Annotated in this window: 96 protein-coding genes and 4 pseudogenes; 33 read left to right on the top strand and 67 right to left on the bottom strand. The window is 72.8% G+C overall.

The genetic code is table 11. The features are described 5' to 3' along the window. A pseudogene (locus HEQ75_RS11460) lies at positions 1-473 on the bottom strand (hypothetical protein); the annotation flags it as partial. Between the two features lie 129 nt (positions 474-602). Here HEQ75_RS11460 and HEQ75_RS11455 point away from each other — a divergent pair. Beyond that, positions 603-2,438 (top strand): PHA/PHB synthase family protein, encoded by a 1,836-nt coding sequence (locus HEQ75_RS11455; protein ID WP_168030502.1) that lies wholly within the window; start codon positions 603-605, stop codon positions 2,436-2,438. A 34-nt stretch (positions 2,439-2,472) separates the two neighbouring features. On the opposite strand, the gene HEQ75_RS11450 is transcribed toward HEQ75_RS11455, so the two are convergent. The 11 genes from HEQ75_RS11450 to HEQ75_RS11400 all read right to left on the bottom strand — a co-directional run bounded on the left by HEQ75_RS11450 (position 2,473) and on the right by HEQ75_RS11400 (position 14,741). Beyond that, positions 2,473-3,756, bottom strand: a complete 1,284-nt coding sequence (locus HEQ75_RS11450) for a cation:proton antiporter (RefSeq protein WP_168030500.1) — start codon at positions 3,754-3,756, stop codon at positions 2,473-2,475. 196 nt (positions 3,757-3,952) lie between these two features. Beyond that, positions 3,953-5,815 (bottom strand): sulfate adenylyltransferase subunit CysN, encoded by a 1,863-nt coding sequence (gene cysN / locus HEQ75_RS11445; protein WP_168030498.1) that lies wholly within the window; start codon positions 5,813-5,815, stop codon positions 3,953-3,955. Then, on the bottom strand, positions 5,815-6,735 hold the full coding sequence (gene cysD, locus HEQ75_RS11440; protein ID WP_168030496.1) for a sulfate adenylyltransferase subunit CysD: 921 nt from the start codon (positions 6,733-6,735) through the stop codon (positions 5,815-5,817). The genes cysN and cysD overlap by 1 nt, the downstream gene beginning before the upstream one ends. Positions 6,736-6,865: 130 nt before the next feature. Continuing rightward, positions 6,866-7,504 carry a hypothetical protein gene (locus HEQ75_RS11435; protein WP_168030495.1) on the bottom strand — a complete coding sequence of 213 codons (639 nt, stop codon included), beginning with the start codon at positions 7,502-7,504 and terminating at the stop codon, positions 6,866-6,868. Positions 7,505-7,544: 40 nt separating this feature from the next. Further along, positions 7,545-8,762 (bottom strand): hypothetical protein, encoded by a 1,218-nt coding sequence (locus HEQ75_RS11430; RefSeq protein WP_168030494.1) that lies wholly within the window; start codon positions 8,760-8,762, stop codon positions 7,545-7,547. Continuing rightward, positions 8,759-10,246, bottom strand: a complete 1,488-nt coding sequence (gene glpK / locus HEQ75_RS11425) for a glycerol kinase GlpK (protein WP_168030493.1) — start codon at positions 10,244-10,246, stop codon at positions 8,759-8,761. Before glpK ends, HEQ75_RS11430 begins: the two co-directional genes overlap by 4 nt. After that, a complete protein-coding gene (locus HEQ75_RS11420) occupies positions 10,246-11,358 on the bottom strand; it encodes a hypothetical protein (protein WP_168030492.1) in 1,113 nt (370 codons plus the stop codon). The genes glpK and HEQ75_RS11420 overlap by 1 nt, the downstream gene beginning before the upstream one ends. A gap of 8 nt (positions 11,359-11,366) precedes the next feature. Continuing rightward, positions 11,367-11,714, bottom strand: a complete 348-nt coding sequence (locus HEQ75_RS11415; RefSeq protein ID WP_168030302.1) for a hypothetical protein — start codon at positions 11,712-11,714, stop codon at positions 11,367-11,369. Further along, on the bottom strand, positions 11,633-12,757 hold the full coding sequence (locus HEQ75_RS27835) for an amidase family protein (protein WP_209318497.1): 1,125 nt from the start codon (positions 12,755-12,757) through the stop codon (positions 11,633-11,635). Before HEQ75_RS27835 ends, HEQ75_RS11415 begins: the two co-directional genes overlap by 82 nt. Continuing rightward, positions 12,754-14,076, bottom strand: a complete 1,323-nt coding sequence (locus HEQ75_RS11405; RefSeq protein ID WP_168030491.1) for a dihydroorotase — start codon at positions 14,074-14,076, stop codon at positions 12,754-12,756. The genes HEQ75_RS27835 and HEQ75_RS11405 overlap by 4 nt, the downstream gene beginning before the upstream one ends. Positions 14,077-14,078: 2 nt before the next feature. Further along, entirely contained in the window at positions 14,079-14,741 is a 663-nt protein-coding gene (locus tag HEQ75_RS11400) for a GntR family transcriptional regulator (RefSeq protein WP_168030490.1), read from the bottom strand. Positions 14,742-14,880: 139 nt separating this feature from the next. Between HEQ75_RS11400 and HEQ75_RS11395 the strand changes: the two genes are divergently transcribed. Genes HEQ75_RS11395 through HEQ75_RS11380 form a run of 4 tightly spaced genes read left to right on the top strand, consistent with a single transcriptional unit; the run spans position 14,881 to position 17,662 of the window. Continuing rightward, positions 14,881-15,612: a maleate cis-trans isomerase family protein gene (locus tag HEQ75_RS11395; protein ID WP_168030489.1), complete on the top strand. Its 732-nt coding sequence runs from the start codon at positions 14,881-14,883 to the stop codon at positions 15,610-15,612. Beyond that, positions 15,612-16,574 carry an ornithine cyclodeaminase family protein gene (locus HEQ75_RS11390; protein ID WP_168030488.1) on the top strand — a complete coding sequence of 321 codons (963 nt, stop codon included), beginning with the start codon at positions 15,612-15,614 and terminating at the stop codon, positions 16,572-16,574. Before HEQ75_RS11395 ends, HEQ75_RS11390 begins: the two co-directional genes overlap by 1 nt. Then, positions 16,564-17,070, top strand: a complete 507-nt coding sequence (locus HEQ75_RS11385) for a thiamine pyrophosphate-binding protein (RefSeq protein ID WP_168030487.1) — start codon at positions 16,564-16,566, stop codon at positions 17,068-17,070. Before HEQ75_RS11390 ends, HEQ75_RS11385 begins: the two co-directional genes overlap by 11 nt. A gap of 7 nt (positions 17,071-17,077) precedes the next feature. Further along, positions 17,078-17,662 carry a thiamine pyrophosphate-dependent enzyme gene (locus tag HEQ75_RS11380; RefSeq protein WP_168030486.1) on the top strand — a complete coding sequence of 195 codons (585 nt, stop codon included), beginning with the start codon at positions 17,078-17,080 and terminating at the stop codon, positions 17,660-17,662. Here the strand turns inward: HEQ75_RS11380 and HEQ75_RS11375 are convergent. From HEQ75_RS11375 to HEQ75_RS11350, 6 genes are all read right to left on the bottom strand, one after another. Then, a complete protein-coding gene (locus HEQ75_RS11375; protein ID WP_168030485.1) occupies positions 17,646-19,955 on the bottom strand; it encodes a xanthine dehydrogenase family protein molybdopterin-binding subunit in 2,310 nt (769 codons plus the stop codon). The two genes, HEQ75_RS11380 and HEQ75_RS11375, sit on opposite strands and share 17 nt — an antisense overlap. Then, positions 19,952-21,514 (bottom strand): amidohydrolase family protein, encoded by a 1,563-nt coding sequence (locus HEQ75_RS11370; protein WP_168030484.1) that lies wholly within the window; start codon positions 21,512-21,514, stop codon positions 19,952-19,954. Before HEQ75_RS11370 ends, HEQ75_RS11375 begins: the two co-directional genes overlap by 4 nt. Then, complete coding sequence (locus HEQ75_RS11365; protein WP_168030480.1) at positions 21,511-22,989, bottom strand: tripartite tricarboxylate transporter permease; 1,479 nt, start codon at positions 22,987-22,989, stop codon at positions 21,511-21,513. The genes HEQ75_RS11370 and HEQ75_RS11365 overlap by 4 nt, the downstream gene beginning before the upstream one ends. Positions 22,990-22,995: 6 nt before the next feature. Further along, positions 22,996-23,472 (bottom strand): tripartite tricarboxylate transporter TctB family protein, encoded by a 477-nt coding sequence (locus HEQ75_RS11360; RefSeq protein WP_168030478.1) that lies wholly within the window; start codon positions 23,470-23,472, stop codon positions 22,996-22,998. A 7-nt stretch (positions 23,473-23,479) separates the two neighbouring features. Continuing rightward, positions 23,480-24,454 (bottom strand): Bug family tripartite tricarboxylate transporter substrate binding protein, encoded by a 975-nt coding sequence (locus tag HEQ75_RS11355; RefSeq protein ID WP_168030476.1) that lies wholly within the window; start codon positions 24,452-24,454, stop codon positions 23,480-23,482. Positions 24,455-24,570: 116 nt separating this feature from the next. After that, the gene (locus HEQ75_RS11350) at positions 24,571-25,563 is read right to left on the bottom strand and encodes a substrate-binding domain-containing protein (protein ID WP_168030474.1); all 993 of its coding nucleotides are present in this window, start codon (positions 25,561-25,563) and stop codon (positions 24,571-24,573) included. 84 nt (positions 25,564-25,647) lie between these two features. Between HEQ75_RS11350 and HEQ75_RS11345 the strand changes: the two genes are divergently transcribed. Continuing rightward, positions 25,648-27,252: an amidohydrolase family protein gene (locus tag HEQ75_RS11345; protein WP_168030472.1), complete on the top strand. Its 1,605-nt coding sequence runs from the start codon at positions 25,648-25,650 to the stop codon at positions 27,250-27,252. 144 nt (positions 27,253-27,396) lie between these two features. Here the strand turns inward: HEQ75_RS11345 and HEQ75_RS11340 are convergent, their stop codons facing one another. Then, positions 27,397-29,634, bottom strand: coding sequence for a heavy metal translocating P-type ATPase (locus HEQ75_RS11340; protein ID WP_168030460.1), 2,238 nt, complete (start codon positions 29,632-29,634; stop codon positions 27,397-27,399). A 139-nt stretch (positions 29,635-29,773) separates the two neighbouring features. On the opposite strand from HEQ75_RS11340, the gene HEQ75_RS11335 reads away from it, so the two are divergent. The 8 genes from HEQ75_RS11335 (at position 29,774) to HEQ75_RS11300 (ending at position 35,527) form a co-directional block, all read left to right on the top strand. Then, positions 29,774-31,300, top strand: coding sequence for a folate/biopterin family MFS transporter (locus HEQ75_RS11335; RefSeq protein WP_168030458.1), 1,527 nt, complete (start codon positions 29,774-29,776; stop codon positions 31,298-31,300). Positions 31,301-31,362: 62 nt separating this feature from the next. Then, positions 31,363-32,514, top strand: coding sequence for a DUF3734 domain-containing protein (locus HEQ75_RS11330; RefSeq protein ID WP_168030455.1), 1,152 nt, complete (start codon positions 31,363-31,365; stop codon positions 32,512-32,514). Between the two features lie 3 nt (positions 32,515-32,517). Beyond that, on the top strand, positions 32,518-32,727 hold the full coding sequence (locus HEQ75_RS11325; protein WP_168030452.1) for a hypothetical protein: 210 nt from the start codon (positions 32,518-32,520) through the stop codon (positions 32,725-32,727). Beyond that, complete coding sequence (locus HEQ75_RS11320; RefSeq protein ID WP_168030450.1) at positions 32,724-32,864, top strand: hypothetical protein; 141 nt, start codon at positions 32,724-32,726, stop codon at positions 32,862-32,864. Before HEQ75_RS11325 ends, HEQ75_RS11320 begins: the two co-directional genes overlap by 4 nt. Further along, a complete protein-coding gene (locus HEQ75_RS11315) occupies positions 32,861-33,901 on the top strand; it encodes a Rieske 2Fe-2S domain-containing protein (RefSeq protein ID WP_168030448.1) in 1,041 nt (346 codons plus the stop codon). The genes HEQ75_RS11320 and HEQ75_RS11315 overlap by 4 nt, the downstream gene beginning before the upstream one ends. Next, positions 33,898-34,632 (top strand): hypothetical protein, encoded by a 735-nt coding sequence (locus HEQ75_RS11310; protein WP_168030438.1) that lies wholly within the window; start codon positions 33,898-33,900, stop codon positions 34,630-34,632. Before HEQ75_RS11315 ends, HEQ75_RS11310 begins: the two co-directional genes overlap by 4 nt. After that, complete coding sequence (locus HEQ75_RS11305) at positions 34,629-34,832, top strand: hypothetical protein (RefSeq protein ID WP_168030435.1); 204 nt, start codon at positions 34,629-34,631, stop codon at positions 34,830-34,832. The genes HEQ75_RS11310 and HEQ75_RS11305 overlap by 4 nt, the downstream gene beginning before the upstream one ends. Next, positions 34,829-35,527 carry an SDR family NAD(P)-dependent oxidoreductase gene (locus HEQ75_RS11300; RefSeq protein WP_168030433.1) on the top strand — a complete coding sequence of 233 codons (699 nt, stop codon included), beginning with the start codon at positions 34,829-34,831 and terminating at the stop codon, positions 35,525-35,527. The genes HEQ75_RS11305 and HEQ75_RS11300 overlap by 4 nt, the downstream gene beginning before the upstream one ends. Before the next feature lie 12 nt (positions 35,528-35,539). Here HEQ75_RS11300 and HEQ75_RS11295 read toward each other — a convergent pair whose 3' ends face one another. After that, the gene (locus tag HEQ75_RS11295) at positions 35,540-36,442 is read right to left on the bottom strand and encodes a LysR substrate-binding domain-containing protein (protein WP_168030431.1); all 903 of its coding nucleotides are present in this window, start codon (positions 36,440-36,442) and stop codon (positions 35,540-35,542) included. Between the two features lie 100 nt (positions 36,443-36,542). On the opposite strand from HEQ75_RS11295, the gene HEQ75_RS11290 reads away from it, so the two are divergent. The 6 genes from HEQ75_RS11290 to HEQ75_RS11265 all read left to right on the top strand — a co-directional run bounded on the left by HEQ75_RS11290 (position 36,543) and on the right by HEQ75_RS11265 (position 45,505). Continuing rightward, entirely contained in the window at positions 36,543-38,186 is a 1,644-nt protein-coding gene (locus tag HEQ75_RS11290; protein ID WP_168030429.1) for a hydantoinase B/oxoprolinase family protein, read from the top strand. Next, the gene (locus tag HEQ75_RS11285) at positions 38,183-40,285 is read left to right on the top strand and encodes a hydantoinase/oxoprolinase family protein (protein WP_168030427.1); all 2,103 of its coding nucleotides are present in this window, start codon (positions 38,183-38,185) and stop codon (positions 40,283-40,285) included. Before HEQ75_RS11290 ends, HEQ75_RS11285 begins: the two co-directional genes overlap by 4 nt. 154 nt (positions 40,286-40,439) lie before the next feature. Next, positions 40,440-41,414 (top strand): Bug family tripartite tricarboxylate transporter substrate binding protein, encoded by a 975-nt coding sequence (locus HEQ75_RS11280; protein WP_168030425.1) that lies wholly within the window; start codon positions 40,440-40,442, stop codon positions 41,412-41,414. Between the two features lie 74 nt (positions 41,415-41,488). Further along, the gene (locus tag HEQ75_RS11275; RefSeq protein ID WP_168030423.1) at positions 41,489-42,490 is read left to right on the top strand and encodes a Bug family tripartite tricarboxylate transporter substrate binding protein; all 1,002 of its coding nucleotides are present in this window, start codon (positions 41,489-41,491) and stop codon (positions 42,488-42,490) included. A 9-nt stretch (positions 42,491-42,499) separates the two neighbouring features. Beyond that, a complete protein-coding gene (locus tag HEQ75_RS11270) occupies positions 42,500-43,705 on the top strand; it encodes a pyridoxal phosphate-dependent aminotransferase (RefSeq protein ID WP_168030421.1) in 1,206 nt (401 codons plus the stop codon). A gap of 270 nt (positions 43,706-43,975) precedes the next feature. Continuing rightward, positions 43,976-45,505, top strand: a complete 1,530-nt coding sequence (locus HEQ75_RS11265; RefSeq protein WP_168030419.1) for a sensor domain-containing diguanylate cyclase — start codon at positions 43,976-43,978, stop codon at positions 45,503-45,505. A gap of 124 nt (positions 45,506-45,629) precedes the next feature. Here the strand turns inward: HEQ75_RS11265 and HEQ75_RS28770 are convergent, their stop codons facing one another. Beyond that, positions 45,630-46,070 carry a zinc-ribbon domain-containing protein gene (locus HEQ75_RS28770; RefSeq protein WP_168030410.1) on the bottom strand — a complete coding sequence of 147 codons (441 nt, stop codon included), beginning with the start codon at positions 46,068-46,070 and terminating at the stop codon, positions 45,630-45,632. 203 nt (positions 46,071-46,273) lie between these two features. Here HEQ75_RS28770 and HEQ75_RS11255 point away from each other — a divergent pair. From HEQ75_RS11255 to HEQ75_RS11240, 4 genes and pseudogenes are all read left to right on the top strand, one after another. After that, positions 46,274-46,942, top strand: a pseudogene (locus tag HEQ75_RS11255) (cell division ATP-binding protein FtsE); the annotation flags it as partial. 247 nt (positions 46,943-47,189) lie between these two features. Beyond that, the gene (locus tag HEQ75_RS11250) at positions 47,190-48,056 is read left to right on the top strand and encodes a cell division protein FtsX (protein WP_168030405.1); all 867 of its coding nucleotides are present in this window, start codon (positions 47,190-47,192) and stop codon (positions 48,054-48,056) included. Positions 48,057-48,069: 13 nt separating this feature from the next. Then, complete coding sequence (locus HEQ75_RS11245; RefSeq protein ID WP_168030403.1) at positions 48,070-48,690, top strand: YdcF family protein; 621 nt, start codon at positions 48,070-48,072, stop codon at positions 48,688-48,690. Next, the gene (locus HEQ75_RS11240) at positions 48,687-49,427 is read left to right on the top strand and encodes a lysophospholipid acyltransferase family protein (protein WP_168030401.1); all 741 of its coding nucleotides are present in this window, start codon (positions 48,687-48,689) and stop codon (positions 49,425-49,427) included. The genes HEQ75_RS11245 and HEQ75_RS11240 overlap by 4 nt, the downstream gene beginning before the upstream one ends. A 231-nt stretch (positions 49,428-49,658) precedes the next feature. Here HEQ75_RS11240 and HEQ75_RS11235 read toward each other — a convergent pair whose 3' ends face one another. Then, positions 49,659-50,246 carry a gamma-glutamylcyclotransferase gene (locus HEQ75_RS11235; RefSeq protein WP_328733603.1) on the bottom strand — a complete coding sequence of 196 codons (588 nt, stop codon included), beginning with the start codon at positions 50,244-50,246 and terminating at the stop codon, positions 49,659-49,661. A gap of 40 nt (positions 50,247-50,286) precedes the next feature. Here HEQ75_RS11235 and HEQ75_RS11230 point away from each other — a divergent pair, with 40 nt between their 5' ends. After that, positions 50,287-51,357, top strand: a complete 1,071-nt coding sequence (locus tag HEQ75_RS11230; RefSeq protein WP_235961502.1) for a DUF2125 domain-containing protein — start codon at positions 50,287-50,289, stop codon at positions 51,355-51,357. A 440-nt stretch (positions 51,358-51,797) separates the two neighbouring features. Here the strand turns inward: HEQ75_RS11230 and HEQ75_RS11225 are convergent, their stop codons facing one another. The 20 genes from HEQ75_RS11225 to HEQ75_RS11135 all read right to left on the bottom strand — a co-directional run bounded on the left by HEQ75_RS11225 (position 51,798) and on the right by HEQ75_RS11135 (position 69,722). Further along, entirely contained in the window at positions 51,798-53,279 is a 1,482-nt protein-coding gene (locus tag HEQ75_RS11225) for a carboxypeptidase M32 (RefSeq protein ID WP_168030395.1), read from the bottom strand. Next, positions 53,276-53,950, bottom strand: a complete 675-nt coding sequence (locus HEQ75_RS11220; RefSeq protein ID WP_168030393.1) for an SURF1 family protein — start codon at positions 53,948-53,950, stop codon at positions 53,276-53,278. Before HEQ75_RS11220 ends, HEQ75_RS11225 begins: the two co-directional genes overlap by 4 nt. Continuing rightward, positions 53,947-54,267 (bottom strand): DUF983 domain-containing protein, encoded by a 321-nt coding sequence (locus HEQ75_RS11215; RefSeq protein ID WP_328733599.1) that lies wholly within the window; start codon positions 54,265-54,267, stop codon positions 53,947-53,949. Before HEQ75_RS11215 ends, HEQ75_RS11220 begins: the two co-directional genes overlap by 4 nt. A 74-nt stretch (positions 54,268-54,341) precedes the next feature. Beyond that, positions 54,342-55,178 carry a cytochrome c oxidase subunit 3 gene (locus tag HEQ75_RS11210; RefSeq protein ID WP_168030389.1) on the bottom strand — a complete coding sequence of 279 codons (837 nt, stop codon included), beginning with the start codon at positions 55,176-55,178 and terminating at the stop codon, positions 54,342-54,344. Between the two features lie 93 nt (positions 55,179-55,271). Beyond that, a complete protein-coding gene (locus HEQ75_RS11205; protein WP_168030387.1) occupies positions 55,272-55,904 on the bottom strand; it encodes a cytochrome c oxidase assembly protein in 633 nt (210 codons plus the stop codon). Between the two features lie 5 nt (positions 55,905-55,909). Next, a complete protein-coding gene (locus HEQ75_RS28765) occupies positions 55,910-56,038 on the bottom strand; it encodes a hypothetical protein (RefSeq protein WP_268887746.1) in 129 nt (42 codons plus the stop codon). Then, positions 56,035-56,982 (bottom strand): heme o synthase, encoded by a 948-nt coding sequence (locus tag HEQ75_RS11200; protein ID WP_168030385.1) that lies wholly within the window; start codon positions 56,980-56,982, stop codon positions 56,035-56,037. The genes HEQ75_RS28765 and HEQ75_RS11200 overlap by 4 nt, the downstream gene beginning before the upstream one ends. 3 nt (positions 56,983-56,985) lie before the next feature. Further along, complete coding sequence (ctaD, locus tag HEQ75_RS11195; protein WP_168030383.1) at positions 56,986-58,596, bottom strand: cytochrome c oxidase subunit I; 1,611 nt, start codon at positions 58,594-58,596, stop codon at positions 56,986-56,988. 39 nt (positions 58,597-58,635) lie between these two features. After that, entirely contained in the window at positions 58,636-59,529 is an 894-nt protein-coding gene (coxB, locus tag HEQ75_RS11190) for a cytochrome c oxidase subunit II (RefSeq protein ID WP_209318495.1), read from the bottom strand. A gap of 281 nt (positions 59,530-59,810) precedes the next feature. Then, positions 59,811-60,503, bottom strand: a complete 693-nt coding sequence (locus HEQ75_RS11185; RefSeq protein WP_168030378.1) for a class I SAM-dependent methyltransferase — start codon at positions 60,501-60,503, stop codon at positions 59,811-59,813. Positions 60,504-60,658: 155 nt separating this feature from the next. Next, complete coding sequence (locus HEQ75_RS11180) at positions 60,659-61,534, bottom strand: DMT family transporter (protein WP_168030376.1); 876 nt, start codon at positions 61,532-61,534, stop codon at positions 60,659-60,661. 189 nt (positions 61,535-61,723) lie between these two features. Further along, positions 61,724-62,191, bottom strand: a complete 468-nt coding sequence (locus tag HEQ75_RS11175; RefSeq protein WP_168030374.1) for a GcrA family cell cycle regulator — start codon at positions 62,189-62,191, stop codon at positions 61,724-61,726. A gap of 149 nt (positions 62,192-62,340) precedes the next feature. Then, on the bottom strand, positions 62,341-63,306 hold the full coding sequence (locus HEQ75_RS11170) for an acetamidase/formamidase family protein (protein ID WP_168030372.1): 966 nt from the start codon (positions 63,304-63,306) through the stop codon (positions 62,341-62,343). A gap of 62 nt (positions 63,307-63,368) precedes the next feature. Further along, on the bottom strand, positions 63,369-64,028 hold the full coding sequence (locus tag HEQ75_RS11165; protein WP_168030370.1) for a hypothetical protein: 660 nt from the start codon (positions 64,026-64,028) through the stop codon (positions 63,369-63,371). 104 nt (positions 64,029-64,132) lie between these two features. After that, positions 64,133-65,116: a magnesium/cobalt transporter CorA gene (corA, locus tag HEQ75_RS11160; protein ID WP_168030368.1), complete on the bottom strand. Its 984-nt coding sequence runs from the start codon at positions 65,114-65,116 to the stop codon at positions 64,133-64,135. Between the two features lie 66 nt (positions 65,117-65,182). After that, a complete protein-coding gene (gene mtnC / locus HEQ75_RS11155; RefSeq protein WP_168030366.1) occupies positions 65,183-65,884 on the bottom strand; it encodes an acireductone synthase in 702 nt (233 codons plus the stop codon). Beyond that, positions 65,881-66,420 carry a 1,2-dihydroxy-3-keto-5-methylthiopentene dioxygenase gene (locus tag HEQ75_RS11150; protein WP_168030364.1) on the bottom strand — a complete coding sequence of 180 codons (540 nt, stop codon included), beginning with the start codon at positions 66,418-66,420 and terminating at the stop codon, positions 65,881-65,883. The genes mtnC and HEQ75_RS11150 overlap by 4 nt, the downstream gene beginning before the upstream one ends. Further along, positions 66,417-67,043 (bottom strand): methylthioribulose 1-phosphate dehydratase, encoded by a 627-nt coding sequence (locus tag HEQ75_RS11145; protein WP_168030362.1) that lies wholly within the window; start codon positions 67,041-67,043, stop codon positions 66,417-66,419. The genes HEQ75_RS11150 and HEQ75_RS11145 overlap by 4 nt, the downstream gene beginning before the upstream one ends. Continuing rightward, the gene (locus HEQ75_RS11140) at positions 67,040-69,010 is read right to left on the bottom strand and encodes a TRAP transporter permease (protein ID WP_209318494.1); all 1,971 of its coding nucleotides are present in this window, start codon (positions 69,008-69,010) and stop codon (positions 67,040-67,042) included. The genes HEQ75_RS11145 and HEQ75_RS11140 overlap by 4 nt, the downstream gene beginning before the upstream one ends. Positions 69,011-69,452: 442 nt before the next feature. Beyond that, positions 69,453-69,722: a twin-arginine translocase TatA/TatE family subunit gene (locus tag HEQ75_RS11135; RefSeq protein ID WP_168030360.1), complete on the bottom strand. Its 270-nt coding sequence runs from the start codon at positions 69,720-69,722 to the stop codon at positions 69,453-69,455. Between the two features lie 399 nt (positions 69,723-70,121). On the opposite strand from HEQ75_RS11135, the gene HEQ75_RS11130 reads away from it, so the two are divergent. Then, on the top strand, positions 70,122-71,183 hold the full coding sequence (locus HEQ75_RS11130; protein ID WP_235961501.1) for a TerC family protein: 1,062 nt from the start codon (positions 70,122-70,124) through the stop codon (positions 71,181-71,183). 514 nt (positions 71,184-71,697) lie between these two features. On the opposite strand, the gene HEQ75_RS11125 is transcribed toward HEQ75_RS11130, so the two are convergent. From HEQ75_RS11125 to hrpB, 10 genes are all read right to left on the bottom strand, one after another. Continuing rightward, positions 71,698-72,681 (bottom strand): Bug family tripartite tricarboxylate transporter substrate binding protein, encoded by a 984-nt coding sequence (locus HEQ75_RS11125; RefSeq protein ID WP_235961500.1) that lies wholly within the window; start codon positions 72,679-72,681, stop codon positions 71,698-71,700. 63 nt (positions 72,682-72,744) lie between these two features. Continuing rightward, positions 72,745-73,251, bottom strand: coding sequence for a CHAP domain-containing protein (locus HEQ75_RS11120; RefSeq protein WP_168030358.1), 507 nt, complete (start codon positions 73,249-73,251; stop codon positions 72,745-72,747). Between the two features lie 84 nt (positions 73,252-73,335). Then, positions 73,336-74,250 (bottom strand): hydroxymethylglutaryl-CoA lyase, encoded by a 915-nt coding sequence (locus tag HEQ75_RS11115; protein ID WP_168030355.1) that lies wholly within the window; start codon positions 74,248-74,250, stop codon positions 73,336-73,338. Then, the gene (locus tag HEQ75_RS11110) at positions 74,243-75,448 is read right to left on the bottom strand and encodes a CaiB/BaiF CoA transferase family protein (protein ID WP_168030353.1); all 1,206 of its coding nucleotides are present in this window, start codon (positions 75,446-75,448) and stop codon (positions 74,243-74,245) included. Before HEQ75_RS11110 ends, HEQ75_RS11115 begins: the two co-directional genes overlap by 8 nt. Before the next feature lie 344 nt (positions 75,449-75,792). Beyond that, on the bottom strand, positions 75,793-76,911 hold the full coding sequence (locus tag HEQ75_RS11105) for a YbfB/YjiJ family MFS transporter (RefSeq protein ID WP_168030351.1): 1,119 nt from the start codon (positions 76,909-76,911) through the stop codon (positions 75,793-75,795). Positions 76,912-76,923: 12 nt separating this feature from the next. Further along, positions 76,924-77,196 (bottom strand): hypothetical protein, encoded by a 273-nt coding sequence (locus HEQ75_RS11100; protein WP_168030349.1) that lies wholly within the window; start codon positions 77,194-77,196, stop codon positions 76,924-76,926. A gap of 79 nt (positions 77,197-77,275) precedes the next feature. Then, positions 77,276-78,673 (bottom strand): HAMP domain-containing sensor histidine kinase, encoded by a 1,398-nt coding sequence (locus tag HEQ75_RS11095; RefSeq protein ID WP_168030347.1) that lies wholly within the window; start codon positions 78,671-78,673, stop codon positions 77,276-77,278. 25 nt (positions 78,674-78,698) lie between these two features. Further along, a complete protein-coding gene (locus HEQ75_RS11090; protein ID WP_168030345.1) occupies positions 78,699-79,379 on the bottom strand; it encodes a winged helix-turn-helix domain-containing protein in 681 nt (226 codons plus the stop codon). Positions 79,380-79,478: 99 nt separating this feature from the next. Then, a complete protein-coding gene (locus tag HEQ75_RS11085) occupies positions 79,479-80,573 on the bottom strand; it encodes a trypsin-like peptidase domain-containing protein (protein WP_168030343.1) in 1,095 nt (364 codons plus the stop codon). A 128-nt stretch (positions 80,574-80,701) separates the two neighbouring features. Beyond that, positions 80,702-83,164 carry an ATP-dependent helicase HrpB gene (gene hrpB / locus HEQ75_RS11080; RefSeq protein ID WP_168030341.1) on the bottom strand — a complete coding sequence of 821 codons (2,463 nt, stop codon included), beginning with the start codon at positions 83,162-83,164 and terminating at the stop codon, positions 80,702-80,704. 134 nt (positions 83,165-83,298) lie between these two features. Between hrpB and HEQ75_RS11075 the strand changes: the two genes are divergently transcribed. Next, complete coding sequence (locus HEQ75_RS11075) at positions 83,299-84,012, top strand: DUF4189 domain-containing protein (RefSeq protein ID WP_168030339.1); 714 nt, start codon at positions 83,299-83,301, stop codon at positions 84,010-84,012. Between the two features lie 65 nt (positions 84,013-84,077). Continuing rightward, entirely contained in the window at positions 84,078-84,983 is a 906-nt protein-coding gene (locus HEQ75_RS11070; protein ID WP_168030337.1) for a polysaccharide deacetylase family protein, read from the top strand. A 12-nt stretch (positions 84,984-84,995) separates the two neighbouring features. On the opposite strand, the gene HEQ75_RS11065 is transcribed toward HEQ75_RS11070, so the two are convergent. The 8 genes from HEQ75_RS11065 to HEQ75_RS11030 all read right to left on the bottom strand — a co-directional run bounded on the left by HEQ75_RS11065 (position 84,996) and on the right by HEQ75_RS11030 (position 94,353). After that, positions 84,996-85,961 carry a tripartite tricarboxylate transporter substrate-binding protein gene (locus HEQ75_RS11065; RefSeq protein WP_168030335.1) on the bottom strand — a complete coding sequence of 322 codons (966 nt, stop codon included), beginning with the start codon at positions 85,959-85,961 and terminating at the stop codon, positions 84,996-84,998. Positions 85,962-85,971: 10 nt separating this feature from the next. Continuing rightward, positions 85,972-86,946: a tripartite tricarboxylate transporter substrate binding protein gene (locus HEQ75_RS11060; RefSeq protein ID WP_168030333.1), complete on the bottom strand. Its 975-nt coding sequence runs from the start codon at positions 86,944-86,946 to the stop codon at positions 85,972-85,974. Between the two features lie 41 nt (positions 86,947-86,987). Then, positions 86,988-87,977, bottom strand: a complete 990-nt coding sequence (locus tag HEQ75_RS11055) for a phosphate/phosphite/phosphonate ABC transporter substrate-binding protein (protein ID WP_168030331.1) — start codon at positions 87,975-87,977, stop codon at positions 86,988-86,990. A gap of 28 nt (positions 87,978-88,005) precedes the next feature. Beyond that, positions 88,006-90,297, bottom strand: coding sequence for a xanthine dehydrogenase family protein molybdopterin-binding subunit (locus tag HEQ75_RS11050; protein WP_168030329.1), 2,292 nt, complete (start codon positions 90,295-90,297; stop codon positions 88,006-88,008). Continuing rightward, entirely contained in the window at positions 90,294-90,767 is a 474-nt protein-coding gene (locus tag HEQ75_RS11045) for a (2Fe-2S)-binding protein (RefSeq protein ID WP_168030327.1), read from the bottom strand. Before HEQ75_RS11045 ends, HEQ75_RS11050 begins: the two co-directional genes overlap by 4 nt. Continuing rightward, on the bottom strand, positions 90,764-91,612 hold the full coding sequence (locus HEQ75_RS11040; protein ID WP_168030325.1) for an FAD binding domain-containing protein: 849 nt from the start codon (positions 91,610-91,612) through the stop codon (positions 90,764-90,766). Before HEQ75_RS11040 ends, HEQ75_RS11045 begins: the two co-directional genes overlap by 4 nt. Beyond that, positions 91,609-93,426: a thiamine pyrophosphate-binding protein gene (locus HEQ75_RS11035; protein WP_235961499.1), complete on the bottom strand. Its 1,818-nt coding sequence runs from the start codon at positions 93,424-93,426 to the stop codon at positions 91,609-91,611. Before HEQ75_RS11035 ends, HEQ75_RS11040 begins: the two co-directional genes overlap by 4 nt. A 66-nt stretch (positions 93,427-93,492) precedes the next feature. Next, positions 93,493-94,353 carry a GntR family transcriptional regulator gene (locus HEQ75_RS11030; protein ID WP_168030323.1) on the bottom strand — a complete coding sequence of 287 codons (861 nt, stop codon included), beginning with the start codon at positions 94,351-94,353 and terminating at the stop codon, positions 93,493-93,495. Positions 94,354-94,542: 189 nt separating this feature from the next. On the opposite strand from HEQ75_RS11030, the gene HEQ75_RS11025 reads away from it, so the two are divergent. From HEQ75_RS11025 to HEQ75_RS11015, 3 genes are read left to right on the top strand one after another with little or no spacing between them, the layout of a single operon-like run. Continuing rightward, positions 94,543-96,192, top strand: a complete 1,650-nt coding sequence (locus tag HEQ75_RS11025) for a class I adenylate-forming enzyme family protein (protein ID WP_168030321.1) — start codon at positions 94,543-94,545, stop codon at positions 96,190-96,192. Continuing rightward, positions 96,189-97,175 (top strand): NADPH:quinone oxidoreductase family protein, encoded by a 987-nt coding sequence (locus tag HEQ75_RS11020; RefSeq protein ID WP_168030319.1) that lies wholly within the window; start codon positions 96,189-96,191, stop codon positions 97,173-97,175. The genes HEQ75_RS11025 and HEQ75_RS11020 overlap by 4 nt, the downstream gene beginning before the upstream one ends. A gap of 17 nt (positions 97,176-97,192) precedes the next feature. Continuing rightward, positions 97,193-98,338 (top strand): glutamate cyclase domain-containing protein, encoded by a 1,146-nt coding sequence (locus HEQ75_RS11015; RefSeq protein ID WP_168030317.1) that lies wholly within the window; start codon positions 97,193-97,195, stop codon positions 98,336-98,338. On the opposite strand, the gene HEQ75_RS11010 is transcribed toward HEQ75_RS11015, so the two are convergent. From HEQ75_RS11010 to HEQ75_RS10985, 7 genes and pseudogenes are all read right to left on the bottom strand, one after another. Beyond that, entirely contained in the window at positions 98,313-99,164 is an 852-nt protein-coding gene (locus tag HEQ75_RS11010; protein WP_168030315.1) for an alpha/beta fold hydrolase, read from the bottom strand. The genes HEQ75_RS11015 and HEQ75_RS11010 overlap by 26 nt on opposite strands. Then, positions 99,157-99,879, bottom strand: a complete 723-nt coding sequence (locus HEQ75_RS11005) for an ABC transporter ATP-binding protein (RefSeq protein WP_168030312.1) — start codon at positions 99,877-99,879, stop codon at positions 99,157-99,159. The genes HEQ75_RS11010 and HEQ75_RS11005 overlap by 8 nt, the downstream gene beginning before the upstream one ends. 234 nt (positions 99,880-100,113) lie before the next feature. After that, positions 100,114-100,204 (bottom strand): annotated as a pseudogene (locus HEQ75_RS29180) (ATP-binding cassette domain-containing protein); the annotation flags it as partial. Positions 100,205-100,534: 330 nt separating this feature from the next. Further along, positions 100,535-100,801: pseudogene (locus tag HEQ75_RS29175) on the bottom strand (ATP-binding cassette domain-containing protein); the annotation flags it as partial. Then, positions 100,723-102,594 carry an ABC transporter permease gene (locus HEQ75_RS10995; protein WP_168030308.1) on the bottom strand — a complete coding sequence of 624 codons (1,872 nt, stop codon included), beginning with the start codon at positions 102,592-102,594 and terminating at the stop codon, positions 100,723-100,725. The pseudogene HEQ75_RS29175 and the gene HEQ75_RS10995, both read right to left, overlap by 79 nt. 16 nt (positions 102,595-102,610) lie before the next feature. Continuing rightward, positions 102,611-103,750, bottom strand: a complete 1,140-nt coding sequence (locus HEQ75_RS10990) for an ABC transporter substrate-binding protein (RefSeq protein ID WP_168030306.1) — start codon at positions 103,748-103,750, stop codon at positions 102,611-102,613. Between the two features lie 112 nt (positions 103,751-103,862). Further along, positions 103,863-105,278, bottom strand: coding sequence for an NAD(P)-binding domain-containing protein (locus HEQ75_RS10985; RefSeq protein WP_209318491.1), 1,416 nt, complete (start codon positions 105,276-105,278; stop codon positions 103,863-103,865). Positions 105,279-105,525: 247 nt separating this feature from the next. Here HEQ75_RS10985 and HEQ75_RS10980 point away from each other — a divergent pair, with 247 nt between their 5' ends. Both HEQ75_RS10980 and HEQ75_RS10975 read left to right on the top strand, forming a co-directional pair. Beyond that, positions 105,526-106,353 (top strand): ImuA family protein, encoded by an 828-nt coding sequence (locus HEQ75_RS10980; protein WP_168030304.1) that lies wholly within the window; start codon positions 105,526-105,528, stop codon positions 106,351-106,353. Beyond that, positions 106,350-106,790 (top strand): Y-family DNA polymerase (locus HEQ75_RS10975; protein ID WP_456237388.1); only part of this gene is annotated, 441 nt, incomplete at its 3' end. The genes HEQ75_RS10980 and HEQ75_RS10975, both read left to right, overlap by 4 nt.

Genomic DNA, 106,790 nt, shown 5'->3' with positions numbered 1-106,790 from the left:
CCCCCGCCCCCCCGCACGCCCGCCAGCAGCGCCGCCCCCTCCGCCGCCGCCGCCACACCGGTCTGCACGAACCGGCCCGCCAGACCCGCCGCCGGCGGGCCGACCGGGCGCGTCACCAGGCCCTGCGCCGCGCCATCACGCTGCGCCGCCAGCGCAGCGGTCAGCGCCGCACGTTCCGCCGCGCTGGGTGGCACCGGGCGCGCCGGCACGGTGGCCAGGTTGGGATAGGGGGCGTCGCGGCCCGGCGGCGGTTCCCGCCCGTCCAGATAGGCACCGCTGAGGTTGCGCCACCAGTAGCGCGGGTCGATGTCCTTCGGCACGCCGTCGGCGCAGCCGGCCAGCAGCAGCCCGCAACCGGCCAGCAGCGTGGCGCAGCCGGGCCGGGCGCGTGGCGCGGCCGGGCGTGCTTGATCCGCCGCGCGGCGGGTCCTAACTTCAGACTGTTTCCCGTGGCGTCCGACGCGCGGGTGCATGGCTTCCCAATTCCTTCGCGCGCCGAGGGTTACCCCGAACCAACCGCCGGCGAAAGCACCTTGGCGGCGTTCGGCGGGAAGACTCACCCGGGCGGGCGGCCCGCAGCGGAACCGGGAGGATGGGGGCGCATGGCGCAGGACAAGGGTGCAGGCCAGCCGGGCGAGCCGGGCTCGGAGAAGGGTCAGTTCCGCCTGCCGGACCCGGCACTGGTCAGCCGTACCATGGCGGATGTGGCGGAACGCGGGCAGCGCATCGTCGGCGACTTCCTGAAGCGCCAGGCGGACGGGTCGCCCAGCGCGGGGCCGGACCCGCTGCATATCGGCTCCGCCTTTCTCGACATGACGACGCGGCTGATGGCCAATCCGGCGCGGCTGATGCAGGCGCAGATCGGCTTCTGGCAGGACTACCTGACGCTGTGGCAGAACACCGCGCGTCGCATGATGGGCGAACCCGCGCCGCCGGTGATCGAGGAAGGCAAGGGCGACCGCCGCTTCAAGGACGAGGCGTGGCGGGAGAACGAGGTCTTCGATTTCATCCGCCAATCCTACCTGCTCTCCGCCCGCTACTTCACCAATGTGGTGCAGGGCGCGGAAGGGCTGGACAACAAGACCGCCCAGAAGGTGGATTTCTACACGCGGCAATTCGTCGATGCGATGAGCCCGTCGAACTTCCTGATGACCAATCCGGAAGTGCTGCGCCGCACCGCGGAGACCGGCGGCGAGAACCTGCTGAAGGGCCTGTCCAACCTGCTGGCGGACCTGGAGCGGGGCAAGGGCAATCTGCGCATCCGCATGACCGACGACAGCAAGTTCAAGGTCGGCGACAACATCGCGGTGACGCCCGGCAAGGTGGTGTTCCGCAACGACCTGATGGAGCTGATCCAGTACACGCCGGCGACGGAGCAGGTGCTGAAGCGGCCGCTGCTGATCCTGCCGCCCTGGATCAACAAATTCTACATCCTGGACCTGCGGCCGAAGAATTCCTTCATCCGCTGGGCAGTGGAACAGGGGCACACGGTCTTCGTCGTCTCCTGGGTGAACCCGGACGAGCACCTGGCCGAGAAGGGTTTTGCGGATTACATGCGCGAGGGCCCCTATGCAGCGCTCACGGCAATCGAGGCGGTGACCGGGGAAAAATCCGTCAATGCCATCGGCTACTGCCTGGGCGGCACGCTGCTGGCCTGCACCCTGGCGCATATGGCGGCGCGCAAAGACAACCGCATCCGCACCGCGACCTATTTCGTCACCATGACGGATTTCGAGGAGGCCGGGGAACTCGGCGTCTTCATCGACGAGGAACAGCTTCTGGGCATCGAGGAGAAGATGCAGAAGAAGGGCTTCCTCGAGGGGCGGGAGATGGCGACCACCTTCAACATGCTGCGCGCCAACGACCTGATCTGGTCCTTCGTGGTGAACAACTACCTGCTGGGGCAGGAGCCCTTCCCCTTCGACCTGCTCTACTGGAACGACGATTCCACGCGGATGCCGGCGAAGATGCACAGCTTCTACCTGCGGCGGATGTACCAGCAGAACGACCTGGTGAAGCCGCAGGGAGACCCGAATGCGATCGAGCTGGACGGCGTGACCCTGGATCTGCGGAAGATCAAGGTGCCGAGCTACCTGGTCTCGACGCGGGAGGACCATATCGCGCCGTGGAAATCCACCTACCGCGCGACCCAGCTCTATGCCGGCAAGGTCCGCTTTGTGCTGGCGGCGTCCGGCCATATCGCCGGCGTGGTGAACCCCCCGGGTTCGGGCAAGTACAGCCACTGGGTGAACACCAGCCTGCCACCGGACCCCGAGGAGTGGTTCAGGGGCGCGACGGAACTCGCCGGTTCCTGGTGGCCGGACTGGCAGCGCTGGATCGTGGCGGAGGACAAGGCGATGGTCCCCGCGCGGGTGCCGCAGGAGGCCGGGCTGGGCGATGCGCCCGGCAGCTACGTCCTCGTGATGGCGAAGGACTGATCGCGGCCTGCCGCGGATCATGGCGGATGCGCCCTCAGGCGCCGGGCGGCATCGGCCGTTCCGGCGCATCCGGGTCGCGCCCCTGCTTGCGGTCCAGCCAGCGCATCGCCGGCTGAACGCTGAGGCCATGCCCCAGCACGGACAGCAGCACCACCAGCCCGGCCACCGCCCACAGCCGCTCCACCTGCGGAAAATCCACCGCATTCACCGCATGCGCCAGATAGAAGAAGCTGCCGACGCCGTGAATGCCGTAGACCGCCAGCACCAGCTTCTCCCGTCGCGCCAGGCGCAGGCCGACCAGGCCGAGCGCCCCGGCCAGCGGCCGCACCAGCAAGAGGATGGCCAGCGCCAGCGCCACGTCGGGCCAGCTGAGCGGCGCCAGCAGGCCGCTCGCCAGCGCGCCGCCGAACAGCACCAATAGCGCCATCATCGCCAGCCGCTCCACCTGCTCCGTCACTTCGTGCATGTCGCGGTGGAAGGCGTGCCGACGATGCGCGTGGCGCAGCGCCAGCGCGGCGACGAACACGGCGCAGAAGCCGTAGCCATGCGCGGCCTCCGCCACGCCATAGGCAACCAGCGAAGCGCCGATGGCCACCAGCCCATCACCGGTCTGTGCCAATTGCCGGTCCAGCGGCAGTCGGAAGGTCAGCCAGCCGAACCCCCACCCCACCGCCCAGCCCAGGCCGAGCCCGGCCGCGACCTTCCAGGCCAGGTGGTAGCCGATCCACTCCGCCCAGAAGGGCTCGCCGGTCTCGGCCGCCAGCACCAGGAGGATGGCCAGGTTCACGAAGGGGAAGATCAGCCCGTCATTCAGCCCGGCCTCGGAGGTCAGGCCGAAGCGCACCTCATCCTCCGGCTCCTGCAGCGGCGGGGGCAGTTGCACCTCCGCGGCCATGGAAGGGTCGGTGGAGGACAGCGTGGCGCCCAGCAGCAGGGCCGCGGCCAGCGGCAGCCCGGCCAGCAGGCTGAGCCCGGTGATGGCCAGGATGGTCAGCGGCATGGTCACCGCCAGCAGCCGCCAGGTCACCGCCCAGCGGCGGAGGTGGAACACCCGCTCGATCTTCAACCCGGCGCCCATCAGCGCGACGATGATGACGAATTCCGCCAGATGCTCGGTGACGGAGGGGTATTCCGTCGGCAGCGGGCGGGAAGAAACGCCCGGCAGGGCGAAGAGCACCGCACCGATCCCGATGCAGACCACCGGCAGCGACAGCGGCCGGCGCCGCAGCGCCAGCGGCAGCCAGGCGACCAGCGCGATCAGCAGGCCGAGGCCGGTGAGGACCAGCACGTCGGGCGGGGGCAGGATTGCGCTTGGCATGGGGCAGCAACGAGGGCCAGGCCCGATCGTTCATGCCAAATCCCATTGATGGGAATCTGCGCCCGCCAAAGGCGGATGAGCGGCCGGACGGCCGCGGCGCCAGGTGGCGCGCAGCCAACCCGGCGGTCGAGGCGCTGCTCCGTCACGATCACCGGGAACTGGCCTCAATCCCGGCCAGCCTGGCGCGTCCGGCGCTTCACCCGGCTTCGCGCGCCAGCCGCTGTCCGATCACATCCAGCACCTTCTGCGCCTGGGCCTCCGGCGCCTCGCGGCCGCCGTCCAGCACCAGCTCGGCCCGCTCGGGCGGCTCATAGGGGCTGCTGACGCCGGTGAAATTGGCGATCTCGCCCCGCATCGCCCGGGCATAGAGGCCCTTGGCGTCGCGGCGGATGCATTCCTCGATCGGGGTATCGACGAAGATCTCGACGAAATCCCCCTCGCCCAGCATCTCCCGCACCATGTCGCGCTCCGCCCGGAAGGGCGAGATGAAGGAACACAGCACGATCAGCCCGGCATCGACGAACAGCTTCGCAACCTCGCCCACCCGGCGGATATTCTCCACCCGGTCCTGGTCGGTGAAGCCCAGGTCGCGGTTCAACCCGTGGCGCAGATTGTCGCCATCCAGCGAATAGGTGTGCCGACCCATCCGGTGCAGCGCCTGTTCCACCAGCTTGGAGACGGTGGACTTGCCGGAGCCGGACAGGCCGGTGAACCACAGCACCATGGGCCGCTGGCCCAGCGCCGCGGCGCGCGCCGCCCGGTCCACCAGGAAGCGTTCCTGGTGCACATTGGTCGCCCGGCGCAGCGGGAAGGCGATCATGCCGCAGCCGGCGGTGCGGTTGGTGAAGCGGTCCACCAGGATGAAGGCGCCGGTCAGGCGGTTGTCCGCATAGGGGTCGAAGGGCAGGCGCTGCGCCAGGGCGAAGTTGCAGAAGCCGATCTCGTTCAGCGTCAGCCTTGTGGCGGAGCCATGCTCCAGCGTCGCCACATCCACCCGGTGCTTGATGGCGGTGACGGAGGCGCTGGTCCAGGAATTGCCCAGCCGCATCAGGTATTGCCGGCCGGGCAGCATCGGCTCCTCGTCCATCCACAGCAGATGGGCGGCGAGTTGGTCGGCCACGGCCGGGCGGCTGTGGGTGGGCACCAGCACGTCACCGCGCGCCACATCCACCTCATCTGCCAGGCAGATCGTCACCGCCTCCCCGGCCTCGGCACGCTGCTGCTCGCCGGATGGGCCGAGGATGCGCGCCACCTGCGTCTCGATGCCGGAGGAAGCGACCACCACGCGCTCGCCGAGCGAGACCCCGCCGCCGGCGACGCTGCCCGAGAAGCCGCGGAAATCCTGGTTCGGGCGGTTCACCCATTGCACCGGGAAGCGGAACGGCCCGGCGCGCTCCTCCGCCACGCCGACCGATTCGAGATGCGCCAGCAGCGTCTCCCCCCGGTACCAGGGCGTGTTGCCGGACCGCGTGGTGACATTGTCCCCGAAGCGGCCGGAGGTGGGGATCGGCACCAGGGTGCGGAAGCCGAAATTCGCCGCGAAGGTGGCGTATTCGCCGACGATGCGGTCGAACACCTGGCGGTCGAAATTCACCAGGTCGATCTTGTTCACCGCCAGCACGACATGGCGGATGCCGAGCAGGGAACAGATGTAGGAATGCCGCCGCGTCTGGGTCAGCAACCCCTTGCGCGCATCCACCAGGATGATCGCGAGTTCGGAGTTCGACGCGCCGGTCGCCATGTTGCGCGTGTACTGCTCATGCCCCGGGCAGTCGGCGACGATGAAGCTGCGCCGGGGCGTGGTGAAGAAACGGTAGGCCACGTCGATGGTGATGCCCTGCTGGCGCTCCGCCTCCAGCCCATCGACCAGCAGGGCGAGGTCCACCTCCTCCCCCACCGTGCCGTGCTTGCGGCTGTCGCGGGTGATGCTGGCCAGCGTGTCCTCCATGATCATCTGGCTGTCGTAGAGCAGCCGTCCGATCAGGGTGGATTTGCCGTCATCGACGGAGCCGCAGGTCAGCAGGCGCAGCAGGCCGCGCGCAGGCGTGGTGCCGTCCATCAGAAATAGCCCTCGCGCTTCTTGCGTTCCATCGAGGCTTCCTGGTCGTTGTCGATCAGCCTTCCATGGCGTTCGGAAACCCGCGACAGGCGCAGCTCCTCCAGCAGCTGGGGCATGGTCGCGGCACGACTTTCATGCGCGCCGGTCAACGGCCAGTCGCCCATGGTGCGGAAGCGCACCCAGAGGTTCTCCACCTTCTCCCCGGGCTCCAGCGCCATGCGATCGTCGTCGCGCATGATCAGCGCGCCGCCGCGGCGCACCACCGGGCGTTCGGCGGCGAAGTACAGCGGCACCACCGGAATTGATTCGGTTGCGATATAGTCCCAGATGTCGAACTCGGTCCAGTTGGACAGCGGGAAGACGCGCATGGTCTCGCCCGGCGCGATGCGCGTGTTGTAGAGGCCCCAAAGCTCCGGCCGCTGGCCGCGCGGTTCCCACACATGGCCGGGCGCGCGGTGGGAGAACACGCGCTCCTTCGCCCGCGCCTTCTCCTCGTCCCGCCGGGCGCCGCCGAGTGCCGCGTCGAAGCCATGCGCGTCCAGCGCCTGCTTCAGCGCCTCCGTCCCCATGACGTTCATGTGCACCTGGCTGCCATGCGTCAGCGGGCCGATGCCGCGCGCCAGCCCATCAGGGTTGGTGTGCACGATCAGCCGGGCGCCGATCTCCGCCGCGCGGCGGTCGCGGAATTCCAGCATGGCGCGGAAATCCCAGCCCGTCGCGATGTGCAGCAGGGGGAAGGGAATCGGCCCCGGGGCGAAGGCCTTCATCGCCAGGTGCAGCACCACGCTGCTGTCCTTGCCGATGGAGTACAGCAGCACCGGGTTGCGGAAAGCGGCGGCGGTTTCCCGCAGGATCGCGATGCCTTCCGCCTCCAGCCGCTTCAGATGGGGACTGATCGCCGGCACCGTCCCGCGCTGCATGTACCGCACCCTCTCCCACCCCGCGCGCGCCCGCCGATTCGGCGCCTGCGCAGCGTCTTAGCGGGGCAGGAGGTTAATTGCACCCATGTGTCGATCGGCGAGGTGTCGATCGGCGCTGGCGCGCGGCGGCTCAGCGCACGCCGATGCCCAGGCCGCGGCCGGGCTCGGGGTCCACCCAGCCGGCCTGCGGATCCAGCGCGCCGGTCAGCCCCCAGACGCGGGCGCGCGCCAGGCGCTCCACCTCGTCGCGCGCCAGGGCGGTGGCGATGCGGCCCTGCGGCAGCGGCCCCGGCCGCTCCAGGAAGGCCAGCGAGCCGGCACCACCCGGCTCGAACAATGCCGGGTCCAGCGCGCGTTCGGCGGCGGCGCGGTCCCCGGCCAGCAGTGCCAGATGCGTCGCCGTCAGCGCGCGCACCACCGCATCCGGCTCCGCATTGGCGCGGATGCCGAGCGCGGCGCGGCCTTCCACCCGGGCGCCGCGCAGTTCGAACACCACGCCGGCCGGCAGCGGCGCCCAGCGCAGGTCGCGCATGAATTCCGCCGTCATCATCTCCACCTGCGCCGCGGCGCGCGCCATGCGGGCGGGGTTGTTGGCCATCGACCGGCCGCCATCGGCGTAGGCCAGCGCCGCCTGCGCCACCGCGTCGCGCAGCGGGTCGGCGGAGCCGGCGCCCAGTGTGGCGGGCACGCGGGTTGCGGGCGGCGGCGCGCGAAGTTCCGCGCAGCCGGGCAGCGCCAGGACCAGGATCGCCAGCAGGGCGAAGCGCATGGGCGGAAACTCCGGGAGGCCGGGGATTCGGGCGGCCAGCTTAGCCGGCCTTCGCCGCGCTGGCGAACGGCAGGACCGTGTCGCTGCCCAGCACCGCGGCCAGCGCGGCGCCCAGCGCCGGCAGGTCGGCCTCGGCCAGCGCCGCGGGATGCACCACCAGCACGCCCTCCCGCAGCCTGCCCTGGTTCACGTGCACGGCTGGCCGGCGCGCCCGCAGCGCGGCTTCCGCCGCCCGCGCCGCGGCGGCATCCGCGCAGCGCAGCAGCAGCAGCGGAGTCGGACCCTCGGCGATCTCCACCGCCACGCCGGGCGGCTGGCCCATGGCCTGTTGCACCGCCGCCAGCCGCGCCCGCATCCGCGCCTGGCGCGGCGCATCGCCTTCCGCCTGGAAGCGCTGCAGCGCCACCAGCAGGCCGACGATCTCCTCCTTCCCCGCCTTGCAGGACCGGCCGATGCCGTGCCGCGGCAGGAAGGGCAGCGCCCGGTTGCCGGCGAATTCCGGCGGCAGGCGGAACTGCGCGGCCGGCAGGTCCAGGTCCAGCATCTGCAACAGCGCGCTGGCCACCAGCTTCCGCCGCCCGGCCAGGATGCCGCTGGCCTGCGGCCCGCCGATGGCCTTGCCACCGGAAAACGCCACCAGATCCGCCCCGGCATCGAGGAAGCCGCGCAGATTGGCCAGCGGCGGCAATTGCGCGGCCGCATCCACCAGCACCGGCACGCCGGCGGCCTGGGCGACGCGGCACAGCTCCTCCAGCGGCGGCTCGCTCCAGGGCTGGGCCACCCACAGGATGGCGGCGGTCGCCGGGCCGATGGCGGCAGCCATTTCCGCCGCCGTCGCATCCCGCACCCCGGCGCCGGAGAAGCGGTCCGGGATGCCGACCTCCACCAGCCGCCCGCCGGCGACCTCCACGGCGCGGTCGTACATGGTGCGCTGGCTGCGCGCGACGATCACCTCCCGCCGCGCCGCGTCCCGCGGCAGCGCATCCATCGCCGCGGGGTCGAGGCCCACCAGGCAGGCGGCGGCGCCCAGCAGCAGGGCGGCGGAGGCGCCGCCGGTGACGATCCCGGCCTCCGCCCCCGTCGCCGCCACGATGGCGCGGCTGGCCGCGGCCTGGAGGTCCAGCATGTCGAAGCAGGCGGCGGAGGCCTCCGCCATCGCCGCCACCACCTCCGGCGCCAGGATGCCGCCCGAGAGGCGGGTGACGGTGCCGGCGGCGTTGATGACGGGTGCCAGCCCCAGCCCGGCGAGCGCGCTCATCGCGTCAGCACCCGGCGCACCGCATCCTGCCAGCCGGCATGGCGGCGATCGGCCTCGGCGCGCGGCATGGCGGGCTGGAAGCGGCGGTCCAGCCGCCAATGCGCCGCCGCCGGGCCGGGCGGCGGCAACAGCCCGGCCTGCAGGCCGGCGAGGTAGGCGGCGCCGAGCGCCGTGGTTTCCTGCACCACCGGCCGGTCCACCGGTGCGCCCAGCAGATCCGCCAGCGCCTGCATGGCGTAGTCGGAGGCGGTCATGCCGCCATCCACCCGGAGTACGGTTCCGCCGCCGGCGCTGCTCCAGTCGGCCTGCATCGCCTCCACCAGGTCGCGGGTCTGGAAGGCCACGGCCTCCAGTGCCGCGCGGCAGATCTCGGCCGGGCCGGTGTTGCGGGTCAGGCCGAGAAGGGCGCCCCGCGCCTCGGCATCCCAATGCGGCGCGCCCAGGCCGGTGAAGGCCGGCACGAAATACACCGGCTGCGCCGGGTCCGACCGCGCCGCCAGCGCGCCGCTCTCCGCCGCGTCGCGAATGAGGCCGAGCCCGTCGCGCAGCCATTGCACGGCGGCGCCGGCGATGAAGATGGCGCCCTCCAGCGCATAGGTCCGCTGCCCGCCCAGCTGCCAGGCCAGCGTGGTCAGCAGCCGGTTGTTGGAGGCGACGGCGGTCGCGCCGGTGTTGAGCAGCAGGAAGCAGCCGGTGCCGTAGGTGGACTTCACCATGCCCGGCGTGAAGCAGGCCTGGCCGAGCATGGCGGCGTGCTGGTCGCCCGCCATGCCGCGCACCGGCACCGCGGCCTCCAGCAGCCCGGGCGCCGTCTCGCCGAACGCGGCGGCGTTGTCGCGGATTTCGGGCAGCAGGCTCTCGGGGATGTCGAACAGGCGCAGCAGGTCGGCATCCCAGCTGCCGCGGCGGATGTCGAACAGCATGGTGCGCGCGGCATTCGTCGCATCCGTCGCATGCACCCGCCCGCCGGTCAGCCGCCACAGCAGGAAGCTGTCCACGGTGCCGAAGGCGAGCTCGCCGCGCGAGGCCGCGGCCCGCGCGCCGCCCACATTGTCCAGCAGCCAGGCCAGCTTGGTGGCGGAGAAATAGGGGTCCGGCAGCAGGCCGCTGCGCTCGGCGATCAGCCCGCCCGCGCCTTCCGCCACCAGCCGCGCGCAATGGGCGGCGGTGCGCCGGTCCTGCCAGACGATGGCGCGGTGGATGGCGCGGCCGGTGCGGCGGTCCCAGAGCAGCGTCGTCTCCCGCTGGTTGGTGATGCCGATGCCGGCGAGGTCCTTCGCCGCCATGCCGCCCTTCGCCAGGGCCTGGCGCATCGTTGCCAGGCTGGCGGACCAGATCTCCTCCGGCTCATGCTCCACCCAGCCGGGGGCGGGGAAGTGCTGCGCCAGCGGCAATTGGGCGGTGGCCAGCGGCGTCAGGTCCGGCCCGTGCAGGATGGCGCGGGTGGAGGTGGTGCCCTGGTCGATCGCCAGCAGGCCGGACATCAGGCACCTCCTTCCCGGGCCACCAGCCAGAAGGCCAGGGCGGTGCCCAGCACCGGCGCGGCCAGCACGCCATGGGCGGCATCCAGCGGCGTGGCCAGCGCCAGCAGCGGGCCGAGCCCGGCGGAAAGCGCCGCCAGCGCCAGGGTGGCGACGATGGCCGGGCCCAGCCGGGCGCGGCCCAGCAGGGTGGCCAGCAGCGCGGCGAAGGCCGGCAGGAAGCCGGCCCCCAGCAGCGCCAGGCGGAAGGCCGGCAACGCCTCCGGCGCCACCAGCCCGGCGGCCGCGGGGGCACCGCCGATCGCGAGCGCCAGCACGGTGGCCAGGGCCTGCAGCGCCAGCAACGCGGTGGCCAGCGGGAAGGCCGGCAGGCTGCGCGCCAGGGCCAGCAGCGCCAGCCCGGGCAGCGCCACCAGCAGGGCCAGCACGGTGGGCTCGGGCGAGCTGCCCAGAAGATGCGCGGCCAGTGGCGCCGCCAGCACCGCCAGCGCGAGCGCCAGCCCGGCCGCCACCGTCATGCCGAGCTCGGCGGCCGAGGCCGCCCGGGGCCGGGGCGCGGCCGCGGCGGACGGGCTGGCGGCGAGGAAGCCGGCCAGCGTCGCGCCCAGGGCAAGCCCCCAGAAGGCGCCGCCGAAGCCGCCCAGCAGCCAGGCAAGGCCACCGCCCGCCAGCAGCCCCGCCGCCAGCGGCAGCAGCGGCGGCAGCCCGTAGCCGGCAGCCACCGCCAGCCCCACCCACAGCACGGCCAGCCCGCCGCAAGCCAGGCCGCCGGGCAGCGCCAGGGACATGGGCAGGCCGGCATGCCCATGAAACAGCCAAAACCCGGCCAGCACGGCGGTTGCCACGGCCAGCCCCAGCGGCGCCACCACCACGCCGCGCAGCGCCGCCAGCAGCGCCACCGGCGCACCGGCCAGCAGCGACAGGCCGACCACGGTCAGAACGGCAAGCAGGTCCGCCGGCTCGCCCCCCAGGCGCATCAGGCCGAGCCCCACCGGGACCGCCAGCAGCGGCCCCAGCCAGGCGCCGGCCGCCAGCGCCCCGGCGGCGTTGCGGATGCCTGGCCGCTCGCTCGGAACCCCGTCGCCCGGAGCGCCGTCACCGGGGGTCTGGCGCATCGCCGCGCTCATCTCGCCGCCGCCGCCAGCCAGAGCCGCCAGGCGCCGGCGTGGCGCCCGGTGGCCGGGGCCAGGGCCAGGGCCCGGCCGGGGTGGCGCATCGCCTCGGCCTCCAGCAGGGGGCGCCAACGCAGCACCAGCGCCTCCAGCGCCGCGAAGTCGCGCTGCGCGAACAGGCACTCGGCCAGCAGCCCTATGGCCTCGGTGCCAGCCTGGCCGCGGCTGGCGGCGGCGTCCAGCGCCAGCCGCGCCGCGGGCAGGTCGCCCAGCGCCATCAGGTTGCGGCCCAGCGCCACCTCCGCCTCGGCATCCGGGGTGCCGGCTTCCGCCCCCGCCTCGGCCAGGGCCTGCCACAACCCGGCGGCCTCCGCCCGGCAGGCATCGGCGCGCGGCGGCTCCAGCAGGCCGGAAAAGGCGGCGCGATCCAGCGCCCGTGCCTGGGCGCGCTGCGCCGCCTGCCCGGCCGCGCCGGCCCGGGCAGGCGGGCTGCGGCCATGATGCGCGCGCGCAGATGCGCGCCGATCGGCGCGTCCCCCGGCAGCCGTCCCAGGGCGGCGCCACCCTCCGCCAGGGAGATGACGCCGCAGGCCGCATCCGCCGCCGCCCAGCCCGGCACCGCCGCCACCACCAGCGCCATGCCCGCCTCCCGCAACCGCGCCAGGGCCGCCGCGAACAGCGCCCGCGTCGGCGCATCGCAGGCGCCATCCACAAGCGCCTGCGGCACCAGCAGGCACGGCGCCGCGGGCGCTTCCGCCGTGCCGAGCACCGCGGCGCCGCGCGCCACGCAATCCACGCGCCGGCCGATCAGACCCAGCGTGTCCAGGCTCGGCGCGTAGACCGGCACGCCCCCGTAGCCCCAGGCGCCAAGGCTCGGCTTGAAGCCCACCACGCCGCCATGCAGCGCCGGGTTGCGCACGGATCCGCCGCTGTCGGTGCCGAGCCCGAGCGAGGCCAGCCCCAGCGCCACCGCCACGCCGCAGCCGGTGGAGGACCCGCCGGCGGTGCGCGCCGGATCCCAGGGGTTCAGCCCCATCGGTTCCACCGGGTTCTCCGCCGCATACATCGCGAGTTCGGACAGCGTCGCCATGCCCGCCACCACGGCGCCCGCGCCACGCAGCCGTGCCACGGCGTCGGCATCGGCCCGCGCGATGCGGCCGCGGAACGCGGCGCTGCCTTCGGTGTGCGGCAGACCGGCCACGGGAATGTTGCCCTTCACCGCCAGCACCGCGCCCGTCAGCGGTCCCGGCGCGAAAGCGGTCGGGGATGCAAGCGCGGCATAGGCGCGGAATTCGGCAAAGCGCCGGGCGCGGTCCAGCGTCGCCGCCAGCAGCCCTTCCGGCGTGATGCGACCCGCTGCGATCGCTTCCTGCTGCTGCGCCAGCGGCAGCAGCGCGATCACCGCCGCAGCACGCGGCCGGCGCGCGCATCCATCACGGCGTCCTCGCGCATGATGCAGGCGCCGCGCAGATAGGTGGCCACCGGCCAGCCCGTCACGCGCCAGCCATCGAAGGGCGTGCGCCCCGCGCGGCTGCGCTGGTCCTGGTTGCGGATCACCGCGGCGCGCGTCGGGTCCACCAACACGAAATCCGCCTCCGCCCCCGGCGCCAGGCTGCCCTTGTGCTTCAGGCCGAAGCGTGCGGCCGGCGCCGCGCCGCACAGCCGCACCAGGTCGCCCCAGCCGATGCGGCCTTCCGCCACCGCGCCCAGCATCAGCGGCAGCAGCGTCTGCACGCCGGGAAAGCCGCCGGGCGCGGCCCAGATGTCGGCCTCGCCCGGCAGCTTCTCGGCCGGCGCATGCGGCGCGTGGTCCGTCGCCACCATGTCCACCGTGCCGTCCGCCACCGCCTGCCACAGCGCCGCCCGATCCGCCGCACCCCGCAGCGGCGGCAGGATCTTCGCCCAGGGCCCCTGGCGACGGATTTCCTCCTCGTCCAGCAGCAGGTAGTGCGGCGTCGTCTCCGCCGTGATATCGAGCCCTCCCGCCCGCGCCGCGCGCAGCAGCGCCAGCGACTCCCCACAGCTCACCTGCCGCAAATGGATCGCCGCCCCCGTCTCCCGCGCCGCGGCGATGGCCCGTGCCGTGCCCCGCGCCTCGCTCTCCGGCGGGCGGGACCGGTAGAAATCCAGCGCATCGGCGCCGGGCCGCCGCCACTGTGCCTCCGCCTGCGCGATCACCGCATCATCGGCGGGCGTGATGCCGGCGACGATGCCGGCAGCGCGGCAGGCGGCCAGGATCGGCACCAGGTCGCGCGCCAGCAGTGCCGCCGGCATGTCACCCAGAAACACCTCGATGGAGGTCGCGCCCGCCGCCGCCAGCGCCGCCACCTGCCCCGGCTCCACCGCCGCGCCCTGCAGCCCGACATCGATGTGCAGCCGCCCCGCGGCCAGCGCTGCCTTCGCCGCCAGCCCGTCCGCGGAGAAGGTGGGCGGCAGGTCGGTCGGCATCACCAGCGCCGTGGTCACGCCGCCCGCCGCCGCCGCCGCGCTGCCGCTGGTAAAATCCTCCTTGTGGGTCAGGCCGGGGTCGCGGAAATGCACATGCGCGTCGACCAGCCCCGGCAGCACCACCAGGCCGGTGGCGTCCACCACGCTGTCCGCCCGCGGCGTGGCCCCCGGCTCCAGCCAGGCGGCGACATGGCCGCGGCGCACCACCAGGGTGGCCTCGCGCAGGCCATCGGTCGTGGCGATGCGCCCGCCGTGAACCAGCAGGTCCTCCATGGTCAGCGCGCGCGGGCCGGCAGGCGCGGGGCGGGCGCGGCACCGCGCAGCACGGACACCGCATTGGCGTTCACATGCGCCACCACCAGCCGTTCCGCCCGCCGCGCATCGCGGTCACGCAGCGCGTCCACGATCACGTCATGCTCGTGGCCCAGCGTTTCCGGATCCCGCTCCTCCGCCGCGAAGCTGCGCAGCAGCGGGCGCAGCAGCAGCCGCAGGCGCCGCGCTTCCGCCGCCGCGCGCAGCCGCCCCCCCAGCAGGCAGAGCCGGTCGTGGAAGGCCTCGTGCCGGTCCACCCAGCGTGCCGGATCGCCGGCCACGCGCAGCATCGCCTGCACCGCCGCATCCAGCTCCTCGATATCCGCAGGCGTGGCGCGGCGGGCGGCGTGGCGGGCGCAGAGGCCTTCCAGCAGCGCGCGCATCTCGTAGATCTCCTGCACCTCCGCCGCCGCCAGCTGCACCACCACGGCGCCGCGGTTCGGCCGCAGCGTCACCAGCCCTTCCGCCTCCAGCTGGTGCAGCGCCTCCCGCACCGGCATGCGCGAAAGGCCGAGTTCGGCGGCCACGGCTTCCGGCCGGATGCGTTCGCCCGGCGCCAGGCGGCCGGAGAGGATCGCCTCGCGCAGATGGGCCAGGCAGAGTTCCTGGGCGGTTTCGCTGGGCATGATCCGGCTGGGTCCTTGTGGCGTGGCGCCAGCAAGCCCGGGCCGCGTCGCCACTGTCAAGCGCAAGCCGCGCCTTGACGGCCGCGCGGGCGCCGCCTGTAGTGGATTCCTGGATCCAGAATGAAGGCCGCGCCAGACCATGCCGAAGCCGCCGCAATTCGGCCCCGCCGGGCGCATCGGCCTGGTGGTGCCGGCCAACAACTCCGTCATCGAGCCGGAATTCTGGTCCGCCCTGCCGCCCGGCGCCGCGCTCTATGCCACGCGCATCCTGGCCCGCGGCGACCTGACGCCGGACGCCGTGCGCGCCATGGAAGGCGCCATGGACCGCGCGGTGGAGGAACTGGCCGCGACCGGCGTGGACGTGATCCTGCTGGCCGACATGGTCACCACCTTCATCATGGAGCCCGGCTGGAACGCGCACCGCACCGCACAGGTCGCCGCCCGCACCGGCACCGCCTGCGCCTCCGCCTGGACTGCGCTGCGCGATGCGCTGGCGGCGCTCGGCGTCAGGCGGATCGCGCTCGGCACGCCCTACCCGGCGGCGATCCACGCGCTGGCGCCGCCCTTCTTCTGGGCCAATGGCTTCACCGTGCAGGGCCACGCCACGCTGGACATCCTGGCGATGCGCGACGTGCCGGAGGTGCGGCCCGACCAGCTGGCCGGCTTCGTGCGCGCCCTGCCCTGGCAGCAGGCGGAGGCGGTGGTGCTGCTGGCCACTGACCTGCCCAGCTTCGCCAGCCTCGCGGCGCTGGAGGCGGCAATCGGCATCCCCGTCATCTCCTGCAACGCCGCGCTGCTGTGGCGCGCGCTGCGGCTGGCCGGCAATGCCACGCCGATCCACGGCTTCGGCCGGCTGCTGGAGACGCCCTGATGCGCCTGCTGTCGGAGGCGGCGCTGCGCCGCGTGCTGACGCCGGAGCTGGCGGTGGACAGCAGCGCGCGCGCCTTCATCGCGCTGTCGCGCAACGCCATCCTGGTGCCGACGCGCAGCGAGATCCAGCGGCCGGATGGCGAAGGCGTGGTCTTCGCCATGCCCGGCTTCCTGCCCGGCCGGGTCTTCGGCCTGAAGCTGATCGCCACCCGCGGCGCCGCCAGCACCGCGCTGGTGCTGATCCTGGACAGTGAAACCCTGGCGCCGCTCGGCCTGCTCTCGGCGGATTTCCTGACCGATTGGCGCACCGCCGGCGGCATCGCCGCGGCGACGCGGCTGCTGGCGCGGCCGGATGCCGCGGTGCATGTGGTGTTCGGCGCCGGCCGCCTGGCCGGGCCCTGCGCGCGGCTGGTGGCGCATGTGCGGCCGATCGCGCGCACCCTCATCATCGGCCGCACCGCCGCGCGGGCCGAGGCGCTGGCCGCCACGCTGCGCGCAGAAGGCCTGGCGGCGGAGGCCGCGACAGACCCGGCGCTGGTGGCGCAGGCGGACATCGTCACCACCGTGACCAATGCCAGCGACCCGGTCTTTCCCGGCGCGGCGCTGCGGCCGGGGGCGCATGTCAATCTCGGCGGCGCCTTCCGCCCGGACACGCGGGAGGCCGACGACACCCTGGCGGCGCGCGGGCTGTTCTGGTGCGACAGCCTGGATGCCTGCCTGGCCCGCGCCGGCGACCTGGTGCAGCCGCTGGCCAGCGGCGCGCTGGACCGCGCCCGCGTGCTGGGGGAGATCGGCGCGGCGCTGGACGGCAGCCTGCGCGGCCGGCAGGCTACGGCGGAGATCACCGTGTTCAAGTCGCTCGGCAATGCCGCGCAGGATATCTGCCTGGCGGAGGATGCGCTGGCCCTGCCGGGCCTCGCCGCGCCGTCATTCGACCCGAAGGGAGTTTCGCTTGAGCCCTGACCTCTCGCCCGAGATCGTGGAGGAGGTGGCACGCGCCGGCGTGACGCTGGTGGCGAGCCTGCCGGATGGCTGGATCGCCGACCTCATCGGCCGGTTCGACGCCGATGCGCGGTTCCGCCACGTGCCGGTGAACCGCGAGGAAAGCGCCATCGGCCTGTGCTCCGGCGCCTTCATGGCCGGCACCTCGGCCCTCGCGCTGATGGGGGCGAGCGGCTTCCTCACCTGCGTCTACGCGCTGACCAAGATCAACTACACCTACCAGATCCCGCTGCCGATCCTCATCACGCTGCGCGGCGATGTCGGCGACAAGGCGAAGTACCATGTCTCCAACGGGCTCTATCTGCGGCCGATCATCGCCGCCATGGCGATGCCCTTCGTCGAGGTGCAGTCGCGCACCGACCTGCCGGCCATCGGCCGCGCCATCCGCCATTCCCGCACCATCGCCCGCCCGGTCGTCATCGGCCTGCCGCGGCATGTGCTGAAGGGGGCCGACTGACATGGCCATGAGCATGGAAGCGGCCTTCCAGGCGCTGATCGACGCGCGGCGCGACGAGATCGTGATCCTGTCCGCCGGCAATGCCAGCGAGATGTGGTGGGGCCTGACGCAGGACCGCGACAGCGTCTTCTACCTGGAGGCCAGCATGTCGCTCGCGCCCATGTTCGGCGCCGGCATCGCGATGGCCGTGCCGCAGCGCGACGTCTGGGTGCTGAACGGTGACGGCGCGCTGGTGATGAACCCGGGCACGCTGATGGTGGAACGGCAGATGGATCTGCCGAACCTGAAGCATCTCGTCGTCTCCAACCGCGCCTATGGCTCCACCTTCGACGCCTCCCTGCCGAACGCGGCGCACAACGACTACCCGGCCATGGCGCGCGCGCTGGGCGTGCAGCGCGCGGCGCAGTTCGAGACGGTGCAGGACCTGGTCGGCGGGCTGGAGATGCTGCGCGCGCCCGGCCACGGCCTTTTCGTGCTGGAGGTGGAGGCGCTGGGCCGCAAGATCCCCGCGCCGCCGATCGACGGGCCGGAGATGAAGTTCCGCTTCGGCCGCTGGATGGAACGCGCGTGCGGCGTCAGGATCTTCGGCTAAGAGCGTCCATCGGGGCCGGCCCTGAACCGGCCCGCATCGCCCGCCACACCGTCTCCGCCGTCAGCGGCATGTCGAGGTGGCGGACGCCCAGCGGCCGCAGCGCGTCGAGCGCCGCTTCCACCAGCGCCGGCGGCGCCGCCACCGGCCCGGCCTCGCCGACGCTTTTCGCGCCGACCGGGTTCAGCGCCGTGGGCGCGCCCATCAGCCGCACCGGCAGGTCGGGCAGGTCCGCCGCGCGCAGCACGCGGTAGTCCATCAGCGACGCCGTCAGCACCTGCCCCGTCGCATCGTGCCGCACCACCTCCCCCAGCGCCTGGCCGATGCCGAGCGCGACGCCGCCCTGCAACTGGCCGCGCACGATGGCGGGGCTGACGGCGCGGCCGACATCATGGATCGCGGCGTAGCGCGTCAGCGCCACCTCCCCCGTCTCCGGGTCCACCTCCACCTCCGCCACATGCATGCCGGCGGGATAGGTGTAGTCGCGCGGCGCGAACCGGCCCTCCGCATCCAGCGCGCCCGCCGCGCGCGCCGCCAGCATGGCGAAGCCGATGCGGCGGTCGGTGCCGGCCACGACCCAGTCCGCACCCTGCTGCACCAGGTCCTGCGGGTCGGCTTCCAGCGCCGTGGCGGCGAGCAAGCGGGCGCGGTCCCGCACCGCCTCCGCCGCCAGCCGCACCGCGGCGCCGCCCACGGTCAGCGAACGGCAGGCGCCGGTGCCATTGCCCTCCGCGATCGCATCCGTGTCGCCCTGCACCACGGTCACCGCCTCCGGCGCCACGCCCAGCACCCCCGCCACCAGCCGCGCATAGGTGGTGGCGTGGCCCTGGCCGGAGGATTGCGTGCCGATCAGCAGCCGCACCCCGCCATCCGGCTGCACGCGCAGCGCCGCTGCCTCCGCAAAGCCGAAGCCGCAGGCCTCGATCGCGGCCGAAAGCCCGCGGCCCAGCAGCCGGCCGCGCGCCACCGCGGCCGCGCGCCGTGCGGCGAACCCATCCTCGGCCAGGGCGGCGTCGAGCATCGCCGGCAGGTCCATCGCGTCGTAATGCGCATGGCCCACCGTCTCCGCCGGCAGTTCCTCCGGCCGCAGCAGGTTGCGGCGGCGCAGCTCCGCCGGGTTCAGCCCCAGCTGGGCGGCGGCGGCATCCATCAGCCGCTCCACCACGAACAGCACCTCCGGCTGGCCGGCGCCGCGGAAGGAACAGGTGGGCGCGGCATGGCTGTGGATGCCCTGCACCACCGCATGCGCCACCGGCACGCGGTAGCAGCCGGCGAGGATCTTCAGCCCATGCAGCGGCGGCACCACGCCGCGCGGCGCGAGATAGGCGCCGAGCCCGGCCAGCGAATGCAGCCGCAGCGCCAGGATGCGCCCTGCCGCATCCAGCGCCAGCGCCGCGCGGTTCACCTGGTCGCGCCCCTGGATGTCGGACAGGAAGGCCTCGCTGCGGTCGCCCGCCCAGCGCACCGGGCGGCCGAGGCGGGACGCCGCCCACAGCGCCACCACCTGTTCGGGGTACAGCACGTTCTTCACGCCGAAGCCGCCGCCGATATGGCCGACCTGCACGCGCAGCTTCGTCCGCGGCCAGTGCAGCACCGCGTCGCACAGCGTGTCGCGCAGCGGGTGCGGCTTGCCCGCCGGCGTCCACAGCGCGAAGCGGCCGGCGTCCAGCGGCGTGGCCAGCGCGCCCCGCGGTTCCAGCGGCACGCCCGCCATGCGCGGATTCACCAGGTCCAGCGCCACCACCTGCGCGGCGGCGGCGAAGGCGGAAGCGGTGGCGGCGGCATCCCCGGTCTCGATGGTGAAGGCGCAATTGCCCGGCCGATCCGCCCAGACCAGCGGCGCGCCGGGGGCGGCGGCGGCCGCCGTGGTGGCAGTGGCGGGCAGGTCCTGCCAGTCCACCAGCACCGCCTCCGCCCCATCCCGCGCCGCGGCGGGGGTTTCCGCCAGCACGGCGGCCACGGCCTCGCCCACGAAGCGCACGATGTCCGCCGGCATGGCCGGCTGCGGCGCCGCGGCACGGGCATCGCCCAGCGGCCAGTCGGCGGGCGCACCCGGGGGCCGAACCTCCCACGGGATGCCGCCGATGCCGTCCGCCAGCAGATCCGCGCCGGCCAGCACGGCGACCACGCCGGGCGTGGCCAGCGCCGCCGCAGTATCGAGGGTCAGGATGCGCGCATGGGCGTGCGGGCTGCGGTGGAAGGCCAAGTGCAGCGTGCCGGGCGGCGCCGGCGCATCGGCAAAGAAGCGACCCTGCCCGGTCAGCAGCGGCAGGTCCTCCAGCCGCGCGCCGGTCATGCCGGCTCCGCCCGCAACCTGCCCGGCGCACAGACCGGGCAGGTGCCGGCATAGCGCCACAGCGGCACCTTCTCCGCCCAGGCCCGGCTGTTGGCCTGTTGCACCATCGGAAAGATCGGCGCCAGACGCGCCCGCACCGCATCCGCATCCGCCCGCAGCGCCGGCATCAGCGCGGCGGCTTCCTCGGCCAGGGTGGCTTCGTCGAAGGCCACCAGCCGGCCTTCCTCCACCACCACGCGCCCCTCCACCAGCACAGTGCGCACGGCGCGGCCGGACTCGGCGAAGACCACCTGCCGCACCGCGCTGTTCAGCGGCACCAGGCAGGGGTCCGTCAGGTCCAGCAGCACGATGTCCGCGCGCATCCCGGGCCGGATCGCACCCACCTGCCCGCCCAGCCCCAGCGCCCGCGCACCGCCTTCCGTCGCGGCCTGCAGCGCATCGGCCGCCGCGGGCGGATCCTCGTCCGGGTCGTCGGACACGGCGGGCAGCGTGCAGAAGGCCTTCATCACCTGGAACAGGTTCTGCGAGTCGGAGCAGGAGCAGTTGTCCGCCCCCAGCGCCAGCGCAGCGCCCGCGCGCCGCAGCGCCTTCACCGGCGCGATGCCGCTGCGCGTCTTGAGGTTGCCGACCGGGTTCAGCACCACATGCGTGCCGGATTGCGCCACCGCCTCGATTTCCGCCTGGCTCAGCCAGACGCAATGCGCCAGCGCCAGTTGCGGGCCGAGCAGCCCGGCCTGCCGCAGCTGCGCCACCAGCGAGCCCTCCGGCGCCGCGTGGCGGGCATGCACCACGGTGGCGCGGCTTTCGTACAGATGGGTGAAGACCGGGATGCCCAGCCGGGCGGAGACATCCGCGATGCGCCGCAGCGTCGCCGGCCGCACCCGCTCCGGCGCGGAGGGGCCGAGCGCGAAGCTCACCAGCCCATCCGGGGTCTGCCGCGCCGCGATCGCGGCGGCGATGCGGTCCAGCGCATCCGTGCCGCGCGGCACCAGCGGCAAGCCGCCGGAAAGCCGCCAGCGCTCCGCCTCCGGCACGCAATCGGCCAGGAAGGGGATGGTCTCGGTCGGCGGCACTTCCGAGAAATGCGGCGCGAAGACCACGCGCAGCCCGACCTGCCGGTAGCAGTCCAGCACCAGGTCCAGGTCGTCCTCGTCGAAGGGGTGCAGCCGGTTCATGTCCTGCACGGTGGTGATGCCGCTGCGCAGGCATTCCGCGGCGCCCAGCAGCGTGCGCAGCCGCAGCTCCTCGCGTGGCCGGCGCGGATAGCCCGGCGGCAGCGCCAGCAGGTTCCACTGTTCCAGCGGCAGCGGCTCGAACATGCCCTTCAGCAGCACGTCGTGGGAATGGTAGTGCGCGTTGACCAGGCCCGGCATCGCCAGGCGGCGCCGCGCATCGATCACGCGGTCCGGCGGCGGCAGGCCGGCGCGGGCCGGGTGCGCGGGGTCGTCCAGCCCCGGCGCCACGGCGAGGATGCGGCCTTCGCGCACCAGGATATCGGCCCGCTGTGGCGGCGCCGCGGCCTCCGCCAGCACCAGCGCGCCCTGGATCAGCAGCATCATGCCCGGCGATCCCGCAGCGCGCCCCAGACGGTCCAGGCCACCAGCAGCAGCGCGGCGCCCAGCAGCCCCGCCGTGCCCGGCCGCAGCAGCATCGAGCCGACATCGCCGCCGGCGATCGTCAGCCCCTGGTGGAAGGAGGTCTCCGCCAGCGTGCCCAGCACCAGCCCGATCACCAGCGGCACCACCGGGTAGCCGAAGCGCCGCGCCAGATAGCCGAAGATGCCGAAGCCCACGGCCAGGAACACGTCGAACAGCCGCTGTTCCTGCGCATAGACGCCGGCGAAGCTGACCACCAGGAAGACCGGCGCCAGGATCTCCGCCCGCACCAGCGTCACCTTGGCGAACAGGTTCGTCATCAGCAGCCCCATGGCGGCGAACATCAGCGCGCCGATCATCAGCCCGGCGAAGAAGCCCCAGATCAGGTCCGGCTGGCTGGTGAACAGCATGGTGCCCGGCCGCAGCCCGTGGATGGTCAGCGCCACCAGCAGCAGGGCGGAGGTCGCGCCACCGGGAATCCCCAGCGTCAGCGCCGGCACCAGGCTGGCGCAGACCGCGCTGTTGTTCGCCGCCTCCGGCGCGATCACGCCTTCCGGCGCGCCCTGGCCGAAGCGTTCCGGCGTGCGCGACGCCCGCTTCTCCACCGCATAGGCCAGGAAGCTGGCGGCCACGGCGCCGACGCCCGGGGTGATGCCGATGCCGATGCCCAGCAGCGTGGACCGCACCAGCGCCACCGGGTAGCGGAAGGTGTCCACCACGCCCTGCATCACGCTGCCGGTCAGTTCCCCAACCTGGGAAACCCGTTCCCGCGTCACGATCCAGCCGATGATCTCGGAGACGGCGAACAGCCCCACCGTCACCGGCACCAGCCCGATGCCTGATTGCAGTTCCAGCACGCCAAAGGCGAAGCGCACCTCCCCCACCACGCTGTCGACGCCGACGAAGGACAGGCACAGGCCCAGCGCCGCCATGATGATGCCCTGCACCGGGGCCTCCCGGCTCAGCACCGCGACCACCGAAAGGCCGAGCACGGCCAGGGCGAAATACTCCGCCGGGCTGAACGCCTTGGCCAGCGCCAGCAGCGGCTGCGTCAGCGCGATCACCGCCAGCATGCCAGCCAGCGCGCCGAACAGGCTGGCGCCGATGGACAGGCCGATGGCGACGCGCGCGCGGCCCTGGCGGGACATCGGGTAGCCGTCGAAGCAGGTGGCGGCCGCCGTGCTCTCCCCCGGCACGTTCAGCAGGATGGAGGTGAAGGACCCGCTGCAATTCGCCGCGGCCGAGATGGAGGCCAGCATCAGCAGCGCCGAAAGCGGGTCCATGGTGAAGGTGAAGGGGATCAGCAGCGCCATGGCGGTGATCGGCCCGAGCCCCGGAATCACGCCCACCCACATGCCGCCCAGCGTGCCCAGCAGCATGAACAGCAGCTGGTCCCAGTGCAGCGCGACGGAGAAGCCGAGCAGCAAATTGTCGATCATCCGCCGCTACTCCGCCTGCCAGGACTCACGCAGCGCCTCGCCCACCAGGCCGAGCGGCAGCCGCATGTCGAAGACCTCGACGAAGACAAGGTCGGAGAGCACCAGCGTCGCCGCGCCGATCGCCAGGATGACGAAGGGGCGCCGGTAGCCCAGCACCCAGGGCAAGGCCAGCAGCACGGCGCCGGAGGCCACCCAGAAGCCGAGCAGCCACAGCAGCAGGGCATAGAGCGTCGGCACGCCGACGGAGAGCCCGAGCGCCCAGGCCGCCTCCGCCCCGCGCGGCGCATCGCCCTCCGGCGCCGGGGCGCGGCCCAGCGCCAGCTGCGTCAGGTTCAGCAGCGCCAGCAGCGCGCCGAAGCCGCCCACCACCGCCGGGAACAGGCCGGAGATGCCGCGCGCCCGAAGGCCGGTGGCCGCGACATGGCCGAGGATCAGCAGCAGGAAGGCCCCGAAGGCCAGCCCCGGCCAGCGCGCGCGGTCCATCGGCGGCTCAGGCCTTCAGCTCGTCCTTGAAGCTCGCCACCAGGGTGGTCTCCGCGGCCAGGATCTCGGTGATGCGCTCCGGCTCCATCAGCACCGGGAACTCGCCCTGGCGGTTCATGCGCGCGATCAGCTCGGCCTCCTTGAAGGCTTCTCGGAAGGCGGTGGTCAGCGCGGCGCGGCGGTCCGCCGCAACGCTGGCGCGGATGGAGGCGAAGAACAGCTGCGGCACCAGCTGGATGGTCAGCCCCTGTTCCGTCACCGTCGGGTGGTCCGGCAGCGCCTTGGCGCGCGTCGGCTCGAACACGCCGATGATGTGCAGGTTGTCCAGCGCGCGGGAGCCGGAGGCGGGGCCGCCGATGGAGGCATCCACATGCCCGCCGATCACCTGCGCATAGGCGGCGGAGCTGCCGGAGAAATGCGCGATGTCGAAGGGCACGCCCAGGTCGCGGCGCAGCGCCAGCAATTGCAGGTGGTGCGCGCCGCCACGGCCGATGGAGGCGACGACGACGCGGCGCTTGCGGCACTCCGCGGCGAAATCCGCCATGCTGCGGATCGGGCTGTCCTTCTTGACATTGAGCTGCCCGCCGCTGGACTGCCAGCCATAGATCGGTGCGAAGCTGGTGGCGGTGTAGGGCACCTCGAACATCGCCGTGTCCACGGAAACGCCGGGGGCCACTTCCGTCATGATGGTGTGGCCATCGGCGCGGTTGCTGGCCAGCTTGCTGCGCGCCACGCGGCCACCGGCGCCGGTGGCGTATTCCAGCTGCGACTTGAAGCCGCGCGCTTCCAGGAAGGGCTGGATGGTGCGGGTGGTGACGTCGATCGATCCGCCCGGGGATTGATAGACCAGCCAGGTCAGGTCACGCGACGGGAAGCGGCCCTGGGCGAGGGCCGGCGCGGCCAGCGCGCCGGTGGCCAGCGCGGCGAGGCCGCCACGGGTGACCAGCGCGGCGACGCCGCGACGGGTGATGGCATGGGTCATGGGCATGTCGTCCTCGACGGTTGGAGAAGCCTCGGGACCGTGTGGCATCGGGGCGTTGGCTGCCCTCTTCGTGCCCGGTCATTATGTCCGGACATTGCCGGCGCGTCCACCACCGCTCAGATCCGCGCGGGGTCGAGCGTGGCGGCGGCGAACATCGCCTCCACCGGCATGTCGTGGTCGATCAGCCCCTGTTCGCGCGCCCAGCGCACCATGGCGGCCAGTTCCGGTCGGTTGGGGCCGACGCCGTAGCGCCAGTAATCCGGCCCCATCACCGCCTGGGCGCGCGCCAGGTCATCCGCCAACCAGGGCAGCGCGGTGAACAGCGTGCCGACCTGCGACAGCTCATGCAGGGCGATGGCGCGGGACTGCTCGAAGGCCTTCATCACGCTGGCGGCCAGCCAGGGATGGCGTTCCACCAGGCTGCGGCGGATGCCGATCAGATGCATGATGGGGAACATCCCGGTGCGGCGGAACCAGGCTTCCTCCGCCGCGCGGAAATCCGGGAACAGCCGCCCCACATGCGGCGCGCCGCGCACGAAGCAGGAGGGCGCGCGGGCGGTGACCAGCGCATCCAGCTCGCCCGATTCCAGCATGCCGGACAGCGTCTTGCCGGCCGGGATGGGTTGCAGGTCGATCCGCGCCGGCAGGGTGATGGCGGTGCGTTCCGTCCGGCCCGGCTGTTCCTGCCCGCCATTGCGCCAATGCACCGCCTCCGCCGGCACGCCATAGGTGTCCGACAGGATTCCGCGCGCCCAGAGGCAGGCGGTCATCTGATACTCCGGCAGGCCGATGGTGCGGCCGCGCAGGTCCTCGGGGCCGCTGATGCCGCGGTCGGTGCGGATGTAGAAGGCGGAATGGCGGAAGACGCGGGAGACGAAGGCCGGGATGCCGACGTAGTGCGCGTCGCCGCGCGCCGTGGTCAGCAGATGGCTGCTGCCGGACAGCTCCGTGATGTCGAAATCCTGGCTGCGAAAGGCACGGGCGAAGCATTCCTCCGGCTCCAGCGGGAAGACCTGCAGGTCCACGCCTTCCACCGCCACGCGGCCATCCATCAGCGCGCGCACCCGGTCGTAGCCGCCGCAGGCGAAGGTGAGCTGAAGCCTAGCCATGCCGATCCCCTGCCACGCCACCCCTGGACCGGGGCGGCGCGCCATCACAAACTGGATCCAGTGATCCTGCAAGGCCCGAAGCGCATGTCCGCACCCGCCGCCGCCTCATCCGGCCTGCTGATCGAGGGCGCCGCCGTCTATGACCATGACGGCGACACGGACCGCCCCGCCACCGCCGACATCCTCATCCAGGGCAACCGCATCGCCGCCGTGGCACCGGGCCTGGCGGCGGCGGCGCGGGCCGATGCGACGCATCCCTGGCGCGCCGCCGTGGCCAGCGCCGCGCGGATCGACGGAAGCCGCCGGCTGGCGCTGCCCGGCTTCCAGAACGCCCACTACCATTCCCACGACACGCTGCTGAAAGGCGCCTTCGAGGCGATTCCGCTGGAGCTGTGGGGCCTGTACGCCCTGCCCCCCTCCTACCCGCGCCGAAGCCGGGAGGAGCTGGTGGCGCGCACGCTGATCGGCGCGGTGGAATGCCTGTTCTCCGGCATCACCACCGTGCAGGACATGGACCGCATCCACCCCTACGACGAAGCGGACATGGCGGCGGTGCTGGAAGCCTATGACAGCATCGGCATCCGCTGCGTCTTCGCGCCGCACTTCACCGAGGTGAACCTGCTGGACGCCACGCCCTTCTGGCGGGAGACGATCCCCGAGGCCGAGCAGTGGCGCATCCCCGGCCCGGCCGGCCCGCTGTTCCCGCCGGGGGAGGATATCGTCGCGCGGCTGCTGGCGGCCATCGCGCCGCATCGCAACCGCTACAAGCGCATCACCTTCGGCCTCGGCCCCTCCGCCCCCGAGCGCCTGGCGCGCGGCACGCTGGAGAAGCTGGGCGAGGCCAGCCGCGACCATGCGCTGCCGGTCTACATCCATGTGAACGAAAGCCGCGCCATGGCGGTGCACGGCCTGCAGCACCTGGCCGCGCATGGCGGCAGCCAGGTGCGCTACCTGGCGGATTGCGGCCTGCTCGGCCCGCGCACCAGCCTGGCGCATTCGGTCTGGCTGACGGAGGCCGAGATCGCGCTGATCGCGGAGACCGGCACCAGCGTGGCGCTGAACCCGGTCGGCAATCTCAAGACCCGCAGCGGCGTGGCGCCCTTCCGCGACCTGCTGGGGGCCGGGGTGAACATCGGCCTCGGCTGCGACAACTGCTCCTGCTCCGACGCGCAGAACATGTTCCAGGCGATGAAGATGTTCTGCGGCCTGGCCGCGATCGGCGACCCGATGCCGGGCCGGCCGCATGCGGCGGATGCGCTGCGCGCCGCCTGCACCGGCGCCGCGCTGCCGGCCGGGCTGGCGGGGGATCTGGGCCATTTGCGGCCGGGGATGCTGGCCGACCTGGTGCTGCTGGACCTGGACGATCCCTCCTACCTGCCGCTGAACAGCGCCGCGCGGCAGGTGGTCTATACGGAAGCCGGGCGCGGCGTGCGCAGCGTGATCGTCGATGGCCGCGTGCTGGTGCAGGACGGCCAGCCCACCGGCTTCGACCTGGCGGCGCTGGCCCGCACCGTGCACGCCCTGTCCAAGGATTTGCGGCGCGACGCGGCCGAGGTGGCGGCGCGGCTGGACCCGATCCGCGACCATCTGCTGGAGGCGGTGCAGCGGTCCTGGGAGGTGCCGATGCCGATCGACCGCTTCCTCGGCCACCCGGCGACGCGGCTGCGGGACCGGCTGCCGCCGGGTTGATGGCGCGGCGGCCGTGCCAGCCGCGAGGGTGGCCTGGGCCTCCGGTTGCTTCGCCATGGTCCGCTGGACGGCGACGCCCGGCTTGGCCTGGCTGGCGGGACGGCGGGATCCAGCCCGACGGCGCAATACCCGCCCGCGCCTGAGTCAGCCCAGCCCCGCCAGCATCTCCTCCTCCACCGTCAGGTGCAGGCGCAGCAGCGCCTCCAGCGCGAACAGGGTGCGGCGCAGCTCCGGCGCCGCCATCGCCCAGCCCTCCCGCCCCGCCAGGGCCAGCAGCGCGGCCAGCCGGGCGGCCAGGGCTTCGATCTCGGCATGCATGCGGATCAGCGGCGCCATCGGGTCCTGCCCGCCCAGGCGACGCGCCGCGGCGGGATAGAGATCCGCCTCCTCCGCCGCCTGGTGCGGCAGTACTTCGTGGCGCAGCCGCGCTTCCAGCGCCGCCAGCACCGCCGGCCCCGGCGTCTCGGCCGCCGCGCGCAGCGCATCGGCCAGCTCCCGCAGCCCGGCATGTTCGGCCTGGCGCGCGCCGAGCCCGGCCTCCGCCGGCAGGGCCGCCGCCGCCTCCGCCCGGCCCGGGCGCAGCGCGGTCAGCGCATAGAGAATCGCCAGCACGTCGATCGCCTCCTGCACCAGGGCGCCGGCCAGCGGCGGCAGGTGGCCGGCGGCGGCAACCAGCATGGCGGCGCCGGACAGGCCCATGCCGAGCCAGATCGCCTGCAGGGCGATGCGCCGCGCGCGCTGGGCGATGGCCAGCGCCTCCGCCACCCGGTCCACCCGGTCCACCAGCAGCACCACGTCGCCGGCTTCCGCCGCCGCGGCGGTGCCGGCCGCCCCCATGGCGATGCCGAGATCGGCCGCCGCCAGGGCCGGGGCGTCGTTCACGCCGTCGCCGACCATGGCTGTCGGCGCACGCGCGGCTTCCGCCCGCACCGCCGCCACCTTCCCCGCCGGGGATTGTTCCGCCAGCACCGCATCCAGCCGCAGCGCCCGCCCGACCGCCGCCGCCGCCGCCGCGCGGTCGCCGCTGAGCAGCACAACCCGCCGCACGCCCAGCGCCCGCAGCCGCCGCACCGTGGCCGGCGCTTCCTGGCGCAGCCCATCCGCCAGGACGAAGGCGGCCACCACCCGGCCCTCCACCGCCAGCCAGGCGATTGACCCCGCCGCGGCGGACACCTGGGCGGAGACGCCGAATCCGGAGTCCGGGTCGATGCCGCGCGCCGCCAGCAGCAGGGCGGAGCCCAGCAGCAGCGCCTTCCCCTCCACCAGCCCGGACAGGCCGCCGCCGGGCACCTCCGCCACCGCATCCGCCCGCGGCAGGCCCTGGCCGGCGGCGGCTTCCACCAGCGCGGCGGAGACCGGGTGGGTGGAGCCCTGGGCCAGCGCCGCCGCCAGGCGCAGCGCGCCGGCGCGGCCCAGCGCCGGCTCGGCATCCACCGCCACCAGCCGCGGCCGGCCGGGCGTCAGGGTGCCGGTCTTGTCGAACAGCACGGTCCGCACCTGCGCCAGGCGTTCCAGCGCGCCGGCGCCTTTCACCACGATGCCGCGCCGCGCGGCGCGCCCGATGCCCGCCACCAGCGCCACCGGCGCGGCCAGGATCAGCGGGCAGGGCGTCGCCACCACCAGCACCGCCAGCGCCCGCAGCGGGTCGCCGCTCAGCGCCCAGGCCAGGCCCGCCAGCACCGCCGTGGCCGCCACGAAGCCCAGCGCCCATCGATCCGCCAGCCGCACCAGTGGCGCGCGGCCGGAAGCGGCCTCCGCCGTCAGGCGCAGGATGGCGGCATAGGTGCTGGCTTCGGCGTCGCGGCTGGCACGCAGGCGGAACGGCGCGCCGGCATTCACCGCCCCGCTGCGCAGCGGCGCGCCCCGGCGCAGCGGCACCGGCATCGGCTCCCCGGTCAGCGGGCTTTCGTCGAGCAGCGCCTCCGCCTCCGCCAGGGTCCCATCCGCCGGCACGGCTTCCCCGGCGCGGACCAGCAGCAGGTCGCCCGGGCGGATCGCCGCCACCGGGATATCCTCCACCGCCTCGCCGCGCAGCCGGGCAGCGCGGCGCGGGGCGCGGGCCATCAGCGCCGTCAGCGCGCGGCGGGCGCGGCCGCCCGCCCAATCCTCCAGCGCCTCGCCGCCCGCCACCATCAGGCCGATGACGGCCGCCGCCGCCGCCTCCCCCAGGGCAAGCGCCGCCAGGATGGCGGCCAGCGCCACCACATCCACCCCCAGCCGCCCACCGGCAAGCGTCCGTGCCAGGCTCCAGCCCAGCCGCGCCGCCACCGGCAGCGCGGCGGCGGCAAAGGCCAGCGCCGCGCCCGGCGCTTCCAGCAGCGCCAGCAGCGCCCCCACCCCCAGCAGGACCAGAACCCAGGCAAGCAGCAGGCGACGCGGCATGGCGATGGCTCCCGGCATCCGGCTTCATCCTGCCATGCCCGCCGGCGTGGCGTGCTGCGCCAGATCAACCCGCGCCGCGTTGCACCCGCTGGATCGCCGGCCGACACTGGCCGGCCCGCTACGGGCAGGGGAGACACGGATGATCGAGGCGACGGAGGCACCACGGCGCGGGCTGCTGGCACCGCTCGGCCGGCTGAACCGCCGCACCGCGCCGCCGCTGCTGATCTACCTGGTGGCCGGCGCCGCCGGCTTCCCTGCCATCGCGGAGACCTTCTGGGTGCGCAACAGCCTCGGCCTGTCGCCGCAGGATTTGCTGGCGCTGGCCGCCTGGCTCACGGTGCCCTGGACGCTGAAGATGGTGATCGGGCACATGGTCGACACGGTGCCGATCCTCGGCTCCCGCCGTCGCGCCTATGTGCTGCTGGGCGCCGCCCTGCAGGTGGCCGCCAACCTGGCGCTGGCCGCCGCCGCGGCAGGGATGACGGCGCCCGTGCCGGCCGAGACCGCCTATGTCGCCGCCTCGCTCGCCGCCGTCATCGGCCTGGTGGTGCAGGACAGTGTCGCGGATGCCATGACGACGGAGGTGGTGGACCGCACCGAGCCGGATGGCACGCCGCGGCCGACCGGGGTGGTGCAGGCCGAACTCGGCGATGTGCAGGTGCTCGGCCGCGTCGCGCTGATGGGCGGCGCCTTCGCCGTGGCCGGGGCCGGCGGCTGGCTGGCGGCGATCTGGCCGGCGCAGGTGATCTTCCTGCTCGCCGCCCTGCTGCCCCTGCCCGCCCTCCTCGCCGCCTTCCTGCTGGAGGAAGGCCGGGCGGCGGAGCCTGCGGACGGGCCGGACCCGCGGGTGCTGTGGGGCGGCCTCGCCTTCGGCCTGGCGATGACCGCGATCGGCCTCACCCGCCCGCCCTTCGCCGAGGAAATCGGCTTCCTGCTGACCCTCGCCGTGCTGCTGGCGCTGCTGCGGGTGACAGTGGCGGCGGTGCCGGCGGAAACCCGCCGTGCCATGGCTGCCGCGGCGCTGATCATCTTCGCCTTCCGCGCCGCGCCGCTGCCCGGGCCGGCCCTGCAATGGTGGCAGATCGACGTGCTGGGCTATGGCCAGGGCTTCTTCGGCACGCTGGGGCAACTCGGCACCGGGCTCGCCATCGCCGGCGCGCTGCTGCTGGGCGGGCGGATCGTGCGCTGGCCGCTCGGCTCGGTGTTCATCTGGCTGACGGTGCTGAACGCCGCCTTCATGCTGCCCAGCATCGGCATGCTGTTCGGCCTGCATGAATGGACCGCGGCGCATCTCGGCTTCGGCGCCCATGCCATCGGGCTGGTGGACACCGCCTTCTCCGCCCCCCTGGCGCAGCTCGCCATGATCCCGATGCTGACGCTGATCGCCCTGCACGCGCCGGAGGGCCGGCGCGCCACCTGGTTCGCGCTCATGGCCTCCCTGATGAACCTGGCGCTGCAGGCCGGTGCCATCGTCTCCCGCGCCCTGAATGCGGTATTCGTGGTGGAGCGGGGCGACTATGCGGCCTTGCCGGCGCTGGTCATTGCGGTGACGCTGGTGGGGCTGGCGGGGCCGCTGCTGGTCATCGCCGCCTTCCGCCAGCGGCTGGACCGGCCGGGGGATGTCACCACCTCTTCACGCGCCGGCGCGGCCTCGGCGGGGCATTGAAGCCTTGCCGTAACCAGCGCTTCGGCCAGCACGAAGCCAGGACAGGAACCCAGGAACAGCCGATGCCCGCACCGCCACGCCCGGACAGCTACGACAAGACGGTGGCGCTCGTGCTGCAGGGGGGCGGCGCGCTCGGCAGCTACCAGGCCGGGGTGTATGAGGCGCTGGCCCAATCGGACTACCTGCCGGACTGGGTCGCCGGCATCTCCATCGGCGCGATCAACGCCGCGATCATCGCCGGCAACCCGCCGGAGCAGCGGGTGGATCGGCTGCGGCGGTTCTGGGACGGGATCACCGCGCCGCCGCCGCTGTTTCCCGCCTGGATCGGCGCCTGGGTGGCGGAGGGGCCGCGCCGCCAGCTGGGCGCGGCCAGCGCCCTGCTGTTCGGCCAGGCCGGCTTCTTCGCGCCATTGCGGCCGGAAAGCTGGCTGCTCGGCCAGACCCCGGTCAGCTACTACGACACCGCCGCGCTGAAGGGCACGCTGGAGGCGCTGGTGGATTTCGACCTGCTGAACAGCCGCCACGCGCCGCGGCTTTCGGTCGGCGCCGTCAATGTCCGCAGCGGCAACTTCGCCTATTTCGACAGCGCCGCGATCCCGCTGCGGCCGGAGCACATCATGGCCAGCGGCGCCCTGCCGCCGGGCTTCCCGGCCATCGAGATCGATGGCGAGCATTACTGGGATGGCGGCCTGGTCTCCAACACCCCGCTGCAATACGTGCTGACCAAGATCCCGCGCCGGTCACGCCTGACCTTCCAGGTGGATGTCTTCCACGCCAGCGGCCCGCTGCCCACCAACCTGTCCGAGGTGACGGAGCGGGAGAAGGACATCCGCTATTCCAGCCGCACCCGCGCCGCGACAGGCATCATGCGTGAGACGCATGATGTACGGCACAATATAAACACTCTGTGGGACAAACTGCCGCAGGAGCTGCGAGACACGCCGGAAGGCCGGTTCCTCTACAATTACGGGTGCGTCACCACCATGGACATCGCGCAGTTGATCTACCGCCCGGCGGAGGAACAGGGCAGCGCCAAGGATTACGAGTTCAGCCGCGGCACCATGTTGCAGCGCTGGGCGCAGGGCCGTGCGGATGCGGAGGCGACGCTGGCGGCCTCCCCCTGGCTGGCCGCGATGCCGCCCGAGCTCGGCGCCCGCACCTTCGACGTGGCCGGCGACCTGCAGCGCGCCCGGGAAGCGGCGGGCGAGGGCTGAAGGATGTCCACCGCCACCGCCACCCTGCTGGTGGAAGCCGCGACGCTCTATGCCGCCATCGGCGTCGGCGTCGGCCTGGCCTTTCTGCTGTTCGGCCTGGAGCGGTTCAGCCCCGCCGCCGCCGGCTCCTACGCCCACCGGGCGCTGCTGCTGCCGGGGCTGGCGCTGCTCTGGCCGCTGGTCGCCTGGCGCTGGCTGAGAGACGGCCGATGAGGCTGGCGCACCAGCAGGCGCATCGGCGCATCTGGATCGCCATGGCGCTGCTGCTGCCGCTGATCCTCGGCGGCGCGCTGACGCTGCGCCTGGCCGCCCCGCCGGAGGAGGCGCCGCGGCGCCTGGCGCCCCCATGAGCGCGCGGCAGGTGCCGGTCGCCTGGTCGCCGGCGAAATGGGCCTATGACGCGGTGCTGCTGGCCGGGGTCTTCGGCTATCTGCTGGCCTTCATGCAGCTTGGACCGCTGCTGCAGGACCCGGCGCGGCCCTATGACGGCGCCAGCCTGGCGATCGCGGCCCATGGCTCCTGCGCCTTCCTGCTGCTGACGCTGGCGCTGGCCATCGGCCCGCTGGCGCGGCTGGATGCCCGCTTCCTGCCGCTGCTCTACAACCGGCGGCACCTCGGCGTGGTGACCTTCCTGGTGGCGCTGACCCATGCGATGGAGGTGCTGGGCTGGCATTTCGCCTATTCGGCCACGCCGCCGCTGGTGGCGATGCTGAGCACGGAGCCGGCGCTCGGCGCGGCACCGGGCCTGCCCTTCGTGCCGCTCGGCGTGCTGGCGCTGCTGATCCTGTTTGCCCTGGCCGCCACCAGCCATGATTTCTGGCTGGAGTTCCTGACGCCGCCGGTCTGGAAGGCGCTGCACCTGGCGATCTATCCGGCTTATGCGCTGGTGGTGGCGCATGTCGCCTTCGGCTCCCTGCAATCCGCCGCCAATCCGGCCCTGGCGCTGCTGGTGACGGGCTGCGCCGCGCTGCTGGTGGTGCTGCACCTGGCCGCCGCCTTCCGCCCCGCGCCGGCCGAGGCCGCGCCGCATGCCGAAGCCCCCTGGGTGCTCGCCGGCCCGGCCGATGCCATCGCGGAGGGCCGCGCCGTGATCGTGCAGCCGCCGGGCGGCGAGAAGGTGGCGATCTTCCGCCACCAGGGCCGGCTTTCCGCGGTGACCAATCTCTGCGCCCACCAGAACGGGCCGCTGGGCGAGGGGCGCGTGGTCGATGGCTGCATCACCTGCCCCTGGCACGGCTTCCAGTACCGGCTGGAGGATGGCTGCGCGCCGCCGCCCTATACGGAAAAGCTGGCCACCTACCGGCTGCGGCTGCAGGAAGGCCAGGTGCTGCTGGACCCCCGCCCCAACCCGCCCGGCACCCGCGTGGAACCGCTGGTGCTGCCATGAGCGGCGACTTCTTCATCGGCTGGGCCGCCACCCCGCCGCGCGCCCTGCGCGGCGTTCTGCTGGGCGCCGGGCTGGCGGTGGGCCTCGGCCTGCCGGCCGCCGGCCTGCTGCTGGGCGCCACGGCGCAGGACCCGGCGCCGCCCGGCTACGCCACCGTCCCGGGCCGTCCCGGCCTGCCGGACCTGCCCTCCGAGGAAGCGCTGCGCGGCGTGATCCTGGACGGTCCCTCGCCGCTGCTGCAATTGCCCGGCGGGCGCACGCTGATCCTGGCCGATGACGGCAAGTATGGCCCGACGCTGGACCGGGACGCGCTGCGCGGCCGGATGGTGGCGGCGGAAGGCTTCGTGCTGCGCCGTGGCAGCATCGAGATGCTGGTGCTGCGCCAGCCGCCCACCCCGCTCGATGACGTCGCCACGGTCCCGCCGCCGGAGCCGCTCGGCCGCTGGCGCATCACCGGGGAAATCTGCGACGGCAAATGCGCCGGCGGCGCCATGCAGCCCGGCATCGGCATCGGCCACCGCGCCTGCGCCACGCTGTGCCTGGATGGCGGCATCCCGGCGGTCTTCGTCGCCACGGCACCGGTCGCCGGCCACGCCTTCCTGGTGCTGGGCGATGCCACGGGCGGCCCCGCCCTGCCGGCGATGCGCGACCTGATCGGCCGCCGGGTGACGCTGGAAGGCGCCGTGCTGCGCCAGGGCAACACGCTGGTCTTCCACGCGGCGATGCCATGAACCTCGCCACAAGCTGGCGCAGCGCCGCCCTCGCCGCCCTGCTGCTCGGCCTGGCCTGGCTGCTGTGGGAAGCCGCGGGTTGGCTGGTGGAGCGCTTCGGCCTGCCGGTCGCCGCGCTGTTGCAGCAATCCGTTTTGTTCGTCCTGGGCCTCGGCCTGCTCGACACCCTCGCCATGCGTATCCTCGGGAGACATTCATGAAGGTCGCACTCGTGACCGGCGCCGCCGGCAATCTCGGCCGTGCCACCGCCGCGGCCCTGGCCTCGCGCGGCTTCCGGATCGCCGCGCTGGACCGCCTGGCGGCGCCGCTGGAACAGGTGGTGGCCGGACTTCCGGCGCCGGAGGCGCATCTGGTCCTGGACGGGGTGGACCTGATGGACGCCGCCGCCTGCGCCGCCGCGGTGGCGCGGGTGACCAGCCATTTCGGCCGGCTCGACGGCGTGGCCCACACCGTCGGCGGCTTCACCAACGCGCCGATCGAGGAGGCCGGGCCGGCGATGTGGGAGCAGATGTTCCGCCTGAACCTGCTGACGACCGTGAACATCTTCGCCGCCGCCATCGCCGCCATGCGCCCGGCCGGGGCCGGCAGCCTGGTGGCCATCGGCGCCATGGCGGCGCTGCGCTCGCCCGGCACGCTCGGCGCCTATTCGGCCTCGAAATCCGGCGTGCTGCGCCTGGTGGAAAGCCATGCGGAGGAGTTGAAGCCTACCGGCCTGCGCGTGAACGCCGTGCTGCCCGGCACCATGGACACGCCGCAGAACCGCGCCGCCATGCCGGATGCCGACCCCGCCCTGTGGGTGCAGCCGGCACAGCTGGCGGAGGCCATCGCCTTCCTGCTGTCGGACGCCGCCAGCGGCATCACCGGCGCGCTGCTGCCCGTCACCGGGCGGGGTTGACCAGCCCGGCGCTCACCGGGCGGGGCTGAACGGCACGGCGCAGTCCAGCAGGGCGCGCGCCAGGGCGGAGGGTGCCTCGCGTGGCGTCGCCAGCCAGATGCTGGTGGTGGCGCGGGGATCGTCCAGCGGGCGGTGCACCACATCCGCCACCTGGATCTGCGCCAGGGATTCCGGCACCACGGCGATGCCGAGCCCGGCCGCGACTAGGCCGATCAGAGTCGAATTCTCCCGCGCCGTCTGGGTGATCTCCGGCGCGAAGCCGGCGGCGTGGCACAGGGCGGCGAGCTGGGCGTGCAGCGTGGTGCCGACCGACCGCGCGAAGAAGATCAGCTTCTGCCCACGCAGCGCCGCCACCGGCAACGGCCCGGCCTCCGCTGCCAGCGGATGGTCGCGGCGCAGCATCGCCACCAGCCTCTCCCGCAGCAGTTCCACCGCCGCGACCTCCGGCGGGATGGTCTCGGCGGAGGGGCAGCGCAGAAAGCCGGCATCCAGCGCGCCGCGCCGCAGCGCATCCACCTGTTCCAGCGTCGGGCTTTCGCTCAGCGCCAGGTGCACATCCGGCAGCCGGGCGCGGAAGGCCAGCACGGCTCGGGTGAAGGCCGGCAGCAGCGGGGCGGAGGCGAACAGGCCGATGCGCAGCTCGCCGATCTCCCCCCGCCCGGCGCGCCGCGCCACCAGCTCCGCCCGCGCCGCGGCGGCCAGGGTGGCGCGGGCCTCGGCCAGGAACATCCGCCCCGCCTCGGTCAGCGCCACCCGCCGCGTGCCACGTTCCAGCAGGGGCGTCGCCAGCTCTGCCTCCAGCGCGCGGATCTGCTGCGACAGCGGCGGCTGCGCCATGCCCAACCGGCGCGCCGCGCGGGTGAAGTGCAGCTCCTCCGCCAGCGCCACGAAGTAGCGCAGATGGCGCAGATCCATATGCACGGCCTATCAATACAGACGTGTTTGATATTGGACGCGTTGTTTCACCCTGGCTAGCGTTCCTGTCACGCCGTTGTCGCGATGCAGGAGCCACGCCTTGGAAGCCTTCGATCCGATCACGCTGGAAGTCTACTGGAGCCGCCTGATCTCCATCGCCGATGAGGCGGCAACCGGCCTGCTGCGCACCGCCTTTTCCACCATCGTCCGCGAATCCAACGACTTCGCGACGGTGCTGATGGACCGCAACGGCGATTCCATCTCGGAGAACACCGGCGGCATCGCCTCCTTCTCCTGCATCCTGCCGAAGACGACGAAGACCTTCCTGCAGCGCTTCCCGATCGAGACCTGGCAGCCCGGCGACTGCGTCATCACCAACGACCCCTTCCTGGCGACCGGCCACCTGCCGGACTTCACGGCGGTCAGCCCGATCTTCCATGGCGGCAGGATCGTCGGCTTCGCCGGCTCCATCGCGCATTCGCCGGATGTCGGCGGCGCGCTGTGGTCCGCCGATTGCCGGGAATTGTTCGAGGAAGGCATCCGCATCCCGCCTGCCCGCCTGTTCCGTGCCGGGCAGCGCAACGAGGATCTGGTGGAGCTTCTCAGCGCCAATGTCCGCATCCCCGGCCCGGTGATGGGCGACCTGGAGGCGCAGGTGGTGGCGAACGAGGTGGCGGTGCGCCGCTGCGCCGAATTCCTGGAGGATACCGGCCTCGATGACCTGCAGGGCCTGTCGGAGGCGCTGCAGGCGCGCGCCGACCAGGCGATGCGCCGCGCCATCGCGGAGGTGCCGGACGGCATCTACCGCGCCACGCTGGAAGCCGACGGCTTCGACGAGCACATCACCCATATCGCCTGCGCCGTCACCGTGGCCGGGGAGACGATGCATATCGACTTCGCCGGCACCTCCCCGCAGATCGACCGCGGCATCAACTGCGTGCTGAACTACACCCATGCCTATTCGGTCTATCCCGTGAAATGCGCGCTGGACCCCTTCACGCCGCGCAACGAGGGCAGCTACCAGGCCATCACCGTCGCGGCGCCGGAGGGTTCCATCCTCAACCCGCGCTTCCCGGCGCCGTGCAGCGCGCGGCAGCTGACGGGGCATCTGCTGGCCGGCGTGATCTACAAGGCGCTGGCGGATGTGCTGCCGGACAAAGTGCTGGCGGAATGCGGCGGCGCGCCCACCATGCGAGCGCTGTTCAGCGGCCTTGACCGCAACGGCGACCGCTTCTCCCAGGTGCTTTTTGCGAGTGGCGGCATGGGCGCCAGCCCGCACCGGGACGGGCTGCCGACCACGGCCTTCCCGACCAATGTCGGCGCCGGCTCCATCGAGGCCTATGAAAGCGTCGCGCCGCTGCTGGTCTGGCGCAAGCAGCTGCGCCCGGATTCCGGCGGCGCCGGGCGGTTCCGTGGCGGGCTGGGGCAGGAGGCCGAGATCGAGGTGCGCACGCCCGCCGCCGTGCGCCTTTCCCTGCTGTCGGACCGGCGCGACCACCCGGCGCAGGGCTTGCTCGGCGGCGGGCCCGGCGCGCCGGCGGTGATCGCGATCGATGACGGCACCCGGCCGCATCCGAAATCCCGCACCAGCGTGGAGACGGGGCGGCGCGTGACTTTGCTCTATCCCGGCGGCGGCGGCTTCGGCGATCCGAGGCGGCGCGACCCCGAAGCCGTGCGCGCGGATATCCGCGACGGCTACATCACCGAAGAGGCGGCCATGCGTGACTACGGGGTGAAGGCATGAGCGGGACCGCGCGCATCGGTGTCGACGTCGGCGGCACCTTCACCGACTTCGTCCTGCACGACCCCGTCCGCAAGCTGGTCGCCACCGGCAAGCGCCTGACCACGCCGGACGACCCCAGCGAGGCGATCATCGCCGGCGTGCTGCGGCTGCTGGAGGAAACCGGGCTGGCGGCGGCCGATCTGCACAGCATCGTCCACGGCACCACGCTGGTGACCAACACCATCATCGAGCGCACCGGCGCCACCGTCGGCCTGCTGACCACCGCCGGCTTCCGCGACGTCATCGAGATCGGGCGTGAAACGCGCTACGACCTCTACGACCTGTACCTGGAAGCGCCGCCCACCCTGGTGCCGCGCCACCGCCGCCTGGAGATCCCCGAGCGCATCGACGTCCACGGCGCCACGCTGCTGCCGCTGGATGAGGACGCCGTGCGCACGGCCGTCACGCGGCTGGTGACGGAGGAAAAGATCGAGGCGCTGGCGATCGCCTTCCTGCACGCCTACCACGCCGACCGGCACGAAGTGCGGGCGGGCGCCATCGTGGCGGAGCTGTATCCCGCCCTGCCCGTCTCCCTCTCCTCCCGCGTCGCGCCGGAGATCCGGGAGTTCGAGCGCACCAGCACCGCCTGCGCCAACGCCTATGTCCAGCCGCTGATGCGCCGCTACCTGGACAAGCTTGAAGCGGACCTCGCCGCGCTGGGCTTCGCCGGGCGGCTGCATGTGATGCTCTCGGGCGGCGGCATCGCGGCGGTGCGGGATGCCAAGGAATTCCCCATCCGGCTGATCGAATCCGGCCCCGCCGCCGGCGCCATGGCGGCCTCCTTCCTCGCCCGCCTGACCGGCGAGGATCATGTCGTCTCCTTCGACATGGGCGGCACCACGGCGAAGATGTGCCTGGTGGAGAATGCGGCGCCCGACCGCAAGTTCGACTTCGAGGCCGGCCGCGTCCGCCGCTTCCAGAAGGGCTCCGGCCTGCCGCTGAAGGTGACGGTGGTGGACATGATCGAGATCGGCGCCGGCGGCGGCTCCATCGCCCGCGTCGATGCCGCCTCCGGCCTCATGAAGGTCGGCCCGCGCAGCGCCGGGGCGAAGCCGGGGCCGATCTGCTACGGCCGCGGCGGCACGGAACCCACCGTGACCGATGGCGACCTGGTGCTAGGCCGGCTGGACCCGACATACTTCCTCGGCGGCGAGATGGCGCTGGACCCCGGCGCCGTGCAACGCGCCATCGAGACCGGCATCGCCCGCCGGCTGGACGTGCCGCACGACACCGCCGCGCTGGGCATCCGCCGCATCGTGGACGAGACGATGGCGGCGGCCACGCGCATGCATCTGGCGGAGAAGGGCCGCGACCCGCGCCGCTACACGCTGATCGCCTTCGGCGGCGCCGGCCCCGTCCATGCCTATGACCTGGCGCGGCTGCTGAAGATGAAGCGCATGCTGGTGCCGCTTGGCGCCGGCGTCGCCTCCGCGCTCGGCTTCCTGGTGGCGCCGCCGGCCACCGATCTGGTGCGCAGCCATGTCGGCCGGCTGGAGCGGCTGGACTGGGCGCATGTGAACGGCCTGCTGGCGCAGATGGCGGAGGAGGGCCGGGCCCTGCTGCTGGAAGCCGGCGCCGAGCCGGACAGCATCACCACCCAGCCCGCCGCGGACATGCGCCATGTCGGCCAGGGCTTCGAGATTCCCGTGAAGCTGCCCTCCATGACGCTGACCGCGGCCGAGCTGCCGGGAATCCGGGAGAACTTCTTCGCCAGCTACCGCGAACGCTTCGGCCGGGCGCTGACCGACCTGCCGATCGAGGCCCTGTCCTGGCGCGTCGCCTGCCTGGCGCCGGGCCGCGACATCCAGCTGGCGGAGGTCGCCAACACCGCGACCGAAAGCTTCACCGAGGCCGCGAAGGCCGCCCGCGGGGTGCGGGAGGTGCTGTTCGAGGGCGCCGGCTGGCTGCCCTGCCAGGTCTATGACCGCTACGCCCTCGCGCCCGGTGCCCGCTTCGAGGGCCCGGCGCTGGTGGAGGAACGCGAATCGACCTGCGTCATCGGGCCGGGCGCGAAGGTCTCCGTCGATGGGTTCCGCAATCTGGTGGTCGAGCTACCCTGACCACCCGCAGGACTGCAACGCCATGCCGGCAGAAGCGTGGCGAACAGGGGGATGCGCCGATGACCCGCCGCGGCACGCCGCGGGGGGCACCGGGACCGCATCGATTCACGCCGCGCCGTCCCACCCGGGGCGGCGCCACAAATGGAGATGACCCATGCATGAGGTGACACGTCGTTCCCTGATCGCCGCCGGCCTTTCGGCCCCCCTGCTGCGCCCCGCCGCGGCGCAGGAGGTGTTCCCCAGCCGCCCGGTCACGCTGGTGATCCCCTGGGCGGCCGGCGGCTCCACCGATGTGATGGGGCGCGTCATCGCCCAGGCCATGTCGGCCGATCTCGGCCAGCCCGTGGTGGTGGAAAACCGCGGCGGCGCCTCCGGCACCATCGGCCACAACCACGTCGCCCGGGCGCGGCCGGACGGCTACACCTTCCTGCTCGGCACCAACAGCACCTTCGCCATCGCGCCGCACCTGCTGGCCAACATCCCCTATGACAACCGCGCCGCCTTCACCGGAATCAGCCTGGTGGCGCGCAGCGCGCAGGGGCTGTGCATCCACCCCTCCATCCCGGCCAACACGGTGCAGGAATTCATCGCCTATGCGAAGGCGAAGCCGGGCGAGGTGACCTTCTCCTCCGCCGGCATCGGCGCCAGCAGCCACCTGGCGACGGAGCTGTTCCAGGCCAAGGCCGGCATCCGCCTGCTGCATGTGCCCTATCGCGGCGGCGGGCCTTCCGTGCAGGGCCTGCTGGCCGGCGAGGTGGCGATGTCCTTCGTCGACCTGGTCACCTGCCTGCCCTTCCGCGCCAGCGGGCAGCTCAAGGTGCTGGGCGTCGGCACGGCGCAGCGCTCCGCCTTCGCGCCGGACCTGCCGGCGCTGGCCGAAGCCGGCGTGCCGGGCTTCGCCTCCTCCACCGATGTCATCATGCTGCTGCCGGCCGGCACCCCGGCGCCGATCGTCACCCGCATGACCGCGTCGCTGCAGAAGGCGCTGCGCGACCCGGCGACGAAGGAAAGGCTGAACACCATGGCGGTGGAGATCATCGGCAGCAGCGCCGCCGAGCTCGACACCTACTGGACCGCGGAGATCGCCAAATGGGGCGAGATCATCCGCAGCCAGAACATCAAGACCTGAGGCGCCTCGGTCAGGCCCTTTGCCCGGATGCGGGCGAAGGGCCTGCCGGCGAATTCCCCGAGGAGGATACCGTGATGCTGACCCGTCGCCTGAGCCTGGCCGCCCTGATGGCGGCGCCCTTCGGTTCCGCCTTCGCGCAAGGCACGGCCCAGGGCCCGGCCTGGCCGGACCGCGTGGTCAGCTTCACCATCCCCTTCCCCGCCGGCGGGTCGGCCGACCTGTTGGCGCGGCTGGTGGCGGACCGCATGGCGCCGCTGCTTGGCGCCGGTGCGCGCATGGTGGTGGAAAACCGCGCCGGCGCCGGCGGCACCATCGGCAGCGACCATGTGAAGCGCCAGCCGGCGGATGGCCACGCCATCCTGCTCGGCACGCCTTCCACCCATGGCACGGTGCCGGCGCTGCAACCGGACACCACGCCCTATGACCCGATCGCGGATTTCACCGCCATCGCCATTCTCGGCCGGGCACCCATCGCGCTCGCCGTGCCGGCGAATTCGCCGCATCGCGACCCGCAATCGCTGATCGCCTGGCTGCGCGCCAATCCGGGCAAGGGGAGCTGGGGCAGTTCCGGCTCCGGCAGTGTCGGGCATTTGGCCGGGGAGCTGATGGCGCTGTCCGCCGGCGGCGTGCAGGCCGAACACATTCCCTATCGCGGCGGCGCCCCGCTGGTGGAAGCGCTGACCAAGGCGGAGGTCCAGTATGGCTGGGAACCGCTGGGCTCGCTCGCCGCCGGGGCGCGGGACGGGCTGTTCCGCCTCATCGGCATGGGCTCCCCCACCCGGCACCCGCTGTTTCCGGAGGTGGCCACGATGCAGCAGGCCGGGCTGGCGGGCTTCGAGGCCTCCACCTGGAATGTCATGCTCGGCCCGAAGGGCATGCCGCCGGCCATCGTCGCGCGGCTGAACGCGGCGGCGAGCCAGGTGCTGGCGATGCCGGACGTGAAGGCCCGCCTGGCCACGGCCGGCATCGACGCCGTCAGCGACAGCACGCCCGCCTCCACCGCCGCCTTCGTTGCCGGCGAGTTCGCGAAATTCAAGGACATCGTCGCCCGCGCCCGACTGAACCTGGCGCGCTGAGGACCCAGCATGCGTGACGTCATCGCGGACCGCCTGAACCGCATCTCGCCTTCCCAGACCACGGCCATGCGCCAGCGCGCCCAGGCGCTGAAGGCGGAGGGGCGCGACGTGCTGGCGATTTCCTCCGGCGAGCCGGATTTCGACACGCCGCAGCACATCAAGGACGCGGCCATCGCCGCCATCCAGGCCAACCAGACCCGCTACACCGATATCGCCGGCACCCGGGCCCTGCGGGAAGCCGTGGCCCGCAAATTCAAGCGGGACAACGGACTGGACTACACGGCGGAGGAGATCCTGGTCGGCACCGGCGGCAAGCAGGTGATCTACGATGCGATGATCGCCACCATCAATCCGGGCGACGAGGTCATCATCCCCACCCCCTGCTGGGTGTCCTACCCCGACATCGTCGGCCTGGCGGATGGCAGGCCCGTGCTGCTGCCCTGCGGCCCCAACCAGGGTTTTCGGCTGATGCCGGAACAGCTGGAAGCCGCGATCACGCCGCGGACAAAGTGGCTGATCGTCAACACGCCATCCAACCCCACCGGCGCGACCTACTCGGCGGAGCAGTTGCGCGGCCTGTGCGACGTGCTGCTGCGGCATCCGCAGGTGCATGTGCTGACCGACGACATCTACGAGAAGCTGATCTTCGACGGCCGCGCCTTCGCCACCTTCGCCCAGGTGGAGCCCGCCCTGCGCGACCGCACGGTGACGATGAACGGCTGTTCCAAGGCCTATGCCATGACCGGCTGGCGCATCGGCTTCGGCGGCGCGCCGCGGCACATCATCAAGGCGATGGACAAGCTGCAGGGTCAGTCCACTTCCAACACCTGTTCCATCGCCCAGGCCGCCGCCATCGCCGCGCTGGATGGGCCGCAGGAAGCGACGGAGGCGATGCGCCAGGCCTATCAGCGCCGCCGCGACAGGGTGGTGGCCGCCCTGGCGGCGACGCCGGGCCTGCGCTGCCACACGCCGGAAGGCGCCTTCTACGCCTTCCCGGACATGACCGCCTGCCTCGGCCGCACCACCGCCGGCGGCGCCCGAATCGGCGATGACGCGGACTTCGTCCTCGCCCTGCTGTCGGAAGCCGGGGTCGCCACGGTGCATGGCGGCGCCTTCATGTTCCCCGGGCATTTCCGCATCAGCTTCGCCGCCTCCGACTCGATGCTGGAGGAAGCCTGCCGCCGCATTCGCGGCTTCTGCGAAGGCTTGCGCTGAGCCGGGCGGCGGCACGGATTCGGGCCCGCGCCGCCGCCATCGCAGCCGCGGGTAACGACAGCGCAACAGCGGGACAACCTATTGTTGCTGTGCGGCAGGGCCGGTGGCACTATGTTTTCGGTTGCCGCATCGGTGTCACCCCCAATGCAGCGGCGACCCATGCAGTTGACGAGTCCGATGCCAGACCTGCGCGCGCCCCTGCACCATCCGGAAACTGGCGGGGGCAGGCTGGGCAAGCGGCCCAGGCCAGCGGGCCAGGGCGGGCTTGCGATGCACGCCGTCACCCAGGCCGGCGTGCCCATGCTGCTGGCGCTGAACCTGCTGGTGGCCCTGGCCTATGCCGGGCTCGGCGCTGCGGTCGGCCGCTTCTTCGCCCCCTACGGCCTGTTCCCGGCCCCGATCTGGCTGCCCGCCGGCATCGCCACCGTGGCCTGCATGCTGGGCGGCATCCGCCTGGTGCCGGGACTGTTCCTCGGCTCGCTGGCGGTCAATCACGGCATGATGGGCGCGGCGCTGGACACGGCGGCGCTGATCTCCGTCAGCAATGCGCTGGGCCCGCTGGCGGGCGCCTGGCTGACCCGCGCCATGCGCCCCCCCACGGGGCTGTTCACCCGGCTGCAGGGCGTCTTCGGCTTCGTCGCCGGCAGCGTGGTGCTGCATGCGCTGCTGACCGGCTGCGGCGGCGCCGCGGCCCTGGTGCTGCTGGGCGGCGTGCCGCCGGGGGCGGCCTATCCCATCGCCACGCAATGGATGCTGACGGATGCCGGCGGCGTGTTCTTCTTCGCCCCCGCCCTGATGCTGTGGCTGGGCACGGAGCGCACGCCGCCCGTGCCGGGCCACTGCGCCGGCCGGCTGGACATGCTGGTGATGGCGGCCAGCGCCGCGCTTGCCGGGCTGGTCTTCGCCCTGCCCCCGGCCCAGGCGGTGCTGGTACAACCGGAGGCGGTGTTCCTGCTGACCATCCCGGTCACCTGGGTGACGCTGCGCATCTCGCTGCGCGCCGCCTACACGCTGCTGACGCTGATCAGCGTCGTCGCCACCGTCGGCACGCTGGCCGGCCACGGCCCCTTCCAGCCCGAGCTGGTGGACAACCCGTTGCGCATGGTCGGCATGATGGTGGTGCTGATGGCCAGCAACGCGCTGGCGCTGATGGCCCTGCTGAGCGAGCGGCGGGAGGCGGAGGCGCTGCTGGCCGAGGGCAATGCCCGGCTGCTGCGCGAGGTCGCCGCCCGCACCGCGGAGCTGCGCCTGCGGGCGGAGACGGACGACCTGACCGGCGTCGGCAATCGTGGCCATTTTCTGCGGCGGCTGGAAGAAGCCTTTGCCGAGGCACGGCGCTGCGACACCCCGCTGGCGGTGCTGGTGCTGGACCTCGACCATTTCCGGCCGCTGAACGACATGCGCGGCCATGCCGCCGGCGATGCGGCGCTGCGCAGCGTGGCGCGGCTCTGCACCGCGCAGCTGGAAGGCTGGGACGGCAGCTTCGGCCGCCTGGGCGGCGAGGTCTTCGCCGCCGCCCTGCCAGGCGCCGGGGCCTCGGAAGGCGCTTCCCTGGCGGAGGGCATCCGTGCCGCCATCGCCCGCCACAGCTTCCTGTTCGAGGGTGATGAGGTGCCGGCACGCATGACGGCGAGCCTGGGCGTCACCGGCATCCTGCCCGGCGACGTCTCGGCGGAGGATATGCTGCGGCGCGCCGATGCCGCGGTGTTCCTGGCCAAGGCCAAGGGCCGCAACCGGGTGGAGGTGCGCATGGTGAGCGAGGTGCCGAAGGAAATGCGCGCCAGCAACCTGTCGCGCTGAAGCGGCCCGTTGCCGCCCGGGCGTCAGAGCATGCGAAAGAACCGGCCTTGAGCCCGGCTGCCGGTCGATGTCGTGGGGATTGTTCCGGAGGCCTTGGCGCTTTCGGGCACCGATTGACGAACGCTCACGCCAGGCCAAGCGCCGCGAAGACCCGTTCCGCCGGCGGCCAGGCCTGCATGATCTCCGCCCGGAACACAAAGGCGGCATAGGCGCCGCCACCGAGCGCCAACACGGTCAGCAGCCAGCCGGCCAGGGCGAAGCGATCGCCCCCGGGGCTGGCCGGCGCATTGCCCAGCCGGGCCTCCGGCGCCACCTGCGGCGGTGGCGGCGGCACGGCGCCGCGGGGCGGCGGCTCCGGCGGGGCCTGCCGCGGCGGCTCGGGCATGGCGATGGATTCGGCGGCCGGCGGCGGCCCCGCCGGCGCTGGGGCCGGCAGTGGCGCGGGTGGCAGGGCGGCCTGGAATTTGTGCCCGCAGCGCGCGCAGCGCAGCAGGCGCGGGCCAGTGGCCAGCGCACTGTCCGGCACCTCATAGGCCGCCGCGCAGCTTGGGCAGGAAATTCGCATGCGTCCCAGTTTTGCGATGCCGCGAGCCGCGCGTCCAGCCACCAAAGCCGGCGCGCCCGCGGGATCGTTCGGCACCGCACCCGGCAGGATCATTTGGCACCGCACCCGGCAGGATCATTTGGCGCCGCGCCCGGCAGGATCATTTGGCGCCGCGCCCGGCAGGATCATTTGGCGCCGCGCCCGGCGCGTGGCAGACATCACCCATGGTTCGCTTCGAGGCGGTCGGCCTCCGCTACCCCGGCGGCGGCCCCCATACCGGTTCCTGGGGAAGGGAGGCGCTGGTCGACGTGACCTTCGCCCTGCCGCAGGGCTCCTTCACCTGGCTGCTGGGTCATTCCGGCGCCGGCAAATCCTCCGTGCTCCGCCTGATGCACCTCGCCCTGCGCCCGACCCGTGGCGAGGTGGAGGTGCTGGGCCTGCGCACCGCCCGGGCGAAGCGCGCCTCCCTCGCTCCCGTGCGGCGGCGGATCGGCGTGGTGTTCCAGGATTTCCGCCTGCTGCCCTACCTTTCCGCCTTCGACAATGTCGCCCTGCCGCTGCGCCTCGCCGGCCAACCGGAGGCCTCGCTGCGCGCCGATGTGCAGGAGATGCTGCGCTGGGTCGGCCTGGCGGCACGGGCGGAGGCGCTGCCGCCGGAGCTTTCGGGCGGCGAGCAGCAGCGAATCGCCATCGCCCGCGCCGTGGTGCACCGGCCTGCCCTGCTGGTGGCGGACGAACCCACCGGGAATCTGGACAACCACCAGGCCCGCCGCCTGCTGGCCCTGCTGCGGGAGATGAACCGCCTGGGCACCACCGTGGTGGTCGCCACCCATGACGAGGATCTGGTGGCGCGCTTCCCCGCCCCGTCGCTGTTGCTGCAGGATGGAAGGCTGCACGACCTGGACGGCGCCCGCGGCATCGACGCCGCCGAGGCACCGGCCTGGCCGGGACCCCAGGCACCGCCGCCGACCTCCGAGCCCGACGGCGCAGCCGCCTTGGATACCGGCAGCGCAGCCGTCTCAAGTTCCGGCAGCGCCGCCGGTCCGGATGCCGGCGGCGCGGGCGACTCGGCCAGGGGCTGGACCGAGCCGCCGCCGCGCCCCATCGGCCGACCGGAGCGCCGGCTGAGGGATCCCTGGGATGGCTAGGCGCCGCCGCTATTCACGCGACCCGCTCGGCCTGCGCCGCGCCCTGTCCGGCCTGCTGCTGCCGGGGCTGGTCTGCGCCATGGCGCTGCTGGCGGCGCTGGCCCTGGCCGGCGCGCAGGGCGCCGCGGCCTTGGCCGAACGCTGGCAGCGCGGCGCCGCCGCGGCGGTGACCGTGCAGGTGCCAGACGCCGAGGCTGGCCGCCTGCAACGCGCGCTGGAATCGCTGCGCGCCATGCCGGAGGTGGCGGAAGCCCAGGCGATGCCGGAAGACCGGCTGAACGCCCTGCTGCGCCCCTGGCTGGGCGATGCGCCCGCCATCACCGTGCCCGGCGTGATCGAACTGCGCCTGCACGACGCCCGCACCGACCCGGTGCTGATCGGCGACCGTCTGGCGCGGGACGTGCCGGGGGCGCTGGTGGAGGCGCATGGCCTCTGGGTGCAGCGGCTTGCGGCGCTGGCGCGCAGCCTGCAGGCCATGGCGCTGGGCGTGCTGGTGCTGGTGGCCGCCGTCGCCGCGGCGGTGGTGGCGGTGGCCACGCGCGCCGGCCTCGCGGCGCGCCGGGACGCGATCGAGGTCCTGCACGGCCTCGGCGCGCGGGACGGCTACATCGCCGGCCGCTTTGCCCGGCGACTGGGCCTGCTCGCCGCCTCCGGCGCGCTGGTCGGCACCGCCGCCGCGGTTCCGGCACTGGCCCTGCTGGCCGACCTCGCCGGCCCCTGGGTGGGATCCGAGGGCCGCCTTGCCAGCCTCGCCGGCCTGCCCTGGCCCGGGCTGCTCGCCCTGCCGCCGGTGGCCTTCCTGGTCGGCTGGGGGACGGCGCAATCCACCGTGCGGCGCTGGCTGCGACAATTGCCGTGAAGCGTCCGGTGCCGTGAAGCGTCTTGTCTCCGCGGGGGTGGCCCTGGCGCTGTTGGCCCTGCTCGCGCTCGGCTGGGGCTTCGTGCAGTTCCTGGCGGTCGCCGAGGCGCCACCGGCGGAGACCGGCCTGCGCACCGATGCGATCGTCGTGCTGACCGGCGGGCGGGACCGGGTGGAGACGGCCCTGGGGCTGCTCGATTCCAGGCTGGCGCCGCGGCTGCTGGTCTCCGGCGCGCATGCGGAGTTGACGCTGGCGGAATTGGCCCGCGCCCATGGGCGCGACCCGGCGGCGCTGGCCGGGCGGGTGACGCTGGGCCGCGCGGCGGCGACGACGCTGGGCAATGCGGCGGAGGTCGCGGCCTGGACGCAGGCCGGGCCGGTGCGGTCGATCCGCCTGGTCACGGCCGGATACCACATGCCGCGCGCCCTGCTGGAGCTGCGCCGCGCCGCGCCGGGGCTGGCAGTGGTGCCGCACCCGGTCATGCCCTCCCTGCTGCGGGAGGCGCCGGGGCGCGGCCGCGGCTTGCCTGGGCTGCGCCGATGGACCCTGCTGTCCGGCGAGTATCTGAAGTATGTGGCGGCAGCGGCCGGGCTGACGCGCTTCCTGCCGGCGAAGGAGTCGGCACGGCGATGATCTGGTTGCGGTCCCTGGTGTTCAACCTGCTGTTCTTCGGCATCACCATCATCTTCGCCTTCCTCACCCTGCCGACGCTGCTGATGCCGCGCTGGGGGGCGATGTTCGTGACCCGAAGCTGGGCGCGGATGGTGATCTGGTCGCTGCGCCATGTCGTCGGCGTGCGGGTGGAGGTGCGCGGGCTGGAACACCTGCCGCCCGGCGGCGTGGTCCTGGCGGCGAAGCACCAATCGGCCTTCGACACCATCATCTGGCTCAGCCTGCTGCCGGACCCGACCTATGTGATGAAGCAGGAGTTGATGCGCATCCCGCTGTATGGCTGGCACGCCCGCAAGGCGGGGATGATCCCGGTGGACCGGTCCGGCGGCGGCGCGGCGCTGCGCGGCATGGTGCGCCTGGCCGTCAAGGCGGCGGCGGAGGGCCGGCAGGTGGTGATCTTCCCGGAGGGCACCCGCACCGCGGTGGGCCAGCGCGTCCCCTACCAGCCCGGCGTGGTGGCCCTGGCCGCCGGCACCGGCGCCCCGGTGCTGCCGGTGGCCACCGACAGCGGCCGGGTCTGGGGCCGCCGACACTTCCTGAAGCGCCCCGGCACCATCCGCATCGCCATCCTGCCGGCCCTGCCGCCCGGCCTGAACCGGGCGCGGATGCTGGCCGCGCTGGAATCCCGCATCGAGGCCGAGACCGACCGGCTGATGGCGGAGCCGCAACATGGCACTGTGGATAAGTCTGTGGACTGAAGCTGGACCAGCCGCGGAGGAGGGGTCGCCAAGCTGCTGTTCCGCGCCTCTTTTTATGTGGAAGTGCTTGAAGTAACGTGAATCACGCTCCGTGGCATTCGACGTAAACCATTGAAAATAATCATGATTATTTCGGGCCTTGACGCTGGCCCGCAGATGCGGGGGGTGGCCGCCGAAGCCGGCAGAACCCGGCCGCGCCAGCCCGGCCGCCCCGGCGCGGCAGTGGATTAATTATACCGGAGCGGCCGGCGGCAGCAGGGCGGCGATGCGCGCCAGCCCGGCATCGCGCACCCCCATCGCCGCGAGATGGCCCAGCGTGTTCAACAGGTAGTCGCGATTCGCCCCCATCTGGCCGACACCGCGGGCGATGGCACCGGCCATGGCTTCCGGCCCCAGATCGCGCACATAAAGGCGGCAGAGCCGGTTCGCCACATAGGTCACCGCCATCACCGGCGCCGCCCCTGGCGCATCCAGCAGCCGCACCGGCAGCAGCCGGCGGTGGTAGACCACCTCCGCCCCATCCGGCAGTTCGCGGTCGTCCAGATACTGCAGCACCGCCGCGGCCGCCCCGCCCGGCACGCGGAAGGCCACCCCGCGGCAGGCGCCGCCGCGGTCCAGCCCCAGCACCAGGCCCGGCGCTTCCGGCGTGCCGCGATAGCGATGCGACCACAGGCAGAAGCGCCGGTGGAAGCCACGCAGCAGGGCCGGGTGCCGGCTGGCATGGGCAAAGCCCGGCCGCCAGATCAGGGAGCCATAGCCGAACACCCAGAGATCGCCCTGGTGCAACGGGATGGCGGGGGAGGAAGCGGGTGTCTGCACGGTACCGATGCTTCGGGCTATACAGGCCGGCAGAATGGAAATGAAGCTCCCCCCCCGCCGTCGCCGCGGCCTCGCCCCGCGCCTCGCGCTCGGCCTGCTGCTGCTCCTGGCGGCACTCGGCGCCGGCCATGCGGTGCTGTGGCGCTTCATGGCGGCGCAGCTCGAAGCCGGGCTGGAGACCTGGGTGCAGATCCGCCGGGCCCAGGGCTGGCGGGTGGAGCATGCCCCGCCGGTGCGCGGCGGCTGGCCGCTTTCCGCCACGCTGAGCCTGGCGAGGCTGCGGCTGGAAGGCGGCCGCGCCACCCTGCCCGGCGGGCTGGTCTTCGAGTCGGAACGCGTGGTGCTGCGCGTCAGCCTGCCGCGGCTGAACCGGCTGCGGGTGGAGATGCCGGGCGCGCAGCGGCTGCGGCTGGGCGGTGCGGAATGGCGCTTCGCCGCGGATGAGCTGGTGGCGCTGGTGCCGCTGGAGCCCGACACCCCGCCGCGGGAGGCCTTGGTGCTGGCCGAGCGCCTGCGCCTTTCCACCCCCGGTGGGCCGCTGGAGGCCGGGTCGCTCAGCTTTTCCGCCACCGCCTCCGCCACCGCGACGGAGGAGGAGCCGGCGCTGCTGCTGACCCTGGCCGCGGAGGCGATCGACCTGCCTGCCGCGCCGCAGGGCGCCGGCGGCGCCTTCGGCCGGCGCATCGCACAGCTCTCGGCGGAAGCCGCGCTCAGCGGGCCGGTGCCGCCCGGCCGCGTGCCGGCGCAACGGGCGGAGGCCTGGCGCGATGGCGGCGGGTCGCTGGAGCTGCGCAGCCTGCAACTGCGCTGGGGGCCGGCCGAACTGGATGCCGCCGCCACCCTGGCGCTGGACGAGGCCCTGCAGCCGATGGGCGCCGGCACGCTGCGGCTGACCGGCGCGACCGAGACGCTGGAGGCGCTGACCGCCGCGGGCGTGGTCGGCAGGCGCGCTTCCGGCACCGCGCGCATCATGCTGCCGCTGCTGTCCCGCCCGGCCCCTGGCGGCGGGCCGCAGACGCTGGAGGTGCCGGTGACGGTGGAGGACCGAACCCTGTCCCTGGCCCGGCTTCCGGTGATGCGCTTCCCGGCCTGGGAGTGGCCGCGGCCCTGACCGGCGCCCCGGCCCGCATCCCCCTTGCTGCGGGAAGCGGCCAACCCAGGATGCCCATGGCGGGAGGAGGGAGGATGCGATGCGCCGTCGCCACCTGCCGGGCCTTGCCGGAAGCGGCCAGGCCGCCCCCGCCCCGCTGCAACCCCACCCCGCCGCGGCCGCCATCCCGCCCGGCTACCGCGCCACCTGGTTCGGCGCCAGGGCACCCGGCATCACCGGCCGGGTCGGGTCCCGCGACATCACCGCGGCCGGCGACGGCAGTTTCTGGTTCTTCGCGAACCGAGGCGCCAGCTGCCATGCCCCGCCGGCCTGTTCGGCCGGCGCGTCGGCGGCGACACGGAATTCGGCTGGAGCAGGCGGGCGGCAGGGGCCTGCGCCTTGCTGCTGCGCTTCCTGGAGGATCCGGAGGCGGAGGACCGCGCCGCGGTGGCCGGGCTGCCTCAGCCCGCCAGGTAGCGCGCCGCCAGATGCGCGGTGAAATCCGCGGGGTCCAGCTTCTTGCCGGTGGCGTGGACCAGCAGGTCCTGGAACCCCAGCCGCGCGCCCTGGGCGTGCACCTTCTCCCCCAGCCAGCGCATCATCGGTGCCATCTCGCCCCGCGCCAGCTGCGCATCGAGGTCCGGCTCCGCCCGGCGCAGCGCCGCCATCAGCTGGGCGGCGGCCATGGCGCCCAGGGTGTAGCTGGGGAAATAGCCGAAGGCGCCGTCATACCAGTGGATGTCCTGCAGGCAGCCGCGCGCATCGTCCGGCGGGGTGATGCCAAGCGCCCTGGCGAGCCCGGCATTCCAGGCCTCCGGCAGGTCCGCCACCGCCAGGCTGCCTTCGATCATTGCGCGCTCCAGCCGGAAGCGCAGGATGACATGGGCGGGATAGGTCATCTCATCCGCATCGACACGGATGAACCCTCGCTCCACCCGCCGCCACAGCTTGGCCAGGTTCGCCGCCGCATAGGGGGCCGCCTCGCCGCCGAATGCGGCCTGCAGGCGGGTGCCGAGGAACTGCAGGAAGGCGTCGGAGCGGCAGGCCTGCATCTCGACGATCAGCGACTGCGATTCATGCGCCGCCATGCCCGCGGCCTCGCCCACCGGCTGGCGCGCGAAGGCTTCCGGCAGGCCGCGCTCATACAGGGCGTGGCCGGTCTCGTGCAGCACGCCCAGCAGCGCCTTGGCGACATTGGCGGGGTCGTAGAAGGTGGTGATGCGCACATCGGTGGGCGTGCCGCCGCAGAAGGGGTGCAGGCTTTCATCCAGCCGGGCATGGCTGAAATCCAGCCCCACCACCTGCGCCATCGCCCGGCACAGATCGCGCTGCGCCGGCACCGGGAAGGGGCCAGGCAGCGGCATCGGGGCGCCACGGCGGGCCTGGATCGCCTCCGCCCGCGGCAGCGCCTCGGCCAGCCAGACCTCATAGGCCTCGAACACCGGCTCCACATCCGCGGCCGTCACGCCGCGCTGGTAGCCCTCCATTAGCGCATCATAGGGGGCGAGTTGCAGCGCCTCCCCCAGCGCCTGCGCCACCTCCCGCTGCAGGCGCACAACCTCCTCCAGCCTGGGGCGCACCAGGGCGAAGTCGGATTGCGCCTTGGCCTGGCGCCAGACCTTCTCGCAGGCCGAATTGGCGCGTTCCACCGCCTCCACCAGCGCCACCGGCAGGGCGGTGGCGCGCCGATGCGCGGCGCGCATCAGCGCCAGATTCGCCTGCGCCCAGGGCTCGTCCGCCGCCGCCTCCGCCAGGTCCAGCGTGACCTCCGGGGAGACCAGCAATTCATGCCGCAGCCCCGCCAGGGTGGCCAGCTGCTCGCCGCGCGCGGCGCCGCCGCCGGGCGGCATCATGGCGCTGGCGTCCCAGTGCAGGATGCCGGCGGCCTCCCCCAGCGCGCCGATGCGGGCGAAGCGGGCGGCAAGGCGGGCATAGGCGGTCATGCGGGCTCCTTCAGGCGGCGAAGCGCCCAGGCGGCAAAGACACCGAGGAGGGACAGCGCCAGACCATACCAGGTGATGGCGTAGCCGAGATGGCTGTTGGTCGGGCGCGGCAGGCTGCGCGCCGGGTCCGGCAGCCCGCCCGGCGGGCCGAGCACGACCAGCCCGAAGGGCGCCACCCGCGGCAGGCCCAAGGCAGGGCCGATGCGGGATGGGTCGAAGACATAGAAGCGGCGCCCGGCCGTGTCATCCGCCGCGGCGATCCAGCCGGCGGTCTCGCCGGGGCGCACATAGGCCTCCAGCGTCACCGGGCCTTCCGGCCGCGCCACCGCGCCGGCACGTTCCAGCGGCACCCAGCCGCGATCGACCAGCACCGGCGGTCCATCCGCCCGCAGCAGGGGCACCAGCAGATGCGCGCCCAGCACCGGGCCGCGCACCTCCAGCCCCAGCAAAGCCTCCCGCGCATGGTCGAAGCGGCCGGTGGCGAGAACCCGGGTCCAGGAAGCGGGATCGGCACCGAGCGGCCGCGCCGGGCCGGCCTCGGAAGCGGCGATCTCTGCCAGCCAGGCATTCTTCCATTGCAGCCGCTGCACCTGCCAGGTGCCGAGCGCCAGCAGCGCCGCCAGCACGGGCAGCACCACCAGCGCGGGCACCAGCAACCGGCGCAGCCTCATGCCTGCGGGCGATGGCGCCAATGCAGCGCGATCAGCGCCGCCTTGGCGAAGCGCATCGTCAGCACGGCGGCGGGAAGGAGAAGGGTGGGCCACAGCACGGCATGCACCCAGATGGGCGGCTCAAGCCGGAATTCCACCAGGAAGGCGCCGATCATGGTCAGCGCACCGAGCAGGAAGATGCCCAGCACCGCTGGCCCGTCGCCTGAATCCTGCGCCGAGAGATCCAGCCCGCAGGCAGCGCAGCGCGGCACCACGGCCAGAACCCCGTCGAACAGCCGGCCCTGGCCGCAACGCGGGCAGCGGCCGGCCAGGGCCACGCGCCAAAACGGAACGGCCCCGCCCGCCGAGGCGGGCGGGGCCGGATCCTGGACCATCGGCCGGGATCGCGGGCTCAGTGCGCCGCGATCTCGCCGGCGCCCCACCAGTAGATGCAGATGAACAGGAACAGCCACACCACGTCCACGAAGTGCCAGTACCAGGCCGCCGCCTCGAAGCCGAAGTGCTTCTCCGGCGTGAAGCCGCCGCGCAGCGCCCGGATCAGGCAGACCGCCAGGAAGATGGTGCCCACGATCACATGGAAGCCGTGGAAGCCGGTGGCCAGGAAGAAGGTGGAGGGATAGACGCCGCCGGAGAACTGGAACGGCGCCTCCAGATACTCCACCGCTTGGAAGAAGGTGAAGAACATGCCGAGGAACACGGTCAGCGCCAGGCCGGTGATCAGCCCCTTGCGGTCATTCTCGAGCAGCGCGTGGTGCGCCCAGGTCACCGTGCAGCCGGACAGCAGAAGGATCATGGTGTTCAGCAGCGGCAGGTGGAAGGGATCGAAGGTGTGGATCCCGGCCGGCGGCCAGATCGCCGTCGCGGCTTCCGTCCCGGAAACATGGTCCGGGAACAGCGCGAAGTGGAAATAGGCCCAGAAGAAGGCCACGAAGAACATCACCTCGGAGGCGATGAACAGCATCATCCCGTAGCGCAGGCCAAGCCGGACCACCGGCGAATGCAGGCCGGCCGTGCTGCTTTCCTTCAGGATGTCGCGCCACCAGAAGAACATGGTGGCCAGCACGCCGGCGAGACCGGCGCCCAGCAGCCAGTAGCTGTTGTAATGCGCCACCAGGACGATGCCGAGCACCAGGGCACCACCGGCGAAGGCGCCGAGCAGCGGCCACGGCGACGGGTCCACCAGGTGGTAGGGATGCTTGTAGGTCGGGTGGCCGGATTCGCTTGCCATGGGTCGTCCTGGTATCCGTCTGGTCTCCGCACACCCTGGCGGCTGCGCGGCATAATCCTCAAAGCCCGGTGGTTTGCAAGTCTCCGCCGGGGTTCAAGGGGTGGGGTTCGGGCGGCGGCCGACATGCGGGCCCGCACTGGCCAGCGCGCCGGCACGCTCCGCGTCGTTCAGGCTGCGGAAGAAGGTGTAGCTCACCGTGATGGTGCGGATGTCCCGCGTGTTGGGGTCCTGCGCGATGGCCGGGTCGACCCAGAAGGCGAGCGGCATGTCCACGTCCTGGCCCGGCTGCAGCGTCTGCTCCTCGAAGCAGAAGCAGGCGGTCTTGTGGAAATACTTGCCCACCACCTCCGGCGTCACATTGTAGGTGGAGATGCCGGTGGAGGGCCGCGCGCCGGTGCTCACCGCCCGGTAGAAGGCCACCCCCTCCTCCCCCACCCGCAGGGGCATGGTGGGTGACACGGGACCGAAGCGCCAGGGCAGGTCGGGCTGGGTATTGGCGTTGAAGCGGATGGTCAGCACCCGCTCCCCCGCCCCCGGCGCCGCCGCCGCGCCGATCATCGGCGTGCCGTTGTAGCCGGTGACGCGGCAGAACAGGTCGTAGAGCGGCACCGCGGCGAAGGAGACGCCAACCATGCCGGCCACGACCGTCATCGCACCCGCCAGCATGCGGCGGTTGCGACGGGCGAGGCCCGCATCCTGCGGCCGGGCTTCCGGTTTCGGCGTCATGTCCCTCAGCCCCGCATCAGTCGGGCGGTCGCGATGAAGTAGAACAGCACCACCAGGCTGAGCAGCGCGGCCAGCAGGGCCAGGTTGCGGGCCCGACGGCGCTTCTCGAAGGCGGCGCGTTCCTCGGGCGTCATGCCAGCACCAGACGGTCGAGCGCCAGGGCGCCGAACAGGATGAAGAGATACATCAGGGAGAAGGCGAAGGTCTTCCGCGCCGCGGCGTCCTGCACCAGGCTGCGGCCCTCTTCGTCCTGCGCTTCCCGCAGCGTGCGGATGGCATGGTACAGGAAGCCGCCGCCAAGCAGCGCGGCCACCGCCGCATAGGCCGGGCCGGCGAAGCCGACCGCCCAGGGCAGCAGGCCGGAGACCGCCAGCACCACGGTGTAGATCAGGATCTGCCGCCGCGTCTCCCGCGCGCCAGCCACCACCGGCAGCATCGGCACGCCGGCGCGGGCGTAGTCACCATGCGCCCAGAGCGAAAGCGCCCAGAAATGCGGCGGAGTCCAGGCGAAGACGATGGTGAACAGGAGCCAGGGCACCAGGGTGGTGTCGCCCGTCACCGCCGCCCAGCCGATCACCGGCGGAAAGGCGCCGGCGGCGCCGCCGATGACGATGTTCTGGCAGGTGCGGCGCTTCAGCCACACCGTATAGACCAGCACGTAGAACAGGATGGAGGCGGCCAGCCAGAAGGCCGCCACCCAATTCGTCGCCAGCCCCATCAGCCCGACGGAGGCGGTGCCGAGCACGATGCCGAAGCCGAGCGCCGCATCCGGCGCGATGCGGCCGGCCGGGATCGGGCGCCGTGCGGTGCGCCGCATCAGGGCATCGATGTCCCGGTCGTACCACATGTTCAGCGCGCCCGCGGCGCCCGCCCCGATGGTGATGCAGAGCACCGCCGTCAGCCCGAGCACGGGGTGGATGGAGCCGGGCGCCACCAGCAGCCCGACCAGCCCGGTGAAGACCACCAGCGTCAATACGCGCGGCTTCAGCAGCGCGATCCAGTCGCTGACCTCCGACAGGTGGCTGCCGGATGTGGCGAAGGGGGCTTGCGCCCCCTCCAGGCGTGTCGTGCCGCTCATGATTTATCGGATGCGGGGGAGTTCGTCGAAGGAGTGGAAGGGCGGCGGGGAGCTGACCTGCCATTCCAGCGTCGTCGCGCCCTCGCCCCACGGATTCGCCGCCGCCTTGGCGCCACGGGTGAAGGTAACGAACAGCACGTAGAAGAACATCAGGAAGGCGGCGACCGAGATGTAGGAGCCGACCGAGGCCACCAGGTTCCAGCCCGCAAAGGCATCCGGGTAGTCCGGGTAGCGGCGCGGCATGCCCTGGTTGCCCAGGAAGTGCATCGGGAAGAAGGTCAGGTTCACGCCGACGAAGGTCAGCCAGAAGTGGATCTTGCCCAGAATCTCCGGATACTGGCGGCCGCTCATCTTGCCCATCCAGTAGTAGATGCCGCAGTAGATGCCGAACACAGCGCCCAGGCTCAGCACGTAGTGGAAATGCGCCACCACATAATAGGTGTTGTGCAGGATCTGCGTCAGGCCGGCATTGGCCAGCACCACGCCGGTCACGCCGCCGACGGTGAACAGGAAGATGAAGCCGATGGCGAACAGCATCGGCGTGTCGAACTTCATCGAACCGCCCCACATGGTGGCGATCCAGGAGAAGATCTTGATGCCGGTCGGCACGGCGATGACCATCGTCGCCGCCATGAAGTAGGCGCGCGTGTCGACGTCGATGCCCGACTGGAACATGTGGTGCGCCCACACGATGAAGCCGACCACGCCGATCGCGACCATGGCGTAGGCCATGCCGAGGTAGCCGAAGATCGGCTTGCGGCTGAAGGTGGACACGACATGGGAGACGATGCCGAAGGCCGGCAGGATCATGATGTAGACTTCGGGGTGGCCGAAGAACCAGAACAGGTGCTGGAACAGCACCGGGTCGCCGCCGCCGGCCGGGTCGAAGAAGGCCGTGCCGAAGTTGCGGTCGGTGATCAGCATGGTGATCGCACCCGCCAGCACCGGCACCGCCAGCAGCAGCAGGAAGGCGGTGACCAGCATGGACCACACGAACAGCGGCATCTTGTGCAGCGTCATGCCCGGGGCGCGCATGTTGAAGATGGTGGTGATGAAGTTCGCTGCGCCGAGGATGGAGGAAGCGCCGGCCAGGTGCAGGCCGAACAGCGCCAGGTCCATCGCCGGGCCGGTCTGGTAGGTGTCATCCGACAGCGGCGGATAGATGGTCCAGCCCGCGCCCGCGCCGCCGCCGATGAACAGCGAGGCGCCGAGCAGCAGGAAGGCCGGCACCAGCAGCCAGAAGCTGATGTTGTTCATGCGCGGGAAGGCCATGTCCGGCGCGCCGATCATCAGCGGCACGAACCAGTTGCCGAAGCCGCCGATCAGCGCCGGCATGATGACGAAGAACACCATGATCAGCCCATGGGCCGAGACATAGGCATTCCACATCTGGCCATCGGCGAAGATCTGCATCCCCGGCTCCTGCAGCTCGATCCGCATGAGCAGGGACAGGAAGATGCCGACCAGGGCCGCGATCAGCGAGAAGCCGATGTAGAGGGTGCCGATGTCCTTGTGATTGGTGGAGAACAGCCACCGGTTCACGAAGTTCGGCTTGTGGTCGTGATGGTCATGCTCGTGACCATGCTCGTCGTGGGCGTGTGCCGCGGTCGCCATGGGGGTGTGTCCGCTTCTGGTGTTGGCTTGGGGCCCGCCTTAGCGGCGGACCTCGGCGACGTTCATCTGGGTGGCAGCCGCGGGGGCGCCAGGGGCGGCGGCGAGGGAAGCCGGGGCCAGGCCCTGCGCGAAGCGCGTGCGCGCTTCCGCCGCCCAGGCATCGAACTCCGCCTGCGGCACGGCGCGCACCACGATCGGCATGAACCAGTGGTTCACCCCGCAGATCTGGTTGCACTGGCCGTAGAAGGTGCCCGGCCTGTCCGCGCGCATCCAGGTCTCCAGCGTCCGGCCGGGGATCGAATAGCGCTGCACGCCCAGCGAGGGGACGAAGAAGGAATGGATCACGTCCTGGCCGGTGGTCAGGATGCGCACATTGGCCCCCACCGGGATCACCAGGGGGTTGTCCACCTCCAGGTTGCGCATCTGGCCCGCCGCCAGGTCCGAATCCTGCACCGGGTAGCTGTCGAAGGTGAAGTTGCCGTGCTCAGGGTAGCCATAGTGCCAGTACCACTGGCGGCCCTGCACATTGACCGTGATGTCCGCCTCCACCGTCCGGTCCTGATAGTAGATCAGGCGGAAGGACGGGATGGCGATGACCACCAGGATCAGCACCGGCACCACCGTCCAGGCGATCTCCAGCATCGTGTTGTGGCTGGTGCGCGACGGGTTCGGGTTCGCCGCCGCCCGGAAGCGCCACATGACATAGGCGAGCAGGATCGCGACGAAGATCGTGATCGCCACGATGATCCAGAACACCAAGCTGTTGAAGGAGGAGATCGCATCCTTGATCGGGCCGCCGGAGGCCTGCAGGCCCATGCCCCAGGGCTGCGGCGCGCCGATCATCGCCTCCTGCGCCAGGGCCGGCGCGGCCAGCATGGCCACCGCCGCGGCCAGAAAAGCCCGCTCCACCAGGCCGGACAGCCGGCCTGTCATTCCCCGAATCGCCCCGATCACGTGCCGCATCCTGTCATCCCATCAGCGCACCGCGTCGCGCGCCGAAAGCTGCTGCCGGCCGCATGGGCCGTTCGCGCGCCTCTTCCGCCGCCGCCGCGGCAGGTCGCGCTGGGGCCGGACCATAGTGGCCGGTCCCGCACCGCACAAGGGACGCATCGCCTGCATCGACCAACTCACCCGACCTGCGGAGGCGACGCTGTGCCTTTGGTAAGGTTAATAATTTCCGTCCACCGGCCACGCGGGCAGGCCCCGCCTGCCGATCAGGCCGCCGCCGCCAGCGCCGCTTCCGGCAGGTTCCGCACCCGCACCAGGGTGAACAGGCCGCCGGGCTTGCAGGGCTCCATCGCCTCCACCTGCACCAGTCCCGGGTCCAGCAGATCGCGCAGCGCGAAGTCCGGGTGCCAGCCCAGCAGGCGCGACAGCGGCGCCATCGCCCGCTCCACCCACCAGCGCGGGCCGTCTTCCGCCGCGAAATGGTTGACGAACAGCAGGTGCCCGCCGGGCCGCACCACGCGCGACATCTCGCCGAACAGCCGCTTCGCATCCGGCACCACGCTGGCGGTGAACATCGCCACCGCGATGTCGAAGGCGCCGTCGGCGAAGGCCATGTGCTCGGCGTCCATCTCCGCCAGGCCGACGACCTGGCCGAGTCGCTCCTCCCGCACCCGCTCGGCCGCCTTCTCCAGCATCTCGCGCGAGAGGTCGATGCCGACCACGCGCTTGTCGCCGCGATAGCGCGGCAGGGCGAGGCCGGTGCCGACGCCCACCTCCAGCACCCTGGTGCCGGGCAGACGGTTCACCTCGGCCACGGCGCGGCGGCGCCCGAAGGCGGAAACGCCCCCGAACACCGCATCATACACCCCGGCCCAGCGCCGGTAGGCGTCACGTACCCCCGCGGCATCGAGCGCTGCGCGCGGGTGGTCGCGGTCGGGAGCATCGGTGCGGATGGTCATGCCAGGCCAATTACAGGAATGTCCATGGGGCTAGTCCTTCAGGGGCCTGTGACGCAAGCCCGGAGTTGCAATGCCAACGCAACCTGTCTGCCATCGTCGCGTCACAGGGACGCAACGAGCCACCGGGGTGGCCCCGGGGACACGCCCGGCCTGCCTCAGTGTGGGGCAGGCCGGGACCGGCGTTCCGGGACCGCCACCAGGATGCCGCCCGCGGCGATGATCCCGGCGCCCAGCAGGGTCCAGCCATCCGGCCAGTCGCCGAACACCAGCACGCCGGCCAGCCCGGCCCAGATCAGCTGCGCATAGGACATGGGCGCGAGGACCGAGGCCGGGGCGCGGGCGAAGGCCAGCACCAGGATGCAGTGCCCGGCCGCCCCCAGCAGGCCGAGCGCGGCGAAGAGCGGCCAGTCCAGCGCCGCCGGGGTGACCCAGACGAAGGGCTGCGCCAGGCCGGTGACCACCAGGGCGGCGATGGAGGTGTGCACGAAGGTGGTGTGCGGATCGTCCACCCCGGCCAGCTTGCGGGTCAGCAGCTGGTAGAAGCTGTTGGCGATGGCGGTGACCAGCGGCAGCAGCATGGCCCAGTGCAGCGCCTCCCCGGTCAGGAAGGGCGGGCGCAGCGCCACCATCACACCCGCAAAGCCGATCGCCACCCCCACCCAGCGGCGCGCCGAGACCTTCTCCCCCAGCCAGAGCGCCGCCAGCGTCACCACCAGGACCGGCGCGGCGAAGGAAACGGCGGTGGCATCCGCAAGGGGGATGTAGATCAGCGCCACGGCGATCGCCGCATTGGCCGTGGCCAGGCACAGGCTGCGCAGGGTCTGCAGGCCGGGCGCCCGGCTGCGGATCGGCACCTTCCCGGTCCACAGCTTCAGCGCCAGCATGACCAGCGCGGTGTGGAAGACGAAGCGCACGAACATCAGCTGCGGCACCGGGTGGCTGGCCACCAGCACCTTCAGCAGCGAATCCATGGTGACGAACAGGGCGAGCGCGACGAGTTGCAGCAGCACGCCCTGGAGGGATCGGGACATGGCCGATCCTATGCCCGTCCCGGCCGCGCCCCGGAACCGCCAGTCCCGCCACGGCGGACCCGCGCCCCGGGCGGGACGCCCAGGACGATCTGGTGCGGGACGCCCGGCACGATCTGGTGCGGCAGGCGCATCGCGGGGCGCGGCGGGATGCCCGGCGTGCGGGGCGCCACGCCGCCCCGCCTCATGGCCTCAGGCCGCGTCCTCGCGGCGGTCGCGGGCCTTAACATAGGCCACCGCGGCATGCTGGCTGCAATAGGGCTTGCCGGAGGCCGCCTCGGCCGAGCAGAAGCGGAATTCCGGCGTCCCCGGCTCGCCGATCGGCCAGCAGCAGCTGCGCATCGCACTGAGGCGCGGGAAGGCCCGCACCACGCCCGAAGCCGCCGCGACCGGCGCCGTGCTGCCGGAGGCTGCCGGGGCCAGCGTGCTGCGCGGGGCAGGCCCGGCGGCGCGCGGCAGGCGCGGCGTCGTCGCCTGGGCCGGGCGTTCGGCCAGCGTCTCGCGCCGGATCGGGCTGGGGCGCGCCGGCAGGTTCAGGCGATGCGCCTTGCCGACAACGGCGTTCTTGGAAACGCCCATGCGCCGCCCGATCTCCGCCGTCGAATGCCCCTCCGCCCAGAGCGCCCGAAGCCGCTCGATGGCCTCCGCCGTCCAATCCATGCGCTCTCTCCAAGGCCCCGCCTGACACAACATACGGTAGGGCAACGCGGGGTCCGCCTACAAGTTGTAGAATGGCCCGGAGCGCATGATTCCTGTGGACAGAACTGGCCGCCGCCTTGCCCGGGGCGGCGGAGGCCGGTTCGGGCAGGCTAGAAGAAGAGCCCCTTCCGCAGCATCCCGTGCACCCCCTTCTCCCCGTTCACCGTCTGGGTGACGTGGAAATCCACCGCCAGCGAGCAGAGCTGGTAGGCATCGGCCGGGGAGACGTTCATCCGCGCCACGATGAAGCCGATCATCTCCCGCAGCGCCTGCTTCATGGCAAGGTCGAGATCCTCATGCATCCCCATCGAGATGTAGTGGGTGGCGGTCTCCGCGCGCGGATAGCGCAGCGCCGGGTCCTTGGCGCCACCGCCCTTTTCCAGGGTCAGGCGGAAATGGCCGGTCAGGCACATCTCCAGCGCGTTGATGCAGACCTCGCCATCGCCCTGCACGCCATGGCCGTCGCCGGCCGAGAAATTGCCGCCGGGCACATGCACGGGCAGCCATAGGGTGCTGCCCTCGGTCAGTTCCTTGTTGTCCAGGTTGCCGCCATGCGCCCGCGGCTCCTTGGTGGAAATCGCGCCCCATTCGCTCGGCGGCGCCACGCCCATCACCCCGAAGAAGGGGCTCAGCGGCAGGGTGACGCCCGGGCCCACCGGCACATGGCCGGTTCGCGCCGCGCGGTCCACCGGGATGTGCAGCATCCGCGCATAGGGGAAATCCTCCGGCAGCGTGCCGAACAGCGGGCGGAAGCCGCAGAAGCCCCAGTCCCAGCCCAGCTCGATCTTCTCGATGTCGATGCGCAGCACATCCCCCGGCTCCGCCCCCGTCACCGCCACCGGGCCGGTCAGGATGTGCGGGCCGAGCCTGGGCGGCCTGGCGGCATGGATCGCGGCCAGGGCCGGCGGCACCTTCAGCCCGGTCTCCGGCGCCGGCATCACCTCCGGCGCGCCGGAGACGCATTCCAGCACCACCAGGTCGCCGCTCGGGATTTCCAGCAGCGGGGCGAAGCCGGCATCGAAGGCGCCCCAGCGCACGGTCTCGGGCGTTGCGGCGATGCGGTGGGTGGCGGGCATGGCGGGCGACCTCGGCTGCGTTGGGGGTGGGGCATGCAGTGCAGCAAGCGGTTGCGCCGGGGTCAATGCGGTGCCGCATCCCCCAGCCGGCTGCTCAGCACCCGCTGGTCGGCCGGGCAGACGCGGCCCAGGCGGCGGTATTCCTCGGGCGAGTCGATCGCCGCATGCGCCTCCTCCCGCGCCGCGCGCAGCCGGGCCAGCACCGGCTCCACCGCCGCGGTCAGATCCTCCTGCAGCGCCTGGGCGGCGGCGGCGGCATCCGGCGCCCGTGCCTCCGCCCGCGCCGCCCAGGCACGGGCGGCGCTGCGCAGCCCCTCCGCCGCCTCCCGCAGCGTGCGGCGGTTCACCTCGGCGTGGCGGCGCTCATGCGCCAGCACCTGGCGCGCCAGGCAGCCATTGCGCGGAATCTCCCGCGCCAGGCGGATGCTGTGCTCGGCATGCACCAGGCTCAGCCGGATCTCGAAGGGCACGCCGCAGACCGGCCCGCCCGGCCGCCCCTGGCTGCGCACCGTGATCTCGCTGCGCCATTCGACCCGCGACAGCGTCAGGCCCAGATGGTGCAGCACCGTCCCGGGGGCGTCCTCCGGCACCTCCGCCAGCTGGCGCAGCCGTTCGGCGGAAAGCGGCGGCAGAACCCGCGCATCGGGGTCCGACAGGCTGACGCGCAGCAGCGGCGTGCCCCGCGCCGGGCAGGCCACGGGCACGGGCACCGGCGCCGGCATCGCGCCGCCCTGCCCGGTCGCGGGGACGGGGAGCAGCAGCAGCAGCAGCAGGGCAATCAGGCAAAAAGGCGCGGCGCCGCGCCGGCGGGGACGCGGCGGCAGGGTCAGAGCCAGCCCTTCCGCTTGAAATACAGGATCGGCAGCGCCGCCGAACACACCATCAGCAGCAGCGCCGCCGGATAGCCGAAGCGCAGCCCCAGTTCCGGCATGTACTCGAAGTTCATGCCGTAGATGCTGGCGATCAGCGTCGGCGGCATCAGCGCCACGCTGGCCACGGTGAAGGTCTTGATGATGGCGTTCTGCTCGACATTCAGGATGCCCAGCACCGCGTCCAGCAGGAAGGTCGCCTTGTTGTTCAGGAAGCCGGCATGGTCCACCAGGGACCGCACGTCCCGCACCAGGGTCTTGATCAGCACCTGGTTCTCCTTGCGGATCACCGTCGCCTTCTCGGCGCTGACAAAGGACAGGATGCGGGTCAGGCCCAGCAGCGTGTCGTTGGCCCGCGTCGTCACCTCCCCCACCTGGCCCAGGGTGATCAGCGCCTCCCGCAGGTCGTGGTCGCGCTGGTTCGCCTTCACCTTGGTCCGCGCGCTGCGGAAGGAGGCGGAGGAGGCGCGGTCCATGTCGCTGCCGATCCGTTCCAGGATATCGGCCAGCCGGTCCACGATCTGCTCGAACAGGTGCAGCATCACCGCGTCCGGCGTCGCCACCAGGGCGGGGCTGCGCTGGCAGCGCAGGGCGAAGACGCTGAACGCCTTGGGGGTCGCGTAGCGCACCGTCACCAGGGCGGTGTTGCTGATGACGAAGGTGATGGGGGTGGAGCCGTATTCCCCGTTCTCGACGCCGTAGAGGAAGTTGGCGGTGAGAAACAGCGCCTCCTCCTCCCGGTACAGGCGGGAGGAGCTTTCGATCTCCTGCATCTCCTCCCGCGTCGGGATTTCCAGGCGGAGCGCATCCTGCACCGCCTTTTCCTCCTCCGGCGTCGGGTTCAGCAGGTCGATCCAGACGGCGTGGACAAGGTCTGCAGCGGGCAGCACCCCATCGCGCAGGGCGAGCCGGCCATCCTCGACGGCGTAGGTCGTCATCATGTCGCGATCTCCCGCCCGGGGCAGCCCGGGGCATCTAGCCTGCCCCGGTGGGGGCTGTCACCCTTGTCAGGAGGCCGCCGGAAACGCCGGCAGGGGCAGCCCGAAGCGCCCCGCCACGGCGGGGAAATCCGCCGCCTCGGGATGCCGGAGGCCGGGCAGGGTGCCATCCTGTGGCCGCACCAGCTGGCAGGTGGAAAGCCCGGCCAGGCGCGCCGCATCCAGCTCCTCCACCACATCGGACAGGAACAGGATGGCGCCGGGCGGCACCGCCAGCGCCTCGGCGATCGCCGCATAGGCGGCAGCCTGCCGCTTGGCGCCGATCCGGGTGTCGAAGAAGCCGTCGAACAGCGGCCGCAGGTCGCCGGCCTCGGAATGGCCGAACAGCAGCTTCTGCGCGCCCTCCGAGCCCGAGGAATAGATCGCCAGCCGGACCCCCGCCGCGTGCCAGGCGCGCAGGCAGGGTGCGACATCCGGCCACAGATGCCCGCGCAGCCGGCCATCGGCGAAGCCGGCTTCCCAGATCAGCCCCTGCAGGGCCTTCAGCGCCGTGACCTTGGCATCCGCCGCCATCCAGCCGCGCAGCGTCGCGGCCCGGTCCGGACCCGGCACCTCGTCCAGGATCGCCGCCACCTCCGGCTCCGTGCCGCGGGCCGCCAGGAAGGCGTCGAGCTCCGCCTCGGCGAACGGAAAAAGCGTGTCCTTGACGAAGGCGATGGCGCTGGTGGTGCCCTCGATATCCGTCAGCACCACCGCCGGCGGGGTGCTCATGCCGTGGCGGCGGGAAAGCGCGCGGCCATGTCCGTGCCGGTGTAGTGCGGCGTCCAGCCGGCGGTGTCGGTGAACACGCGCAGCACGGCGAAGTGCGGGTTCTCCCCGGCGTCGAACCAGTGCTTGGAATTGGCCGGCACGGAGATCAGGTCGCCCGGCGTGCAATGCGCGTCGAACACCTTGCCATCCACATGCAGCACGAAATTGCCGGAACCGGCGTGGAAGAAGCGCACCTCATCCTCGGTGTGGATGTGCTCCGACAGGAACTTGGCGCGCATCGCGTCCTTCTGCGGGTGGTCCGGCGTCAGCTTGATGACGTCGGCCGTGCCCGCCCCGGTCTCCCCCATGAAGGCATCCAGCCGCGGGCGATAGGCTTCCAGCACCGCTTCGGCCGGCGCGTCGGCCGGCAGGTCGGCCAGCAGCCAGCGCTCGAACCGCACGCCGATGGCGGCCAGCGCGGCGGCGATCGCGGCGGGGTCCTCGGTGACCTGGATCTGCGCGTCGGTCGCGGCGTCCCAGACGGTCAGGCGGCTCATCGCAGGCTCCTTTCTTCCAGCGCACAGCGCAGCATGAATTCGAGACCCTCCATGCGGGCCAGCGCCATGGGCATGTCGGGCGCCCATACATAGGACCCGTGGCCGCGGATCAAGTAGCCGGGCGGGATGGCACCCATGCCCTCGGGCATGGCGTCCCACAGCGCATCCAGCCCGCGCTGCATCCGGGCGATGTCCTGGTCGTTCTCCACCACCGGCAGGTCCACGCTGGCGTCATGCGTGGGCAGGCCGGGAAACACCTTCAGCAGCTCGTAGCCCGCCAGCGTCAGGCTCGGGCCGCCGGCGCGGGACAGCACGGTGTTGGCGATGGAATGGCCATGCAGCACGGCGCCCGCTTCGGGGAAGCGGCGGTAGATGCCGCAATGCAGCAGCGTCTCGGCGGAGGATCGCTGCGCCGGATTCTCGGCCACCCCGTCCAGGTCCACCACCATCACGTCGTCCGGGGTGAGGAACCCCTTGTGCCGGCCGGAGACGGTGACGGCCAGGCGCCGGTCATCGAGGCGGACGGAGAAATTGCCCGCCGTCGCCGGCACCCAACCCAAGGCATCCATCCGCCGCCCGGCGGCGACGATCGCCGCCGCCGCCGCCGGGAACGCCGCGCTCATGCCGCCCGGGGCGCCGGGCGGGTGGCCGGGTAGCTGCGGTGCTGCCAGGCCAGCAGGGCCACCGCGATGGCCAGCCCGCCCAGGTCGGTCCACAGTTCCGGCACCATCAGCGCCAGGCCGGTCAGGCCGGAGACCAGGCGCAGCGGCAGGGCCAGGGGCCCGTTCAGCATCCATCCCTCGGTCGCGCAGGCCAGCAGGAAGACGCCAAGCCCGGCGGTGGCCACCGCCTGCAGGATCACCGGCAGCTCGCCCTGCGCCAGCAGCGCCGGGGAAAGCCAGAACATGAAGGGCACGATGAAGGTGGCCAGCCCCAGCTTCACGGCGATCATGCTGGTCTTCCACATGTCGGCGCCGGCCATGGAGGCGGCGGCGAAGGAGGCCAGCGCCACCGGCGGCGTGATCGCCGACAGGATGGCGAAGTAGAAGATGAACATGTGCGCCACCAGGGCCGGCACGCCGATATTGATCAGTCCCGGCGCCACCACCGCGGCCGCGATGGCATAGGCCGCCGTGGTCGGCACCCCCATGCCCAGGATGATCGCCACCACCATGGCGAACAGCATGGCCAGGAATTCCGAGGAAGCGGCGACCTCCAGCAGCATGTTGGCGAAGCGCCCGCCCACGCCGGTCAGCCCGATGACGCCGGCGACCAGCCCGGCCGCGGCGCAGACGGCGATCAGCTGCATCACTTCCTTGGCCGATCCGGCCAGCGCCCGCTCGATGGCCTGGAGCAACTCCACGAAGGCGCCCGCCACGCCGGCCACCAGGCCCTCCCGCCGCAGCACCAGCCGGTGCACCAGGAAGGTGACCAGCATGATGCCGATGGTCGCCGCGATGCCGGTGGCCGCGGCACGGAAGGGCGAATAGCCCATCACCAGCATGACGATCATCAGGATCAGCGGCGCCGCCATGTAGGCGCGACGGCCGAGATCCACCCAGCGGGGCAGATCCTCCCGCTTCAGGCCCATGATGCCGGCGCGGCGCGCGTTCAGGTCGCAATGGATGTAATTGGCCAAATAGAAGAGCAGCGCCGGGATCAGCCCGGCCAGCGCGATCTCGGTGTAGGCGATGCCCAGCACCTCGGCCATGATGAAGGCGCCGGCGCCCATCACCGGCGGCGTGATCTGCCCGCCGGTGGAGCTGGTGGCCTCCACCGCCGCGGCGGTTTCCCGCGAATAGCCGACGCGGCGCATCATCGGGATGGTGAAGGTGCCGGAGGCGACCACATTGGCGACCGCGGAGCCGGAAATGGCGCCGAACAGGATGCCGGAGATGACGGTGACCTTGGCCGGCCCGCCACGCGCCCGGCCGACCAGGGCCAGGGCGAAGTCGTTGAAATAATCCCCGGCCTTGGAGGCGGTGAGGAAGGCGGCGAAGGTGACGAACAGGATGATGAAGGTGGCGGACACCTGCACGATGGTGCCCAGCACGCCGTTGTTGTTGAACAGCTCCACCACCGCCTGGTCGAAGGCGATGCCGCCGTGGAACAGGATGCCCGGCATCCAGGGCCCGACGAAGCAGTAGGCGATGAACACCACCGCGATCAGCGGCATGATGAAGCCGGCGGTGCGGCGGGCGAATTCCAGCACCAGCAGGATGCCGAGGCTGCCCACCGCGATGTCCTGCCAGTTCGGGCCCATGAAGGACCGCATCTCGATCCCGTCGGCATCCAGGATGTAGTGCAGCGGCACCAGCAGGCAGGGGATCATCAGCAGCCAGTCGTACCAGGGCACGCGCGTGCCGGCGCCGCCCTGGCCCTGGGTGGCCACCGGGGCGAACAGGGCGAAGCCGAGGGCGGCGCCGAGGAACACATGGACCGCGCGTGCCATGGTGGGATCGACGGGCGCCACCAGCAGGATCCACATGTGCCAGAGCACGAAGGCCACGGCGCCGGTGCGCCAGGCATAGCCCTGCCAGCCCGCCAGTTCACGGCGGGCGGAGGCGAATTCCATGTCGTCGATCTGCACCACGCCCGGGCTGGCGCCTGAGGCTGCGGCCGTATTGGCAAGCGTCGACGCCGCCGCCGCGGGACCCGAAGCCGGTCCACCGCCGTCCATTGCCGGCCTGTTCATTCTTGAAGCCCCCTAAACGCAAAACGCCGGCCCCGGATCCGGAGTCGGCGCGCGACCTCGCCTTGTGGCAAGGCACGTCCATTATGGGAGCAGGATAGCGCCGCAGGGGCGGTAGGGGCAACCGGGGATGCAGCGCGCCACTGGCCCACCCGCCGGGGACGGCGCGCCAGGATCGACGGCGCGCCTGGCATGCGCCGGGGCATGCCCCGGTATTGACGTCAGGCTGGCGGTGACCCGGGCAGCAGCCAGGGGCGATCGCCGGCCGGGCCGAACCCCGAAGGTGGCCCGACGCCGAGCGGGACCGACCCCGGCGATGCCGGCCCCGCGAAGCGCCGTATCAGGCGGCCGGGCGGGACGGGTTGGTCTGCTGCGCCGGGGCCGCATGGGCCGGCGGCGCGGCGATGGTGCCGGCCGGCTGCGCCGGCGTCTGTGCCGAGGCGTCGGCCGCCATCGAGGCGTCCTTGTCCTCGTCTTCCTTCATGTTCGCCTTGAACGACTTGATGCCCTTGGCGAGGTCACCCATCAGCCCGCTGATCTTCCCGCTGCCGAACAGCAGCAGGACGACGAGCAGAACGACAAGCCAATGCCAGATGCTGAACGAACCCATAGCGACGCCTCGATCCCGTGAGCGGCCCGCCCGTTGCGGGGGGCCGGATTGCCTCTGGGTCGGACAGTAATCCGCCCCAGCGTCTTCCGCAAACCGCAGATGGCCTGCCGCGGGTCCCGAGACAACCGGCCACGGCCCGATTTCCGCGCCGCGGGCCGATTTCAGCCGCCCTTGGCACATGGCTGAATTATTTCCGGACGTTCATTTTACCCCTTGAAGCGCCGGGATGCCGCAACCACCTCGCCGCCTGATCCGGGCCCCTCTGGCGGCTCGGGCGGGGTTTTGGCCCCGCCCCCGCGATGTCGGATCGCCAGAGACTGCCACGACCCCGGCCCGGATCGTGACACCCGCGCCGGGGTGCACCTGTGATGTCGCGCCCCACCCGGGCGTGAAATCCGCATGACCCGGAGCGAAATCTTCATGGAATTCCTGCTGTTGGAATGGGTCGGCAAGCCGATCTGGATGTGGCTCGGCTTCCTCGGCATCGTTTTTGCCCTGCTCGCCTTCGACCTCGGCGTGCTGAACCGGGAAGACCGGGAGATGGGCATTTCGGAAAGCCTGTGGCTCTCGGCCTTCTACATCGGCTTCGCCATGCTGTTCGGCGGCGGGGTCTGGTGGGCCTATGAGGCGGGGCACCTCGCCACCGAGGACGGCACCCATGCCGGCATCACCTTCTTCACCGGCTTCTTCATCGAGAAGGCGTTGTCGATCGACAATGTCTTCGTCATCAGCCTGATCTTCGGCTTCTTCGCCATCCCGCGGAAGTACCAGTACCGCGCCCTGGTCTGGGGCATCGTCGCGGTGATCGTGCTGCGCGGCCTGATGATCGGCATCGGTGCCGCGCTGGTTCAGGAATATTCCTGGCTGCTGTTCATCTTCGGCGCCTTCCTGATCGGCACCGGCATCAAGATGATGGTGGTGCCGGAAGGGGATTCCGACATCTCGAAGAACCCGGTGGTGACGTTCCTGCGCCGCCACATGCGGGTGACGAATGACCTGCATGGGGAGAAATTCTTCGTCCGCCAGCCGGACCCGAAGACCGGCCGGATGGTCGCCTGGGCGACGCCGCTGTTCCTGGCGCTGGTGGTGATCAACCTGGCCGACCTGGTCTTCGCCGTGGACAGCGTGCCGGCGATTTTCGCCATCACCACGGATACCTTCATCGTCTACACCGCCAACATCATGGCGATCCTCGGCCTGCGCGCGCTGTACTTCGCGCTGGCTGCCATGGTGCACCGCTTCCACTACCTGAAATATGCGCTGGCCATGGTGCTGGTCTTCATCGGCGCGAAGATCTTCTGGAACCAGATCTTCGGCAAGGTGGAGCCCGCCATCTCGCTCGGGGTCACCGCGGCGCTGATCGCGGGCGGCGTCGCCTATTCGCTGTACAAGACCCGCGGCGCGCCGCCGGCGGCCAATGCGCTGGAGGCCGAGCGGGCGGCGATGGACCGCGCCGGCTGATCAGGCATCGCCCTGGTCGGAACCTGTGCCCGCCAAGCCGGCGATCGAGGCGGTGATCGGCCACGATCACCCGGGGGCACCGCCATCCGGTCCGGTCCGGACCGGGCCATGCCGGGCGCGGGCTGCCGCGCCTTCGCCGTCAGCTTCACGGCGTTCTCGAACATCGCCTCCGGCGCGGGGTCGGGCGTCCCCGGCAGGGCGCCCTCCCCCTGCCCCTCCGGATCCCCGCCCTTTCCGCGTCGTCCTTCGGGCCGAAGCGATGGAGCCAACGGGGCGAGCCCTCATCCGGGCATTTCTGGCATTCGCGGATGTTCAGCCGGCTGATGTTCGGCCTCGGCAGCATCTTGCGGATGCCGAGGCCGGTGATCTTCCGCAGCGCCAGCGCACAGGCATGGGCAGGACCGGTCGAACGCGGCAGGCCGGCCGCGGCTTGGCGGCGGGCTGCGCCACCTCCGCGTGGTTTCGGCACCGGCCTGGCGGCGCGCCCTCGGGCGCGGCCGCCATTCGCCCGGCATCAGCCGTCGATGCGGATGCCCAACCGCCGGATCATCCCGCCCCAGCGATCCGTCTCCTCCGCCAGGAAGGCGACGGCCTCGGCCGGGGTGGTCGCCATCACCTCGAAGCCGGCGCTTTCCAGGCGCTGCCGCGCGGCCGGGGCGCGCAGGGCGGCCTGGGCCTCCGTCGCCAGCCGGGCCAGGCGCTCCGGCGGCGTCGAGGCCGGGGCCACCATGATCTGCCAGCCATAGGACTCGGCATTGGCCAGCCCCTGCTCCGCCAGCGTCGGCACCGTCGGGGTAAGGCCAAAGCGGCCGGCGGAGGTGACGGCCAGCGGCCGGATCTGGCCGCCGCGCACCTGGCCCATCACCGCCGCCGTGGTCACCACCATCGCCTGGATCCGCCCGGCGATCAGGTCCACCGTCGCCTGCGGGAAGCCGCGATAGGACACATGCAGCATGTCCATCCCGCCGGCCTTGGCCATCAGGTCGATCATGCCGAGATGCCCGCCCGAACCGGGGCCGACGGAGCCGAAGGCGAGCTTGCCGGGGTTGGCGCGGACATGGGCGATGAAGCTGGCCAGGTCGCGCGCCGGCAGGTCGTTGTTCACCACCAGGAATTGCGGCCCGCGCACCAGCAGGGACATCGCGACCAGGTCCTTCACCGGGTCATAGGGCAGGTTCGGGTAAAGCGCCGGGGCGGTGGACAGCGGGCCGTTGATGGACAGGCCGATGGTGTGGCCGTCCGTTGCCTTCGCAATCGCATCGGTGCCGATATTGCCGCCCGCCCCGGCGCGGTTGTCCACCACGCAGGGCTGGCCCATCACCTGGCCCAGATGCTCCGCCACCACGCGGCCGGTCAGGTCCGGCGAGGAGCCGGCCGGGAAGGGCACCACGAAACGCAGCGGCCGGTCCGGCCAGGAAGGCTGGGCGCGCAGCGCAGTGCCGGCGAGCAGCGGCGTGGCAAGACCGGCGGCAACCAGGCCGCGGCGGGTGATGGACATGCGTGATCCTCCGGTTCGTTGGCGGACAGGATGCCCCGGTGGGAGGCGGGCGAAAAGGGCGGTTCAGAGACCGGCCGTGCGCGTTTCCGCATGCACGAAGCCGTCCGCCGGATAGGCGGTGCGGCCCAGCCCCGCGATCGGCGGATACCACACCCGCACCAGCGACCAGTCGTTGCGCGGCGAGACATCCACCACGCGCTGCGCGGTGGCGATCCGCCCGCGCGCCGCGCCACTGGCCCAGTTGGCGTGGTCCACCAGGATCTCGCGCCCGCTCAGCACCTGCGTCACCACCGAGAGATGCCCGGAAGCGAGCCGCGCGGTACGGCGCAGCACCAGCACGCTGCCCGGCCGCGGCGCCTGGCCGCGCTGGTAGCGCCCGGCCGCCGCATCCCACCACTGCCAGGCATCGCCCGACAGCGCGATGCCGGAGCGAGCGCGGGCATAGGGCACGCAGGAAATCGGCTCCCCGAGATGCGGCCGCAGCGGCGCCACCACCGCCGGCGCGCCAGGCCGGCTGCTGCCGCAAGCGGCAAGGGCGAGCAGCAGCAAGATGGGAAGAACGCGACGCATGGCGCTGATTCTACCAGCACAGCCCGATCGTTGCGAGGGGCCATGCCAGCAGCCGCCCGGCCCTTGGGGGGAAGCGGGGCGCGATCACGCCGCCTGGCGCGCCGCCGGCACCGCCCGCATACGCCCGCCCGGCAGCGCGCCCGGGATGGCGGCGGCGAAATCGGCGGCGTCCAGCAGCCCCGGCCAGTCCACCCCGGTGGCCACGCCCATCCGGGCGAACAGCCAGGCCACATCCTCCGTCGCCACATTGCCGGTCGCCCCCGGCGCGAAGGGGCAGCCGCCGAGGCCGCCGGCGGCACTGTCGAAGACCCGGCAGCCGGCCTCCCACGCCGCGGCGCAATTGGCCACGCCCATGCCGTAGGTGTCGTGGCCGTGGAAGGCGAAGCGCGGCGCGCCATCGGCGCCGGGCCAGCTGCGGATGGCGTGCGCGAGGACGCGTCGCACCTGATCCGGCGCGGCGTTGCCGGTGGTGTCGCAGATGCTGATCTCGATGCCCTGGTCCAGCGCCTGCACCCGCTCCACCCAGTCCAGCGCGTCCTCCTCCGGCACCACCCCCTCGAAGGGGCAGTGGAAGGCGCAGGAGAGGTTGAACCGCACCTTCATCCCCGCCGCCACCGCATCGGCCACGATCGCCGACAGGTCCAGGAAGCTGTCCATCCGGCTGCGGTTCACATTGGCCTTGTTGTGGCTTTCGGTGACCGACATGAAGACACCGACGCGATGCGCGCCGGCCGCCTTCGCCATCTCGAAGCCGCGGCGGTTCGGCGCCAGCACGGTGGCCTCCAGCCCCGGCAGGCCCAGCGCCGCGGCCAGCACCGCGCCGGTGTCGGCCATCTGCGGCACCGCCTTCGGGCTGACGAAGGACCCCACCTCCATCCGCCGCAGCCCGGCCGCGTGCAGCCGGCGGACCAGGTCGATCTTCGTCGCGGTGGGCACGAAGGGGCCGATGGATTGCAGCCCGTCGCGCGGCGCGACCTCCGAGATCATCGCCTCAGCCATCCTGCGTCTCCCCCAGCAGATCCTTGAACACCTGGTCGTTGTGCGCGCCCAGGGCCGGTCCGGTCCAGCGCACCATGTCGGGCGGGCTGATGCCATCGAAGCGGAAGGGGGCGGCGGGGTGCAGCAGGGGCCCGATCAGCGGGTCCTGCACCTCCATCACCGTCTGCCTGGCGCGGAAATGCGGGTCCTCCGCGCAGTCGCGCATGTCGTACAGGCGGGAGCACGGGATGTCGGCGGCTTCCAGCACCGCCTCGGCCTTCGCCGCCGGCAGGGTGCGGGTCCAGCGGCCGATGGCGGCATCGATCTCCGCCATATGCGCGCAGCGGCCGCGATTATCCGCGAAGCGCGGATCCGCCCCCATCGCCGGATTGCCGATCGCGTCGCACAGCCGCTTGAAGATCGGGTCCGAATTGCCGCCGATGCACAGCCATTTGCCGTCGGCGCAGAGATAGGTGTTGGTCGGCGCCGCGGTGAGGATGGCGGATCCCGCCGGCTGGCGCACCGCGCCGGTCAGCCCGTATTCGGGCAGCATCCCCTCCATCAGGCTGAACACCGCGCCGACCAGGTCGACATCGATGATCCGCCCCTTGGCCTCGGGGTTGCCCTTGATGTCCCAGCAGGCGGCCGTCACCGCCAGCGCCGCGTACATCCCCGCCAGGTCGTCGCTGATGGAAACGCCGCAGCGCGGCGGCGGATGGTCGGTGACGCCAGGGGTCGCCGTCAAATGCCGCAGACCGCCCATCGCCTCCCCGATCGAGCCGAACGCGGGCTTGTCGCGGTACGGGCCGTCCTGGCCGAAGCCGGAGACGCGGGCGATCACCAGGCGCGGGTTGATGCCGTGCAGCACCGCCGGGCCCAGGCCGATGCGTTCCAGGAAGCCGGGGCGGAAATTCTCCACCAGCGCATCCGCCCGCGCCACCAGCCCGCGCATCCGCGCCCGCCCCTGCTCGGACTTCAGGTCCAGCGTGACGGAGAGCTTGTTGCGGCCATGGATGCTGAACCAGACGGGATGGCCGTTATGCCGGCTGCCCCAGCCGCGGATCGGGTCGCCATCCGGCGGCTCCACCTTGATGACCTCGGCGCCGAGATCGGCCAGCAGCCGCGTCGCGAAGGGCCCGGCGATGTAGTGCCCCAGCTCCACCACCTTCAGCCCTGTCAGCGGCAGCCCTGCCAGCGGCAGCCCCGGCTTGCCCGTCATGCGGTCCATCCCCCCAACCCGTCGCCGCCCGGCCATAGAGCATTTCGCGCCGGCACGGAATCGGGGTGGGCGCGATGAAGCGGACGCAGGCGCAGCCGGCATCGAATGAATCCGCCTGGCATTAAGCGTTATGGCAACAGTCGGGAAACCATTCCCGGCGCATAACAGGCCTGGGGTTGCCGAGCTTCCGCACCCCGTCTCTCCCTTGGGATGCCGGCTGCCTCCCCCCGATTTCGCCGGCATCCGTAACTCGGCGGGGCCTCCCTCCCGGGGGGCTCCGCCCTTTTTTTGTCGCCCCGCGGCGCAACCCGGATGGCCGGGCCCGGCAACCGGGGACGGGGCGATCAAGCCCGGGCGATGGCGGTGGCGAAGGCCGCCAGGGACAGCGCCAGGCAGGCGCCGAACACCATCGCATGGCTGCCGCCGCTGGCCGCGAACAGCGCCGCCAGCGCGAAGGCCACCACCGCCTGGGCCACGGCATAGCTGGCGGTGGCGCGCACCCACACCAGCCCGGCCTGCGTGCCCGCCACCTCCCGCGCCGCGGCCAGCGTCACGGCGGTGGCGCCGATGCCGGCGAAGCCGCCCGCCGGGGCGGCCAGCAGCAGCGCCGGCCACCAGGGCAGCAGCGCCGCGGCCAGCGCCACCACCTGCACCGCCAGCCAGAGCGGCAGCGCCCGCCGCCCGCCGATCCGCCCGGCGACGCGCCCGCCGAGCAGGGTGCCGGCCACCGCGCCCAGCCCGAACAGCACCCAGATCAGCGACCCCGCCGCCACCGGCAGGCCGCGCCCGCGCACCGCGAGGTCCGCCAGGTAGACCATCGGCGCCACCATGCCGGCGCCCGAAAGCCCATAGGCCAGCAGCAGCCGCACCGCCCGCGGCACCGCCGGCGCGCTGGCTGCCACCGGCACAACCGGCGGGTTCGGCCAGGAAGGCCGCCCCGCCAGCCACAGCAGCCCCGCCACCAGGCCAAGACCGGCCCAGGCAGCGCCCAGCCCGCCCGGCAGCAGCAGCGGCACCAGCAGGCCGACCAGCGCCACACCGCTGCCGGCCCCGGCCATCACCACGCCACCGGCCAGGCCGCGCGCTTCCGGCGCCACGCTGGCCTGCACCGCCGGACCGGTCAGCGCCATCAGCAGCCCGCCCGCCAGCCCGGCCAGCCCGCGCCAGGCGACGAACCAGGCGAGCCCGCCCGGCAGCGCGCAGGCCAGGAAGGACAGCAGCACCAGCGCCATGCCGACATCCAGCGAAAGCCGCACGCCCAGCCTTGCGGCCAGCGCCCGTCCGCCCAGCACGCCGGCCAGGTAGCCCGCCAGATTGGCCGCCCCCAGCAGCCCGCCGCCGCCGCCATCCACCCAGCCGGCGCCGACCATGGCCGGAAACAGCGGCACATAGGCGAAGCGCGCCAGGCCGATGCCGGCCAGCACGGCCGCCGCACCGGCCAGCGCCGGGCGCCAGAAGCTCATGCAGGCATCCCTTCAGCCCGGCCGATGCTGTGCCGCGCGCAGCGCCCGGCGCAGCTTGGCGATGCCTGTGCGGACATGGCCCGCATCGCACAGCGCCAGCCCCTCCGCCGCCAATTGGCGCTGGATCGGCGTGGCGGGCAGGGCCGCGAGCCGTGCCGCCAATTCCCGGCAATAGGCCGGGCCATCGGTGGTGACGCGCAGCGGCGGGCTGGGCTGGGCGAGGGCCGGCAGCGCCTGGATGCCCAGGGCAAGGTCGAGGGCCAGCAGAAGTCGGGGCACGGACATGATGCGGCGCAGCCTGGGCCAGAACGCCGCACCGGGGCGTGGCGCCGCGGTGAATGCCCCGCCATGCCGGCGCATCGGCTCACGCCACCGGCAGCCGCAGCGTCACCGTCAGGCCGGGCGGGCTGCCGCCGGGGGTGGTATCGGCCAGCACCACCTCCCCGCCATGCAGCATCACCACCGCCCGGACCAGCGACAGGCCGAGGCCGGAGCCCGGCGTGGTGCGCGCCGCATCGGTGCGGAAGAAGCGCTCGCCCACCCGCGCGCGCTCCGCCGCCGACAGGCCAGGCCCGGCATCGGCCACGGCAATCTCCACCACCGCCGCCACCTGCCGCGCGGAAAGCCGCACCAGCCCGCCGGGCGGGGTGAATTTCAGGGCATTGTCCAGCAGGTTGGCCACCGCCTGCAGCAGCAGGTCGCGGTCGCCCACCAGGGCCAGGCTGTCCGGCAGCGCCGAATCCAGCACCCGGCCGCCCTCCTCCGCCGCCGCGCCGTAGAGTTCCACCGCATCCGCCAGCATCGGCGCCAGGTCGAGCGGGGCGAAGGCGGCGCGGCGCGCCCCGGCCTCCACCTCCGCGATGCGCAGCACCGCCTTGAACACCCGGGCGATGTCGTCGAGGTCGGCGATGCCCTGTTCCACCGCGGCCCGCAGCGCCTCCTCATCCGCCGCGGCGTCCAGGCTTTCCTCCAGCTTGGCGCGGGCGCGGGCGATCGGGGTGCGCAGATCGTGGGCGATGGCGTCGGAGACGCCGCGCACGCCCTCCATCAGCTGGGCGATGCGGTCCAGCATGGCGTTCATGGTCATGCCCAGCCGGTCGAACTCGTCCTGCCGGTCCGACAGCGGCACCCGGCGCGAGAGGTCGCCGGCGCTGATCGCCGCCGCGGTGCCGTAGACCGGGTCAAGCCGTTCCTCCAGCGCCCGCCGCAGCATCCAGGCCCCCAGCACGGCAATGGCGGCGGAGGAGGCGGCGGCCCAGGCGATGCCCTCGCTCAGCAGGGCGCGCAGCCGCAGCTTCTCCGCCACGTCGCGGCCCACCAGCATGCGGTAGCCCTCGCCGAGATCGACGCGCAGCAGCCGCGCCTCGCTCACCAGCCCGTCGCGCAGCAGCGGCATGCGGATCCAGGGCGCATCGGCCTGCGCCTCCTCCGGCCAGGCTTCCAGATTGCCGGCCAGGATGCCGCCATCCGGGGCGCGCAGCAGGTACAGCGCCTCGTTCTGCACATCCAGCGCCAGCCGGTCGATGATGGCGGGCACCAGGGCGACGGGGCCGGCATCCTGCCGGCGTTCCATCAGCGCATTGGCGTCGGCGCGGATCGCCGCATCCGTCTGCCGGTCCAGCGCCCCGGCGGTGTTCCACCACAGCACCACCGCGGCGGCGGTGGCCGCGGCGGCGAACAGCGCGGTGAACAGCAGCGCGAAGCGGCCGGAGGCGCTGCGCAGCAGGCCGATCAGCGGCAGCTGGGCGAGGCCGGGGGTCATCCGCCCGGCCGGGTCGCCGGCGCCGTCACGCCTGGGCGCGGATCATGTAGCCGGCGTTGCGCACCGTGTGGATCAGCGGCTTGTCGAAGCCCTTGTCCAGCTTGTGGCGCAGCCGGCTGACATGCACGTCGATGACGTTGGTCTGCGGGTCGAAATGATAGTCCCACACCTTCTCCAGCAGCATGGTCCGGGTGACCACCTGGCCGGCATGGCGCATCAGGTGTTCCAGCAGCCGGAATTCGCGCGGCTGCACGTCGATCTTGCGCCCGGCCCGCGTCACGGTGCGGGAGAGCAGGTCCAGCTCCAGATCGGCCACCTTCAGCCGCGTTGTCGGCACCTCGGCGGAGGGGCGGCGGCCCAGCGCCTCCACCCGCGCCAACAGCTCGGCGAAGGCGAAGGGCTTGGTGAGGTAGTCGTCGCCCCCGGCCTTCAGGCCCTTCACCCGCTCATCCACCGCGGTGAGGGCGGAGAGGAACAGCACCGGGCTCAGATTGCCCTGGCCACGCAGCGTCTCCACCAGCCGCACCCCGTCCACGCCGCCGGGGAGCATGCGGTCCAGCACCAGCACGTCGAAGCCTTCCGAGGCGGCGAGGAACAGCCCGTCTCGGCCATTGGCGGCGTGTTCCACCGTATGCCCCGCCTCCTGGAGGCCCTTCTTCACGAAGCGGGCGACTTCGGCGTCGTCCTCCACCAGCAGGATGCGCATGGCTGTTCCAGAATTGCGTGCAGCGAAGCGCCCAGGATAGGGCGCGCGGGCAGGTGCCGTCACCTGCCCGGGATCATGAGGAAATGGTCACCCGGCGCCTCATCCCGGCGCCGGCGTGGCGGGCCGCCGGCCGACGCGGACCGTGAGCTCGGTGGGCCGGCCGTTGCGCAGGATGGAAAGCCGGACATTCTGCCCCGGCGTGATGGCGGCGATGCCGCGCACCAGGGCGCGGCTGGTGTCCACCCGGTCGCCCTCGATCGCCACCACCTGGTCGCCCTGGCGCAGCCCGGCGCGGGCGGCCGGGCTGCCGCGCTCCACCCCCGCGATCAGCACCCCGGCCCCGGCCCCGTTGCGCGCCCCCGGCTCCGTCACATCCTGCACCGAGACGCCCAGCCAGCCGCGCTCCACCCGCCCGGAGCCGCGCAGCTGGTCGATCACGCCCCGCGCCAGGTCCGACGGCACCGCGAAGCCGATGCCGGCGGAGGCGCCGGAGGGGGAATAGATGGCGGTGTTGATGCCGATCACCTCGCCCGCCATGTTGAACAGCGGGCCGCCGGAATTGCCCGGGTTGATCGGCGCATCGGTCTGGATGAAATCGTCGAAGGGCCCGGCCCCGATCTCCCGCCCCCGGGCGGAGACGATGCCGGAGGTGACGGAGCCGCCGAGGCCGAAGGGATTGCCCGCCGCCAGCACCCAATTGCCGACGCGCAGCGCCGCGGAACTGCCCCAGGCCAGGGCCGGCAGCGGCGCCGGCGCCTCGATCCGCAGCAAGGCCAGGTCCGTCAGGTCATCCATGCCGACCAGCCGACCGGCATATTCCTGGCCGTTCTGGAAGGTGACCTGGACGCGGGAGGCATTGCCGATCACATGGTTGTTGGTCACCACATAGCCCGCCGGGTCGATGACGAAGCCGGACCCGGCGCCCATCACCTGCTGGCTGCGGCCGCGCTGCCTTTCGCGGAAATAGCGCTCGAAGGGCGTGCCGCGCAGTTCCGGCGGCATTTCCGTCCGCGCCTCGGAGGTGACGGAGATGCTGACCACGGAAGGCAGCACCCGTTCCGCCAGGTCGGCGAAATCCGGCACCATCTGCATCGCGACGCCGCGCTGCGCCTGGGCCTGCGGGGCGGCGGCGCAGCCGACCACCGGCAGCAGGGCGAGGCCGGCAAGCGCGCGGCGGGACAGGGAATGGGGCATCGGCTCTCCCATGGAGGTCTCCGGGGCAAGGGGGGGCGCCTTGCGGCGCGCTTCGGGCATATGGTTCGCGACCAAGCCGGCGCCATGCGGCCGGCCGGGTCAAGTCTCGGAAGCTGAAGGTCCGAGGCTCAAGCCTGGCGGGGTGGCGGCGGTTCCGCGGCCCAGGGATCCTCGGGCCAGGGGTGGCGCGGATAGCGGCCGCGCATGTCGCGCCGCACATCCGCCCAGGCGCCGCGCCAGAAGCCTTCCAGGTCGCCGGTGATCGCCACCGGCCGGCCAGCCGGCGACAGCAGCGCCACCTGCAGGGGCACCCGCCCCTCCGCCAGCGGCGGCATCCGCTGCAGGCCGAACAGGTGCTGGGCGCGGGCCTCCAGCGTCGGCACCTCCCGGTCATAGTCGATGGCGGCGGAACGGCCGGCGGGCAGCGCCAGCCGGGCGGGCAGCGCCGCCTCCAGGCGGCGCTGCCGATCCCACGGCAGCAGGTTGCGCAGGATGGAGGGCAGGTCCAGCGCCTTCGCCTCCGCCAGCTTCGTCTTCCCCTGCAGGTGCGGCGCCAGCCAATCCGCCGCGGTCGCGGCCAAGGCGGCGTCCGACAGATCCGGCCAGGCCTCGCCTTCCGCCTGGCGCATCCAGCCGATGCGGGCGCGCAGCTGCTTCGCGGCGGTCGACCAGTCGAGGTCGCGCAGCCCGCGTTCCGCCACGGCAGCGGCCAGGGCGGCGGCGATGGCGGCGGGGTCGGCGCTGGGCTGGGCGTGGTCCTCCAGCACCAGCGGGCCGAACATCAGCCGGCGGCGCGCCAGCACCGCCCCGGCACGGGCATCGAAGGCCGCGCCCTCCACCCAGCGCAGCCGGTCCGGGAAGCGGGCTTCCAGCGCCGCGCGGTCGAGCGGCGCGGCCATGCGGATGCGCGCCTCCGTGCCCTGCAATTCCAGGTCGGCCACGGCGAGCAGCGGGGCACGGGACAGCGGATCGGTTGCGCCCAGACGCGCCCCCTGGCCGGAGGCAAGTCGGAAGGCGCCATCCATGCTGCCGCGCCGGGCCGCGATCCGGTCCGGGAAACCCGCCGCCAGCAGCGGCCCGGAATCCCCGCCCGGCAGCGCCCCGCCATGCAGCTTCAGCCGGCGGCGGTGCACCGCCCCGGCGCGGCGGATGCGCTGGATGGTGGGCCGGTCCGCATCCGGGTGGTCGGCGCCATGCAGCAATTCCAGCCGCAGGTTGATGTCGCAGGGCTGGTCGCGCCCCCGGATCGGGTCGCGTTCCTCCAGCAGCGCGGCGAGGTCGGCGGCCAGCGCCTTCTCCCCATCATCCTCCGCCGCCAGCAGCAGCCGCGCCAGCCGGGGATGCGTGCCCATGCGGGCCATGGCGCGGCCCATGGCGGTGATGCGGCCGGCACCATCCAGCGCGTCCAGCTGCGCCAGCAGCGCGCGCGCGGCCGCCAGCGCGCCGGCGGGGGGGGCATCCAGGAAGGGCAGGTCCGCCGGCGCGGCGCCCCAGGCGGCACAATCCAGCGCCAGGCCGGACAGCTCCGCCTCCAGGATCTCGGGGCGGTCCTGCAGCGGCAGGCCGCGATGCAGCGCCTCCGACCACAGCCTTATCGCCACCCCCGGCGCGGTGCGCCCGGCGCGGCCGGCGCGCTGGTCCGCCGCCGCGCGGCTGATCCGCACCGTGGCCAGCCGTGACAGACCAGTGGCCGGGTCCAGCCGCGGCGTGCGCCGGAAGCCGCCATCCACCACGATCCGCACCCCGGGCACGGTCAGCGAGGTTTCGGCGATGGAGGTCGCCAGCACCACCTTCCGGCGGTCCGAGGGGCTCAGCGCCCGGTCCTGCTCGGCGGGCGGCATTTCGCCGTGCAGGGGCAGCACCTCCGCCTCGATGCCCGCAAGTCGCTCCGCGGTTCGGCGGATTTCGCCCCAGCCGGGCAGGAAGGCCAGCACGTCGCCCGGATGCGCCCGCAGCGCCTCGCGGATGGCACCGGCCATGGCCTCCGGTAAATCCCGGGAGTCCTTCAGGTCCCGCGGCCGGTGCTCCACCTGCACGGGGAAGGCCCGGCCGAGGCTCTCGATCAGCGGGCAATCGCCCAGCAGGCCGACGAAGCGGGCGACATCGAGCGTGGCGGACATCGCCAGCAGCCGCAGGTCCGGCCGCAGGGCACGCTGCATGTCCAGGCAGAAGGCCAGCGCCAGGTCGGTGTCAAGGTTGCGCTCATGCGCCTCGTCGAACAGCACGGCCGCCACCCCTTCCAGCGAGGGGTCGGATTGCAGCCGGCGCACCAGCAGCCCTTCGGTCACCACCTCCACCCGCGTGCGGTCCGACACCAGGCGATCCAGCCGCGTCGCCAGGCCGATGGTGCCGCCGGGCTGCCCCTCCCCGATCAGCGCCGCCATGCGGCGGGCGGCGGCGCGGGCGGCGACGCGGCGGGGTTCCAGCACCAGGATTCTGCCCGTGGCCCAGGGTTCCTGCATCAGCGCCAGCGGCGCCAGCGTGGTCTTGCCGGCGCCGGGCGGGGCCACCAGCACGGCGTTGGCGCCTTCGCGCAGCGCCGCGGCCAGGCGCGGCAGGGCTTCGGTGACGGGGAGTTCGGGCAGGGTCATGCCGGGACTGCCTACGCCGGCGCGAAACATATGTCACATGCGGCGCGGTTTCCGCCGCGAAAACGCAACATGGCAACATCGCCGGGCAAGGTTGCAGGTCCAAAAGGTCCCCACGCCGCCCCGAGGACCCCGCCATGCGCCCCGCCCTGATCCGCATCGCCTTCACCCTGCTGTCGCTGACCCTGCCGGGCCTGGCTGAAGCGCAGGGCCAGCGCGGCGATGCCGGCGCGCAGTGCCGCGCGGAGTGCGGGCGCGCTGCCAGCCGGCAGCCGGGGGCCGGGCCGCAGGCGGCGCAGGCCTGCACCATCCGCTGCCAGGCCGGGCTGGCCTTCCTCGCCTCCCAGGGCCGCGGCCCCGCCCCCGCGGCGTCGCGGGGCGTGCGCCGCCCCCAGGCGGTGCCGGTGGCGATGCGCCCGACCAGCCCGCCCGCCCGCGCCGCGCGCCCCGCCCCCGCGGCACGCCCCTTGGCCAGCCCGGTGCCGGCACCGCGCGGCAACCTGGCGGTGCTCTACGCCGCGCGCTCGCCCTCCGCCGGCTTCGGCCTGGTGGTGGGGGAGCCGGACCGGATGGCCGCGCATCGCCTGGCGGAACGTGCCTGCACCAGCGGCGGGCCGGGCTGCCGCCCGGTGGCCGAGTTCAACGCCGCCTGCGCCGCCGCCGCCCATGGCGTGCAGCGCAGCCAATGGGCGATGTTCATGACCTCCGACCCCAGCTCCTTCACCGTCACCTCGATCTCCGCCGGGGCCGGCGCGACGCAGGCCGAAGCGGAACGCGCCGCGGTGGCCGAATGCCGCAGCCGGGACCGCACCGCCACCTGCCGCATCGCCGCCGCCGCCTGCCGCGGCTGAGGCCGGGTTGACCCTGCGCGCGCGGCGCCCCTAGCGTCGCGGCATCCGCGCAGGGAACCGCCGCCATGAAACTGCCCAGCCACAGCCGCTACGCCGCCAGCGCGATCCCGACGCGGCCAACCTACACCTGGCCCAATGGCGCGAAGCTCGCCCTGCTGGTCTGCAACAACATCGAGCATTTCGCCTTCCGCGCCGGCCTCGGCAGCGACAGCGCGCAGGTCGGTGCCGCGCAATCCGCCCGCAACTACGCCTGGCGCGACTACGGCAACCGCGTCGGCCTGTGGAACATGCTGGAGATGCTGGACGAGCTGGACATCCCCAGCGCCCACAACGTCAACACCGCCGCGCTGGACTACATGCCGGAGATCGCGCCGGCGCTGACGAAGCGCGGCGACGAATTCATCGGCCACGGCCGCAGCAACGCCGAACGGCAGGACATATTGTGGGAGGAGGATGAGCGCCGGCTGATCGCGGAAACCCGCGACGGCATCATCCGCCACAGCGGCACGGCGCCGAAGGGCTGGCTCGGCCCCTACCTGGCGCAGAGCAACGTGACGATGGACCTGCTGCGGGAGGAAGGCTTCACCTACGTCATGGACCTGCCAGCGGACGACCAGCCCTTCTGGATGGCGACGCGCGCCGGGCCGATCCTGTCCGTGCCCTATTCCATCGAATTGAACGACAGCCCGGCCATGGTGTTCCGCCAGCACAGCGGCCGCGAATTCGCCGACATGATCGTCGACCAGTTCGACGAGATGCTGGCGCAGTCCGAACGCCGGCCGCTGGTGTGCAGCGTGGTGCTGCACACCTTCGTCGTCGGCCAGCCCTTCCGCCTGCGCCCCCTGCGCGAAGCCCTGCGCCACATCCTGCGCCACCGCGACCGGCTGTGGGTGACGCGGCCCGGCGAATTGGCCAATTACGTCGCCGGGCTGCCCAAGGGCGTGGTGCCGGGGTCGGAGATGCTGGGGTAGAACCCCACCACCTCAGCCGATGCGGATGCCCGCATCGCGGATCACCTGCCCCAGCCGGGCGCTTTCCGCGGCCAGGAAGGCGGCGAAATCCGCCGGCGTGCTGGCCACCGGCTCCGTGCTCAGCGCGCGCAGCCGTGCCTGCACCTCCGGCCCCTCCAGCGCGAAGCGCAGCGCAGCATGGGTCTTCTCCAGCGTTCCCGCCGGCGTGGCGGCGGGGGCGAACAGCGCGCACCAGTCGGACAGCGCGAAGCCGGGCAGGCCGGATTCGGCGATGGTCGGCGCCTCCGGATAGGCGGCCAGCCGCGCCGGCGTCGCCGCCGCCAGCACCCGCGCCCGCCCGGCGGACAGCACCGGCAGCGCGGTGGAGGTGGTCATGAAACTCGCATCGATGACGCCCGCCGAAAGGTCCCGCGCCGCATCCGCGCCACCGCGATAGGGCACATGCGTCAGGCGGATGCCCGCCGCGCGTTGCAGCATCTCCCCGGCCAGGTGCTGCGCCGTGGCGTTGCCCGGCGTGCCGTAGCTGATGCTGCCGGGGGCGGCCTTCGCCTTGGCCAGGAACTCGGCGAAGGAACGCGCCGCGAAATCCGTCTTCACCGCCAGGATCTGCGGCCAGATCACCACCTGGCTGATCGGCGCGAAGGCCGTGGCGTAGTCGAAGGGCAGGCCGTGGAACAGGAAGGGGTTGGTCGCATGCGTCAGCGTGGCGAAGAGCAGCGTGGTGCCATCCGCCGGCGCCTGCGCCACCGCGCCGGCGGCGATGGTGCTGCTGGCGCCGCTGCGGTTTTCCACCACCACGGTCTGGCCAAGGTGTTCCCCCATGCGCGGGGCGATCAGCCGCGCGATGGTGTCCGCCGCGCCACCGGGCGCGAAGCCCACCAGCAGGCGCACCGGACGCGCCCCCTGCCCCAGGGCGGGCGCGGCCAGCAGGCCGGCGCCGAGTGTCAGCGCCGTGCGGCGCGTCAGGTGCGATGCCATGGCGGTGCCCTCAGCCCAGGGTGATGCGTGCGGAGGTGATGAGCGCCTTCCACATGTCGTGTTCCCGGCGCAGCACCGCCGCGGCTTCCGCCGGCGTGGTGTGGCGCACCTCCGCCCCGGCGCGGCCGAAGGCGGCGGCGGTGGCGGGCTTCGCCAGCACGGCCTGGATGGCGGTGTTCATCGCCGCCACCGTCGCATCCGGCGTCGCCGCCGGCACGAAGACGCCCAGCCACAGGTCGATGTTGAAATCCGCCAGCCCGGCCTCCGCCGCCGTCGGCAAATCCGGCAGTGCCGGCGGGCGGCGCGTGCCGGTGGTGATCAGCCCGCGCAGCCGGCCATCGGCCAACAGCCCGCGTGCGCCGGCGATGCTGCTGAAGGTGAACTGCACCTTGCCCGACATCACATCCGGCATGGAGGCGGCGATGCCGCGATAGGGCACATGCGTCGCATCGATGCCGGTGCGCTGGTTCAGCATCTCGCCGGCCAGATGCGGCGTGGTGCCGACGCCGGCGGAGGCGAAGGAAAGCTGCCCGCGATGGGCCCGGCCATAGGCCAGCAATTCCTGCATCGAGTGGATGGGCAGCGAGGGCGTGACGACGCAGACCAGCGGCGAGGAGCTGATGATCGCCACCGGCTTCAGGTCGCGGAACAGGTCGTAGGGAACGCTGGCCTGCAGCGAGGGGTTGATGACTATGGCCGGGTCCATGATGAGCGCCGTGCTGCCATCCGGCGTCGACTTCGCCACATGGTCGGAGCCGATCATGCCGCCGGCGCCCGGGCGGTTGTCCGCCACCACCGTGCCGCCCGTCACCTCGCCCAGCCCCTGCGCCAGCACGCGGCCCAGCGTGTCCACCACGCCGCCCGGCGCATAGGGCAGCACCAGGCGCAGGTTGCGCGGCTGCGCCCGCGCCACGCGCGGGGCGCCGAATGCCATGGCCGCCGCGGCAGCGAGCAGGCCGGCGCGGGTGATGATTGGTCCGTTCATGTTGAAGCCCCCATTGGTGTTTGCGTGACTCTCCAATGCCATCAGACCTTGGCGAGATCGATGACGGAAGCCGGGAACAGGTCCTCCGCCGACAGCTGCCGGCGCGTCAGCCCCTGTTCCGCGGCGTAGCGCGTCATCGCCTGGATCACGGGCGCGTTCTTCCGCACGCCATAGGCCCAGAAATCCTCCCCCATCAGCGCGCGCGTGCGCGCCAATTCCTCCACCGCCCAGGGCAGCGTGGTGAACAGGTGGCCGATCTTCGCGAGATCGACGTAGCACAGCTGCTTGGCCTGCTCGAACGCCATGAAGACGTTCACCGGCAGCCAGGGATGCTGTTCCACCAGGCTGCGGCGGATGCCGACCAGATGCATGATCGGGAAGATGCCGGTGCGGCGGAAATAGGCTTCCTCCGCCGCGCGGTAGTCCGGGAACAGCCGCACCACCTGCGGATTGCGCCCGAAGCAGGACGGCGCGCGGGCGGTGATCAGCGCATCGATGCGGCCTTCGTCCAGCAGCGCGGACAGCGTCTCCTCGGCGCCGATCGCCTGCAACTCCACCTCCGCCGGCAGGTCCAGCGCCACCACCTGGCCACGCCCCGCCTCCTCCAGCCCGCCGCAGCGCCAGCGGAGATCGGTCGGGCGCACGCCGTACTCGTCCTGCAGGATGCCGCGCACCCACAGTGCCGCCGTCATCTGGTACTCCGGCACGCCGACCAGGCGGCCCCGCAGATCCTCCGGCCGCGCGATGCCGCGATCGGCGCGGATGTAGAGGGCGGAATGGCGGAACAGGCGGGAGGGAAAGACCGGAATCGGCACATAGGCGCAGCGCCCTTCGGCGATCTGCACCATGGTGCTCGACATCGAGAGTTCGGAGATGTCGAATTCCTGGTGGCGGAAGGCGCGGTGGAAGGCTTCCTCCGGCGACATCGGCACGGCGACAAGGTCGCAGCCCTCGACGCGCACGCGGCCATCGAACAAGGCCCGCGTGCGGTCATAGGCCGGGCAGGACAGGCTGAGCGTCAGGCGCTGCATCACGGCCTCCCCCGATGCGCCGCGCCCATCATGTGCCGAGCATCCGCAGCACGTCACGCGGCGTGATCGGCAGCGTCGTCACGAGGCCGCGCCCGCCCAGCGCGTCATCGACGGCCGACGCGATGGCCGCGCCCACGGCATTCGTGCCGCCCTCGCCCGCGCCCTTCACGCCGATCGGGTTCAGCGGGCTCGGCGCATCCTCCGTCACCAGCACATCGAGCGGCGGCATCTCCGCGATCGTCGGCATCAGGTAGTCGGCGAAGGTGGTGGAGAGCGGCTGGCCGCGCTCGTCGTAGCGGAACGCCTCGTACAGCGCGCCGCCGAGGCCCTGCGCGAAGCCGCCGACGATCTGCCCTTCCACCAGCATCGGGTTCACCGCGCGGCCGACATCATAGGCGCAGAGATAGTGTTCCACCTTCACCGTGCCGGTGCCGCGGTCGATCGCCACCTGGGCCATCTGCACGCCGTAGGGGTAGGTCATATGGTCGCTGTGGAACCAGCTTTCCACGGTCAGCCCCGGCGTGGCGCGTTCGCGCGACAGCGCGCTGCCGGGCGCGAGCGCGCGCGCCACCTCGCCCAGCGTCACGGAAGCGCCCCCTGCCCCCTCCGCGCGGCGCACCACGCCGGCCTCGATGGTGAGCGAGTCGGCCGGCGCCTGCAGCATCGCCGCCGCCGTGGCCTTCGCCAGCGCCGCCAGCGCCAGCCCCGCCTGGTGCGTGGCGGAGCCCGACATGACGGTGACGCGGGAGGCATGGGCGCCGCTGCCGAATTCGATGCGGTCCGTGCGCCCATGCAGCACGCGCACGCGGCGATACTCCACGCCCAGCGCCGCCGCGGCGATCTGCGCCAGCACCGTCTCCACCCCCTGCCCGACCGAGGCTGCACCGGTCACCAGTTCCACCGCGCCGGTCGCATCCACCGTCAGCCGCACGCCGTCGGAGGGGCCGAGCCCGCTTTTCTCCACGAAGAAGCCCAGGCCGAGGCCGACGCATTCCCCCGCCGCCCGGCGCCGCGCCACATCGGCCTGCCGCGCATCCCAGCCGAAGCGCGCCAGCGCCTTGTCCAGCAGCAGCGCGTAGTCGCCGGAATCCAGCACCACGTCGGTGCCCAGCGCATCCAGCGGCCGCGCATAGGGCATCTCCGCCACGCCGACGAAATTGCGCTGCCGCACCGCGAGGCGGTCGATGCCGCAGCGCGCGGCGATGGCATCCATCAGCCGCTCCCGCACGAAGCTGCCTTCGAACCGGCCGGGGGAGCGGTAGGTGGCGGCGGGCGTCTTGTTGGTCAGGCGGAAATGCCCGGCGACGCGATAGGCCGGCACGCGATAGGGGCCGAGCAGCAGGCCCGCGGACATGTCCGCGACGCGCGCGCCATGCGTGCGGATGTAGCCGCCCTGGTCGTGGAAGAAGACGTTGTCGATGCCGAGGATCTGGCCCTGTGCATCCACCGCGGCGCGGATGCGGTGGCGTTGTTCGCGCGAATGGTTGGTGGCGACCAGATGCTCGCGCCGGTCCTCGATCCACTTCACCGGCCGGCCGAGCCGCAGCGCCGCCAGGCAGACCAGCAGGTCCTCGGGGTACAATTCCCCGCGCACGCCGAAGCCGCCGCCGACATGGCCTTCGAACAGATGCACGGAGGACGGCGCGCGGCCCAGCAGGCGGGCGATCTCGTCGCGGTTCCAGTGCTGCTTCTTCGCCGTGCCGTGCAACTCCAGCACATCCATCGCCGCATCGTACCGCGCGATGGCGCCGCGGGTTTCCATCGGTACGCCGGAATGCCGGCCGATCGACAGGTCCAGCGCCACCACATGCGCGGCCTCGCGGAAGGCGGCGTCGACATCGCCATAGGCCTTGCGGACGATGGTGGGCTCGGTGTCCCGCGCGCCGTCGAAATCGCCGGGCGGCGCGGCGGCGTCCAGCAGCGCCGGCAGTTCCTCCAGATCCACCAGCACCAGATCCGCCGCGTCCTCGGCCATTGCCGCATCCTCGGCGAAGATCACCGCCACCGGCTCACCCACATAGCGCACGCGGTCGCGCGCCAGGATCGGCTGGCAATAGGGCTCCAGCCCGCGCACCTTGGTGGCGCGGAAGGGGATGGGCGGGACGCCTTGCACATCCGCGGCCGACCACGCCGCCACCACGCCGGGCAGCGCCAGGGCCGGCGCCACATCCACGGACAGCAGCCGCGCATGCGCCATCTCCGCGCGCACGACGCGCATGTGGAGCTGGCGCGGAAAGTCGATATCGGCGGCGAAGGCGCCCTGGCCGCGCACCAGCGGCGCATCCTCCAGCCGCGTCACGCTCTGGCCGAAGACGCTCATCGGGCCATCGCCGCGGCGGCGGCCTGCACCGCCTTCAGGATGTTGGCATAGCCGGTGCAGCGGCACAGGTTGGAGGACAGCCGGTGCACCATCTCGGCCTCCGGCATGTCCGGGTCTTCCTCCAGCATCGCGACGGCCAGCATCAGGAAGCCCGGCGTGCAGAAGCCGCATTGCAGCGCGTGGTGGTCGATGAAGGCCTGCTGCAGCGGGTGCAGCGTGGCGCCCTGGGCCAGGCCTTCCACGGTGCGGATCTCCGCCCCCTCCGCCTGCACCGCCAGCATCAGGCAGGCCCGCACCGGCACGCCGTCCAGCAGCACGGTGCAGGCGCCGCAGACGCCGTGCTCGCAGCCCAGATGCGTGCCGGTCAGGCCACAGCCATCGCGCAGCGCATCCGCCAGGCTGCGCCGCGCCGGCAGCTGGAGGCGGTGCGCGATGCCATTCACCCGCAGCGTGACGGCGTGCTCGCTCATGCGCAGGCCTGCAGCAGCGCGCGCTGCACCACCGTGCGCGTCAGGGCGCGGCGGTAGCCTTCATCCTCCATCGGCTGCGCCGCCTGCGCCACCGAATGCGCTGCCGCATCGATCAGCGCCGCATCGGGGATGGCGCCGCGCAGCATCGCTTCCGCCTGCGGGAAACGCCGCGGTGCCGGCTCCACGCCGCCCAGGCCGAGCCGAGCCTCCGTCACCCGGCCATCGGGGCCGCGGCGCAGCACGGCCAGCGCCATGGCCTGCGCGAAGTCGCCGGCGCGGCGGCTGACCTCCTCGAAGCCGAAGCGCGCATCCGCCGCCAGCAGCGGCAACTCCACCGCGCGCAACAACTCGTCCGGTTCCAGCGCCGTGTCCAGCAGGCCGCGCTGGAAGGCCGCGGCGGCGATGCGGCGGTCGCCGCGCAGCGAATGCGCCACCATCACTGCGTCCAGCACCGCCGCCACCAGCGGCCATTCGGCGGCCGGGTCGGCGTGGCACAGGCTGCCGCAGAAGGTGCCGCGCTGGCGGATCGGCCAATGCGCGATGTGCCGCGCCACCGCCGCCAGCAGCGCGCCCAGGGGGCCGGGCGCCGCCTCGCGCAGGAAGGCGGCGTGGCGCACCACCGCGCCGATGCGCAGCACGCCGTCCACGACCTCCAGCAGGTCGAGACCGGCGACGCGGTTGATGTCCACCAGATGCGGCGGGCGGGCGATGCGTAGCGCCATGGCCGGCAGCAGGCTCTGCCCGCCGGCCAGCACGCGGCCATCCTGCGGCGCGTATTCCGCCAGCAGCGCCGCGGCTTCGGCCAGCGTGGTCGGCGCGTGCCAGTGGAAGGGCGCGGGCTTCATGCCTTGGCCCCGCGCTGCATCATGCCGGCGGCGCTGCCGACCTCGTAGCCGGGGCGGATGCGCACATCCGCCACCACGAAATGCCCCGCCGCCACCTGGCGCAGCGCCTCCGCGAACAGGGCCGGCAGCGCCGCCGGGTCGCTCACCGGGCCGAGGCCCACCGCCCCCTGCGCCCGCGCCAGCCCGGCGATATCGAGGTCCGGGCCGGCAATGGCCTGGCCGATGCTGCGGTTTTCCACCGGCCGGCCGCGGGTGCGCGCGACGCGTTCCTGATGCAGCTCGTCGTTGAAGTTGGAGCGGTTGTTGGCCACCACGATCAGGCCGGGGATGCGGTAGCGCGCCGCGGTCCACAGCGCCGTCACGCCCATCATGAAGTCGCCGTCGCCCAGCACGGCCACGGGGATGCGCCCGCTGCCGCGCAGCGCCAGCGCCGCGCCCACCGCCAGCCCGGGGCCGGAGCCCAACCCCGCGCCGCCATCGCCGCCGAGGAAATCCATCGGCCCGGCGAAATCCCACAGCGGCCCGGACCAGGAGATGGTGACGCGCACCAGCGTCGCCGGCGCATCGCCGATGGCGCCCTGCAGTGCGGCGGCCAGTTCCGGCAGCCCGATCTCGCCATCCGGCGTCGGCCCCAGCGCCGCGCGCGGCACCGCCGGCGGCAGCGGCCTTGCCGGCAGGTCCGCCAGTTCCGCCAGCAGCGCGGCGACCGCCGCATCCGGCGCGCACAGCAGGTAGATATCGGCCGGCGGCAGGCCCTGGTGATCCATGGACCAGCCATTGTGCACCAGCTGGTCCAGCGAGGCGCGGATGATGCGCGCCGGCGGATCCTCCCCCGCCCAGACCAGCTTCAGCACGCCGGCCAGGTCGACGCAGTCCAGCGCCAGGATCACGTCGGCGCCGCGCAGCACCTGGATCATCTCCGGCGTCACGAAGCCGCTGGGCGGCGGGCCGTGCAACGGGTGCGCGGTGGGGAAGGCGCTGCCGGCCTTCAGGTCGGTCAGCACCGTGGCGCCGAGCTTCTCCACCAGCGCCACGCGGCGGTCCCAATCCGCCTTGTCGCGCGACAGCCGGCCCATCATCACCACGGGGCGCTGCGCGCCGCGCAGCAGGGCGGCGGCTTCCGCCACCAGGGCGGGCGCCGGCACGGGGGCGGGCGGGGCGCGGTAGCGCGCCACCGGCGGCACCGCCAGCGGCGCCGCCTCCGGCCGTTCCTGCAGCGACACGTCGAGGTTGATGTAGACCGGCCCCTGCGGCGCCGTGGTGGCGATCTGGTTGGCGCGCAGCAGGGATTCGACGGCGGCGGGGACGGAGGCCGGCTGGTCATCCCATTTGCAGAAATGGCGCACCAGCGCGCCCTGGTCCTGCGCGGTGTGGATCCAGTCGATCCACGGCCGGCGCTGCGCCGCATCCACCGGGCCGGTGGCACCCAGCACCAGCATCGGCACGCGGTCGCACCAGGCGTTGAAGATCGCCATGCTGCCATGCATCAGCCCGACATTGCTGTGCAGCACCACGGCCAGCGGCCGGCCCGTCACCTTCGCCCAGCCATGCGCGATGGAGACCGCATGTTCCTCATGCAGGCACAGCAGCATCTGCGGGTCGCGGTTGCCCAGGTGATTAACCAGGCTGTCATGCAGGCCGCGGAAGGAGGCGCCGGGGTTCAGCGGCACCCAGGGCACGCCCAGCGCCCGCAGCATGTCCGCCACCGCATCGCTGCCCCAGGCGCTGGCCGGCTGCGCCATGGGCAGAGGCCGGTCGAGCGCCTCCGCCCCATCATTGGGCAGGGCGGAGGGTGTCCTGCTGTCCGGCGGCATGCCCGATCCTGTGACCGTTCTGTCAATGTCCTGACAATAGGTCCGGGCGGGGCGCCGCCGTCAAGCCTACACCTGGGGGTCGGACCGGATCTCCGATTCGGCGGTGAACTGGAAGCGGTCGCCATGGAAGCGCACGAAGCCGCACAGCACCGGCGCGCCGGAGGCCAGGCGGTAGACATGTTCGCTTTCCAGCAGTGGCGTGCCGCGCTTGACGCCCAGCAGCCGGGCGATGCGCGCCTCCGCCGGGACGCTGCGCACGATCAGCCGCATGCGCTTCGGTGCCTCGCCCAGCGCCTGGCGCAGCAGCGTGTTGACCGGCTGGCGTTCCAGCATGCGGGACGTCACCCGTTCCGCCAGCGACGGCGGCAGGTAGCGCAGCTCATGGCCGAACACCTCCCCATCCAGCAGGCGCAGGCGCTCCACCACCTCCACCTCCGTCCCCGGGGGCAGGGAAAGCGCCGCCAGCACGGCGGGCGGCGCTGCCAGGCTCCGGCGGTCCAGAAGCTGGAAGGAGACGCGCTTGCGGGCGTTGCGCGCCTCATCCTCGAAGGCCAGGGACAGGTCGTGGTCCAGCCGGCGCGGCGCGACGAAGGTGCCGCGGCCGCGGCCGCGGGTGATCAGGCCCTGGCTGGCGAGCTGCGCCATGGCCTGGCGCACCGTCGGCCGGCTGATGCCGAAATGCGCCATGCATTCGCTTTCCGTGGGCAGCGACTGGCCCACCAGCGCATCCTGCCCCTGGCCGATCAGGGCGACGAAGCGTTCCGCCAGTTGCATGTACAGCGGCAGCGCATGGTTCGGATCCAGCGGCGCCACCCGGCGCAGCACGAAGGCGCGCGCCGTGCCACGGGTGCCGCCTGGACTGGCCGGGGTGATGGGCGCCGGCTGGGCCGTCTGGGGCCGCGTGGCCCTGCGGGCCGATGCTGTCACGTGCTTGCGGCTCCTGCTGCGGCAGGCTGCAATCTAGCCGCCGCGACGCGCCCGGGGAAGACGGTTGACAGCGGAGCGCAACGACGGGCGAAATGTCAGGATGTTTGTTGCCGGCCCGGCTCGCCACCGCGTTGCGTGCCGTGTTAAATCCCGCCATCCAGGATTTGCTCCGCAGGTACCCCCACCCTGATGATGCTCACCACGCTGACGCCGGACCGCCTGCGGCTGGGATACAATTCCGGCTTCTGGCGTGATGAAACCCTCTATGCGCTGGCGGCGTCCTGGGCCGCGCGCACGCCGGATGCCATCGCCATGCGCGACCGCCAGCGCGCCATCGGCTGGGCCGCGCTGGTCGCCGCCGCCGATGCGCTGGCCGCCGATTGGCGCGCCGCCGGGCTGCGCTCCGGCCAGCGCGTGGCGGTGTGGCTGCCCAGCCGGATCGAGACGCTGGTCGCGCTGCTGGCCTGTTCGCGCGATGGCCTGGTGTGCTGCCCCTCCCTGCACCGCGACCACACGGTGGGCGAGGTGGCGGAGCTGCTCGGCCGCATGCGCGCCGCGGCCCTGGTGGCGGAGGAAGGCTACGGTGCCGACGCCGCGCGGCACGACATCCTCGCCCGCGCCGCGGCGATGCCGGCGATGCGCCGCATCCACGCGCTGCCGCCGCTGCCGGCCGGCCGCCTGGATGCCTGGGCGGGACCGGCACTCGCCACCGCAGCGGCGGCGCCGCCGCGGGCGGAGCCCGATGGCGTGCGTTACCTGGCCTTCACCTCCGGCACCACGGCCGCGCCGAAGGGCGTGATGCACAGCGACAACACCGTGCTGGCCAATGCGCGGGCCATCCTGGCGGATTGGTCGCTGGGTGCTGCGGACGTGATCGCCACGCTCAGCCCGCTGAGCCACAATCTGGGCTTCGGCTGCATGGTGATGGCGGTGGAAGCGGGCTGCACGCTGGTGCTGCCGGACCTGGCGCGCGGCGCCTCCCTGCTCGACCGGCTGATGGATACCGGCACCACCTTCCTCGTCGGCGTGCCGACCCATGCGATCGACCTGCTGGCGGAGTTGAAGCGCCGCAACGCCACGCGCATCGGCGCGCTGCGCGGCTTCCGCATCTCCGGCGCCGCGGCGCCGCCGCAGGTGGTGGCCGACCTGCTGGCGCATGGCGTCACGCCGCAATCCGGCTACGGCATGACGGAGGCGTGCTCCACCCACTACACCCTGCCGGCCGACGACCCGGCGCTGATCACCGGCAGTTCCGGCCGCCCCGCCCCGGGCTACGAGATCCGCATCGTCAGCCGCGACGACCCCGACCAGGTGCTGCCGGCCGGCGAGACCGGGCAGATTGCCGGGCGCGGCACCAGCCTGATGCTGGGCTATTTCGACGACCAGGCGGCGACGGAGGACAGCTTCAACCGGGATGGCTGGTTCCTGACCGGCGACCTCGGCTGGATGGACGAAGCGGGCTACATCCGCATTACCGGCCGCAAGAAGGACGTGATCATCCGCGGCGGCCACAACATCTTCCCCGCGAAGATCGAGACGCTGGCCATGCAGCACCCGGCCATCGCCCGCGCCGCCGCCCTGCCGGTGCCGGATGCGCGACTGGGGGAGAAGGTGTGCCTGGCGTTCCAGCGCCGCCCGGGGCAGGAGGTGGCGGGCCAGGCGCTGCTCGCGCATCTCGATGCCGCGGGCCTGTCGCGCTACGACATGCCGGAGTATCTGCTGGACGTGGCGGAGATTCCGCTGACCGCCAGCGGCAAGATCCTGAAGCGCGCCGTGGCGGCGGAGGTGGAGGCCGGGCGGCTGGTGCCCACGCCCATCCGCTGGGCGGCCACGCCATGAAGGCGGCGCGGGTTTCGGCCTTCGGCGGGCCGGAGGCGGTGCAGATGGCGGCGCTGGACCGCCCGCAGCCCGGACCGGGGGAGGTGCTGGTCCGCGTGCAGGCGGTCTCGGTCAACTATGTCGACCTCGTCGTCATCGCCGGGCGCTACCAGTTCCTGCCGAAGCTGCCCTTCACCCCCGGCAAGGGGCCGGCTGGCACCATCGCGGCGCTGGGCGAGGGCGTCACCGGCTGGGCGGTGGGCGACCGCGTGCTGGCGATGGCGGAGATCGGCAGCTATGCGGAGTACACGCCGGCGCCGGCCAACCAATGCTACCGCCTGCCGGACGCCATGCCCTTCACCGAGGCCGCCGCCTTGGCGCTGGCCTATGACACCGCCTGGTTCGCGCTGCGCGAACGCGCCCGCTTCCAACCGGGCGAGACGGTGCTGGTGCTGGGCGCCACCGGCGCGGTGGGGCTGGCCGCCGTGGCGCTGGCCCGCGCGCTGGGCGGGCGCGTGCTGGCCGGCGTCTCCTCCCCCGCCAAGGCGCAGCTGGCGCTGGATGCCGGGGCGGAGGCGATCATCGACCTCTCGGCCCCCGACATCCGCGAAAGCCTGCGCGCGCAGGTGCGGGATGCGACGGGCGGCGGCGCGGCGGACATCGTCATCGACCCGCTGGGCGACGTGTATTTCGAGGCCGCGCTGCGCGCGCTGGCCTGGCGCGGCCGCCTGGTGGTGGTGGGCTTCGCCGCCGGCGCCATCCCCTCGGTGAAGGCGAACTACCTGCTGGTGAAGAACATCGAGGTCAGCGGCCTGCAGATCAGCGACTACCGCAAGCGCGTGCCGCAGGACGTCGCCGCCTGCTTCGCCGAGATTTTCTCCCTGTATGAGCGCGGCCTGGTGACGCCCGCCCCCGCCACCGTCATGCCGCTGGAGCAGGTTTCCCAGGCGCTGGCCCTGCTGCGCGACCGCGCCGTGGCCGGACGAATCGTGCTGACCCCCTGAAGAAGCGAGCGCCCCGCATGGAACCGGATTTCGAGCTGTGCCAGGTGGTGGGGGAATCGGCCGACCGGCTGGTCTCCGCCCAGGTCTTCATGTCCGGCGGCGGCGCCGACATCACCACGCGCAACATCACCAAGGAATTGTACGAGGCCGCGCGCGCGCTGCAGGGCGCGCCGCTGTCCTTCCTCGCCGCGCAGGCGCTGGTGCAGCGCGTGGCGCCGCGCGACGTGGTGCTGATCTGCGCCGGCTTCTTCGACCCGCCGGCGATGATCTCGGAAGCGGATGGGCCGGTCGGTGCCGCGCTGCTGGCGCGCAGCCTGGCGGTGGCGCTGGACGCCACGCCGGTGATCCTGACGGAGGTGACGAACATCCCGCGGATGGAAGCGCTGCTGCGCGCCACCGGGCTGGATGTCATCGGGCTCGACATGGCCGTCACCACGCCCTTCAAGGCCGCCATCCTGCCGCTGCCGATCGACCCCGCCCGCGCGGCGGCGGAAGCCCTGCGCTGCTTCGACGCCACCGGCGCCAAGGCGATGGTGAGCATCGAGAAGCCGGCGCCCAATGCCGCCGGCACCACCCATACCGGCCCGGGGCTGAACGTCACCGACGTCGTCGGCAAGGTGGAGTTGTATGTGGCCGAAGCGCGCCGCCGCGGCGTGCTGACCATCGGCATCGGCGATGGCGGCAACGAGGTCGGCATGGGCCGCATCCCGGAGGCGGTGCGCGACGTGGTGCCCACCGGCAGGCTGATCGGCACCTGCGTGGAGACCGACATCCTGGTGGTCGCGACCATCGCCAACTGGGGCAGCTACGCCATCGAGGCGTGCCTCGCCGCCGCGCTGCACCTGCCGGAGGCCCTGCATTCGCTGGAGGTGGAACGCCGCGTGGCGGATGCGGCGTCCCGCGCCGGCTTCATCGACCCGACCTCCGGCATGGCGCATGGCTGGGTGGACGGCACGCCGCCGATCGCCGGCGAATCCATCCTGGAACTGCTGCGCTGCATGGTTGAGCTGCGGCTGGACCGCAAGCGGCGGCCGCACGGCATGTCCGGCTTCGGCCGCCGCTGGCAGGAAACCGGCAAGGCCGAGGCCACCGTCGCGCTCTGGGCCCGCCACCTGGCGGCGGAGGAAGCGGCCTTCTTCAACCCGCCTTCAGCCGGCGGGTGAAGGCGGCGAGGTCGGCGTCGAAGCGCGCCGGAGCCTCGAGGAAGGGGGCGTGGCCAACGCCCTCATACAGCGTCAGCTCGGCGCCCGGCAGCAGGCCGGCGATGTGCCGGCCGGCGGCGGGCAGCAGCACCCGGTCCTGCGCGCCATGGATCACCAGCGCCGGCACGCTGAGCCGCGGCAGCAGGTCGTCATGGTCCACCTGCCAGCCCATCATGGCGCGGCGCACGAAGGGCGGCGTCATGCCGTTGGTCAAATCCATCAGCCGTTGCAGCTCGGCCGGCAGCGGGGTGGCGGTGCAGGCGGCGATGAAGGCCAGCGTGCCGGCCACCGCCGCCGCCATGTCGTCCGACGCCATCGCCGCCTGGATCGGCCCGGTATCGCCGCGCAGCCGCGCCGCATCCGGCACACCGGCCTTGCTGGTGGCGCCGACGAAGACCAGCCCGCCGAGGTGCTGCGTGCCGTGCCGCCGCGCCACCGCGCCCAGGATCCGCCCGCCGAAGGACCAGCCGGCCAGCACCGGGCGATCCAGCCCGCAGGCCGCGATCACCGCCGCCACGTCATCCGCCCAGAGATCCGGCGACTGGTAGGCCGCCGGGTCCGCCGGCTTGTCGGAAAGCCCGTGCCCGCGCAGGTCGAAGGCCACCAGCCGGAAGTCGCGCGCCAGGGCGCCGGTGAACTGCCGCGTCCAGCACAGCGCGGCCTGGGAGAAGCCGTGGATGAACAGGATCGGCGGCCCCTCCGGGTTGCCGCCTTCGGCCACCGCCAGCCGCACGCCGCCCGCGCCTTCGACGAAGCGCGTGACGGCACCGCCCATCAGGTCAGCCACCGAGATAGGCCTTGCGCAATTCCGGATCCCCCGCCAGTTCCGCCGCCGCACCCTGTACCACGATGGCGCCGTTGCGCAGCACATAGGCGCGGTCCGCCAGTTGCAGCGCCATGTTGGCGTTCTGCTCCACCATCAGGATGGTCAGCCCCGCCGCCTTCCAGCGCGCCAGCACGTCATACACATGATCCACGAACAACGGCGAGAGGCCCATGGAAGGCTCGTCGATGCAAAGCAGCCGCGGCCGCCGCATCCAGGCGCGCGCCATGGCCAGCATCTGCTGCTCGCCGCCCGAAAGCGTGCCGGCCGCCTGGCGCCGGCGTTCGGCCAGGCGCGGGAACAGCCCGAAGGCTTCCTCCAGCGCCGCCGCCAGGGCGGCCGGCGGGTCGCCGCGGCGGGCATAGGCGCCGAGGCGGAGATTCTCCTCCACCGTCATCTCGGCGAAGACGCGCCGCCCCTCGGGGATGGAGGCGACGCCGCGGGCGATGACCTGGTGCGTGCCCAGCCCGTCGATCCGCTGGCCCTCCAGCAGGATGCGCCCCTGGCGTGGCTGCACCAGGCCCAGCGCCGCCTTCACCGTGGTGGATTTGCCGCTGGCATTGCCCCCCAGCACCGCCACCACCTCTCCCGCGCCGACAGTGACGGAAACGCCGAACAGCGCCTGCACCGGGCCGTAGAAGACATCGATCGCCTCGATCGACAGGAAGGGATCAGCCATGCGCGTGGCTCGTCGCGGCGCGGCCCAGATAGGCGGTGACGACGCGCGGATCGGCCAGCGCCGCCGCCGGCGTCGCATCCACCAGCACGCTGCCATGGTTCATGACGATGACGCGGGTGGCCAGCTGGCGCACCACCTGCAGCTTGTGCTCGATCATCACGATGGTCAGCGCCGGGCGCGCGGCGTGCAGCTGCGCGATCAGCTCGGCCAGCTCGCCGGTCTCGGTCGGGTTCATGCCCGCCGTGGGTTCGTCCAGCAGCAGCAGGTCGGGCTCCGCCACCAGGGCGCGGGCGATCTCCAGCCGCCGGCGGTTGGCGTAGGACAGGCTGAAGGCCGGCTGGTCGCGGCGCGGCCACAGCCGGTCGCCGAACAGCTGCAGCGTCGCCGCCGCCCGCGCCTCCAGCGCCCGGCGCCGGGCGGCGTAGCGCGGCAGGCCGAACAGCACGGCGGCGGCTTCCGCCAGCACACCGAAGGCAGGTGGCTTTGGACCGCCGAAGGCGGGGGGCTGCCGCCCGCCACCGATCAGCGCCACCTGGGTGCCGACCAGCACGCTTTCCATCACCGTCAGGCCGGGGAAGATGCGGCTGGTCTGGAAGCTGCGCGCCACGCCCAGCGCGCTGATCGCTTCCGGCGCCAGGCGCGTGATCTCCCGCGCCCCCAGCCGGATATGCCCGGCATCGGGGCGCACGAAGCCGGTGATGAGCTGCACCAGCGTGGATTTGCCGGCGCCGTTCGGCCCGACGATGGCCAGCAGCTGCCCGCCCGGCACGGTGAAGGAGACATCGTCGGTGGCGACCAGCCCGCCGAAGCGGCGCGTCACGCCCTTCAGCGCCAGCGCCGCCGTCACTTCACGCCCCCCAGCCCCTGCGGCCGGAAGCGCAGCAGCGCCAGCAGCACCAGGCCGTAGACGATCATCCGCCATTCGTCGAAGGCGCGCAGCGCTTCCGGCAGCAGCGCCAGCAGCACCCCGGCCAGCACGGCGCCGGCGATGTTGCCCATGCCGCCCAGCACCACCATGGCGATCAGCACGATGGAGGTTTCCAGGAGGAAGGAATCCGGGCTGACGAAGGCCTGCAGCCAGGCGAATTGCGCGCCCGCCAGCCCGGCGATGAGGCCGGAGGTGGCGGCCACCAGCACCAGGTAGCGCAGCACCGGCACGCCGGCGGCATGGGCGGCGGGCCGATCCTCCCGGATCGCGCGCCAGGTGCGGCCGATGGGCGATTCGAGCAGCCGGTGCGCCACCAGGTAGCACAGCGCCAGCAGCCCCAGCGCCAGCCAGTATTGCCGGTCCAGCGGCTGCATCGACAGCCCGAACAGGCTGCCGCGCGGGATGCCGGCGATGCCCATCGGGCCGCGCGTCAGCTCGATCCAGTTCAGGAAGAGCAGGTATCCCACCTGCCCCACCGCCAGGGTGGCCAGCGCCACCGCATGGCCGGTCAGGCGGATCGCCGGCAGCGTGGCCAGCGCCGCCATCGCCGCCGTGCCGAAGGCCGCCGCCGGCAGGATGGCGGCCGGCGGCCAGCCATGGTTGCGCGCCAGGATGGCGCAGACATAGGCGCCGAAGCCGAACAGCGCGGCATGGCCGATGGAGATCACGCCGGCCGAGCCGGACAGCAGCGTCAGGCTCAGCGCCAGCATGGCGAACACCGCGCAGCCGGCCGCCACCTGCACCACATAGGCGGAGCCGATGGCCGGGACCAGCGCGGCCAGGGCGATGACGGCCAGCACCATCCAGGGCTTCGGCTGCAGCACCCGGTTGCGGGTGCGCGCCGTGGCGCCGCCCAGGCTGGCGATGATGGAGGTGGTGGGGATGGCGCCCGACGCTCCGGCGACGCCGCCCAGCGCCTCCAGCCTGCCGGTGCCAAGCAGGCCCTGCGGGCGGACCATCAGCACCAGCAGCAGCAGCGAATAGGCGATCAGGTCGCGCGAGCCCTCGCCGACATAGCCGCTGGCGAGATTCTCGAAGATGCCGAGCAGGAAGCCGCCCAGCACGGCGCCGGGAATGCTGGCCAGCCCGCCCAGCAGCGCCGCGGCGAAGCCCTTGATGCCGAAGGGCACGCCCATCTGCGGAAAGACGGATTGGTAGTACATCGCCACCAGAATGCCGGCGAGCGCGCCCAGCGCCCCGGCCAGGCCGAAGGCCACCTGGCGCATCAGCGCCACGTCGATGCCCATCTGCGCCGCCGCTTCCGGGTCCTGCGCCGTGGCGCGCAGCGCCCGCCCGGTCCAGGACCGCGACAGGAACAGCATCAGCCCGCCCATCACCGCCAGCGCGACGAGGAAGGTGGCGATGTCCACGCCGGTGAGGAAGGCGCCGCCGACGAAGACGACGAAGGATTGCAGCGGGCTGGGGAAGGGCTGCGATTCGGCGGACCAGATCAGCTCCGCCCCCGCATCGGCGATGACCGCCAGCGCCAGCGTGGACAGCAGCGGCGCGATGGCCGGCGCGTTGCGCAGCGGCCGCAGCGCCAGCCGTTCCACCAGCATCCCCACCGCCGCGGTGGCGGCGATGGACAGCAGCCCCGCCACCACGATCGGCAACCCCCACTGGATCAGCGTGAAGGCGAAGAAGGCGCCCAGCATCAGCAGCGCGCCCTGCGCGAAGTTGATCAGGTTCGCCACGCCGAAGACCAGCGAGAAGCCCAGCGCGATCAGCGCATAGACCGAGCCGATCACCAGCCCGTTCAGCAACTGGCTGAGGAACAGCTCGATCATGCGAAGCGGAAATCCGTCAGGTGTAGAGCTGGTAGCTGCCGTTGCGCACCACCAGCAGCGTCATCGGCTTGCGCGGCGTGCCGTTGACGAATTCGGTGACGCCGGTGGCGCCCTGGTAGGGCGGCAGCGCATCGATCGCATCGCGCAGGGCTTCGCGCGTCAGCGGCCGGCCGGCGGCCAGCAGCGCCTTGGCGCCTTCCGCGGCGATGGCGATGGCATCATAGGCGAAGGCCGCCCACTGGTCCGGCTCCCGCCCGTATTTCGCCTTGTAGCCTTCGGTGAAGGTGGCCTTGGACGGGTCGGAGGGGAAGAAATAGGTGGTGCAGACCAGCCCTTCCGCCGCCGCACCGGCCAGACGCAGGAATTCCGGGTTGTACAGCGGGTCCGCGCCGCCGACCGGCACGTCGATGCCGGCCTGGCGCAGCTGCTGCATGAACACGGCGGATGGCGCGTAGTGGCTGGCGATGAAGATGCCGTCGGCGCGCGCCGCGCGGATCTTGGTGATCATGGCGCGGAAGTCGCGCGCCTGCTGGGTCATTGCCTCGGACAGGATGACCTCGCCGCCGCGCTTCTCGATCTCCGCCTTGGTCGCCTGGGCGACGAAGATGCCCCAGTCATCCTGGAAATAGGGCAGCGCGATGCGCTTCGTGCGCAGGCGGTTGACCATCAATTCGGCATTCAGCTCCGCCACGATGTCCTGCGTGTTGGGCATGCGGAACTGGTAGGGGCTGATCTTGGTGTAGTCGGGGTGGGAGGAGGTGGGGCTGACCTGCGGCATCTTCGCCTGCGCGAAGACCTGCCCCGCGGCCATCGAGGATGTGCTGGTGAAGCTGCCGATCGCGGCCACCACCTCGGCATCCGCCACATAGCGCTGGGCGATGTTGGTGGATTGCAGCGGGTCGCCGCGATCATCCTGGAAATCCACCACAAGCCGGCGCCCGGCGATGCCGCCGGTGGCGTTGGCCTGTTCCAGGAACAGCTCCCCGGCCTCGCGGAAGCGCTGGCCATTGGCGGCGAACTGGCCGGTGAAGGGGCCGAAGAAGCCGAACTTCACCGTGCCTGCCTGCGCCGCCACGCGCTGCGGCAGCAGCGCCACGGCGCCTGCCCCCAGTCCGATCCCGGCAATCCCCTGCATCACGCTGCGGCGTTGGATCATGGCATGCACCCCTTGGCGAAAGTGGCGGGAGCTTACGCGGCGATCTCTCCCCGGCAAGCCAGATGCGGTATGGGAGAAGCTTCGCAGCAAGCCTCGTGCCAGAGGCGCGACATCATGCCACCGCCAGCGCCGCGGGGGGAATTTCGTCGCCCAGCAGCTCCGGCTCCGCATAGGCGCGAATCGCCGCGAGATGCGCCGCGCGGTCTTCCAGGAACAGGGCGCGGGCGATCGCCTCCCCCAGCCGGCGTCCGCCATCGCCGACGCCGGGGATGTCGCCGCTGACCAGGCCGAGGCTGGCCATGGCGCCGATGTTGAAGGCATGGAGGCGCGCCAGCCAGGGCGCCGTGCCGGGGGTGCGCTCCGTCAGCTCGAAGCCCGGGCCGAGATGCGGGTAGGTGGCGAATTCGCCGAGCTGCGCCGCCGGCCGCCCCGCCGCGGCCCAGGCATCGGACCACAGCCGGACATGCGGCGCGACGGGCGCCAGTTCCGGCCGCCGCGCCAGGTCGATGGCGAAGCCGGTGCCGAGGATCAGCATGGCGGCGCGCAGCGTGCCGCCGGGCAGGTGCAGCGTCACCCCCGCCGCATCCTCCGCCACCGCCCGCACCGGGGTGGCCAGGTGCAGGCGGAAGCCGGCATGGCGCACCAGCCGCAGCACGGATTCGCGCGGCGGCGCCACGGATCCCTCGAAGGCCGCCTGCAGCACGGCCAGCCGCCCGGCATCGTCGAGCCCGGGCAGCCCATGGGTGAAGCCGGCATGGACCATGGATTTGAAGCGGTTCAGCACCGGCAGGGCGGGGCGGCGCACCAGCAGGTGGACCTCCGCCGCGCCGGCCTCCAGCGCCATCGCCGCATTGTCCACCGCCGAGGCGCTGGCGCCGACCACCGCCACCACCTGCCCGGCGAGCGCGGCGAAATCCACCGCATCGCGGCTGTGGCGGATGCGCGGGCCGGGGGTGGCGGGCGCCCAATCCGGCCAGCGCGGGCCGCCCAGCCCGTCGCGCCCGGTGGCCAGCACCACATGGCGCGCCAGCAGCGTGCCCTCGCGGTCCGTCTCCACCGCGATCAGCCCCCCGGGACCGGGGCCGATCCGGGTGGCGCGGATCTCGTTGGTCACCGGCAGGGCCAGCACGCGGCGCAGCCAGATGAGGTAGTCCATCCATAGGGGGCGCGGGATCTTGCCCAGCGCCTGCCAGCCTGCCTCGCCGAACTGGGCGGTGTGCCAGGCACGGAAGGTCAGGGCCGGGATGTCCTGCGCCGGGCCGACCAGGTGCTTGGGGGAGCGCAGGGTCTGCATGCGGGCATAGGTCACCCAGGGACCTTCCTGCCCCGCCGGCGCCGCATCCAGCAGCCGGTGGCGCAGGATGCCCAGGCGCTGCAGGGTGAAGCCGGCGGTGATCCCCAGCATGCCGGCGCCCAGCACCAGCACGTCCAGCGCGCCATCCGGGCGGGGCGGCACCCAATTGGCCGGCGGCAGGTTCAGCAGCGCGAAATCCTGGCGCAGGCGGGCTTCGAGGGCGTCGAGGGACAAGCGGCGTGCTCCGATGCGTCCGTCTGCGATGTCAGACCCTGCGCGGCGCAGCAAGACCCGTGCCGGTGGGATGGGCTGGGCAGGGGCGCGATTTTTTCGCGCACCGAGGGCGGGGCCGACAGGCCATGAGTCTCAACGCCCTGCCGGCCGCGGCGCAGGTGGGGCGGCAGGGAGGGGCGCCAGGCGGCGGACTCTCGCCTGCCTCTTGTTCTTGATTTGTTCGGGTAGCTCGGCCATCGTCGGCGCGATGCCGCAGCCCCTCCCCCCACCCGATCCGGCGCCGCTCGACCAGCCCGCCCTGCTCGCCGCCTTGCGCGCCCGGGTGGCACGGCTGGAAGGCACCGGCCGCGCCCGGCACGGCCTGGCGCCGGTGCCGGTCTGCGACGGGCTGGACCTGCCCGGCGGCGGGCTGGCGCGGGCGGCGATGCATGAGGTCGCGGCCAGCACCCCCGGCAGCGCCGCCGCCTTCTGCGCCGTGCTGCTGGCGCGCAGCGGCGGCACCGTGCTGTGGATCGCCGCCGGGGCGCCATCGCTGCAGGCCTGGCCGCCCGGCCTGGCCCGCTGTGGCCTGGCGCCGGCCAATCTGGTGCTGGTGCGGGCGGAAGCCTGGGCGGATGCGCTGTGGGCGATGGAGGAAGCGCTGCGCTGCCCGGCGGTGACCGGCGCGCTGCTTGCCCCGCCCTGGGACGGCGCGCCGGCGCGGCTGGACCTGACGGCGACGCGCCGCCTGCAACTGGCGGCGGAGACCGGCGGCGCGCTCGGCCTGCTGCTGCGCCCGGACCTGTCCAGCCAAGGCCTGCCCGGCCCCGATCCCAGCGCCGCCAGCACCAGCTGGCGGGTGGAGCCGCTGCCCTCGGCCGGGGCCGGCCATGGGCTGGGCGATCCGCGCTGGCAGCTGGAATTGCTGCGCGCCCGCGGCGGCCGCCCCGGCGGCCCCTGGGCGGTGACCTGGCGCGCCGCCTCCGGCGCCATGGAACTGGAAGCCGGGGAGCAGGAGGAGCAGGTGGAGACGGAGGAGGCCCCGAGGCCGGCGCCGCCACGGCGCGGCAGGCGCCAACGGATGCTGCGGGGATGAGCCCGCGCCGCTTCCTCGCGCTGCACCTGGCGGACCTGCCGACGGCACGGCTGCGCCGGGGCGGCCTGCTCGCCACGCCGCTGGCCACCTGGGTGGCGGTGGGCAACCGGCGCCTGCTGGCCTCGGTGGATGCCGCCGCCGCCGCCCGCGGCCTCGCCCCCGGCCAGGCCCTGGCCGATGCCCAGGCCATCGCACCCGACCTCACCCTGCATCCGGCGGCACCGGATGCCGATGCCGCGGCGCTGCGCGACCTGGCGCTCTGGGCCCGGCGCTACACGCCGCTCGCCGCCACGGACCCGCCGGAGGGGCTGGTCCTCGACATCACCGGCTGCGACCACCTGTTCGGCGGGGAGGCCGCGCTGCTGGCCGATGCGCTGGCCCGGCTGCGCCGCGCCGGGCTGGCCGCGCAGGGCGCCGTGGCCGGGGCGGCGGCCACC

This window comes from Falsiroseomonas selenitidurans (assembly GCF_012103215.1).
Taxonomy (GTDB): Bacteria; Pseudomonadota; Alphaproteobacteria; order Acetobacterales; family Acetobacteraceae; genus Falsiroseomonas; species Falsiroseomonas selenitidurans.
The sequence above is the reverse complement of the archived record's forward strand: the minus strand, read 5'-3'. Positions and strand labels throughout refer to the sequence as shown.

What these genes read in the sequence shown, in the direction of transcription:
- HEQ75_RS11455 (WP_168030502.1), top strand. Translation starts at nt 603, where the DNA reads ATGGCGCAGGACAAGGGTGCAGGCCAGCCGGGCGAGCCGGGCTCGGAG.
- HEQ75_RS11450 (WP_168030500.1), bottom strand. Translation starts at nt 3,756, where the DNA reads ATGCCAAGCGCAATCCTGCCCCCGCCCGACGTGCTGGTCCTCACCGGC.
- cysN (WP_168030498.1), bottom strand. Translation starts at nt 5,815, where the DNA reads ATGGACGGCACCACGCCTGCGCGCGGCCTGCTGCGCCTGCTGACCTGC.
- cysD (WP_168030496.1), bottom strand. Translation starts at nt 6,735, where the DNA reads ATGCAGCGCGGGACGGTGCCGGCGATCAGTCCCCATCTGAAGCGGCTG.
- HEQ75_RS11435 (WP_168030495.1), bottom strand. Translation starts at nt 7,504, where the DNA reads ATGCGCTTCGCCCTGCTGGCGATCCTGGTCCTGGCGCTGCCCGGCTGC.
- HEQ75_RS11430 (WP_168030494.1), bottom strand. Translation starts at nt 8,762, where the DNA reads ATGAGCGCGCTCGCCGGGCTGGGGCTGGCACCCGTCATCAACGCCGCC.
- glpK (WP_168030493.1), bottom strand. Translation starts at nt 10,246, where the DNA reads ATGTCCGGCCTGCTGGCGATCGACCAGGGCACCACCTCCACCCGCGCC.
- HEQ75_RS11420 (WP_168030492.1), bottom strand. Translation starts at nt 11,358, where the DNA reads ATGCGCCAGACCCCCGGTGACGGCGCTCCGGGCGACGGGGTTCCGAGC.
- HEQ75_RS11405 (WP_168030491.1), bottom strand. Translation starts at nt 14,076, where the DNA reads ATGGAGGACCTGCTGGTTCACGGCGGGCGCATCGCCACGACCGATGGC.
- HEQ75_RS11400 (WP_168030490.1), bottom strand. Translation starts at nt 14,741, where the DNA reads ATGCCCAGCGAAACCGCCCAGGAACTCTGCCTGGCCCATCTGCGCGAG.
- HEQ75_RS11395 (WP_168030489.1), top strand. Translation starts at nt 14,881, where the DNA reads ATGCCGAAGCCGCCGCAATTCGGCCCCGCCGGGCGCATCGGCCTGGTG.
- HEQ75_RS11390 (WP_168030488.1), top strand. Translation starts at nt 15,612, where the DNA reads ATGCGCCTGCTGTCGGAGGCGGCGCTGCGCCGCGTGCTGACGCCGGAG.
- HEQ75_RS11380 (WP_168030486.1), top strand. Translation starts at nt 17,078, where the DNA reads ATGAGCATGGAAGCGGCCTTCCAGGCGCTGATCGACGCGCGGCGCGAC.
- HEQ75_RS11375 (WP_168030485.1), bottom strand. Translation starts at nt 19,955, where the DNA reads ATGACCGGCGCGCGGCTGGAGGACCTGCCGCTGCTGACCGGGCAGGGT.
- HEQ75_RS11370 (WP_168030484.1), bottom strand. Translation starts at nt 21,514, where the DNA reads ATGATGCTGCTGATCCAGGGCGCGCTGGTGCTGGCGGAGGCCGCGGCG.
- HEQ75_RS11365 (WP_168030480.1), bottom strand. Translation starts at nt 22,989, where the DNA reads ATGATCGACAATTTGCTGCTCGGCTTCTCCGTCGCGCTGCACTGGGAC.
- HEQ75_RS11360 (WP_168030478.1), bottom strand. Translation starts at nt 23,472, where the DNA reads ATGGACCGCGCGCGCTGGCCGGGGCTGGCCTTCGGGGCCTTCCTGCTG.
- HEQ75_RS11355 (WP_168030476.1), bottom strand. Translation starts at nt 24,454, where the DNA reads ATGACCCATGCCATCACCCGTCGCGGCGTCGCCGCGCTGGTCACCCGT.
- HEQ75_RS11350 (WP_168030474.1), bottom strand. Translation starts at nt 25,563, where the DNA reads ATGGCTAGGCTTCAGCTCACCTTCGCCTGCGGCGGCTACGACCGGGTG.
- HEQ75_RS11345 (WP_168030472.1), top strand. Translation starts at nt 25,648, where the DNA reads ATGTCCGCACCCGCCGCCGCCTCATCCGGCCTGCTGATCGAGGGCGCC.
- HEQ75_RS11340 (WP_168030460.1), bottom strand. Translation starts at nt 29,634, where the DNA reads ATGCCGCGTCGCCTGCTGCTTGCCTGGGTTCTGGTCCTGCTGGGGGTG.
- HEQ75_RS11335 (WP_168030458.1), top strand. Translation starts at nt 29,774, where the DNA reads ATGATCGAGGCGACGGAGGCACCACGGCGCGGGCTGCTGGCACCGCTC.
- HEQ75_RS11330 (WP_168030455.1), top strand. Translation starts at nt 31,363, where the DNA reads ATGCCCGCACCGCCACGCCCGGACAGCTACGACAAGACGGTGGCGCTC.
- HEQ75_RS11325 (WP_168030452.1), top strand. Translation starts at nt 32,518, where the DNA reads ATGTCCACCGCCACCGCCACCCTGCTGGTGGAAGCCGCGACGCTCTAT.
- HEQ75_RS11320 (WP_168030450.1), top strand. Translation starts at nt 32,724, where the DNA reads ATGAGGCTGGCGCACCAGCAGGCGCATCGGCGCATCTGGATCGCCATG.
- HEQ75_RS11315 (WP_168030448.1), top strand. Translation starts at nt 32,861, where the DNA reads ATGAGCGCGCGGCAGGTGCCGGTCGCCTGGTCGCCGGCGAAATGGGCC.
- HEQ75_RS11310 (WP_168030438.1), top strand. Translation starts at nt 33,898, where the DNA reads ATGAGCGGCGACTTCTTCATCGGCTGGGCCGCCACCCCGCCGCGCGCC.
- HEQ75_RS11305 (WP_168030435.1), top strand. Translation starts at nt 34,629, where the DNA reads ATGAACCTCGCCACAAGCTGGCGCAGCGCCGCCCTCGCCGCCCTGCTG.
- HEQ75_RS11300 (WP_168030433.1), top strand. Translation starts at nt 34,829, where the DNA reads ATGAAGGTCGCACTCGTGACCGGCGCCGCCGGCAATCTCGGCCGTGCC.
- HEQ75_RS11295 (WP_168030431.1), bottom strand. Translation starts at nt 36,442, where the DNA reads ATGGATCTGCGCCATCTGCGCTACTTCGTGGCGCTGGCGGAGGAGCTG.
- HEQ75_RS11285 (WP_168030427.1), top strand. Translation starts at nt 38,183, where the DNA reads ATGAGCGGGACCGCGCGCATCGGTGTCGACGTCGGCGGCACCTTCACC.
- HEQ75_RS11280 (WP_168030425.1), top strand. Translation starts at nt 40,440, where the DNA reads ATGCATGAGGTGACACGTCGTTCCCTGATCGCCGCCGGCCTTTCGGCC.
- HEQ75_RS11275 (WP_168030423.1), top strand. Translation starts at nt 41,489, where the DNA reads ATGCTGACCCGTCGCCTGAGCCTGGCCGCCCTGATGGCGGCGCCCTTC.
- HEQ75_RS11270 (WP_168030421.1), top strand. Translation starts at nt 42,500, where the DNA reads ATGCGTGACGTCATCGCGGACCGCCTGAACCGCATCTCGCCTTCCCAG.
- HEQ75_RS11265 (WP_168030419.1), top strand. Translation starts at nt 43,976, where the DNA reads ATGCACGCCGTCACCCAGGCCGGCGTGCCCATGCTGCTGGCGCTGAAC.
- HEQ75_RS28770 (WP_168030410.1), bottom strand. Translation starts at nt 46,070, where the DNA reads ATGCGAATTTCCTGCCCAAGCTGCGCGGCGGCCTATGAGGTGCCGGAC.
- HEQ75_RS11250 (WP_168030405.1), top strand. Translation starts at nt 47,190, where the DNA reads ATGGCTAGGCGCCGCCGCTATTCACGCGACCCGCTCGGCCTGCGCCGC.
- HEQ75_RS11240 (WP_168030401.1), top strand. Translation starts at nt 48,687, where the DNA reads ATGATCTGGTTGCGGTCCCTGGTGTTCAACCTGCTGTTCTTCGGCATC.
- HEQ75_RS11230 (WP_235961502.1), top strand. Translation starts at nt 50,287, where the DNA reads ATGAAGCTCCCCCCCCGCCGTCGCCGCGGCCTCGCCCCGCGCCTCGCG.
- HEQ75_RS11225 (WP_168030395.1), bottom strand. Translation starts at nt 53,279, where the DNA reads ATGACCGCCTATGCCCGCCTTGCCGCCCGCTTCGCCCGCATCGGCGCG.
- HEQ75_RS11220 (WP_168030393.1), bottom strand. Translation starts at nt 53,950, where the DNA reads ATGAGGCTGCGCCGGTTGCTGGTGCCCGCGCTGGTGGTGCTGCCCGTG.
- HEQ75_RS11210 (WP_168030389.1), bottom strand. Translation starts at nt 55,178, where the DNA reads ATGGCAAGCGAATCCGGCCACCCGACCTACAAGCATCCCTACCACCTG.
- HEQ75_RS11205 (WP_168030387.1), bottom strand. Translation starts at nt 55,904, where the DNA reads ATGACGCCGAAACCGGAAGCCCGGCCGCAGGATGCGGGCCTCGCCCGT.
- HEQ75_RS28765 (WP_268887746.1), bottom strand. Translation starts at nt 56,038, where the DNA reads ATGACGCCCGAGGAACGCGCCGCCTTCGAGAAGCGCCGTCGGGCCCGC.
- HEQ75_RS11200 (WP_168030385.1), bottom strand. Translation starts at nt 56,982, where the DNA reads ATGAGCGGCACGACACGCCTGGAGGGGGCGCAAGCCCCCTTCGCCACA.
- ctaD (WP_168030383.1), bottom strand. Translation starts at nt 58,596, where the DNA reads ATGGCGACCGCGGCACACGCCCACGACGAGCATGGTCACGAGCATGAC.
- coxB (WP_209318495.1), bottom strand. Translation starts at nt 59,529, where the DNA reads ATGACAGGCCGGCTGTCCGGCCTGGTGGAGCGGGCTTTTCTGGCCGCG.
- HEQ75_RS11185 (WP_168030378.1), bottom strand. Translation starts at nt 60,503, where the DNA reads ATGACCATCCGCACCGATGCTCCCGACCGCGACCACCCGCGCGCAGCG.
- HEQ75_RS11180 (WP_168030376.1), bottom strand. Translation starts at nt 61,534, where the DNA reads ATGTCCCGATCCCTCCAGGGCGTGCTGCTGCAACTCGTCGCGCTCGCC.
- HEQ75_RS11175 (WP_168030374.1), bottom strand. Translation starts at nt 62,191, where the DNA reads ATGGATTGGACGGCGGAGGCCATCGAGCGGCTTCGGGCGCTCTGGGCG.
- HEQ75_RS11170 (WP_168030372.1), bottom strand. Translation starts at nt 63,306, where the DNA reads ATGCCCGCCACCCACCGCATCGCCGCAACGCCCGAGACCGTGCGCTGG.
- HEQ75_RS11165 (WP_168030370.1), bottom strand. Translation starts at nt 64,028, where the DNA reads ATGCCGGCGCCGGTGCCCGTGCCCGTGGCCTGCCCGGCGCGGGGCACG.
- corA (WP_168030368.1), bottom strand. Translation starts at nt 65,116, where the DNA reads ATGATGACGACCTACGCCGTCGAGGATGGCCGGCTCGCCCTGCGCGAT.
- mtnC (WP_168030366.1), bottom strand. Translation starts at nt 65,884, where the DNA reads ATGAGCACCCCGCCGGCGGTGGTGCTGACGGATATCGAGGGCACCACC.
- HEQ75_RS11150 (WP_168030364.1), bottom strand. Translation starts at nt 66,420, where the DNA reads ATGAGCCGCCTGACCGTCTGGGACGCCGCGACCGACGCGCAGATCCAG.
- HEQ75_RS11145 (WP_168030362.1), bottom strand. Translation starts at nt 67,043, where the DNA reads ATGAGCGCGGCGTTCCCGGCGGCGGCGGCGGCGATCGTCGCCGCCGGG.
- HEQ75_RS11135 (WP_168030360.1), bottom strand. Translation starts at nt 69,722, where the DNA reads ATGGGTTCGTTCAGCATCTGGCATTGGCTTGTCGTTCTGCTCGTCGTC.
- HEQ75_RS11130 (WP_235961501.1), top strand. Translation starts at nt 70,122, where the DNA reads ATGACCCGGAGCGAAATCTTCATGGAATTCCTGCTGTTGGAATGGGTC.
- HEQ75_RS11125 (WP_235961500.1), bottom strand. Translation starts at nt 72,681, where the DNA reads ATGTCCATCACCCGCCGCGGCCTGGTTGCCGCCGGTCTTGCCACGCCG.
- HEQ75_RS11120 (WP_168030358.1), bottom strand. Translation starts at nt 73,251, where the DNA reads ATGCGTCGCGTTCTTCCCATCTTGCTGCTGCTCGCCCTTGCCGCTTGC.
- HEQ75_RS11115 (WP_168030355.1), bottom strand. Translation starts at nt 74,250, where the DNA reads ATGGCTGAGGCGATGATCTCGGAGGTCGCGCCGCGCGACGGGCTGCAA.
- HEQ75_RS11110 (WP_168030353.1), bottom strand. Translation starts at nt 75,448, where the DNA reads ATGACGGGCAAGCCGGGGCTGCCGCTGGCAGGGCTGCCGCTGACAGGG.
- HEQ75_RS11105 (WP_168030351.1), bottom strand. Translation starts at nt 76,911, where the DNA reads ATGAGCTTCTGGCGCCCGGCGCTGGCCGGTGCGGCGGCCGTGCTGGCC.
- HEQ75_RS11100 (WP_168030349.1), bottom strand. Translation starts at nt 77,196, where the DNA reads ATGTCCGTGCCCCGACTTCTGCTGGCCCTCGACCTTGCCCTGGGCATC.
- HEQ75_RS11095 (WP_168030347.1), bottom strand. Translation starts at nt 78,673, where the DNA reads ATGACCCCCGGCCTCGCCCAGCTGCCGCTGATCGGCCTGCTGCGCAGC.
- HEQ75_RS11090 (WP_168030345.1), bottom strand. Translation starts at nt 79,379, where the DNA reads ATGCGCATCCTGCTGGTGGAGGACGACGCCGAAGTCGCCCGCTTCGTG.
- HEQ75_RS11085 (WP_168030343.1), bottom strand. Translation starts at nt 80,573, where the DNA reads ATGCCCCATTCCCTGTCCCGCCGCGCGCTTGCCGGCCTCGCCCTGCTG.
- hrpB (WP_168030341.1), bottom strand. Translation starts at nt 83,164, where the DNA reads ATGACCCTGCCCGAACTCCCCGTCACCGAAGCCCTGCCGCGCCTGGCC.
- HEQ75_RS11075 (WP_168030339.1), top strand. Translation starts at nt 83,299, where the DNA reads ATGCGCCCCGCCCTGATCCGCATCGCCTTCACCCTGCTGTCGCTGACC.
- HEQ75_RS11070 (WP_168030337.1), top strand. Translation starts at nt 84,078, where the DNA reads ATGAAACTGCCCAGCCACAGCCGCTACGCCGCCAGCGCGATCCCGACG.
- HEQ75_RS11065 (WP_168030335.1), bottom strand. Translation starts at nt 85,961, where the DNA reads ATGGCATCGCACCTGACGCGCCGCACGGCGCTGACACTCGGCGCCGGC.
- HEQ75_RS11060 (WP_168030333.1), bottom strand. Translation starts at nt 86,946, where the DNA reads ATGAACGGACCAATCATCACCCGCGCCGGCCTGCTCGCTGCCGCGGCG.
- HEQ75_RS11055 (WP_168030331.1), bottom strand. Translation starts at nt 87,977, where the DNA reads ATGCAGCGCCTGACGCTCAGCCTGTCCTGCCCGGCCTATGACCGCACG.
- HEQ75_RS11050 (WP_168030329.1), bottom strand. Translation starts at nt 90,297, where the DNA reads ATGAGCGTCTTCGGCCAGAGCGTGACGCGGCTGGAGGATGCGCCGCTG.
- HEQ75_RS11045 (WP_168030327.1), bottom strand. Translation starts at nt 90,767, where the DNA reads ATGAGCGAGCACGCCGTCACGCTGCGGGTGAATGGCATCGCGCACCGC.
- HEQ75_RS11040 (WP_168030325.1), bottom strand. Translation starts at nt 91,612, where the DNA reads ATGAAGCCCGCGCCCTTCCACTGGCACGCGCCGACCACGCTGGCCGAA.
- HEQ75_RS11035 (WP_235961499.1), bottom strand. Translation starts at nt 93,426, where the DNA reads ATGCCGCCGGACAGCAGGACACCCTCCGCCCTGCCCAATGATGGGGCG.
- HEQ75_RS11025 (WP_168030321.1), top strand. Translation starts at nt 94,543, where the DNA reads ATGATGCTCACCACGCTGACGCCGGACCGCCTGCGGCTGGGATACAAT.
- HEQ75_RS11020 (WP_168030319.1), top strand. Translation starts at nt 96,189, where the DNA reads ATGAAGGCGGCGCGGGTTTCGGCCTTCGGCGGGCCGGAGGCGGTGCAG.
- HEQ75_RS11015 (WP_168030317.1), top strand. Translation starts at nt 97,193, where the DNA reads ATGGAACCGGATTTCGAGCTGTGCCAGGTGGTGGGGGAATCGGCCGAC.
- HEQ75_RS11005 (WP_168030312.1), bottom strand. Translation starts at nt 99,879, where the DNA reads ATGGCTGATCCCTTCCTGTCGATCGAGGCGATCGATGTCTTCTACGGC.
- HEQ75_RS10995 (WP_168030308.1), bottom strand. Translation starts at nt 102,594, where the DNA reads ATGATCGAGCTGTTCCTCAGCCAGTTGCTGAACGGGCTGGTGATCGGC.
- HEQ75_RS10990 (WP_168030306.1), bottom strand. Translation starts at nt 103,750, where the DNA reads ATGATCCAACGCCGCAGCGTGATGCAGGGGATTGCCGGGATCGGACTG.
- HEQ75_RS10980 (WP_168030304.1), top strand. Translation starts at nt 105,526, where the DNA reads ATGCCGCAGCCCCTCCCCCCACCCGATCCGGCGCCGCTCGACCAGCCC.